The organism is Collinsella sp. AM40-7AC, from assembly GCF_003468125.1.
In the GTDB taxonomy this organism is placed as follows: Bacteria; Actinomycetota; Coriobacteriia; order Coriobacteriales; family Coriobacteriaceae; genus Collinsella; species Collinsella aerofaciens_O.
This window is the reverse complement of record NZ_QSGK01000006.1, coordinates 1-115,343: the sequence shown is the minus strand read 5'-3', so window position 1 is coordinate 115,343 and position 115,343 is coordinate 1. Positions and strand designations below refer to the sequence as shown.

Annotated in this window: 100 protein-coding genes and 1 tRNA gene (1 of these 101 running past the window's edge); 29 read left to right on the top strand and 72 right to left on the bottom strand. The window is 59.7% G+C overall.

Annotated features, from left to right (window positions below; all coding sequences use genetic code 11):
* Positions 1–185, top strand: partial view of a GNAT family N-acetyltransferase gene (locus tag DW892_RS06665; RefSeq protein ID WP_117766521.1) — the end only. It extends 460 nt beyond the left edge of the window; 185 of the gene's 645 nt are visible here — the last part of the coding sequence; the start codon falls outside the window, past its left edge; the stop codon is at positions 183–185.
* Positions 186–267: 82 nt separating this feature from the next.
* Here the strand turns inward: DW892_RS06665 and DW892_RS06660 are convergent, their stop codons facing one another.
* Together DW892_RS06660 and aguA are read right to left on the bottom strand one after the other, a co-directional pair.
* Positions 268–1,818 carry an RNA-binding domain-containing protein gene (locus DW892_RS06660; RefSeq protein ID WP_158565744.1) on the bottom strand — a complete coding sequence of 517 codons (1,551 nt, stop codon included), beginning with the start codon at positions 1,816–1,818 and terminating at the stop codon, positions 268–270.
* A 189-nt stretch (positions 1,819–2,007) separates the two neighbouring features.
* Positions 2,008–3,129: an agmatine deiminase gene (gene aguA / locus DW892_RS06655; protein WP_117766517.1), complete on the bottom strand. Its 1,122-nt coding sequence runs from the start codon at positions 3,127–3,129 to the stop codon at positions 2,008–2,010.
* Positions 3,130–3,310: 181 nt separating this feature from the next.
* On the opposite strand from aguA, the gene DW892_RS10645 reads away from it, so the two are divergent.
* Positions 3,311–4,105, top strand: coding sequence for a LuxR C-terminal-related transcriptional regulator (locus DW892_RS10645; RefSeq protein ID WP_304999786.1), 795 nt, complete (start codon positions 3,311–3,313; stop codon positions 4,103–4,105).
* A gap of 376 nt (positions 4,106–4,481) precedes the next feature.
* Here DW892_RS10645 and DW892_RS06645 read toward each other — a convergent pair whose 3' ends face one another.
* From DW892_RS06645 to DW892_RS06635, 3 genes are all read right to left on the bottom strand, one after another.
* Positions 4,482–5,858, bottom strand: coding sequence for an MATE family efflux transporter (locus DW892_RS06645; RefSeq protein ID WP_117766513.1), 1,377 nt, complete (start codon positions 5,856–5,858; stop codon positions 4,482–4,484).
* 92 nt (positions 5,859–5,950) lie between these two features.
* Positions 5,951–7,579, bottom strand: coding sequence for an amidohydrolase (locus DW892_RS06640; protein WP_158567039.1), 1,629 nt, complete (start codon positions 7,577–7,579; stop codon positions 5,951–5,953).
* Positions 7,580–7,894: 315 nt separating this feature from the next.
* A complete protein-coding gene (locus tag DW892_RS06635; protein ID WP_117635774.1) occupies positions 7,895–8,887 on the bottom strand; it encodes a helix-turn-helix transcriptional regulator in 993 nt (330 codons plus the stop codon).
* A 128-nt stretch (positions 8,888–9,015) separates the two neighbouring features.
* On the opposite strand from DW892_RS06635, the gene DW892_RS06630 reads away from it, so the two are divergent.
* On the top strand, positions 9,016–9,207 hold the full coding sequence (locus DW892_RS06630; RefSeq protein WP_117766509.1) for a hypothetical protein: 192 nt from the start codon (positions 9,016–9,018) through the stop codon (positions 9,205–9,207).
* Between the two features lie 35 nt (positions 9,208–9,242).
* On the opposite strand, the gene DW892_RS06625 is transcribed toward DW892_RS06630, so the two are convergent.
* The 5 genes from DW892_RS06625 to ptcA form a co-directional block, all read right to left on the bottom strand.
* On the bottom strand, positions 9,243–10,652 hold the full coding sequence (locus tag DW892_RS06625) for an APC family permease (RefSeq protein WP_117766507.1): 1,410 nt from the start codon (positions 10,650–10,652) through the stop codon (positions 9,243–9,245).
* The gene (locus DW892_RS06620) at positions 10,642–10,854 is read right to left on the bottom strand and encodes a hypothetical protein (protein ID WP_118384937.1); all 213 of its coding nucleotides are present in this window, start codon (positions 10,852–10,854) and stop codon (positions 10,642–10,644) included. The genes DW892_RS06625 and DW892_RS06620 overlap by 11 nt, the downstream gene beginning before the upstream one ends.
* Before the next feature lie 369 nt (positions 10,855–11,223).
* On the bottom strand, positions 11,224–12,429 hold the full coding sequence (locus DW892_RS06615) for an agmatine deiminase family protein (RefSeq protein ID WP_117766505.1): 1,206 nt from the start codon (positions 12,427–12,429) through the stop codon (positions 11,224–11,226).
* A 367-nt stretch (positions 12,430–12,796) separates the two neighbouring features.
* Positions 12,797–14,236 (bottom strand): APC family permease, encoded by a 1,440-nt coding sequence (locus DW892_RS06610; RefSeq protein WP_117766503.1) that lies wholly within the window; start codon positions 14,234–14,236, stop codon positions 12,797–12,799.
* 133 nt (positions 14,237–14,369) lie between these two features.
* Positions 14,370–15,443, bottom strand: a complete 1,074-nt coding sequence (gene ptcA, locus DW892_RS06605) for a putrescine carbamoyltransferase (RefSeq protein ID WP_117766501.1) — start codon at positions 15,441–15,443, stop codon at positions 14,370–14,372.
* A 329-nt stretch (positions 15,444–15,772) separates the two neighbouring features.
* On the opposite strand from ptcA, the gene DW892_RS06600 reads away from it, so the two are divergent.
* Positions 15,773–16,738, top strand: coding sequence for a response regulator transcription factor (locus DW892_RS06600; RefSeq protein ID WP_158555268.1), 966 nt, complete (start codon positions 15,773–15,775; stop codon positions 16,736–16,738).
* 328 nt (positions 16,739–17,066) lie between these two features.
* Here the strand turns inward: DW892_RS06600 and DW892_RS06595 are convergent, their stop codons facing one another.
* Positions 17,067–19,304, bottom strand: coding sequence for an FtsX-like permease family protein (locus DW892_RS06595; RefSeq protein ID WP_117766497.1), 2,238 nt, complete (start codon positions 19,302–19,304; stop codon positions 17,067–17,069).
* A complete protein-coding gene (locus DW892_RS06590) occupies positions 19,294–20,079 on the bottom strand; it encodes an ABC transporter ATP-binding protein (RefSeq protein WP_117766495.1) in 786 nt (261 codons plus the stop codon). The genes DW892_RS06595 and DW892_RS06590 overlap by 11 nt, the downstream gene beginning before the upstream one ends.
* 140 nt (positions 20,080–20,219) lie before the next feature.
* Here DW892_RS06590 and vsr point away from each other — a divergent pair, with 140 nt between their 5' ends.
* The 3 genes from vsr to DW892_RS06565 all read left to right on the top strand — a co-directional run bounded on the left by vsr (position 20,220) and on the right by DW892_RS06565 (position 23,314).
* Positions 20,220–21,206, top strand: coding sequence for a DNA mismatch endonuclease Vsr (gene vsr, locus DW892_RS10580; protein ID WP_233514497.1), 987 nt, complete (start codon positions 20,220–20,222; stop codon positions 21,204–21,206).
* A 498-nt stretch (positions 21,207–21,704) separates the two neighbouring features.
* On the top strand, positions 21,705–22,634 hold the full coding sequence (locus DW892_RS06570) for an AraC family transcriptional regulator (RefSeq protein WP_158567038.1): 930 nt from the start codon (positions 21,705–21,707) through the stop codon (positions 22,632–22,634).
* Between the two features lie 56 nt (positions 22,635–22,690).
* Positions 22,691–23,314: an HAD family hydrolase gene (locus DW892_RS06565; protein WP_117766491.1), complete on the top strand. Its 624-nt coding sequence runs from the start codon at positions 22,691–22,693 to the stop codon at positions 23,312–23,314.
* A 322-nt stretch (positions 23,315–23,636) separates the two neighbouring features.
* Here the strand turns inward: DW892_RS06565 and DW892_RS06560 are convergent, their stop codons facing one another.
* A complete protein-coding gene (locus DW892_RS06560; RefSeq protein WP_022095149.1) occupies positions 23,637–24,494 on the bottom strand; it encodes a class II fructose-bisphosphate aldolase in 858 nt (285 codons plus the stop codon).
* 335 nt (positions 24,495–24,829) lie between these two features.
* Between DW892_RS06560 and DW892_RS06555 the strand changes: the two genes are divergently transcribed.
* Entirely contained in the window at positions 24,830–25,633 is an 804-nt protein-coding gene (locus DW892_RS06555) for a DeoR/GlpR family DNA-binding transcription regulator (RefSeq protein WP_117766489.1), read from the top strand.
* 65 nt (positions 25,634–25,698) lie between these two features.
* Here the strand turns inward: DW892_RS06555 and DW892_RS06550 are convergent, their stop codons facing one another.
* Positions 25,699–26,859 carry an FprA family A-type flavoprotein gene (locus tag DW892_RS06550; protein WP_187364997.1) on the bottom strand — a complete coding sequence of 387 codons (1,161 nt, stop codon included), beginning with the start codon at positions 26,857–26,859 and terminating at the stop codon, positions 25,699–25,701.
* A 129-nt stretch (positions 26,860–26,988) separates the two neighbouring features.
* On the bottom strand, positions 26,989–27,975 hold the full coding sequence (locus tag DW892_RS06545; RefSeq protein WP_117766581.1) for a LacI family DNA-binding transcriptional regulator: 987 nt from the start codon (positions 27,973–27,975) through the stop codon (positions 26,989–26,991).
* 383 nt (positions 27,976–28,358) lie between these two features.
* Here DW892_RS06545 and DW892_RS06540 point away from each other — a divergent pair, with 383 nt between their 5' ends.
* The 3 genes from DW892_RS06540 to DW892_RS06530 all read left to right on the top strand — a co-directional run bounded on the left by DW892_RS06540 (position 28,359) and on the right by DW892_RS06530 (position 32,633).
* Positions 28,359–29,564 (top strand): galactokinase family protein, encoded by a 1,206-nt coding sequence (locus DW892_RS06540; RefSeq protein WP_117766485.1) that lies wholly within the window; start codon positions 28,359–28,361, stop codon positions 29,562–29,564.
* Positions 29,555–31,183 carry a UDP-glucose--hexose-1-phosphate uridylyltransferase gene (locus DW892_RS06535; protein WP_187364996.1) on the top strand — a complete coding sequence of 543 codons (1,629 nt, stop codon included), beginning with the start codon at positions 29,555–29,557 and terminating at the stop codon, positions 31,181–31,183. The genes DW892_RS06540 and DW892_RS06535 overlap by 10 nt, the downstream gene beginning before the upstream one ends.
* 328 nt (positions 31,184–31,511) lie before the next feature.
* On the top strand, positions 31,512–32,633 hold the full coding sequence (locus DW892_RS06530; protein WP_147349856.1) for an IS110 family transposase: 1,122 nt from the start codon (positions 31,512–31,514) through the stop codon (positions 32,631–32,633).
* Between the two features lie 423 nt (positions 32,634–33,056).
* On the opposite strand, the gene DW892_RS06525 is transcribed toward DW892_RS06530, so the two are convergent.
* From DW892_RS06525 to DW892_RS06495, 7 genes are all read right to left on the bottom strand, one after another.
* Positions 33,057–33,992: a hexose kinase gene (locus DW892_RS06525; RefSeq protein ID WP_117746107.1), complete on the bottom strand. Its 936-nt coding sequence runs from the start codon at positions 33,990–33,992 to the stop codon at positions 33,057–33,059.
* A 56-nt stretch (positions 33,993–34,048) separates the two neighbouring features.
* The gene (locus DW892_RS06520; protein WP_117766479.1) at positions 34,049–34,930 is read right to left on the bottom strand and encodes an aldose 1-epimerase family protein; all 882 of its coding nucleotides are present in this window, start codon (positions 34,928–34,930) and stop codon (positions 34,049–34,051) included.
* A 203-nt stretch (positions 34,931–35,133) separates the two neighbouring features.
* A complete protein-coding gene (lacB, locus tag DW892_RS06515; protein WP_006234831.1) occupies positions 35,134–35,658 on the bottom strand; it encodes a galactose-6-phosphate isomerase subunit LacB in 525 nt (174 codons plus the stop codon).
* A 63-nt stretch (positions 35,659–35,721) separates the two neighbouring features.
* Positions 35,722–36,150, bottom strand: coding sequence for a galactose-6-phosphate isomerase subunit LacA (gene lacA, locus DW892_RS06510; protein ID WP_006234830.1), 429 nt, complete (start codon positions 36,148–36,150; stop codon positions 35,722–35,724).
* A 307-nt stretch (positions 36,151–36,457) separates the two neighbouring features.
* On the bottom strand, positions 36,458–37,471 hold the full coding sequence (locus DW892_RS06505) for a hypothetical protein (RefSeq protein ID WP_117766477.1): 1,014 nt from the start codon (positions 37,469–37,471) through the stop codon (positions 36,458–36,460).
* Positions 37,472–37,756: 285 nt separating this feature from the next.
* Positions 37,757–38,095, bottom strand: a complete 339-nt coding sequence (locus DW892_RS06500; RefSeq protein WP_006234827.1) for a PTS lactose/cellobiose transporter subunit IIA — start codon at positions 38,093–38,095, stop codon at positions 37,757–37,759.
* A 214-nt stretch (positions 38,096–38,309) separates the two neighbouring features.
* Complete coding sequence (locus tag DW892_RS06495; protein ID WP_117766475.1) at positions 38,310–39,314, bottom strand: LacI family DNA-binding transcriptional regulator; 1,005 nt, start codon at positions 39,312–39,314, stop codon at positions 38,310–38,312.
* Between the two features lie 357 nt (positions 39,315–39,671).
* On the opposite strand from DW892_RS06495, the gene DW892_RS06490 reads away from it, so the two are divergent.
* Positions 39,672–41,447, top strand: a complete 1,776-nt coding sequence (locus tag DW892_RS06490) for a lactose/cellobiose PTS transporter subunit IIB (protein ID WP_117766473.1) — start codon at positions 39,672–39,674, stop codon at positions 41,445–41,447.
* A 66-nt stretch (positions 41,448–41,513) separates the two neighbouring features.
* Positions 41,514–42,953 carry a 6-phospho-beta-galactosidase gene (lacG, locus tag DW892_RS06485; protein WP_117766471.1) on the top strand — a complete coding sequence of 480 codons (1,440 nt, stop codon included), beginning with the start codon at positions 41,514–41,516 and terminating at the stop codon, positions 42,951–42,953.
* Positions 42,954–43,287: 334 nt separating this feature from the next.
* On the opposite strand, the gene DW892_RS06480 is transcribed toward lacG (DW892_RS06485), so the two are convergent.
* A complete protein-coding gene (locus DW892_RS06480) occupies positions 43,288–44,289 on the bottom strand; it encodes a LacI family DNA-binding transcriptional regulator (protein WP_117766469.1) in 1,002 nt (333 codons plus the stop codon).
* Positions 44,290–44,573: 284 nt separating this feature from the next.
* Between DW892_RS06480 and DW892_RS06475 the strand changes: the two genes are divergently transcribed.
* Positions 44,574–46,352 carry a PTS lactose transporter subunit IIBC gene (locus tag DW892_RS06475; RefSeq protein WP_117766467.1) on the top strand — a complete coding sequence of 593 codons (1,779 nt, stop codon included), beginning with the start codon at positions 44,574–44,576 and terminating at the stop codon, positions 46,350–46,352.
* 75 nt (positions 46,353–46,427) lie between these two features.
* Positions 46,428–47,849 carry a 6-phospho-beta-galactosidase gene (lacG, locus tag DW892_RS06470; RefSeq protein WP_199411358.1) on the top strand — a complete coding sequence of 474 codons (1,422 nt, stop codon included), beginning with the start codon at positions 46,428–46,430 and terminating at the stop codon, positions 47,847–47,849.
* Positions 47,850–48,360: 511 nt separating this feature from the next.
* Here the strand turns inward: lacG (DW892_RS06470) and DW892_RS06465 are convergent.
* Positions 48,361–49,125, bottom strand: a complete 765-nt coding sequence (locus DW892_RS06465; protein WP_233546856.1) for a DeoR/GlpR family DNA-binding transcription regulator — start codon at positions 49,123–49,125, stop codon at positions 48,361–48,363.
* A gap of 206 nt (positions 49,126–49,331) precedes the next feature.
* Here DW892_RS06465 and DW892_RS06460 point away from each other — a divergent pair, with 206 nt between their 5' ends.
* A complete protein-coding gene (locus tag DW892_RS06460; RefSeq protein WP_117766465.1) occupies positions 49,332–50,384 on the top strand; it encodes an aldose epimerase family protein in 1,053 nt (350 codons plus the stop codon).
* A gap of 325 nt (positions 50,385–50,709) precedes the next feature.
* On the opposite strand, the gene DW892_RS06455 is transcribed toward DW892_RS06460, so the two are convergent.
* Positions 50,710–51,192 carry a PTS sugar transporter subunit IIB gene (locus DW892_RS06455; RefSeq protein ID WP_117766463.1) on the bottom strand — a complete coding sequence of 161 codons (483 nt, stop codon included), beginning with the start codon at positions 51,190–51,192 and terminating at the stop codon, positions 50,710–50,712.
* A gap of 207 nt (positions 51,193–51,399) precedes the next feature.
* Here DW892_RS06455 and DW892_RS06450 point away from each other — a divergent pair.
* From DW892_RS06450 to DW892_RS06440, 3 genes are all read left to right on the top strand, one after another.
* Positions 51,400–51,475, top strand: a tRNA-Thr gene (locus tag DW892_RS06450).
* A gap of 257 nt (positions 51,476–51,732) precedes the next feature.
* Entirely contained in the window at positions 51,733–52,242 is a 510-nt protein-coding gene (locus tag DW892_RS06445; RefSeq protein ID WP_117766461.1) for a hypothetical protein, read from the top strand.
* Between the two features lie 14 nt (positions 52,243–52,256).
* A complete protein-coding gene (locus DW892_RS06440; protein WP_117766459.1) occupies positions 52,257–52,622 on the top strand; it encodes a hypothetical protein in 366 nt (121 codons plus the stop codon).
* 94 nt (positions 52,623–52,716) lie between these two features.
* Here the strand turns inward: DW892_RS06440 and DW892_RS06435 are convergent, their stop codons facing one another.
* The 3 genes from DW892_RS06435 to DW892_RS06420 form a co-directional block, all read right to left on the bottom strand.
* Positions 52,717–53,190, bottom strand: coding sequence for a YhcH/YjgK/YiaL family protein (locus DW892_RS06435; RefSeq protein ID WP_089572396.1), 474 nt, complete (start codon positions 53,188–53,190; stop codon positions 52,717–52,719).
* A 204-nt stretch (positions 53,191–53,394) separates the two neighbouring features.
* Positions 53,395–54,330 (bottom strand): hexose kinase, encoded by a 936-nt coding sequence (locus DW892_RS06425; RefSeq protein WP_117648435.1) that lies wholly within the window; start codon positions 54,328–54,330, stop codon positions 53,395–53,397.
* Between the two features lie 59 nt (positions 54,331–54,389).
* A complete protein-coding gene (locus DW892_RS06420) occupies positions 54,390–55,271 on the bottom strand; it encodes an aldose 1-epimerase family protein (protein WP_089572398.1) in 882 nt (293 codons plus the stop codon).
* Positions 55,272–55,428: 157 nt separating this feature from the next.
* On the opposite strand from DW892_RS06420, the gene DW892_RS06415 reads away from it, so the two are divergent.
* The gene (locus DW892_RS06415; RefSeq protein WP_089572399.1) at positions 55,429–56,013 is read left to right on the top strand and encodes a hypothetical protein; all 585 of its coding nucleotides are present in this window, start codon (positions 55,429–55,431) and stop codon (positions 56,011–56,013) included.
* 75 nt (positions 56,014–56,088) lie between these two features.
* Here the strand turns inward: DW892_RS06415 and nagA are convergent, their stop codons facing one another.
* From nagA to DW892_RS06375, 8 genes are all read right to left on the bottom strand, one after another.
* A complete protein-coding gene (nagA, locus tag DW892_RS06410) occupies positions 56,089–57,258 on the bottom strand; it encodes an N-acetylglucosamine-6-phosphate deacetylase (RefSeq protein ID WP_117766457.1) in 1,170 nt (389 codons plus the stop codon).
* A 118-nt stretch (positions 57,259–57,376) separates the two neighbouring features.
* On the bottom strand, positions 57,377–58,543 hold the full coding sequence (locus DW892_RS06405) for an SIS domain-containing protein (protein WP_117640368.1): 1,167 nt from the start codon (positions 58,541–58,543) through the stop codon (positions 57,377–57,379).
* A gap of 114 nt (positions 58,544–58,657) precedes the next feature.
* Positions 58,658–59,389, bottom strand: coding sequence for a GntR family transcriptional regulator (locus DW892_RS06400; RefSeq protein WP_089572401.1), 732 nt, complete (start codon positions 59,387–59,389; stop codon positions 58,658–58,660).
* Positions 59,390–59,573: 184 nt separating this feature from the next.
* On the bottom strand, positions 59,574–60,656 hold the full coding sequence (locus DW892_RS06395; protein ID WP_089572402.1) for a PTS system mannose/fructose/sorbose family transporter subunit IID: 1,083 nt from the start codon (positions 60,654–60,656) through the stop codon (positions 59,574–59,576).
* Entirely contained in the window at positions 60,646–61,446 is an 801-nt protein-coding gene (locus DW892_RS06390) for a PTS sugar transporter subunit IIC (protein ID WP_035137676.1), read from the bottom strand. Before DW892_RS06390 ends, DW892_RS06395 begins: the two co-directional genes overlap by 11 nt.
* A 90-nt stretch (positions 61,447–61,536) precedes the next feature.
* Positions 61,537–62,019 carry a PTS N-acetylgalactosamine transporter subunit IIB gene (gene agaV / locus DW892_RS06385; protein WP_117716286.1) on the bottom strand — a complete coding sequence of 161 codons (483 nt, stop codon included), beginning with the start codon at positions 62,017–62,019 and terminating at the stop codon, positions 61,537–61,539.
* Between the two features lie 36 nt (positions 62,020–62,055).
* Positions 62,056–62,337: a preprotein translocase subunit YajC gene (gene yajC / locus DW892_RS06380; RefSeq protein WP_117564749.1), complete on the bottom strand. Its 282-nt coding sequence runs from the start codon at positions 62,335–62,337 to the stop codon at positions 62,056–62,058.
* Complete coding sequence (locus tag DW892_RS06375) at positions 62,337–62,780, bottom strand: PTS fructose transporter subunit IIA (RefSeq protein ID WP_117564748.1); 444 nt, start codon at positions 62,778–62,780, stop codon at positions 62,337–62,339. The genes yajC and DW892_RS06375 overlap by 1 nt, the downstream gene beginning before the upstream one ends.
* Before the next feature lie 701 nt (positions 62,781–63,481).
* Between DW892_RS06375 and DW892_RS06370 the strand changes: the two genes are divergently transcribed.
* Both DW892_RS06370 and DW892_RS06365 read left to right on the top strand, forming a co-directional pair.
* Positions 63,482–64,120: a DUF2975 domain-containing protein gene (locus DW892_RS06370; protein ID WP_117564747.1), complete on the top strand. Its 639-nt coding sequence runs from the start codon at positions 63,482–63,484 to the stop codon at positions 64,118–64,120.
* A gap of 9 nt (positions 64,121–64,129) precedes the next feature.
* Positions 64,130–64,366, top strand: a complete 237-nt coding sequence (locus tag DW892_RS06365) for a helix-turn-helix transcriptional regulator (RefSeq protein WP_117564746.1) — start codon at positions 64,130–64,132, stop codon at positions 64,364–64,366.
* Between the two features lie 112 nt (positions 64,367–64,478).
* On the opposite strand, the gene DW892_RS06360 is transcribed toward DW892_RS06365, so the two are convergent.
* From DW892_RS06360 to tmk, 13 genes are all read right to left on the bottom strand, one after another.
* Positions 64,479–65,564: a hypothetical protein gene (locus DW892_RS06360; protein ID WP_117766455.1), complete on the bottom strand. Its 1,086-nt coding sequence runs from the start codon at positions 65,562–65,564 to the stop codon at positions 64,479–64,481.
* A 126-nt stretch (positions 65,565–65,690) separates the two neighbouring features.
* Positions 65,691–66,776, bottom strand: a complete 1,086-nt coding sequence (locus DW892_RS06355; RefSeq protein ID WP_022094615.1) for an isocitrate/isopropylmalate dehydrogenase family protein — start codon at positions 66,774–66,776, stop codon at positions 65,691–65,693.
* A gap of 6 nt (positions 66,777–66,782) precedes the next feature.
* Positions 66,783–67,481, bottom strand: a complete 699-nt coding sequence (locus DW892_RS06350) for a hypothetical protein (RefSeq protein WP_117635810.1) — start codon at positions 67,479–67,481, stop codon at positions 66,783–66,785.
* A 15-nt stretch (positions 67,482–67,496) separates the two neighbouring features.
* Positions 67,497–67,925: a hypothetical protein gene (locus DW892_RS06345; RefSeq protein WP_117766453.1), complete on the bottom strand. Its 429-nt coding sequence runs from the start codon at positions 67,923–67,925 to the stop codon at positions 67,497–67,499.
* Positions 67,926–67,930: 5 nt separating this feature from the next.
* Entirely contained in the window at positions 67,931–69,010 is a 1,080-nt protein-coding gene (locus DW892_RS06340; RefSeq protein WP_117766451.1) for an NAD(P)-dependent oxidoreductase, read from the bottom strand.
* 98 nt (positions 69,011–69,108) lie between these two features.
* A complete protein-coding gene (locus DW892_RS06335; protein WP_117635812.1) occupies positions 69,109–70,062 on the bottom strand; it encodes a DegV family protein in 954 nt (317 codons plus the stop codon).
* Positions 70,063–70,141: 79 nt separating this feature from the next.
* Entirely contained in the window at positions 70,142–70,726 is a 585-nt protein-coding gene (gene hpf / locus DW892_RS06330; RefSeq protein ID WP_035137685.1) for a ribosome hibernation-promoting factor, HPF/YfiA family, read from the bottom strand.
* A 317-nt stretch (positions 70,727–71,043) separates the two neighbouring features.
* Positions 71,044–72,069: an ABC transporter substrate-binding protein gene (locus DW892_RS06325; protein WP_233546862.1), complete on the bottom strand. Its 1,026-nt coding sequence runs from the start codon at positions 72,067–72,069 to the stop codon at positions 71,044–71,046.
* 732 nt (positions 72,070–72,801) lie between these two features.
* Positions 72,802–73,911, bottom strand: a complete 1,110-nt coding sequence (locus DW892_RS06320) for a hypothetical protein (protein ID WP_117766447.1) — start codon at positions 73,909–73,911, stop codon at positions 72,802–72,804.
* A gap of 10 nt (positions 73,912–73,921) precedes the next feature.
* Complete coding sequence (locus DW892_RS06315; protein WP_233546853.1) at positions 73,922–74,728, bottom strand: double zinc ribbon domain-containing protein; 807 nt, start codon at positions 74,726–74,728, stop codon at positions 73,922–73,924.
* 102 nt (positions 74,729–74,830) lie between these two features.
* A complete protein-coding gene (gene ricT / locus DW892_RS06310) occupies positions 74,831–76,531 on the bottom strand; it encodes a regulatory iron-sulfur-containing complex subunit RicT (protein WP_117766445.1) in 1,701 nt (566 codons plus the stop codon).
* The gene (locus DW892_RS06305) at positions 76,522–77,649 is read right to left on the bottom strand and encodes an ATP-binding protein (protein ID WP_117766443.1); all 1,128 of its coding nucleotides are present in this window, start codon (positions 77,647–77,649) and stop codon (positions 76,522–76,524) included. The genes ricT and DW892_RS06305 overlap by 10 nt, the downstream gene beginning before the upstream one ends.
* A gap of 1 nt (position 77,650) precedes the next feature.
* Positions 77,651–78,334, bottom strand: a complete 684-nt coding sequence (gene tmk, locus DW892_RS06300) for a dTMP kinase (RefSeq protein WP_117766441.1) — start codon at positions 78,332–78,334, stop codon at positions 77,651–77,653.
* A 240-nt stretch (positions 78,335–78,574) separates the two neighbouring features.
* Between tmk and DW892_RS06295 the strand changes: the two genes are divergently transcribed.
* The gene (locus DW892_RS06295; protein WP_117766439.1) at positions 78,575–79,558 is read left to right on the top strand and encodes a zinc-ribbon domain-containing protein; all 984 of its coding nucleotides are present in this window, start codon (positions 78,575–78,577) and stop codon (positions 79,556–79,558) included.
* 529 nt (positions 79,559–80,087) lie between these two features.
* Here DW892_RS06295 and DW892_RS06290 read toward each other — a convergent pair.
* The 8 genes from DW892_RS06290 to DW892_RS06255 all read right to left on the bottom strand — a co-directional run bounded on the left by DW892_RS06290 (position 80,088) and on the right by DW892_RS06255 (position 87,840).
* Positions 80,088–80,594, bottom strand: a complete 507-nt coding sequence (locus DW892_RS06290) for a DUF5626 family protein (protein WP_147349855.1) — start codon at positions 80,592–80,594, stop codon at positions 80,088–80,090.
* A gap of 310 nt (positions 80,595–80,904) precedes the next feature.
* Entirely contained in the window at positions 80,905–83,481 is a 2,577-nt protein-coding gene (locus tag DW892_RS06285; RefSeq protein ID WP_117766437.1) for a DNA topoisomerase I, read from the bottom strand.
* A gap of 54 nt (positions 83,482–83,535) precedes the next feature.
* Complete coding sequence (gene hypB / locus DW892_RS06280; RefSeq protein ID WP_117766435.1) at positions 83,536–84,219, bottom strand: hydrogenase nickel incorporation protein HypB; 684 nt, start codon at positions 84,217–84,219, stop codon at positions 83,536–83,538.
* Between the two features lie 55 nt (positions 84,220–84,274).
* Positions 84,275–84,631, bottom strand: coding sequence for a hydrogenase maturation nickel metallochaperone HypA (gene hypA / locus DW892_RS06275; protein ID WP_022093859.1), 357 nt, complete (start codon positions 84,629–84,631; stop codon positions 84,275–84,277).
* A 6-nt stretch (positions 84,632–84,637) separates the two neighbouring features.
* Positions 84,638–85,429: a twin-arginine translocase subunit TatC gene (gene tatC / locus DW892_RS06270; protein ID WP_055285525.1), complete on the bottom strand. Its 792-nt coding sequence runs from the start codon at positions 85,427–85,429 to the stop codon at positions 84,638–84,640.
* Positions 85,429–86,001 carry a twin-arginine translocase TatA/TatE family subunit gene (locus DW892_RS06265; protein WP_158567036.1) on the bottom strand — a complete coding sequence of 191 codons (573 nt, stop codon included), beginning with the start codon at positions 85,999–86,001 and terminating at the stop codon, positions 85,429–85,431. Before DW892_RS06265 ends, tatC begins: the two co-directional genes overlap by 1 nt.
* Positions 86,002–86,154: 153 nt before the next feature.
* On the bottom strand, positions 86,155–86,469 hold the full coding sequence (locus DW892_RS06260) for an STAS domain-containing protein (protein WP_089572422.1): 315 nt from the start codon (positions 86,467–86,469) through the stop codon (positions 86,155–86,157).
* Positions 86,470–86,535: 66 nt separating this feature from the next.
* Entirely contained in the window at positions 86,536–87,840 is a 1,305-nt protein-coding gene (locus tag DW892_RS06255) for an aminotransferase class I/II-fold pyridoxal phosphate-dependent enzyme (RefSeq protein ID WP_117766431.1), read from the bottom strand.
* A 150-nt stretch (positions 87,841–87,990) separates the two neighbouring features.
* Between DW892_RS06255 and DW892_RS06250 the strand changes: the two genes are divergently transcribed.
* Entirely contained in the window at positions 87,991–88,245 is a 255-nt protein-coding gene (locus DW892_RS06250) for a hypothetical protein (protein WP_022093864.1), read from the top strand.
* A gap of 86 nt (positions 88,246–88,331) precedes the next feature.
* On the opposite strand, the gene nhaA is transcribed toward DW892_RS06250, so the two are convergent.
* From nhaA to DW892_RS06235, 3 genes are all read right to left on the bottom strand, one after another.
* Positions 88,332–89,690 (bottom strand): Na+/H+ antiporter NhaA, encoded by a 1,359-nt coding sequence (gene nhaA / locus DW892_RS06245; protein WP_117766429.1) that lies wholly within the window; start codon positions 89,688–89,690, stop codon positions 88,332–88,334.
* A 267-nt stretch (positions 89,691–89,957) separates the two neighbouring features.
* Positions 89,958–90,881, bottom strand: coding sequence for a manganese-dependent inorganic pyrophosphatase (locus DW892_RS06240; protein ID WP_117766427.1), 924 nt, complete (start codon positions 90,879–90,881; stop codon positions 89,958–89,960).
* Between the two features lie 166 nt (positions 90,882–91,047).
* Positions 91,048–92,001, bottom strand: a complete 954-nt coding sequence (locus tag DW892_RS06235; RefSeq protein ID WP_117820909.1) for an ROK family protein — start codon at positions 91,999–92,001, stop codon at positions 91,048–91,050.
* A 340-nt stretch (positions 92,002–92,341) separates the two neighbouring features.
* Here DW892_RS06235 and DW892_RS06230 point away from each other — a divergent pair, with 340 nt between their 5' ends.
* Together DW892_RS06230 and DW892_RS06225 are read left to right on the top strand one after the other, a co-directional pair.
* Positions 92,342–93,061, top strand: coding sequence for a GntR family transcriptional regulator (locus DW892_RS06230; RefSeq protein ID WP_117648347.1), 720 nt, complete (start codon positions 92,342–92,344; stop codon positions 93,059–93,061).
* A gap of 75 nt (positions 93,062–93,136) precedes the next feature.
* Positions 93,137–94,069, top strand: a complete 933-nt coding sequence (locus tag DW892_RS06225) for a type I phosphomannose isomerase catalytic subunit (RefSeq protein WP_369831989.1) — start codon at positions 93,137–93,139, stop codon at positions 94,067–94,069.
* A 280-nt stretch (positions 94,070–94,349) separates the two neighbouring features.
* Here DW892_RS06225 and DW892_RS06220 read toward each other — a convergent pair whose 3' ends face one another.
* Both DW892_RS06220 and DW892_RS06215 read right to left on the bottom strand, forming a co-directional pair.
* Positions 94,350–97,250: an ATP-dependent helicase gene (locus tag DW892_RS06220; RefSeq protein WP_117766423.1), complete on the bottom strand. Its 2,901-nt coding sequence runs from the start codon at positions 97,248–97,250 to the stop codon at positions 94,350–94,352.
* Between the two features lie 227 nt (positions 97,251–97,477).
* The gene (locus tag DW892_RS06215) at positions 97,478–98,458 is read right to left on the bottom strand and encodes an undecaprenyl-diphosphate phosphatase (protein WP_117766421.1); all 981 of its coding nucleotides are present in this window, start codon (positions 98,456–98,458) and stop codon (positions 97,478–97,480) included.
* Positions 98,459–98,707: 249 nt separating this feature from the next.
* Between DW892_RS06215 and DW892_RS06210 the strand changes: the two genes are divergently transcribed.
* Positions 98,708–99,145 carry a universal stress protein gene (locus tag DW892_RS06210; RefSeq protein WP_117583590.1) on the top strand — a complete coding sequence of 146 codons (438 nt, stop codon included), beginning with the start codon at positions 98,708–98,710 and terminating at the stop codon, positions 99,143–99,145.
* A 312-nt stretch (positions 99,146–99,457) separates the two neighbouring features.
* Here the strand turns inward: DW892_RS06210 and DW892_RS06205 are convergent, their stop codons facing one another.
* The 4 genes from DW892_RS06205 to purH form a co-directional block, all read right to left on the bottom strand.
* Positions 99,458–100,501 (bottom strand): sensor histidine kinase, encoded by a 1,044-nt coding sequence (locus DW892_RS06205; protein ID WP_117766419.1) that lies wholly within the window; start codon positions 100,499–100,501, stop codon positions 99,458–99,460.
* Between the two features lie 9 nt (positions 100,502–100,510).
* Positions 100,511–101,182: a response regulator transcription factor gene (locus DW892_RS06200; RefSeq protein ID WP_117564915.1), complete on the bottom strand. Its 672-nt coding sequence runs from the start codon at positions 101,180–101,182 to the stop codon at positions 100,511–100,513.
* Positions 101,183–101,361: 179 nt separating this feature from the next.
* On the bottom strand, positions 101,362–102,093 hold the full coding sequence (locus DW892_RS06195) for a hypothetical protein (RefSeq protein WP_117759752.1): 732 nt from the start codon (positions 102,091–102,093) through the stop codon (positions 101,362–101,364).
* 222 nt (positions 102,094–102,315) lie between these two features.
* Positions 102,316–103,923, bottom strand: coding sequence for a bifunctional phosphoribosylaminoimidazolecarboxamide formyltransferase/IMP cyclohydrolase (purH, locus tag DW892_RS06190; protein ID WP_117766417.1), 1,608 nt, complete (start codon positions 103,921–103,923; stop codon positions 102,316–102,318).
* A 277-nt stretch (positions 103,924–104,200) separates the two neighbouring features.
* Here purH and DW892_RS06185 point away from each other — a divergent pair, with 277 nt between their 5' ends.
* Complete coding sequence (locus tag DW892_RS06185; RefSeq protein WP_117635615.1) at positions 104,201–104,842, top strand: GNAT family N-acetyltransferase; 642 nt, start codon at positions 104,201–104,203, stop codon at positions 104,840–104,842.
* 452 nt (positions 104,843–105,294) lie between these two features.
* Here the strand turns inward: DW892_RS06185 and DW892_RS10400 are convergent, their stop codons facing one another.
* Positions 105,295–107,241 carry a DUF2207 domain-containing protein gene (locus DW892_RS10400; RefSeq protein ID WP_158567035.1) on the bottom strand — a complete coding sequence of 649 codons (1,947 nt, stop codon included), beginning with the start codon at positions 107,239–107,241 and terminating at the stop codon, positions 105,295–105,297.
* A 509-nt stretch (positions 107,242–107,750) separates the two neighbouring features.
* On the opposite strand from DW892_RS10400, the gene gluQRS reads away from it, so the two are divergent.
* Positions 107,751–108,755, top strand: coding sequence for a tRNA glutamyl-Q(34) synthetase GluQRS (gluQRS, locus tag DW892_RS06175; RefSeq protein ID WP_117766415.1), 1,005 nt, complete (start codon positions 107,751–107,753; stop codon positions 108,753–108,755).
* Positions 108,756–108,770: 15 nt separating this feature from the next.
* On the opposite strand, the gene DW892_RS06170 is transcribed toward gluQRS, so the two are convergent.
* The 5 genes from DW892_RS06170 to DW892_RS06155 form a co-directional block, all read right to left on the bottom strand.
* Positions 108,771–109,496: a metallophosphoesterase gene (locus DW892_RS06170; RefSeq protein ID WP_117766413.1), complete on the bottom strand. Its 726-nt coding sequence runs from the start codon at positions 109,494–109,496 to the stop codon at positions 108,771–108,773.
* The gene (locus DW892_RS06165; protein WP_117766411.1) at positions 109,493–110,131 is read right to left on the bottom strand and encodes a metallophosphoesterase; all 639 of its coding nucleotides are present in this window, start codon (positions 110,129–110,131) and stop codon (positions 109,493–109,495) included. The genes DW892_RS06170 and DW892_RS06165 overlap by 4 nt, the downstream gene beginning before the upstream one ends.
* Positions 110,132–110,140: 9 nt before the next feature.
* Positions 110,141–110,896 (bottom strand): metallophosphoesterase, encoded by a 756-nt coding sequence (locus tag DW892_RS06160; protein WP_089572443.1) that lies wholly within the window; start codon positions 110,894–110,896, stop codon positions 110,141–110,143.
* 128 nt (positions 110,897–111,024) lie between these two features.
* Entirely contained in the window at positions 111,025–111,465 is a 441-nt protein-coding gene (locus tag DW892_RS10305; RefSeq protein WP_147349712.1) for a hypothetical protein, read from the bottom strand.
* Positions 111,466–111,486: 21 nt separating this feature from the next.
* Positions 111,487–114,837, bottom strand: a complete 3,351-nt coding sequence (locus tag DW892_RS06155; RefSeq protein WP_117766409.1) for a CAP domain-containing protein — start codon at positions 114,835–114,837, stop codon at positions 111,487–111,489.
* Positions 114,838–115,343 lie beyond the last annotated feature (506 nt).

The window sequence follows — 115,343 nt, the reverse complement described above, 5'->3', positions numbered from 1 at the left end:
GCGCGCTCATCGACCTTGCGCGCGCCGAGCTCGCCAAGGCAGGCTGCACCAAATTCTTCCTGATGAGCGACTGCAACTCCGACTGGCAGTTTTACGAGCACCTCAACATGAAGCGCATCCTAGAGGACCACAGCCAAGACACCGGTGACGGATTTATCGTCTATATGTACGGAGGCACGCTCTAAGTACCCCTTCAATCAAGGTGCGCCGGGCACCCGGCCCTTGGCCTCTGCCCAGGAATAACCCAGGGGGCCGGACCGCCCGTCCCTAAACCTGCCCGACAGCGCGATATCTCGTCGCCCGAGCGCGCCCCTCTTTAACGAGTGCGCCTTCCTCAAGCAAACCGTTGATAACCCGCAGCGTCACGTCGCGCCCAGTTCCCAGCGCGTCCGAAGCATCCTGGCGCGTAAAACCGCGGGGCCGCTCAAGGGCAAAGCGAATCAAGGTGCGAGCGTATCCACCACGTCGCTCGTCCGAGACATCCTGTAGCATCGCGGACGCCTTGCACGCAACATCAAAGCCAAGCTCCTCCACGAGCTTGGCACGCACCTCGTGGCCGCAGTCGCCATTCATCGACACGTGCCCCTCTCGCTGCGCTTGCACGGATGCAAACGCCTGCGAAACATCGGGCGGCAGTGCCCCTTCCCGCTCGAGCTGCTCATAATCGCTGTAATCCCCACGCAAGTTGGGACCGCTATTGCCACGAGGCGTCAGATAGGAATTGCGCACGGCGTTGACGTTGGGCAGCGACAACCTAAACATTGCAGGGTAGGCGCAGACCTCGGGTTCCAACCCTTCCGCCTCATAGAGCGCACGGATCCCCTTGAGGCCCGTTCCAAACGCCTCAACCATCCCCAGACGCAAAAAGAGCAGTTGCAGCTTTGGATTCCGAGCGTCCGAGCCGCCCGCAAGCGCCTCCTCGACGCTGATGTGCTGCGGCCCTCCCGCATTGGTAAATTCAAGCGCCGTACGGCTCATCTTGATAAGAGACGCCACCGAAGATTCGTAGTCGCGATGGATAAACAGGTTCAGAATTCCCTCTCGAACAGCCTCGCGGGGATAGTCGTCCTTATCTATGCGATCGAGCCTTCCCGGCACAAAGTACATACGCGTTGCGTTCGATATATTGAGGAACCGTTCGATATCCTCTATCTGCCTGAAGATCGAGCCCTCGCCATCCTGACGGTCGATAAACTCGGTATACGCATCGTCGTTGAAGAGGCCAGCGCGGACTGCAAAGGGGTTTTGGTCAGAGACCAGCAGTGCCAAATTGGTGTAAAAGCCCAGTTCATCGATAAGGCCGAGATTCTTTTGAGAGGTTTGGTCGAACGTAATCTCCGCGCGCCTAAAGACCCGCTCGGCTTCAAAAAACGTCAAGCTCTGTTCATGAGAGCGTGCGGTCTCAAAATAATCGCCGTCGGTGCGCTTGATCATCGAGCGGATCTGGGCCATCTCGATGGGCACGTTGGCAGGACCTAGGCGCCGATATACCCCGGCGGGAACAAATCCCTTCGAGCACAGGCAGTACGGCTTGTGAGGACCCGCTTCCACCTCGATTTTCACCAACGCTGCGCCATCGATGTCCAATGCGGAGACCGTCGTGATTTCAGAAACGTCGGGATACACGCCATCGGTTATTGCATTAGAGCATTGAAGCATGGTGGCATCGATATCGTCCACGCCGATGATACTGCCAAAATCGTCGATTCCGATATACAAGGTACCACCATTCGAATTGGCAAACGCCACCACAGCTTTGAGCAGCTTAGGGGTAAATGTGCACTTGAACTCCACGGTCTCACTTTCAACAAGCTGCATGCAACCCCCTATCATCGACTATCGACGATTCTAGACCAACTATCGACGATAAGCAAGGCCCCTGGTACCCTCGCTTAGACCCGAGTGCCCGCGTGCAACGCTGCCCGCCGCACGCAAAAGGGCCCGCCAGCGTGTGCGCCAGCGGGCCCCAAGTCATATCGACACTACCCCGTGTGCCTGCAACCGCCTCTACTTGCAGCGCGCCTTGGGCTGCTGTTGGGTGATGCAGTGGATGTTGCCGCCACCATAGATGACCTCGCGCGTCATGATGCCGATGACCTCGCGATCCGGATAGGCGGCTTGGATATCCTTGAGTGCCTGGGCATCGTTGGGGTCGCCAAACTGTGGCACCAGCACCGCCCCGTTGATGGGCAAGAAGTTGAGGTAGCTGGGCTCAAAGGCGTCCTCGGGAGTACGCGGCAGCACACCCTCGACCGGATCGATGGTCGATGCCTCCTCCTCGGTCATATATACCGAGGTCGCAGGCATAATCACCTTGTGGATCTTGAGCTTGCGGCCACGAGCATCCGTCGTCTCGGAAAGCGTCTTATACGCCTCTTGGCACTCCTTGTAGAACTTATGGTTGGGATCGTCGGTCCACATGCAGCAGACCTCGCCGGGCGCACTAAAGCATGCGACGTCGTCCACGTGGCCGTTCGTTTCGTACGGATCGATACCGTCCTTGATCCAGATAACCTTCTCGATACCGAGATACTCAGAGAGCTTCTCCTCAATCTGCTCCTTGGTGTACTGCGGGTTGCGGTCCTCGTTGAGCAGACACATCTCGGTGGTCACGACGGTGCCTTGACCATCACAGTTGAACGAGCCGCCCTCGAGGATATAATCCTCGGGACGATAGCGGTTAACCTGCTCGAGCTGTGCCACCTGCAGGCCAATGGAAGCGTCCTTGTCCCACGGGAAATACAGGCCGTCAGTGAAACCGCCGTAAGCATTAAAGTGGAAGTGCGAAAGAGCAACCTCACCATTGTCATTAACGAGGAACGCCGGGCCGGGGTCGCGAATCCAGCTGTCGTTGTACTCCATGTGGATAACGCGCACGTTCTCAACGCCGTCGAAGATCTCACACACCGCGGGGAAGTCTTCGGTGTTGACGCCCACAGTGATGGGCTGAAAACGTGCAACGGTCTTGATGATCTCAGCGAAGACCTTCTGCGCCGGCTTGGCGCCGCAGCGCCACACGTCGGAGCGGTGCGGCCACAGAATCCAGGTACGCTCCTGCTCCTCATACTCGCCGGGCATATAGAAACCGTCTTTTTTGGGCGTTGATTCGCTCTCGTAAATGGTCTTCATGTTGGCTCCTCACTTTGGGTCGAACCTGTTTGATGACACCCCCATTGTGCTGCGGCGACAACGGCGTCTCAATGGACCTTGGGTACCCATTCGGCAGCCAAAAGTCGACCGTTCACTGACCTAAAGTTCTAGTGGACCGGCACGCATGCCATACTGGCTAGATGGCACGAAAGGACTCCCCATGACACATGCGAACAACGCAGATAACCAGAACGTTGAGCTCTTTGCTCAAGATTGGACCGCTCTCAACGAATGCGCGCTGTGGACACATGAGCAGGGGTCGCTCAGCGCACTGCAGGAAGGCCTACTCAAACGCATCGCAGACGTGATTGCGCACCGTGTCTCGATGTTCGATATCGCCCAGACGGGGGCTCACGGACAAACGCAATTTGTTCGCCCCGTCGCATACGGAATGTCCGCACAGGCGCTTGATGATTATTACGAACGCTACGCCGCGTATGACTACACCATTTGGAGCTTTGACACGCGGGTGGTCGATGTATATCGCGATCTGGACCTGGTGGATGTCGAGCGCCGCAATGGCACGCCCATCTACCTGGAATGGATGCAGCCCCTGGGAATTTATTATGGCTGCACGGCCACACTGGCGCACAAGGCCACGCCGCTCGGCTCGATTACGCTGTTCCGCGCCGAGCAAGACGGCGACTTTACCGATTCGGAGCTCGAGATCCTCCGCCAGATTGCCCGGCACCTGAGCGTGCGCCTGCATCAGCTACTCCCACACGGGTATGCCGAGGGCGCAGATGAAAGCCCCGCCAGCGTGCTTGCCATCAAGGCCGCTCTGCTCCCCCGCGAAGGCGAGGTCCTCAAGTTCATGCTCACCGGCAAGACCAACCACGAGATAGCTGTTGAGCTCTATATCTCCGAGTCGACCGTCAAAAAGCACGTCAACGCCATCTACCGCAAACTCGGCGTCAAAAACCGCATGGGTCTCATGGCGCTGCTGCAGCCGTAGTGCACTCCCCCTCGGGACGGCATGGATCCACTTTGGTTTACAAACGGCGGACGAGCCAGTTGTAAATGACTTGGCCGATAACAGATGATGTTGACCAACTGTTATCGGCCAAGCGGATATCAACATGCAGCCTTTGTTTGCAGAAAAACCTGAGGCCCTAAAGGGATGAAATCTAATAAAAGGTCCTCGGTAATTACCATAATCTTGTAGTAGTGTTTTCCACAATCTTATAGTAGCCCAGTTCAGAAGCGTTATTTATAGAACCGAAATCTCGGACCCTAAATAACAATAACCACCACAATGGGAACTGTCCCCATTGTGGTGGCTTGCAGACGAGTTGACTTATTCGACTATCGCGCGCCGGCCGTGTCCGAGTCTAGAGCGTGGCAAGTCGCTTAGATTCGCGGACGGCGAGGGCGATGGAGATAAGACCAGTGATGGCGTCAGCCGCCACCAAGGCAAACCAGACACCCTGAACGCCCATCATGTTGCCAAGCAGGTACATAAGCGGCACGGAGCAGATCACGTAGCGAAGCAGACCGGTGAACGTGGCGATACCCACCTTCTCAACCGCCTGGAAGTACATCGACATGGTCATGGCAAGATAGCCCAGGGCCACGGCCAGGATAACGATGCGCGTGGCGGTGGCGGCAACCTCGACGAGCGCCGGGTCGCTACCAGCAAAAAAGGCGCAGACCGGCGTTGCGGCCACCCATAGCACAGCAGACACCGCAGCAAGCGTCACGACCTGGTACTTAAGCGTGCAAGAGAGCGTTTCCTTGAGGCGCGTCCACGCCTTGGCGCCGGCGTTGAAGGCGGCAATGGGCTGCAGGCCGTACGAGAAGCACTGGGCGACCATCATGGTTATGTAGAGGATATAGCCGTTGATCACACCAAAGGCCGCGATGTAGAGCGAACCCATGTCGCCGCCGAGCTGGCCAAGCAACGAGTTGGCAACGGTGTTGAAGATGAACGTGGCAGCTTGCACCAAAAAGAACGGGAAACCAATCTTGATGATCTGGCCGCAGATGGCCATGTCGAGTTTGAGGTCGGCGGCGCTGATCTGGAGCTGCGACTTCTTACCACCGATGAACCAGAAGATACCGATGGCCCAGATACCGATGGAAAGACCGTAGTACACGCCAGCTCCCATAACGCCAAGCTTGAGTACAAACGTGGAAAGCGCAAGCCAGCAGATAGCGACGATGGCAGACACGGTCATGAGGTTGGCCTGGATCTGAACCTTCTCGTCCACACGCATGACGGCGGTGACCATCTGACCAATGACCGTGAGCGGCAGCAGCACGGAGAAGGTGCGCACGCCGGCAACGGTATCGGCCATGATGTCGGGCGTGGCACCGAAGAATGCGCAGATGGGCTCGGTAAACACAGCCATCACCACAGCAAGCAGCACACTCACAATCGTGGTAAGCCAAAAGCCCTGGCTAAACGCCTTGCTGGCGCCCTTAATGTCGCCGGCACCCAAAAGGTTGCCCACCACGGCGGGCACGCCGGTGCCAAACAGGTTACCAAAGGCCAGGTTAATGTACTCGACCGACATGATGATCGAGACACATGCCAGGCCGTGGGCACCCAAGCCCCAGCCCATGACAAGGCCCTCCAGGACCACCATGATGATTTGGGCAAGCATACCCTGGCCGGTGATGATGGTGTACTTGCGCACCAGGCCGGGAATCGGCTGCGAGGCAAGCTCACGCTCCTCCTCAACAGCGGCGGTTGTTTCTTCTGCCATTGTTCTCCCCTTTCCATGAGAGATTGATGAATGGATGGATGGATGGGCGGCACGCACAGGCTGTGGCACCGCCCAGCGATGCAGCAGCCCCGCTAGGCCTCGTAGACCACCTTGCCGGCAATCATCGTGAGAGACGCCGTGGCCTCGAGGACCTCAGCCGGTTCGCAGTCAAAGAGGTTGCGGTCGAACACGCAGATATCTGCCTGCTTGCCGCACGCGAGCGTGCCGATGCGGTCCTCGGCATGCATGGCGTAGGCGCTGCCATAGGTGTAGGCGCGCAGAGCCTCGGCCATGGTAATGCGCTCCTGGGGGAACCAGCCCTCAGGGTTGGAGCCGTCCTCGAGCATGCGGAAGACCGCGCCGTACACCTCCTCCATGGGCTCCAAGCCCACAACGGGGAAGTCACTGCCCAGGTGCACCACGGCTCCGCTGGCAAGCAGGCTATGCAGGGGCCACGAAAGCGCGGCACGCTCGGGACCCACGGCATCGTCCTTGGCGAGATCGGGCATATCGAGCAGCATGTGCCACGGCTGCATGCCGGGGCAGACGCCGAGCTCGGCATAACGCGGCATATCCTCGGGTTGAACCGTCTCGTTGTGCTCCATGGAGTGGCGACAATCCCGCTTGCCATGCAAGCGCTCGCCCTCCTCAAAGCAATCGAGCACAAAACGCACCGAGCGATCGCCGATTGCATGGATGCGCGTGTCAACGCCCCATTCCTGCGCCCTCAGGATGGCAGCACGGATGCGCTCCGGCTCCTCCGCGGGCTCACCACAGGTGTCGGGTGCGTTGCTATAGGGTTCAAGCATCCAGGCGGTATGGTCGGAGCACACACCATCAAGGAACTGCTTAAAGCCGTGCCACTCCACCTGCGTACCCGGGAAGGCGTATTTCTCCTTGATCTGCTCGAGCGTCAAGGACTCGTTTTCGAACAGGTCGGTGTACAGGAACACGCGCAGCGGCAAGTCGCCCTTGGCATTAAGACCTGCCAACACCGCATACGGGTTTTCCATGCTCACAAACGTAGGATTGACCATGCCGACCGTAGTGATTCCCAGGGCATTGGCGCGCCGGGCGGTTTTTGCAAACGACGCGTCAACAACCTCGGGCGCTGGGTCGTAGACCTCGTCCATAAAGAAGGCGCCGGCGTTGTTGGAAAACACGCCCGTCAGATTGCCCTCGGCATCCTTAAGGATCTTGCCGCCTGCGGGATCGGGCGTCTGCGAAGTTACTCCCACCTTGTTGATGGCGCAGGTATTGGCGCTAAAGGTATGCAAGTCAACCTGCTGCAGAAAGACCGGGCGGTCGGAGATGTACTCATCGATCATCGCGGCCGTGGGCATCTCGGGGACATCCCACTGGAACTGGATAATCTGGCAGCCCAGAATCCACTCGTTATCGGGATGGTCGGCCGCAAACGCCACGACACGTTCCATCGCCATCTCAAAACTGGTGCAGTCAATGAGGTTGACGGCAAAATCGGGGTCGGTCATAAACGCGCCCTGGGCAAAATGCGTGTGCGAGTCGATCAGGCCGGGCATGACGAGCTGGTCGCCAAAGTCGCGCACCTCGGTATCGGGACCGATAAACGGTGCCAGGTGAGCATCGTCACCGCAGGCAACAATCTTATCACCGCGCACGGCAACGCCGCCCTTAAACGGCTCGAGCCCATCGCCGGTAAAGACGGCGTTGCTCTTGATAACTACATCAGCCTTGTCCATGTGAGCCTCCTCAGGCATCTTTGGTTGCAACGCGGACGCACCGCCCGCGTGGGCACTCGGTTGGGAGCGTAGCGCTCCCGCATCGGCGCGTGCCTACAAGCCGTGCTCGGACGTCTGTCCCACGTCCGCGGCTTCGCGCTACACCCATTGATACACAGGGGCAAATCCGTGCCAAGGCCAGGGACCGCAAACGGTCAGTTTAAGCAGGTTTACACGCTTTACCTGCAGGTTTATTGTCTGAGATTATTACCGCGTCATTACGCCCAACGGCGTGCCCGCCCACACGGCAAGACCCGCATGCAAGAAAGAATAGGACTAGGAACGCCAAAAGGCATCTATGAGGTCATCTCGGTTGGAGACGCCGCTTTTAACGTAGATGCGATGCAAGTGTGCCTTGACCGTGCCAGGGCTGATGACCAACTCGCTGGCGATGTTTTGGGCGTCGTTGCCCTTCAGCACCAGCGTGAGCACTTCCTGCTCACGTCGCGACAGCTTGTGGGCATCGGCATAGATCACCACACGCGATGCGAGGTCGTCCCCAGAGCTTGCGCTCTGGGCCGCCACGTCCTCATCGGCACGCGGATGACGGGCATACACACGCAGGATATGGCTAAACTGGCAAAAGAGTTGGACCGCACATACCACGAGCAGCACGTTTTCGGAGATATTGCGCTCGGACAGATACCACAAAAAGAGGCTGATGACGGGGTTTTGAGAGTCGGGGCGGCAGAGCAAAATCATGTAGGTGTCCTCGGCGATTACGCAAAACGCAAGAACGAGTGCCACCTTCCAAAAGAGCTTTGAGCGGTCGAGGTCGAGTTTCTCAACACGCGTGGCCCTGTGCCGGTAATGCCAGGCGGCATAGGCAAGACATCCTACATTGCCCAGGTCACGCGTGAGCCAAAAGAGATACTGCTGCATCTCTCCGGCAGCACCGCTGCGAGGCACCAGCAGCAATTGCAAGATTGAAAACGGCACGATAGCAAGTCCGAGCATGCGCGACGTCGGCCTTTTGCGCAAGCGCGCAAACATCCATAGCACCACGCAGGCATAGATGGCAATACCAAGCACGCAGCGCAGCAAGGGGTGCTGCAGCGGCTCGCTAAAGGTAACGGCGTAGTCGTATTTGAGCCGATTGTACTCGTCAAAAAAGATGACCGACATATCGAGCATATAGAGCAAAAAACCCGCCGCGGCCACGAGGCTGTCGCGACGGCGCGTCATGAGCCAAACCACCAATGCCACGGCACTGGTCACCAGAGCCACACCCATGATAATCGTGGTGTAGATATAGAACGCGAAACTCATGCCCGCCTCCCCTGTCTAGATGCTGTGAGGATGTTGACAGATTCTTTGCCGCAAGATTAGACTCACCGATTAAACGTACTGTATCGTTTAGATAAACAAGCTGTGTCTCACCGATGAAAGGAGATGCCATGACACCGATCGCTCCGCTCAAGATGCTCGTCGCGCCCGCCGCCAAGGCCATCACCCGACTCGGTTCTTCCATGACCTACGACGATGTCCCCTGCGCCGTTGAGGCGCGTTCGGACAGCTGCCCCTACCTGGGCCACGTCCCCTACTTTGCACCCAAGCTCGCATCTGATCCCGAGCAGCGTGAGCAGTAATCCAAGATGCAACTAGCGCCGCACAACTCGCGGCGCTACTGTTTTGGTGCAAAGCGACCTGTCCCCCTTGCGCCAACGCCGGGATTGTCGATGCTGCGGCCGCGGCGCGATATGAGGCGCGAAACCTCGCCCAATAACAGGCCAATCACTACGCCCGCGAGAATCGGCAACTTTGCCATCTCGGCAGGTGAGCTGTTGAGCGGCACAATCGTAGCAACAATCGAAAGCACGAGCTCCACCACGGGAATCGCAAGCGCCACCGCGAGCACCTTGCCCTCGAAAGGCGCACGGAACACACGCGAGCGATTATCGTGCTTGCGCAGACGCCAAAACGCTGGGAACATGGGAATATAGCTCATGAGCAGAAAGACGACGTTCATCGAGAAGAAGACCCAAAAGACGTCGGAACCCTCACCCAGCGGAATCTGGAGCAGCAGCACCAGACTGGCAAAACAGCCGTTAATGAGCGCCGAGCCGTTGGGCATGCCGGTCTTTTTGGACACCAGCGCAAAGGGGCGCGGCATGTTGCCGTGACGTGCGGCATAGCTCGCTACGTTGTTGACGCCAAAGCTCCAGCAGATCATATTGGCGAACAGCGTCACCAAAAAGGCCACGCCCACGACCATCGTCAGCGGGTGGGTGCGCCCCACCATAGCGGCGACTGCGTCCACAATGCCCGAATCGAGTGAAAGCTGCTCGGTGGGAACCGCGGCTCCAATGCCAATGCCACAGATGATGTAGATCGCCGCAATGGCCACGCCACCGGCAATAACCGCCTTGGGGATATCACGCGACGGGTTCTTCATCGTGCTGGCAAAGGTCGCGACCACTTCGAAGCCCATAAAGTTGAACAGGATAATCGATAGGTACGTCAACGAATTGGTGTCGCCCAGATCTGGAATGAAGGTCTTAAACGACATGTCGTTGGCAAAGCCGTTATTGCAGGCAAACCAAATGCCGACGATTCCCACCGCAGCGGTAATGAGCACCTTGATGACGGCGCCGCCGTCCATAACCCAATCGGCCTCCGCCACCGGCTGCATTGCCATGACCGTGACGCCCCACACAAAGGCAATCTCGATGGCAATTCGGATCCCGAGTGAAAACTCGATACCCCACACCGCATTAATGACACTGGGGAACATGCAGGCGATACTTGCCACCCACAGCGGAAAGTTAACCCAGTAGCACCAAGAGCAACGGGCGCCCCAACGGTCGCCCAGGCCCAAGCGAACCCAATCGTACAGGCCGCCCTCGGAATCAAACGCCGTACCCAGCTCGGCCACCACCAGACCATAGGGAAGCAAAAACGTAATGATAAGGAAAATCCACCAGAAGAACTGTACGTTACCCATGGCAGATGCCGGAGCCGCCGCCTCGATGGTAAACACGACGCAGATAACCGAAAGGATGACCTCGATCAGGGAGAACTTTTTACCTGCCATGGCGCGCGCCCCCTACAGCAAAAAGGATGGCATCTGTACCGAAGGCGCAGCCCAAGGTAGGGTTGCAGGCCGCGTCACCGGTGCAGGTGCCATCCCAGAGAGAGGAGAGGATGCATTTGTTGGACCAACGCTCGCGGAACAGGCGCGTGTAGATAACGATACGCTGGTACATAGATACTCCGATCAAAACGGCCGCGTTCACGACCGATAACTTTCGGCAATTGAAGACGCGTCTGACCTGGGAAATTCAAGCGAACAATTGGCCTAACCCGCAAAAAATCCCAGGCCAGACGCGTACTCAATCAAAGAAAAGGGCACTCCGAAGTGGAGGCAACGGAGTGCCCAAAGAAAAACCCAACCGACCAAGACATCGAATAAACCGACCATCAATGCCCCGAGATGGTCCGATTCACCGACCGTCCGATTGATCGGCTGGGTTCCCGAAGCATCACGGCTCGGAAAGTCAGACGTTTACTCGGCGTGCTCAGGTGCGCCAGATTGGCGCGAACGAGGAGCGTAGCGTACTGACGCTACGTAAGCGACGAGTGAACGCCAAGGTGGCGTGCCTGAGTTACGCCGAGGGCTCCTGCTGGGTAATGCAGTGGATATTGCCGCCGCCGAAGACGACCTGCTCGGACTGAACGCCGATGCACTTGTAGACGCCCTCGCCCCAGACCTCGTCATAGATCTTCTGGAGCGTGTCAACGGCCAGCTGGTCGTTCTCGTCGCCGTACTGCGGGACGATAACGCCGTGGTTGGTGACCAGGTAGTTCATGTAGGAGGCGATCAGCGGCTCGTCGGGAACGCGCGGCTCGGCGTTCTCGTCGGCGTCGATGGTGTCGCAGGAAGCCTGGTCCATGAACAGCGGGTTCACAGGCATGCAGAGCTTGTAGACCTTCATCTTGCGGCCCTTGGCGTCAACGGCGTTGGAGAGGGTCTCGTAGGCAGCGTGGCACTGCTCGTAGAACGGATACTCGGGATCGTCGGTCCAGATGCAGGCCATGACGCCCGGAGCGATGAACGTGGCGACGTCGTCGATGTGGCCGTTGGTCTCCTCGGGGTCGATGCCCTCCTTGACCCAGATGACCTTCTCGACGCCCAGGTAATCCTTGAGGTGCTCGTCCATATAGGCGCGAAGCTCCTCGCTCCAGGGCTCAAACTTCTTGTGGAACTTGGGCCAGATGGACTCGGGATCCTCTTCCTCCTCCAGAACCGCAGAGCAGGTGCGGCCCGGGGAAAGCAGGCACTGGTCGGTCACGACAAGGGTGCCCTCGCCGTCGACGGTGATGGAGCCGCCCTCGAGAATCATGTCGTCGGGACGATAGCGACGGCAGCCGGAGAGCTCAGCCATCTTGAGGGCGATCTGCTCGTCCTTGTCCCACGGGAAGTACAGGCCGTCGACGAGGCCGCCGTAGGCGTTGAAGTGCCAGTGGTTGGCGCGCTTCTCGCCCTTGCCGTTGATGACGTAGGTGGCGGCGGTGTCGCGGAACCAGGCGTCGTCGGTGGTCATCTCGATAACGGTGACGTTCTCGTCGTTCTCGAAGACGGCCTTGCAGTTGGCATAGTCGACCTGGTTGGCGCACATATAGACCGGGGTGAACTCGGAGATGGCGCTGGCGATGGCGGCATACTGCTTCTGAGCAGGCTTGGCGCCGTGGGCCCAGGTGTCGGTGCGGTGGGGCCAGCCCATCCACACGCGATCCTGCGGGGCGAACTCGGCGGGCATAAAGAAGCCGTCGGCCTTGGGGGTGGACTCGGACTCGGTGATCGTACGCATAAGATTTCCTCCAAATCGAACGATCGTTTGCCGCGGGCGGATTACCCGCAGCCTAAAACCAAGAGATAGTGGGCGCCCGTCCCCCGGCAAAGGTCGGGGCGCCCGGTGCCGGTTTTCACGGAGCCGCACCGACGAGCGGCAACGTAACCAAGTGCGTGGAGACAAACGCACGAAGGATACGAGAGAGAGGTTGGGGCGGGCGGTGGCTACCGGAGCTATCGCTCGCACCCGCCCCAGGAAATAGTGAGCAAATTTGTCGCTTTGGGCACGCCCTCGAAGAGGCTAGAGTGCCCAGAGTCGGGAGCGACAAGCCCGACGAAGCGCACGTTGGTACGCGAGGAGGGTTGGAGCCCCAGAACCGGGAGCTCTAGTTCTCCTCGGCCTCGGCAGCCTCCTCAGCGAGACGCTGAGCTGCCAGCTCGGGAGTGAGGCCCTTGTACTCGGTCTCGCGGCCCTTAGCGCTGACGACGCGGACAACCTCGCCGATGAGCAGAAGCACGATGAAGATAACGATCATCGGGAGCTTGTCGCCAATTTCAGCGGCAGAGAGCGGCACCAGCGTTGCAACGATGGCCAGGATCAGCTCGATGCAAGGGATGGCCAGCATGACCTTCATCATGGCACCCTTAAACGGGAACGTGAAGATGCGCTCGCGGTCGGGGTCGTTCTTGCGAAGGTTGAGGAACGCCGGGAACATCGGGATGTAGGTCAGCAGCAGGAAGACGACGGAGGTGCCGAAGAGCATCCAGAAGACGCCGTTGGAGATGGCGTCGATGGGAACGAGCTGCAGGCACAGCACCAGGGAGGCAACGACGGCGTTGACCAGGTTGGCGCCGTTGGGCATGTCGTCATCCGAAATCATCGAGGCGAAGACCTTGGGCATGTTGCCGTGCTCGGCAGCGTAGCGAGCAACGGAGTTAACGCCGAAGGACCAAGCGGCCATGTTGGCGAACAGGGTGATCAGGAAGGCGATGCAGATGACCTTAAAGATCATGGAGTCGCCCACCATAGTCTGGACTGCGACGATCATGCCGTAGTCGGGATCGATGGAGTCGGCCGGCACGGCGGCGCCGATGCCAAAGCCAGCGAACAGGTAGATCACGGCGATGGACAGGCCACCGACGATGATAGCCTTGGGGATATCGCGAGCGGGATCGGCCATGTCGTCGGTCATGGTGCAGATGACCTCGAAGCCCATGAAGTTAAAGATGATGATCGACAGGTAGCCGAGAGCGTTGGTGTTGGTGAGCTCGGGCAGGAAGGTGGCAGCGAACATGTCGTTCGCAAAACCGTTCTCCATGGCATACCAAATGCCCAAAGCGCCAACGATAACGGCGACGGCGACCTTGATGATGGCGCCACCGTTAAGGACCCACTCGGAGTCGGCCGCCTTGGAGCGGCCCATGAGGTAGACGATCCACACAAAGGCAAGATCGATACCCATCTTGGCGATCAAGTTGAACTCGACGCCAAAGACCATGCCCAAAATGTCGGGGAACATGGTAGCCAGCGAGGCGATCCACAGCGGGTAGTTGACCCAGTAGTAGTACGAGATGCGGGCGCCCCATTTGTCGCCCAGGCCATCGCGTACCCAGTCGTAAATGCCGCCCTCGCCGTCATAGGTGGTACCGAGCTCGGCGACAACCATGCCGTAGGGAAGCAGGAAGGTCAGGATCAGGAAGATCCACCAGAAGAACTGCTGGTTGCCAATGGCAGCAGCAGGAGCGGCGGCCTCGCAAACGAAGACGACGCAGATGATGGTCGAAATGACCGTCAAGAAGGAAAGCTTTTTCTTTCCGTCGCTCATGATGAGCTCCTTCGCTCAGTCTTGGACAGATCCGAGGCCCTAAGGTATTAAGGCAATTGCTTGGGCCTCGGTGAGCGGGCGACAGGAGACGAGCATCCGCCGCCCGCAAACGTGCTTTTAGAAGCCTTGAGGCTTAGAGCTGCTCGAGAGCCTCGAGAGCGGCGTGGAGCTCAGCCTTGGCGGAGTACTCGACACCCTCGTCGTTGAGCGGGGTGCGCTTGCCCAGGGCGGCAAGGAGAGCACGGATGGAGTGCTTGCGGTTCTCGGCCTCGACCCAGCACAGGGAGCGCTCGGGATCGTCCATGACTTCGTCGACGACCTCCTCGTTGCGGGTGGCCGGCAGGCAGTGCATGAACTTGGAGTTGGGGCCGGCAAAGTTCATCATGTCCATGGTGACCTGATACTTGGGATAGAACACGTCCATGTAGTTCTCGCCCGAGACCTCCTCGTCGTACAGGCCATACCACACGTCGGTGTAGATGAAGTCGGCGCCCTTTATGCACTCGATGTCGTCGGAGATGACGATGGAGCCACCGGAGACCTTGCAGTTCTCCTCGGCGATGGCCATCATCTGCTTGCCGAACTCGGCGCGCTCCTCGACGGTGCCAACGTGCAGGCCGCCGTCGGGGATCTGGTGGCCCTTAGGTCCAAACTGGACAAACTTCATGCCGACCTTGGAGGCGATGAACATGAGGGAGACGCAGACCTGGGTGGCGTCGCCGATGAAGGCCAGGGTGCAGTCCTCGATCTTCTTGCCCTCGGGGAGGTTCTCGAGCATGGTCATGAGGTCGCCCATCTCCTGCGTGGGATGGTTGAACTCGGACATGCCGTTAATGACGGGCACAGCGGAGCCCTCGGCGAGGCCGACGACGTCCTTGTGACGGTCAACGCGAGCCATCATGATGTCGAGCAGGTCGCCCATGACGCGAGCGGTGTCGCCCAGGGACTCGTGGCCACCGAGCTGAATGGTGCCAGGGCCATAGAACTGAGCGTGGCCGCCGAGGTCGCACATGGCGGTCTCGAAGGAAAGACGGGTGCGGGTGGAAACCTGCTGGAAGATCATGCCAAGGCTCTGGTTGCGGAGCAGGTGCGGATAATAACCGTCAACCTTGATGGCCTTCTTCATTGCCAGGCCAAGATCCTCGATAGCCAGGATCTGCTCTTTGGTGAAGTCGTTGGTGTCGATGAAATCCTTAGGCAACGCCATGTCGATTCCTTTCCGCCGGTCGTGCCGACTATTGCTATGAGGCGCTCGAACATCACGCCTCGTGTTGACAAGACCATCATTCACCCGTATGCAATTTTTACCTAGTTTATTCGGGATTAAAGACCGTTCACGGAGTTACACCCCCTCTAAACCAATATAAACCCGCAGGTAGCCAGCTTGCAGGGGGTTTACTACCTAGAACCGCGAACGGCATACGGCTATGCTGTATCTCGGCGCCTAATCCGCAATGGAACGAAGGGTTGAGACGTCTATATCCCACAAGGTATACAGGGCTCGGCCATAGATGAAATGAGATGGGAGGGTGGCAGATGAACACCCTGATGTTCTTCTATACCCTAGCGATACTCGTGATCTGTATTGTGACGGCAGTGCTTTCGCTTGCCGCCTATGCCTCGTCTCGTCGACGCTTCTTTATCTATGGCAGCGGCGTTTTTATTTGCTATGCCATCGAGATGACCGAGATCTTCTTTTTTGAATACACGTTGCAAAACCAGAGTTTTCCAGCCAGCGACTATTACTCAATTACCATGCCTGTGTTGCGGACCCTTGTGGCGACCGCTTCACAAGCTTTTATCTGGCTCATTGCCATGGACTTGCTCGACAAACATTCAAAAAAGCAGTTTGTTATTCCCGTCGCAACGTTCTTCCTGAGCGAGCTGCTGATCATTGTCGCTGTCCCCTACGGCCCCATGCATCAATGGCTCTACTACACGATGCGTCAGGTATTCCTTGTATTTGTGGGACTGTATATCTTTTGGACGGCGCATAAAAGCACGCAGGTCGAGCTTAAGGCGCGCGTCAACAATCAACGAAAGCACCTCATTATCGGCGCCATTCTGGTCGGGTGCATCGTTGCCGAGGATTTCTACAACATCCTTGTTGTTCCCATGAGCCTGGCACCCTCTTGGCTGCAGCTGTACCTGTCCGAGCGCAACTTTAGCGAGAACATCTTTGCGTGCTACTTTGCGATTCTGCTGATCATCTATGCCTATCACGTGCTTTCGATTCGCATGCAGGAGGCGCCCGAGGAAAAGAACGTCAGCGATCTTGATCGACACATCGAAGAGCAGATGCCCTTCTATCGCAACGCCTACAAGCTCTCCAACCGCGAAACCGAAGTCATGCGTCTGGTTGTGTTGGGCAAATCGAACCAAGAGATCGCTGACGAGCTCTTCCTTGCCGTGGGTACCGTCAAGACCCACATCCACAACATCCTGGTCAAAACCGAGCAGCAAAACCGTACGACCCTGATCCTCCACTTTTGGAAACGATAACCTACCAAAAAGGGACAGGTTTATTTTGGCAGGTTTTATCTGGGCAAATGCCAAAACCGCCGCGAGGGAGCTACTTTCCCTCGCGGCGGTTTTCTAGCAGTAAAACCAAGTGAGTAGGCTTTTGGCGGGATGCCGAGCACGCCCCAAAACGCCACAGCGCTGACCTGCGGTTTTATTGAGCACTTGTCGTGATATGCTCGGCAGATCCAAAAAAGCCTACTCACTTGGTTTTGAGGCGCTCCAGATAGGCGAACAAGCGCCGCGAAAGGGATCCGATCCTCTTCGCGGCGGTTGTTCGCGCTGGTTTTGAGGCGGTTTTGCCCGCTTGCTACTCGCTGTAGCGGGTGGCGATGGCGGCTCGCACCATGCCGGTGCTCATGAGGTAGGTCACCAGGAAATAGCCGCCATAGGCTGCCAGGAAAATCGCACATGTGAGGCCCGCCGTGCCGCCGATGCTCATGTTGCCAAACGTGCTCACCAGCTCGATGATCACCTTGAGCGCCACAAAGGAGTGCGCCAGACCCACTGTCAGCGGGAACAGGAAGAACACCGCTTGCTGCGCCATCACCGAATGGCGAATCTGGCGGTCGTCACAGCCGATCTGCGCCAGCACGCGATAGCTGCGGCTTCCGTCGGCCACATTGGAGAGCTGCTGGATCGACAGAATTGCCGCACATGCAACGACCAGTACAAAGCCAATATAGATGGCTAGATAGCTAATCATGCCGTTCATCTGCGCCGCCTGCGTATAGATCTCGGAGCGTGTCATGAAGATTCCCCACGACCCCGGCTCCTTGCCGTCAACGAGCAGATTGTCGAGCATGGTGTATTTAATGCTCTCGTCTGCCTTGGTCACATCCATCCCCTGCTTGTAGTTAACGAGCAGATTACTGGAATACGGCTGCAGGTTAAGCTGGGACAGCAGCTCGTCGGCTACGACCACGGTACCGGGATTGCTGCCGAGTGCCGAGTTGGCGATGGCAGCCGTGTCCTCGTCCGACTTATCGGCTGCGGGCTTGAGCTCATGTCCGCCCAAGGTGAGGGTATGGCCCCCAGCCATGTACTTGGTGTACAGGTCGCCCAACTCGCCGCCCATATCGCACGTAAGCAAGTACTGGTCGCGGCCAATGTTCACCGGCTCCTCGCCCATCATCTGGCGCAGTTTGTTGTACTGGCTCGCCGGCGTCACAAACAGGCCCATATCATCGGCATTGCTACCCTCGAGCGCCTTGGGGAGCTTTTCGCCCATGGCCTTGCACATCTCGCCCGCCGTCACCGAAGGATCCGAGCCGCCAAGCGTATAGCTCAGATACGAATCAATCTGCACATGCTCGCCGGCAACATCGGCGATATTGACCTTCTTTCCGGCCTCGTTGCCATTATCTGCCGACTTGCCCTTGATACTTTCCGCAACGTTATCGGGATCGATACGGTCACCGTGCCATGCAGCGTACAAATCGACCGTTGCGTCTGCCAGCACCATGCGATCGGCCTCGGAAGGATTGACATACTTCTTGTAGTAGTCGAGCCTATCGGACGCGTAATAGATATACGTCTGCGACATATCCGCCGGCGTATAGCGCTCCAGGTTCTCGTTCATCACGTTGGCGATCGACATGCCGCAGGTCACCGAGGTAATGGCCAGAAACAGGATCATCGCGATAACGCCCATCGAAAAGCACACCGTGTTGACCTTGGCCGCAAGCTGGCGCACGGTAAACATGTTGAGGCCGCGCCAATACACGCTGCGCAGGCTCTGCAGCAGCTTGATGAGCATGCCCGAAAGTCCCCAAAATAGGGCAAAGGTACTCACCGTAACCATGGCCGTGGTGATACCGAACTGGTTCATGGCCTCCTGCAGCTTACCCTCCGTCGCGGTGAGCGGGAACCCGTCGCGCAGCAGACGGTAATAGGCCACGCCCACCAGCACCACGCCCACGACAAAGATGGCAATCGCGATCCAGGGGTTGCGCGTCTTGATGCTCTCGTTGCGACGCTCGGCACCCATAAGCTCGATGAGCCTGGTGCGGCGCACGGCGCGAAGGTTCAGCAGCAGCGTGAGCACAAACATCACGAGCATGCAGGCAAGGGTCAGGTTGAACGCATGCACCGAGAAAAAGAAGTGGAAATTAGCGATCTGCGTCTTAAAGAGCGAGGCCGTAAAGAATGTCATGAGCTGGGAGAGCCCCACGCCCAGCACAATGCCGGCGACAAAAGCGCCGACCGAAACAAATACGGTCTCGAGCGCCATGATCGTGGCGACGCGCCCGCGGCGCATGCCGAGCACCTGGTACAGGCCGAACTCCTTTTTGCGGCGCTTCATGATGAAGTTGTTGGCATACACCATCAAAAAGGCCATGACGCCGGCCAAAAAGTACGTCAGGTAGCCGAGCATGCTGCCCATGAGCTCGGACAGTCCCTCCTCCTTGATGCCGGCAATGTCGACCTGCATCGAGACGGTATTGAAGGCATAGAAGACCGTGACACCCAGGGTGAGCGTCAGCAAGTAGACAAGGTAAACGCGGCCGGCGCGGCGGACGTTGCCCCAAGCGAGTTTACAGAGCATCGGAGCCCTCACCGCCCATCATGGCAACGACCTCCATAATGCGGTCGAAGAACTCTCGGCGGTCGGTGTCGCCGCGGCGCAGCTCGGTGAAAATCTTGCCGTCGCGGATAAACAGCACACGGCTCGTGTAGCTGGCGGCAAAGCTGTCGTGCGTGACCATGAGCACGGTGGCGCGCAGACGGCGATTGAGCGCCTCCAGGCTCTCGAGCAGCAGGCGGGCGCTCTTGGAATCGAGGGCGCCGGTGGGCTCGTCGGCCATGATCATAGTTGGGTCGGTGACGAGTGCGCGAGCCGCGGCAACGCGCTGTTGCTGACCGCCGGACATCTGGTAGGGATACTTGTCGAGCACCTGACTGATAGACAGACGCGCGGCTACATCCTGCACGCGGGTCGAGATCTCTGCCGAGTTTGTGCGGGCGATGGTGAGCGGCAGGGCGATGTTCTCGCGCGCCGTGAGCGTATCGAGCAAGTTGGAGTCCTGGAAGATAAAGCCCAGCTCCTCGCGGCGGAACTGCGAAAGCTTGGCCTGCTTCATGCGCGTCACATCCTGGCCGTTGATGCGAATGGTGCCGCTCGTGGCGCTATCGATGGTCGACACGCAGTTGAGCAGCGTCGACTTGCCCGAGCCCGAGGCGCCCATGATGCCGACGAATTCGCCGCGGTTGACGGTAAAGCTGACGTCGTTGAGCGCGCGGGTCACGTTGCCCAGTGTTCCATATACCTTTTCGAGATGCGCGACCTCCAGTACCGGGGTCGCCGTTTGCGTGGTTTGCATACCGAGTCCTTTCTTGCGATTAGTCTACGGCATCTATAGTCGCAAGGAGCCGAGTCGGCTACCATCGATATGGCTTACGCTTGCCTTACCGTTGTGTAAGGTAGTGCAGGGAACGTTTTGATGTTGAGGAAGGGCTCCTGTTGAAGACTGTTCATGTTGCCGCTGGGATCATTCGCAAGGAAGGATCTGACGAGCTGCTTGCCGTGCAGCGCGGCTACGGCAACATGCAGGGACTATGGGAGTTCCCGGGCGGCAAACTTCTGCGCGGCGAGACACCCGAAGACGCCGTGCGCCGCGAGCTTATGGAAGAGCTACAGGTAAAAGTCACCAACCTGCGTGATTTCTACACCGTTGAGTATGACTACCCCGATTTTCATCTCTCCATGGAGTGTTACTACTGCTCGCTCGCCGATGAATCCGATGAGCCCCAGAAACACGACCGCCAGCTTGATATCCGCTGGATTCCACGCACCTCGCTTGCCACGGTGGAATGGATGCCCGCCGACAAGGGGCTCATTGATGCTCTGATTGAGTTAAAGGAAGATCGGCTTGAGGCAAGCTCCGCCGATGACGCCGCGCCCAACACAACCGACAAACCCGCCACCAAACCCAAGCGCGCACCTAAACGCCGCAGCAAAAAGCGTCCCAAGCCCGGTCTGCTCGACGGCATCGATACCTCGGACCTCTCCGCTGACGAGCGCGAACTGGTCCGCCGTCGCGCCGCCATCAAAAAGTCCATGAAGGGCAACAAGCGCGCCAACACCAAGCCCGAGCTGCTCGTACGTCAGCGCCTACGGGCCGCGGGCCTTACGGGCTATCGTTTGGAATGGAAGGTACCCGGCAAGCCCGACATCGCCTTCCCCGGCCGCAAGATCGCCATCTTCGTCAACGGTTGCTTTTGGCACCGCTGCCCCAAGTGCAACCCAAGCCAGCCCAAGCGCAACGTTGAGTTTTGGGAGGCAAAGTTCCGTCGCAACGTCGAGCGCGACCGTGCTGCTGTGGCAGCGCTCACTCAAATGGGCTGGACGCCCATAACCATCTGGGAATGCGAACTCAAAAAAGACCGCATCGACGCCACGATGGAAAAGGTCATCGAGCAGGTGCGCGCCACAGAGCCGCAGCGCTAACAGCGAGCATTCACACGCTCCGCACGTCCGCGCCACATCCACGTCACAAACCTTAGAAAGCCCTTAAGCTCAAAACCTTTCAAGAGTGTTACTCGATACCTCTGACCTGCAGTTTCATCGTAACACTAAACCAGGTTAAGCCTTTCTTTAGCGCTTCCTTATCTGCGCTCGCGGCATAATACTGCCAACGCACGGGACCTAGCAGCACACCCCGTGCGCAATCTTTTGGTGGACATCGAGGAGGCCGCATAAGCATGCATTCTTCCAATGACGCAGCACAGCAGCCATCCCTAAAACATGCAAACCTTTTCTCCTTCCCCCCGACGCAGAGAAACGGCCTCCTCGACTCCCCCACCACAAAAACCAAGCGCTCAGCCGATCAGAGCCTCAACTTACGAGCATCCTTCGAAAAGCTCCAAGCATCCCTAGACAAGGCGTTCCCCGAACAGGCAAGAGCAATCTAAGCCCATCGCGCTTTATACTGATGCCATGCGAAACATGGATCACATAGAATTGCACCGCGGAGGACGCGAGGAAGCGTTTCCCGAGACCGCCGAAGACTGGCCCTATATTGCCGAACGCGCAGAATTCGCTCGCTATCCGGGCAATTCCGTCCCCTGGCACTGGCATTCCGAGGTTGAGCTTTTCTACATGGAGCAGGGAGCGATTGACTATCGAACGCGCGCGGCTCATGAGCACGTACGCTTTGAGGAAGGGTCCGCCGGCTTTATCAACGGCGGCGTTTTGCACAGCACGCTGCAATCACCCAATTCGGCACCAGCCATTCAAATGTTGCATATCTTTCAGCCGTCGATGCTCGGCGATCCCGCGGGACGCCTTCAAAAGCGCTATATCAATCCTTTGCTGCAATGTCGAGACGTCGATGTGCTCAAATGGTCGCCCGCCAACCCCGACGATATGCCCTTCATCGATTTGCTAAAGAGTTCCTTTAACCACGACCTTCAACGGCCGCAGAACGAGATGGCGCTTCGGAATAGCTTGTCAGAGCTCTGGATTCAGATTTACGCCAAGGCCGAACCGCTCTTTTCCTCCGACAACGCCTCTTGGATGACCAGCCGCGACGTACAGTTCAAGGCAATCCTGGACTTTATCCGCGCAAACTATGCAGCCGCTGTAGATGTGCCCCAGATGGCATCTGCAGCCGGCGTAAGCGAAAGAGAGTGTTACCGCATTATCGAAGCTTGCGCAGGAACGACCCCGGCGGCATATCTGCGCGCATACCGCGTAAACCGTGCTTGCGAACTTTTGGCACACACCACGCGAACGGTTCAGACAGTCGCGCGCCAATGCGGCTTTGCGACAGCAAGCCATCTTGGCCAGGTATTTAAAGAACAAATGGGATGCACTCCTTCGAGCTATCGAGCAACGAGGCAGAATCTCGATAGTACCAGGCAGAAATCCCGCTAGCCCTTCTTCTGTCACTGCATCAAACTTGCAGGCAAACAACAGAGAGGAGCAATCATATGAAGCACTTTGACCATATCGTATTTGACATTGATGGGACATTGGCAGATACAGAAGAAAGCGTTCTATCATCGCTTGTCCAGATTGTCCAAGAAGAGACCGGCAAAACGCTCCCCCGACACGAGCTTGAATTTGCCCTCGGCATACCCGGCAAGGATGCCCTTGAGAAACTTGGAATCTACTCGCAGGCAACGTTGGATCGCTGGTGCCAAGTTGCCGCCAGCTTTAAAAGCACCATCAGCGTGTTTCCAGGTTTGCTTGAAGTCATCGCAACACTCGCCGATAGCGGCTGCAAACTTGGCATCGTCTCCTCACGTGCACGCGACGAATACACAGACGAAATTGCACCCCTTGGCTTCGATAAGTTTTTTGAACACATCATCCTTGTCGAAGACACAACCGAGCACAAGCCTTCGCCCGCACCCATGCTCGAATATCTACGACGTACGGGCGCGAATCCTGGCAACGTCGTCTACGTTGGCGACACCGTCTACGACGAACAATGCGCAACTTCAGCAGGGGTCAGTTTTGCCAGAGCGGCATGGGGATCACACCAAGACATCCCAAACGCCACCTACAACCTCAAAACCCCCAACGACCTACTAACCCTAACAACCAAATAACCCACGCGTCCCACCCTTTCAGCCCCAACACCATAAGGGCGATTGAGCAGAACGGCTTGGGCGGGTCCCCGTACTTAGTTTCCAAAATCATTCCGCAGCGCGAAAGCTTCTTATTATTTTCCGCCCTAACGCCACAAGGGCGACGACCTCGAGTAGGTCAGCTTGGGAGGGACGAGGGCTTAGTTCCCCAATCTTTCCGCAGGGGGCAAAAAGCCTCGCCGCACGAAGTGCGCAGCGAGGCTTTTTGCATGCCCGAGGACGATTGGGGAACTAAGCCCTCGTCCCTCCCCGGGATATGTAGCGAGTCGGAGTACCCTTGCTGTTACTCTGCTTTGCCCACGGAGTTGAGGTTGGTCATGCGGATCTTAACCAGCTCAGTGATCTCACGCATGCCCTCCTTGGCCGGCTTCTTGGGATCGAAGCAGGCGGGGTTCTCGGCCATGTAGGCCATGAAGCCCTTGGTGTAGGCCTGACGCAGCTCGGTGGCGTAGTTGACCTTGCAGATGCCGTTCTTCACAGCCTCGGCAACCTGCTCATCGGGCACACCGGAGGTGCCGTGCAGGACCAGCGGCACGTCGACGGCGTCGCGAATGGCCTTGACCACGGACTGCTCGATGTGAGGATCGCTCGTGTACACGCCGTGGCTGGTGCCAACGCCAATAGCGAGGGAGGTGCAGCCAGTGCGCTCGACGAACTCCTTGGCCTCGGCCGGATCGGTGTAGGGGCTCTCGCCCTCAACCGCGGGACCGTCGTCCTCCTTGCCGCCAACCTTACCGAGCTCAGCCTCGACGGGCACGCCCATGGCGCGGCCAGCGTCGGCGACGGACTTGGTCAGGGCAATGTTGTCCTCGAAGGACTCGTGCGAGCCGTCAATCATGACAGAGGTGTAGCCGGTGCGGAAAGCCTGCATGCAGCGGTCATAGCCATCGCCGTGATCGAGGTGCAGGGCGACGGGCACGGAAGCGCGCTCGGCGGCAGCCTTGACCATGCCGTAGAAGTAGTCCAGACCAGCGGTCTTGATGGTGCCCGGGGTGGTCTGCATGATGACGGGGGACTTGGTCTCCTCGGCAGCGGCCAGAACGGCCATAACAAACTCGAGGTTCTCGACGTTGAACGCGCCGACGGCGTAGTGGCCGGCCTGAGCGTCCTTGAGCATCTTTTCGGTGGTAACAAGTGCCATGAGCGTTTGCTCCTCTCCCTCGCCCGCATCTGGACATCGGGCGTACGTGTCCGCAAGGCGTTTTACCTTGCATTTTGCTGCGCCCATTGTATGAAAATCGCATCTGTCGCATGTACGAGATATCGCCGGCACGCAGGCCAAAACGCTCGTTTTTGAAAAGCAAACGGAAGGGATTCAGGCTAAATTCCCCTATCCGACATTACCGTTTTCAAGCGAATCATCTTTCTTTTATAGAAAAGATAAGTAATCGAAAGGCGTTTACTTGCTCAAAAAGAAAATGAACGAAAATAGACTCAACACAATTCCTGCAAATTTAGGCTGAGGATGGAGCAGCTATGGCCCACGCAACAACCCGAGCTTTCGCCGATGAGCGACGCGCCGCCATCATGGAGATGCTTGAACATAACGCCTCTGTGCAGGTGGCAGAAATCGCCCAGACCTTTGGCGTATCCTCCGTCACCGCCCGCGCCGACCTGGACGCGCTAGCCGAGTCCGGCAAGTTGCGCCGCACGCACGGCGGCGCCGTGTCGCTCCACAAACGCCTAACCGTCTCCACGCAGGATCGCCGCATCAACGTCAACGTTGCCGCCAAGCAAGCCATTGCCCAAAGCGCTATCAGGCTTGTTAACGACGGCGACACGGTGCTTGTCGACTCCGGCACCACGGCACTCGAGTTCGTTCGGCTCCTCGACCAGCGCGATGGCATCACCGTCATCACGGCCGACATTACCATTGCCGATTACATCGACGAGAGCATGCCCTCAGTCGATGTCGTCATGCTGGGCGGGGCACTGCGCAAAGGCCATCGCTATCTGTACGGCCCACTTACCATGCAGGCGCTCCAAATGGTCCACGCCGATCTTGCCGTCATGTGCCCTGGCGCTTTCGTTCCCGGCTGCGGCTTTACGACCGACTTTCCGCAGATGGCCGAGACCAAAGCGGCTATGGTCGGTGCCGCCCGTCAAAGCGTCGCCCTCATGGATGCCAGCAAGGTCAACGGACGTGGCATGTACCGCTTTGCCGAGCTTACCGACGTCGACACCATCGTGATGGACCGCGACCCCGATCACACCGTAGCCACCTCAATCGCCGATATCGTCGACGACGCCCGCCCAAATCTCGTCATCGCCGGCGCTTAAACAAAAACCACCACAAAGGTGCCTGTCCCCTTTGTGGTGGTTTGAGCGTTAAAAGCGATATATCGCTACTTGGAAAGCTCGTCGGCGAGAACCTCGATCTGAGCGCGCGAGGCGTCGTTGAGCGAGCCCAGCACGGTCACCTTGTTCTGCGCCAGGGTGATGTCCTTCATGCCCTCGAGCTCCTTGGTCATAACCTTGGCAGCGGTGGGCGCCCAAGAGCCGGCCTCGACGAGTGCCACCGTACGGTTCTGATAGGCGTGCTCGGCAAGCGTATGGATAAAGGTGCTCATGAACGGGAAGATCTCGCCCTGATAGGTGATGGAGGCGAGCACCAGACGGTCATAGCGGAACGCATCCTCAACGGCCTCGGCCATATCGTCGCGTGCCAGGTCAAAAACGGAAACCTTCTGGCCGCGAGCCTCGAGCGCAGAAGCGAGCTCCTCAACAGCAGCCTTCAGATGGCCATACACGCTCACATAGGCGATCGTGATGCCCTCGTCCTCGGGCTGATAGCTCGACCAGGTGTTGTAGGTGTCGAGGTAATAGCCCAGATTCTCGGTCAGCACGGGGCCGTGGAGCGGACAGATAATCTGAATGTCCAGGTCGGCGGCCTTCTTGAGCACGGCCTGCACGAACTTGCCGAACTTACCGACGATGCCAAAGTAGTAGCGGCGCGCCTCGCAGGCCCAGCCTTCCGGGTCCTCGATGTCGTTGGCGCCGAACTTGCCAAAGCCGTCGGCACTAAAGAGCACCTTGTCGGTAGACTCGTAGGAGAAGATCACCTCGGGCCAGTGCACGTTGGGGGCGCAGACAAACGTTAGGCTGTGGCCACCCAGGTCGAGCACGTCGCCCTCTTTGACGACTATCTTACGCTCGGGGTAGTCGGTGCCAAAGTAGTTGACCATCATGCGGAAGGCGCCCATGCTGGCCACAATCTGTGCCTGGGGATAGCGCTCCATAAAGGCGGCGATACCGGCGGAGTGATCGGGCTCCATGTGATGGACGACCAGGTAGTCGGGCGTACGGCCATCGAGCGCGGCCTCGAGGTTGCCGAGCCATTCGTCGACAAAACCGCCATCGACTGAATCGGCGACAGCGATCTTTTCGCCCAAGATAACGTAGCTGTTGTATGCCATACCGTTCTCGGACACGTCGTACTGGCCCTCGAACAGGTCAATGTCGTGATCGTCGACACCGATGTAGCGGATATCCTTGGTGATCTCCATCAGGCAAAGCCTCCTAGATAGACAAAAGAACCCGTCTATCATAACACTCGGCAGTATCCCAGCTGTTATCTGCCGGCATCCATACCGATTGTTATTGAAATACGATAAATCGCCGTTTACCTGCGCAAACTATGCGCGCGGTATCGCCGTGCTATGTCGAATAATGAGCTGGCCGGGAATACGAATGGCAACGGTTTTGCCCGCCGTACCCGCCTCGGGAACCGCATGCTCGAATACCTCGCGTCCGCGCTGATGTAGATCAAATCGCACGGTCGTGAGCTCGTTGTGTGCCACAAAATCATCGATCGAATCATCGACGCCCACCACGCTCACGTCCTCGGGCACGCGCAAGCCACTATCGCGCAGCGCTGCAATTGCGCCGTTTGCCATCTGGTCGTTTGCCGCGTAAATCGCCGTCATGGTGCGGTCGTGCTCGGCCAGATATCTGCCGGCCTCGTAACCGCTGTTGGCAGACCAGTCGCCCTCGAGCGGCGTCTGCGGCTTAATGTGCCTACGCTCGAGCGCATCCTGCCAACCGGCTCGACGAAATTGCTCGTCGACCGAGAACGACGGGCCGCCAATATAGCGAATTTGCTCATGCCCCAGCTCAAACAGGTGATTCATAAGCAAGAGCGAGCAGCCGTAATGATCGGAGTCTACCGTGGTCACCCGCGGGTGCGCGTACATGGTAACGATGACCGTGCCAATGCCCGGCAGTGGATCAAACGTCTCAAAATCGGGCGCCATACGGCTCATGCCGATAATGATGCCGTCCACCGGCAATGCGGCCATACGACGCGTGGCCTCGGCAAGCGAAAACTCCTCGGTCTTGGACATCTCGACCAGCGTGATGGCGCAATTATGCTCGCGAGCAGCGCTGGCGATGCCGTCGATCATTGAGAGGTTGCCGAACTTGGTGACATCGTTGACGCACAGGCCGACCGAATGATAACGGCCGTCGCGCAGCGAGCGACCGGCATAACTCGGACGAAAGCCGAGCTTTTGCATAGCGGCCTGTACGCGCTGGCGCGTCTGCTCGTTAACGTTAGGCAAGCCGTTGGCGACGCGCGAAACCGTCTGCTGCGAAACGCCGGCAGCGCGGGCGACGTCGGCCATGGAGACCGGACGCGAACTGGTATCGTTGGACGGGCGCCTTGCCACAGGATCACCTTCACCCTTGCGAGATCTGAATAGCGTGAATGCCGGCCCGGGCAGAAATACATCCCGCGCCGAGGCCCGCTATCGTCGGACGCATGTTAACGTACTCTACTTTTTCTATCTGCATCTCTTCTGCTTTATAAGTCCATACGGCAGTACCGTTCACGGCTGAATTTCTACCGATTACCAGATTCTCAAAAAGTGACAAGCGATGTGTTATGAGTACGTTAACATAGCCCGTAACGTGCGGTATTGTGAACACTTGGTTCATGCCGCTTCAAGTTGTTAACGTACTCATAACGACGCAAAACCCACCCGTGCGCGCCAAGGAAAGGACTCCCATGACCACCCCCGACGAAAAGACATTCGCCACGCTCACCAAGCTGTTCGAGGAGGAGTTTGGCCCCATCGGCGACCGCCAGGTGCTCTACGTGCACGCGCCCGGCCGTTCCGAGATCAGCGGCAACCACACCGACCACGAGGGTGGCCACGTTATCGCCGGCTCGCTCGATGTCGCCGTCGACGGCATCGCCGTGGCAACCGATTCCAACAAGGTTCGCGTTGCCGACGAGGGCTATCCCACGTTTGAGATCGCGCTCGACACGCTAGACGTTCAGGAGTCCGAGAAGGGCACGTCCGCAAGCCTCGTGCGCGGTATGGCCCACGAGGTCGCAGCCCTTGGCGTTGAGCCCAAAGGCTTCGACTTTGCCTTTACCTGCTCCGTCCCCTCGGGCGGCGGCCTTTCCAGCTCTGCCGCCGTCGAAGCCGCGTACGGTCGTGCCATGGAGACGCTCTGGGGCGCGCCCGCCATTGAGCCCGTCACGCTCGCCCAGATGAGCCAGCGCACCGAGAACAACTACTACGGCAAGCCCTGCGGTCTGATGGACCAGGCCGCCGTTTGCTTGGGCGGACTCGCCTACATGGACTTTGAGGATCAGGCCCAGCCCAAGACCCAGAAGCTCGAACTCAACTTTGAGGATCACGGCTATGCACTCGTGCTCGTTAAGGTCGGTGCCGACCATGTGGCAGCTACCGACGACTACGCCGCCGTTCCGCGCGAGATGCAGGACGTCGCCGCCGAGTTTGGCAAGGCGCGTCTGTGCGAGGTAAACGTGGCGGACTTTGACGCCAAACTCCCCGAGCTGCGCGCCAAGCTGGGCGACCGTGCCTGCCTGCGCGCCGTTCACTACTGGTACGAAAACGGCCTAGTCGACAAGCGCTGGGCTGCCCTGAACGCCGGCGACATCGACCAGTTCCTGGTCCTGACGCGCGAGTCCGGCGCCAGCTCTGCCATGTACCTGCAGAATGTCGTTGCCAAGCTGGGCTCCGAGCAGCCTTCCATGTACGCCTTGGCACTGGCCGAGCATGTCCTCGACGGCCGAGGCGCCGTCCGTATCCACGGTGGCGGCTTTGGTGGCACCATCCAGGCCTTCGTGCCGCTCGACCTGGTCGACACCTTCATCGCCAAGATGAACGGCTGGCTGGGCGAGGGCTCTGCCCGTCATTACGCTATCTCTGACAAGGGGGCTTACGCGGCATGGCTGTAATGACTGATGTGCGCGAGGCTGCGCAGGGCCTGACTGAGTATGCTATCCACCGATCGATGATCGGACAGGACGACCGCATCTGGGCCTACAACACCATTCTGGAGTGCATCGGCGCCACGGGCCCCGCGCTCGACATGACCTGGGCGTTGCAGAACGAGAAGCTCTCGCTCTTGCACCCCGATACGCTCCCCGATTTTGACCTGGAGGGCACGCTTGCCGCGCTTTCCGAGGCCGCCGTCGCCAACGGTGCCGCCGAGGACACGGCATCGGGCCGCGACCGCATCGCCATGCGCATCATGGGCGTGCTGATGCCGAGGCCTTCGATTGTAAACGAGGAATTCAACGGCCGCATGGGCGTCGACGAGCCCCGCGCCGCGACCGACTGGTTCTACGGCCTGTGCTGCGACGCCGGCTACGTGCGCCGCGCCGCCATCGCGCGCAACATCAAATGGAGCACCTCCACCAACTGGGGCGACCTCGAGATCACTATCAACCTGTCGAAGCCCGAGAAGGACCCGCGTGACATTGCCGCGGCCGGCGTTGCAAAGAACACGGGAGATAAGTATCCCGCCTGCCAGCTCTGCATCGAAAACGAGGGCTATCCCGGACGCTCTGCCGCAGCCGACGGCGGCGCTCACCCCGCCCGCCAGAATCTGCGCGTTATCCCCATTCAGCTCAACGGCGAGCGCTGGGGCTTCCAGTACAGCCCGTATGCGTACTTTAACGAGCACTGCATTGCCATGAGCTCTGAGCATCGTCCGATGCACGTCGACCGCAAGGGGCTGACCTGCCTGCTCGACTTTGTCGACCTGTTCCCGCACTACTTTATTGGCTCCAACGCCGACCTGCCCATCGTAGGCGGCTCGATTCTGTCGCACGACCACTTCCAGGGCGGCGCGCACGAGTTCCCAATGATGCATGCCACCGAGGTCTCGCAGTTTAGCGTGCCTGGCTTTGACCAAGTCAGCGGTACCGTGTTGCAGTGGCCGCTTTCGGTGCTGCGACTGCGCTCGCACGACCGCGCCCAGCTGCTCGACGCCGCCGAGAAGATCATCCTCGCTTGGCGCGAGTGGACCGATGAGTCGGTGGGCGTCATCGCGCACACAGCCGACGGCGTAGCGCACAACACCGTGACGCCCGTCATCCGCCGCGTCGACTCCCGCGGCAACGCCGGCGGCGAGATCTACGAGGCCTACCTGGCGCTTCGCTGCAACATCACGACCGGCGAGCATCCGCTGGGCGTTTTCCACCCGCATGCCGAGTACCACCATATTAAGAAGGAGAACATCGGCCTGATCGAGGTCATGGGCCTGGCCATTCTTCCGCCGCGCCTGGTTCCCGAGCTCGGCGCTGTCCGCGAGCACTTGCTAGCGGCCAAGGCCGATGCCAGCTACGACCTTGCCGGTGCGCTCGAGGGCGATGATCTATGCCGTAGCCACGCCGCATGGGCCGAGGACGTCTTTGCCCGCCGCGCCGACGAGCTTACGGCCGAAAACGCCATCGACATCCTGCACGAGGAGGTCGGCGTGGTGTTTGGCCACGTGCTCGACAACGCCGGCGTCTTTAAGTGGGACGAAGCCGGCCGCGCCGCCCAGCAGCGCTTTATCGACTCACTGTAATGGTCCCTTGGGGACGGAGGAAAACAGATCATTTCGTCTTCAAGACAACGGCGCCCGCCGGCAACATCGCCGACGGGCGCCGTTTTTGAGTGTAGTCATTGGGGTCATTCTTAAGGGGCGTTCTTAAACGACTAGTCATTAAAGAGCGTCCCCAATGACTACTTGCGACCAAGGCAACGCCGGTGTCTTGGCAACGACAGACACTATGACCCAATCCAGGGGCACGGAAACGACAGGAGCCCCCGCTCGTGACCGCGGGTCGGGGCTGCGACAATGTTGTTGAAGTGCCAGAGGCGCAGCCGCGCCGCAACGAGGTTGGGAGGCTCCCGTGCCTAGATATTCTACCGCCTTCGGAATGGACGTACACCTCAGGTCCACCACCGTCTGCGCGCTCGACGCGGAGACGGGCGAGGCCGTGACGAGGAGGTTCCGCGGCAACCCCTGGGGCGAGGTCGCGGAGTGGATGTCGGGCTTCCCCGGCCCGTCGCTCGCCGCCTACGAGAGCGGCTACCTCGGCTTCGCCCCGCAGAGGGAGCTCTCCGGGCTCGGCGTCGACTGCGTCGTCGCGGCCGTCTCCAGGGTCCCGAGGTCGGCGGCAGACTTCTCGTCCAAGAACGACCGCAACGACGCGGCCAGGATGGCCAAGGCGATACTGTCGCACGATATCTCCCCGGTATGGGTGCCGTCCCCCGAGATCGAGGGGCTCAGGGACCTCGCCGGGGCCCACGACGCGGCGACCGCGAGGCTCGCGGCGGCGAAGCAGCGGCTCCTGGCGTTCCTGGCCCGCCGTGGCTACGCCTACGGCGGCACGACGCCGGCCGGAAACCCCCGGAGGTACTGGACGTACGACTTCCTCAGGTGGCTCGACAAGGTCCGGCCCGCCGACGACGGCGGCATCCGGGCGCTTGCGGCGCTGAGGAGCGAGGTCGAGGCGGCCGCCGAGACGCGCGACGACCTCCTCGCCGAGTACAGGGCCGCCGTCGCGGCGGGCCCCCTCTCGGCGGAGGTCGAGGCGCTCCAGTCGATCAAGGGGTGCGGGTTCGCGCTCGCCGCCGCCTTCGCGTCCGAGGTCGGCGACTTCTCGAGGTTCCGCTCCGGCAGGCAGGTGACGTCCTACTTCGGCCTCGCCCCGAAGCAGAGGTCGAGCGCGGACTCCGTGCGCCTCGGCGGGATCAGCGGGGCCGGCAACGCGCTCGTCAGGAGGCTGGCAGTCGAGGGGTCCTGGAGCTACGTCCAGGCGAGCCACCAACCGAAGCTGATGCCCAAGGGCAGCGGCGTCCCGCTCGAGGTGAGGATGCACGGGAGGAAGGGTTCCGAGCGCCTGCTCCGGCGCCGCGAGGAGATGCTCGCCAGGGGCATGCCCCAGGCGAAGGCGAACGCCGCCACCGCCGCCGAGCTCGTGAGGTGGCTGTGGGCCCTCGGCGCGATGTGCCGGGAGGCAACCGAATAGACATAGCCCCCGTCCCGGCGAGCCGGGCAGCCTTCGGGGATACCCCCGCTTTCGCTGGGCGCGCGGCAGCGGCCGCATGCGCGTAGTCAGACTTGGGGAGCCCCGCCGAAGGAATGGAGTGCGGGCCGACAGAACGGTATCCGCGGATATGAGACTGAGCCGAAGGCGTCGATGACATGCCGGGGGCGGACCGGGACGGGTTAACGGCAGGCCCCGCCGACCGATTGCAAGCGGTCGGCGGGGCCATTGTGGCTCTTGACAGCGGATTGGGTCATATGAGCGAAAACGCCCCTAAGCGAGCAAGGTGACGTGAAAGAGGAGGGCATTGACCTTTTGGTCATGCCCGACGATTGAACGTCAGATTGCCGCTTAGGGGCGTTTGCAGCGTCGCGCCGTTACGCGGTTTGGTAAAACCGCGTAACCCTACAGTTCAGTCACGACAACGCTGTTGTAGACCTCGTCCCAGCGGTCCATGACCAGGTGGCCGGTCTTGGGATCCATGGCGTTGAGCTTGCCGCAGGTATTGGCGGTCTTGAGCACCGTGACGTCGTCGGCGCCGGCAGCAATGGCATGCGCAAAGCCGGCGATGGTCGAGTCGCCGGAACCCGTCGCGTTCACAGCCGCAATCGCGGGCGTCTTGGCGCGGAACGCGCGACCCTCATGGAAGCCAACCGAACCGGCAGCGCCCATCGAAACGACAACCCAGGGAATACCGGCAAAGCGGTCATCGGCGGCGAGCGCCTCGCGCAGGGCATCGACATCATCGGTCGTAAAGGACGTACCCAGCAGGCCGTTAATCTCGGTCAGATTGGGCTTTACGAGCTCGGGCTTAGCGTCGGACTCCAGCGCGGCCTCCAGCGATGCACCCGAGGTGTCGAGCAGCACCTTGGCGCCCGCCTCCTCGGCGATCTTGACGAGCTCGGCATAGTAGCCGGCATCGACGCCACGCGGCAGCGAGCCCGAAAGCGTCACAACGTCCGCCTTCGCTGCAAGCTCGGCGAACTTGGCCGTAAAGGCCTCGAGCTCGGCCGGGGCGATCTGCGGACCGCTCTCCAGCAGCTCGGTCTGATTGCCCTCGTGCAGAATATTCAGGCAAATGCGCGTCTCACCGGCGATGGGCACAAAGTCGTTCTTGACGCCGTCGGCATCCATAAGCTCGGCCATATAGGCACCCATGTGGCCGCCGAGCAGACCGGTCGCGAGCACATCGTCGCCCAACTGCAGCAGCACGCGGCTCACGTTGAGGCCCTTACCGCCAGCGGTCTTTTCGGGCGTCACACGGTTAACATCGTCGATGATCAGCTTGTCGAGCTGATAGCGCGTATCAATCGACGGATTCATGGTAACGGTCAGAATCATATTGAACTCCTGTTTCCGGGGCACGGCACGCGCGGCCCCAAACATACGATAACTCGTTAAAGGATCTCGATCTCAAAGCCGCAAGTGACGGTCTCTCCCGGCTTGGCCACCAGGCAGCCACGCTTGTGCTCCAGAATATCGTCCTCGTCGGAGCAGGTGGACAGACCACCCCACGGTTCAACAGCCACAAAGTCGCCCTCGGGCTTGCTCCACACAATCAGGTACGGCATATCGGGGAACGTCAGGCGCACGCCCTTGTCCTCGGTTTTCTTGGTCAACGTAACCACGCGGCTCTCGAGCACGTCAAAGATGGTCTCCGCGAAGTCGAAGAGTTCGTGGGTAAGCGGCAGGTTCTGGCCGATCATGGGGTTCTTGCTGCGATGCTCAACATCAATCAGGCCCGTCGAGGGAACGGCAGTACAGAGCTCGGCAGCCTCGCGCTGCTCAAAACGGAGCTCGTAGTCGTCATAGGACTCGCCCTCATCAAGCGGGCACTTAAAGCCAGGGTGACCGCCCACAAAGAACGGCATGTCCTCGGTGCCCTCATTGGTCACCTCGTACGACACGGCCACCTTTTCCGCATCGATCGTGTAACGAGCAACGATCTTAAACGGATACGGGTACTGCTCGAGCAACTCGGCATGGTCGGCAGAGCTTAGGCTCAGCGCAACCATGTTGTCGCCCTGCTCATCGAGCTTCCACTCCTGTTTGCGCGCAAAGCCGTGACGGGCAAGCTTGACCTCGCGGCCGCCCATGGTCATTGCGCGACCGTCACGAAGGCCGCCGCAGATCGGGAAACAAATGGGTGCCTGGCCCGACCAGACCGCCGGGTCACCCTGCCACAGGTACTCACGGCCGTTGGCCGTAATAGAAGTGAACGATCCGCCAGCCGTGCTCAACGCAATGCGGACAGAGCCGTTATCAAGAACAAACTCCATGGGAATCTTCTCCTTCACATATCATCTCGCACGATCCATTGTGAACGTCGTGCCTTTAGCAGAAAGGTAATGAGGCAGCGCCGCAAACAAAAGAACAATGCACGTCCAGCCCGCTGGGCCAATTGGGCTGATAGAAAACCGGCTCGCGCCCCCTCACAGAAACGCGAGCCGTCAACGGACTAGTTAATTACGCCGGATACCCGCTAATCGTGGTATTCGCCGCGGTCCCACTTCTCGAGGAACTCGTCAAAGAAGTGCGGGTCAGCCTGAGCCTCGGCATCGGCCTTATTGCAGGCATCGATCTTGGCGATCAGGGCATCGTGCTCGGGGGTCTTCTCGTAGGGCTCCTCCAGGAAGGCAAGCATGATATCGGCCATCAGGAACTCGCCGGTGATCTTGCCGCCAAAGCCCACGATGTTGGCGTTGAGCTCGCGACGGGCATACAGGGCAGAGGTCATGTCGCGAACCAGGGCGCAGCGGGCGCCGGGAACCTTGTTGACGGCGTTGGTGATGCCAATGCCGGTGCCGCACAGGGCCACGCCAAAGTCGGCCTTGCCGCTGGCAACAGCCTCGCCCACGGCCTTACCGTAGATGGGATAGTGCGTACGGGTGTGGCTGTAGGTGCCGCAGTCGAGCACCTTGTAGCCAGCCTGCTCCAGGCGGTCGGCCAGATAGATCTTCTCGTCCGTAACGATATGGTCGCAACCGATTGCGATGGTCTTCTTCATCAGAACGTCCTTTCGTCTGAATTCACAAGTTGAGGTAGAAGTTCGAGTTCTCGGTGGCTCTCGTTAGGCCATCTTGTTGAGCATGTCGACACGGATCTGGTGACGGCCGCCGGCGTACTGGGCGCGCAGGAACTCGCGGGCGATCTTCTTGGCAACCTCGGTGCCCACAACGCCCGGGCCCATGGTGACCATGCGCGAGCCGTTGTGCTCGCGGGTCATGTAGGCGGAACGCTCGTCGGAAATGTTGGCGACGACCATGCCCTTGATCTTGACGGCGGCCATATAGGAGCCGACGCCGTACTTATCGAATGCGAAGCCCTGGGAATCCTTGTGCTCCAGCAGGTCCTTGGCAACGGCGGTCGCGGAATCGACAAAGTCCGCGGCAGGGGTCTCGGAATAGTCGACGACCTCGTGACCGTCGGCGATGAGCATCTCCTTGATGGACTCCTTCATCGACATACCGTCGGCATCGGAAGCGATTACAACCCTCATGACATCCTCCTTGAGAGATACGCAGGTGCGTAGTTTCTGTTTGGAAGTGTTGAATCGCGTTCAGGTCCGGGCATCTGAATGTGCGGTTCTTCACTGTTCGTGTTTATTTGAACACATTCGAACATCAACTGCAAGAATTATTTGTTTATCTTTGTTCTTTTTTGAACAAATACCGTTCACGGATGATTGCCGACCGTCTGGACCCGGCGCGGACGTAGCGACCGCGTATTCAACAAACAAAAGGGCGGCCGAGAACGTGTCTCGGCCGCCCTTCTTACAGTTGATCTTCCAAAGAACGCTTTGCCGCCTACTCAGACTGCCTGCCCTTCTTGGCGTGCTTGGACGGAGCACTCAGAAAGCGGCCCGTCAAATAGTTCGCCGGGCCGGAAATATCAATCCCCAGCAGGGTGTGGCCCAGCCACAGAAACGCCGCGAGCACCAGCAGCGGGATAACGCACGAGGTCACGATCATCACAATGACGCCTTCGATGAGATCGGTCACCTGCTGCACGATCTCGTCGGTCATCTGCTTGGCGCCGCTGGTCACCGACGTGACGAGACCCGAGGCGCCGTCGGCAAGCTGCTCAAGCACATTCTTGGACTCTGTGGACTCGGTCTTTTTCTTGCTTACTTTGGAGCTGTCGCTATCTGCCGCACCCGCAGCGTCGGCCGCCTTTTGCTCGGCCGTCTCGATGCTCACTCGATACGTTTCATCGACCTTCTGCGACACCCATACGCTCGCGGGCACGAGCGCCATGCCGATCACGGCAACCACCAGCACGCGCGTCGCCACACGGCGCAGGACGGCGCTCGTGCTCCAGCGCCCGTGAATGCCGAGCGACACCGCAAAGAGCACCAACGCAAACGGGATTAAGATGCCCAGGCCAACCGACCACAAAATGGTTAGCAGGTATTTCTCGAGGTAGAGCACAGCAAGCACGATACCAAGGTTGCCTGAAAGCTGCGCGAGCTGCTCGGCAACTGGCGTTCCCGTATCGCCCGGCAGCGCAGTGATACCCGCAGATAGGGCGACGCACGAGGTCGTGAGCGCCAAAACATTGCCCTTCTTTTGATCGATGACCTCGATGGTAGAGTCCCAAGTTTTGGTATCGGCAAAATGCGGACGAGCTACAAAGCCCGACAGCAGCGCCAGTACCACGAGCGCAACGATAAAGCCAATCTGCAGCTTTTTGTTTGCGCACACGACATCGGACAGGCTGGGCTGCAGCTCGGTTACCGTCGTATGCTCGGTTATCTGGACAGGACGCCCATGAGCCATCTCGTGCGCATCTGTCTTTTGAATCAATCCGTTGTCCGGCATTTGGACACCTCCTCATTCCGGCCTGCATTGCGGATGGAAGTATACCCACCCATCGAAAAACCGAACGGGAGGGCGTGCAGAAGCTCCAAGACTGTCCCCAACGACTAGTCGTTTAAGAACGTCCCCAATGACTGTCTCGGGATGAGTTGCGGTGGAATAGGGTTTGTTTTGTGCCCGCCGGCCCCTATTCAGTCCCTATTTCACCGCAACTTGGAGGAGGACAGAAAAAGCCCTGCCGCGGGTAGCGGCAGAGCTTTTGGAAGGGGACTTGGTTGTGCGGGCTCGTTAGGCGAGCTTGGCCTCGAGCTCGGCGATGCGCTTGTAGGCATCGATGGTAAAGCGGGTCTGCTTCTCCAGGATCATAGTGGTCATGAGGGTGTCCTGAGCGTGAGCCATGATGAAGGTCATCTCCATCTCGCCACCGCCGGCCTCCTGCGAAAGCAGCTTGGTCTGCGTGTCGTGGGCACCGATGAGCGCATCGCTGGCATCCTTGTGCAGCTGCTCGGCCTTCTCAAAGTCACCCTCGCGAGCAGCATCGAGCGCTGCAAGCAGATCGGTCTGGGCGTCACCTGCGTATGCGACAATCTCGAATCCAACCATCGAGATTTCTTCTTTGGTTGCCATGTTGCGTTCCTTTCACATATGAACCAATGGAGAGCATCGCGTCCGGGCATACGCGCTGCGTTGTGTATGACAGAAACAATAACATTCAAACAAAAAAGAACAGCACAAAACGTAATTTCGAGCTATGAACGGTTACTTTTCGTCCGTGAACGGTTTTTAAACCAATCTGAACAATATCGAACACAATTAGCGGCAACCCAAACAGATCCGCGCCCTAGCGTACATCGCGCACCGTATCGCCCTCGACGAGCACGCCCGGAAACAGCATGTGCTCCACACCGGGTTCAACGCCCTCGGCGCCGGCAATCTTGTCGACCGCCCACATGCCGACGCGCTTGTTGTCAAAGCGCACCGTGGTCAGGCGACGATCGGGCACGATATCGCCCAGACTATCGTCAACACCCACCACGCTCACGTCCTGGGGCACGCACTTCCCGCGCGACTCCAGCCCGCGGATGCAGCCGTAGGCCATGGCGTCGTTGGAGGCATAAATGGCCGTGCAGGTCGGATCATCCGCAAGCACCTGGCCGGCAGCATATCCACTCTGCGCCGTCCAGTCACCGCGCACGAGCTGCGGTGGCTCAATGCCATGCGCGCGCAATGTCTCGCGCCAGCCTTCCTCACGCCGCATGCCCGAAAGCGAGCGCTCGGGACACGAGATAAAGTGCACGGTTTTGTGCCCCCGCCCCAGCAAGTACTCGACCACCTGGCGCGAACAATCGAACTGGTCGTTATCGACCGTAGAACAGAGCGGGTGCTCCAACATCGTAACGAGCACCGTCTGCATGCCGGGCAGCGGCTCGAAGGTGCCAAAGTCCGCCGGCATGCGGTTCATGATCACAACCATACCGTCCACCGGCAGTGCGCTCATACGCGACGATGCGCTCTCGAGGGTATACGGATGCCCGTCTACTTTAGTAAGGGTGATGGCATAGCCATGTTTGTCAGCCGCGGCGGCAAAGCCCTCCATACGATCGAGGTTACCGGTACCGGTAATGTTGAACATGGCGACACCAACGGTCTTAAACTTGCCGCGGCGCAGCGATCGACCGGCAAAATTGGGGCGATACCCCAGCTCGCGCATGGCGGCACGCACGCGCTCCTTGGTCTCGGGGCGCACGCTGGGCGAATCGTGCACCGTACGCGAAACTGTCTGCTCCGAGACGCCCGCGAGACGCGCCACATCCTTAACGGAAACCGATTTTTTAACAGCGGCCATAGGTCGATCTTTCTATGTCGACGATGCCATTGGCGGCACCCTACGCAGTCATTTTTAACGCCTCCAAGTATATCCAACGCCTCCCCCGCAATACGCTCACCACCCAAAACCTACCGTTCACCGACAATCCTGCTTCCCCGAACGGCTTTTGTCGCACAAATGTTAACGTTGCCATTGTGCAAACACAGAGCCACCGGGCGGCTCAAACGTTTACGCGTAAGGAATCGACGGTTCGCAGGCACAGGAACCACCGGTTCGCGTCTTTTTTTGTGTCGCAAAATGGCAACGTCAACATTTTGGCAACCGAACGCCAAAAGCTACCATCGTTGCTAACCCACCGACTCTTAGGAGCATTGCATGGAGCAACTCATCGCCATCATCGAAAAGGGCCAGCCCTTTTTCAACGCGATCGCCCGCAACAAGTACCTCAAGGCAATCCGCGACGGCTTTATCTCCGTCATCCCCATCATCATCTTCTCGTCCATCTTCTGCCTGGTAGCCTCGGTCCCCAACATCTGGGGTTTCTACTGGCCCGATGACATCAACAACGCCCTGTGGAAGTGTTACAACTACTCCATGGGCATCCTGGCCATCGCCTGCGCCGCCACCACAGCCAAGCACTTCGCCGACGCTCAGAACCGCGACCTGCCCAAGAACAACCAGATCAACTTCATCTCGTGCATGTGCGCGGCCATCATCGGCTTTCTGCTCCTTTCGAGCGACACGATCGCCACGGACGCCGCCAGCGGCTTCAACACCACCTACCTTGGTTCCAAGGGCCTGCTGACCGCCTTTATCGCTGCGTTTGTGACCGGCATCATCTACAAGTTCTTCATTAAGCGCAACATCACCGTTAAGATGCCCGAGCAGGTTCCGCCCAACATCTCGCAGACCTTTAAGGACATCATCCCCTTCTCCGTCTGCATCACCGTCTTTTGGGTCTTTGACATTGTCTTCCGCGCCGCCTTTGGCTTCTGCTTTGCCCAGGGCGTCATCCAGGTGTTCCAGCCCCTGTTCACCGCCGCCGACGGCTACATCGGCCTCGCTGTGATCTACGGCGCCATGAGCCTCTTCTGGTTCGTGGGCGTCCACGGCCCCTCGATCGTCGAGCCCGCCATCGCCGCCGCTCTCGTTGCCAATATGACCGACAACCTGGCTGCGTTCCAGGCCGGTCAGCACGCTTCCGCTGTCCTGACCCAGGGTGCCCAGTACTTCGTCGTCTGCATGGGCGGCACCGGCGCCACGCTTGTCCTGGTCTTTATGTTCTGCTTCCTGGCCAAGTCTCAGGAGATGCGCGCCGTCGGTAAGGCCGCCATCGTCCCCGTGTGCTTTGCCGTCAACGAGCCGCTGCTGTTCGCCGCACCCATCGTGCTCAACCCCGTCTTCTTTGTCCCGTTTGTCTTTGCCCCGATCGCCAACATCTGGATCCTCAAGATCTTTATCGACTTCTTGGGCATGAACGGCTTTATGTACACCCTGCCTTGGACCGTCCCCGGGCCCATCGGCACCATCATGGGCCTGGGCTTCCAGCCGCTCGCCTTTGTGATGCTCGCCCTTATCCTGGTCGTCGACTTCGTTCTGTACTACCCGTTCTTCCGTGCCTATGACGCCCAGAAGTGCGCCGAGGAGGCCGAAATTTCCAAGGAGGAGCTCGCCGCCAAGAACGCCGAGAAGGCCGCCAAGCTCAACGATGCCTTCCAGGGCAAGGCTGACGCCAAGAGCGTTGCCGCCGGCGCTGCTGCCGAGGCCGTGAAGGCCGACTCCCCCGCCGCTTCTGCAGCACCCGCTGCCGAGGCAACGACCGCCAGCGACCTCAACGGCAAGCGCGTGCTCGTGCTCTGCCAGGGCGGCGGTACCTCGGGCCTGCTCGCCAACGCGCTGGCCAAGGCTGCCAAGGAGCGCGGCATCAATCTTGAAACCGCTGCCGAGGCATATGGCAACCACGTGGACATGCTCCCCGACTTTGACCTGGTCGTCCTGGCCCCGCAGGCTGCCAGCTACCTGGCCGACCTGCAGAAGGACTGCGAGCGCGTGGGCAACAAGTGCGTCGCCTGCCGTGGCAAGCAATACATCGAGCTCTCCCAGAACGGCGATAAGTCTCTCGCCTTCGTCTCCGAGCAGCTCTCGAAGTAAGTAACGCTCAGGGCCAGCCGACCATCCAAGACCGGCTGGCCCTTCGATTTAGACGATTGGATCATCATGTCCGTTAACCCTGCTAGCGTCACCAACCCGCCCGCGCAGTTTCCCGAGGACTTTGTCTTTGGCGGCGCCACTGCTGCCTACCAGGTAGAGGGCGAGACTCGCACTCACGGTAAGGGCAAAGTCGCCTGGGACGACTTCCTGGAGGCCCAGGGGCGCTTCTCCCCCGATCCCGCTTCGGACTTCTACAACCAGTACCCCGTCGATCTGGAGCTGTGCGAGGAGTTTGGCATCAACGGCGTTCGCCTCTCCATTGCCTGGAGCCGCATCTTCCCCAACGGCACCGGCGAGATCAACCCCGAGGGTGTCCAGTTCTACCACGACCTCTTCGCCGAGTGCCATAAGCACCATGTTGAGCCGTTCGTCACGCTGCATCACTTTGACACGCCGCTTCCCCTCTTTGAGAAGGGCGACTTCCTCAACCGCGAGACCATCGACGCCTTTGTGGACTTTGCCACCTTCTGCTTTAAGGAGTACGCCGACCAGGTGACCTACTGGTTCACCTTTAACGAGATCTGGGCCGACGCCTCCAACACCTACATCGAGGGCACCTTCCCCGGTGGCGTCAAGGCGCATCTTGCCGAGGCCTTCCAGTGCGAGCACAACATGATGCTCGCCCACGCCAAGGCCGTGCTGGCCTTCCACAACGGCGGTTTTAAGGGCAAGATCGGCGTCATTCAGTCGCTGGAGTTCAAGTACCCGCTCAACGAGAACGACCCCGCCGATATCAAGGCCGCCAACAACGAGCACGTGCTGCAAAACCAGTTCTTGCTCGACGCCACCTTCCGCGGCGACTACGCGCCCGACACCCTCGAGTGCGCCAACCGCCTGGCCGCCGTCTCGGGTGGCACCATCGAGATCCTAGACGAGGATCTGGAAATCATGCGCGAGGCCGCGCTCTACAACGACTACCTGGGCGTTAACAACTACCAGTGCCGTTTTTTGAAGGCTTACGATGGCAAGAACGACCTGCACCACAACGGTACGGGCGAGAAGGGCACCGGCCGCTGGCGCGTCAAGGGCATTGGCGAGCACGTGAACAAGCCCGGCATCCCCACCACCGACTGGGACTGGATCATCTATCCCGAGGGTCTGTTCGATCTGCTCGTCTACATTAAGCAGCGCTACCCCAACTACAAGCAGATCTTCATCACCGAAAATGGCATGGGCTACAAGGACCCCTACAAGGACGGTTTTGTGGACGACCAGCCGCGCATCGACTACATCGAGCAGCACCTGCGCTGGCTGCTCAAGGCCATGGAGGTGGGTGTCAACGTGGGCGGCTACTTCCTATGGAGCCTGCAGGATCAGTTCTCCTGGACCAATGGCTACAACAAGCGTTACGGCTTCTTCTACGTTGACTTTGAAACCCAGAAGCGCACGCCCAAGGCAAGCGCATACTGGTATAAGCACGTGGCGCAGACCCGTCGTCTGGACTAGCTAACGCCATCGGCCGCCGTGACCATCACGCTGCCGTGCACCTTACCATTCCCGATCGCATGAGCGCTGCGTCCATGCACCTCTTTCCATGTGGCGGATACGACCTTCCCGGTGGATGCTTCAGCATCCTTGGTCGTATCCGCCGTTTTGTTTTTGAGCGAGCTGGGCCGCGTTCGTTTGTCTCGATCTGTAACATCTAGACCACTTTTGACCGTCTAGTTGTTACAAATCGAGACAAACGGAATAAGCCGGACCGAATTGTCTAAATCTGTAACACCTAGTCGAGTTTTTTGGTCCCACCTGTTACAGATTTAGACGAACAGGCCGAGCACGTCTACGCCCGCAGATCCCGCACGCTCGCGCGCTCGACCAACACGCCCGAGACGAGCGTACGGCTTCTGGAGCTCGGGGCTTCCAGACCTGCGACGACCTCGTTAAGCGCACGGATGCCCAGCTCGCGATGGCGAAACTTCACCGACGTCAGAATCGAGTTGGGAATCGTCTTGTAGAGCTCATCGTCGAAGCCGATCACGGACACGTCGTCGGGCACACTGAGCCCTTTGTCACGTAGAGCCATCATCACGCCGTTTGCCATGCAGTCGTTAGCGGCGAGGACCGCCGTGCAATCGGGCTTATCGGCAAGCACAAGGCCCGCGGCATAGCCACTATCCGCATTCCAATCGCCTTGCAGAGGCTCGGGCGGCTCAATGCCACGCGCCTCGAGTGCCGCACGCCAACCTTTCATACGGCACTGGCTCGACAGCGACTCTTTCTTACCCGAAACGAAATACACGTTCTTGTGACCATGATCCAAGAAGTACTCGCACGCCATGCGCGCGCCGCCCTCTTGGTCGTCACTGACGGTGGAGCAGGTAGGATGTTCCATCGGTGTGATAATCACCGTCTTGAGGTCCTTCGGTGCCTCAAAGGTATCAAAGTCATCGACCATCTGACGCAGGTTGAAGATCATGCCATCAACAGGCAGCTGCGACATCCTGCGCGCCGCATCGGCAAGGGTCATCTTCTCCCCTGCGCGCTTCTTAATCATCGTGAGCGCAAAGCCGCGTTCCTCGGCGGCATCGGCGATACCGTCAATCATGTCCACGGCACCACCCGACAAGTGAAACAGCACGACGCCGATGCACCCGTAACGGCCCAACTTGAGCGAACGCGCGGCAAAGTTAGTTCGAAACCCGAGTGCCTCCATTGCGGAATGGACCTTATCGCGTGTCGACTCTCGCACGCTATCGGGCTCGTTGATCACACGCGAAACCGTCTTGAGAGAAACACCCGCGGCAATCGCCACATCGTTCATCGAGACGTTTTTCTTGTCCATCGTTGCCACTGCTTCTCCAGTCGGTTTTGCATCGCTTGCTTTTTGCGTTCTAGCATACACTACCTGCCTGACTGATAAATCAACCGTTTACCGGACAATATCGACCACTCACCCGTATATCCTTGTTGCTCTTCCAATAATGTCTTACGTTGTCATTAACGAAATGACAACGTTGTCATTTCGCAATGCCTTCCTTAAGTAGGAAGGCTTCCGGGCAGTCCTGACCATCCATCGACGACCAGTTCCATCCACATGCATCGCGCATCAAGTAGTAAAGGAGCTCTATGGACGCCATCGTAAAAATGCTCGAAAAGCATCAGCCGTTCTTTGAGAAGATCTCGAGGAACATATACCTCCAGGCCATCAAGGACGGATTCCTTGGGTGCATGCCCATTGTCCTCACCTCTTCGATCTTTCTGCTCATTGCCACCCTTCCCGGCGTAGTCGGCATCACGCTGCCCCAGCCGCTCATCGACTGGTGCAACAAGCTCTACAACTTCACCATGGGCGTCATGGGCATCATGGTTGCCGGCACCACTGCCAAGAACTTCACGGCATCCATGAACCGTCGTATGCCCGCCGGCAAAGTGCTCAACGACGGTTCCACCATGGTGGCCGCCCAGTGCAGCATGCTGCTGCTCGCAGTCACGCAGTTCACCACCAAGTTCAACGGCTCCGAACTTTCGGTCTTCGATTGCACCAGCATGGGCACGCGCGGCCTGTTCTCGGCCTATATCGCCGCGTTCATTACCGTGTGGGTCTACAAATTCTGCGTCTCGCGCGATCTGACCATTAAGCTGCCCAAGGAGGTCCCGGGCGCCATCGCTCAGAACTTCCGCGACATCATCCCCTTCGGCGGCGCCGTCATCATCTGCGGCATCATCGATGTCGTCGTGCGCAACCTCATGGGCGTTCCGTTCTCCGAGCTGCTTATCAAACTGCTCTCCCCGCTCTTCACCGCTGCAGAAACCTATCCTGGCCTTATCCTTATCCAGGCAGCCACCGCGTTCTTCTGGTTCATCGGCGTCCACGGCCCCTCGATCGTCCAGCCGGGCATCGACCCCATCCGTCTTGCCAACCAGGCCGAGAACCTGCAGGTTCTGCTGGCAGGCGGCCACCCCGCCCATTCCCTCACCTTTAACATGTCGCTCGTGGGTGAGTTCGGCGGCACCGGCGCCACGTTCATCGTGCCGCTTCTGCTGATTCTCTTTATGAAGTCCAAGCAGCTCAAAGCCGTCGGCAAGGCCTCGATTGTTCCTGTGGCCTTCGCTGTCAACGAACCGCTGCTCTTTGGCGCGCCGATGATCCTTAACCCCTACATGCTCATCCCCTTTGTTGCCGCCGGCTGCGTCAACGTAAGTGTTGCCAAGTTCTTTATCGATAACGTGGGCATGAACGGCTTCTCCTTCGTGGTGCCTTGGGCCACCCCCGCCCCCATCGGCATTTTCATCACCACGAACTTCCAGCTTATCGCCCTGGTGTTTGTCGCGATCATCATCTTGCTGGACGCCATCATCTACCTGCCGTTCTTGAAGGCATACGATAAGCTGCTCTGCGACCAGGAAGCCGAGCGCGCCGCCGAGCTGGGTCTCGAGTCCGATGGTGCCGCTTCCGTCGCCGCCAACGCCTCTGCGCCCGCTGTCGAGCAGACTACCGCTTCCGTCGAGCCGACCGCCGCTGCCGTCAACAGCGAGCCTGTCGCCGATCAGCCCGAGCCCGCCGCCGGCGCATCCGCCAAGAAGGATGTCGACGGTCTGAAGGTCCTCGTCCTGTGCGCTGGCGCCGGCACCTCCGCCATGCTTGCCAACGCCATCAAGGAAGGTGCCGCGCAGACCGGAGAGAACATCGCTTCCTCCGCAGGTGCCTATGGCCAGCACACTGCCATCATGGATCAGTACGACGTTATCGTGCTTGCCCCGCAGGTCCGTAGCTACTACAACGACATGAAGGCCGACACCGATCGCCTGGGCATTAAGCTGCTCGCCCCGCGCGGCAAGGAATATATCGACCTTACCCGCGACCCCGCTGGCGCCATCAAGTGGCTCCGCGAGAACCTCGACTAGCTCCTCCCTCTGTTGGTGCCCGGATCCCCAGTTCGGGCACCTCTCCCTATTCGTATCCCACAGAAAGGATGACTCATGACCAATCCCATGAAGTTCCCCGACGGCTTTGTGTTTGGCGGCGCCACCGCCGCTTACCAGGTTGAGGGCGAGACCCGCACGCACGGCAAGGGCAAAGTGCCCTGGGACGATTTCCTGGCAGCCCAAGGTCGTTTCTCCCCCGACCCCGCAAGCGATTTCTACAACAAGTATCCGGTCGATATCGACCTGTGCCAGCGTTTTGGCATTAACGGCATTCGTGTCTCCATCGCTTGGAGCCGTATCTTCCCCAGTGGCACTGGCGAGATTAACCCCGAGGGCGTCGCTTTCTATCACGAGCTTTTTGCCACCTGCAACAAAGCTGGCGTTATCCCCTATGTCACGCTCGATCACTTCGATACGCCCGAGGCCTTCTACCAGGACGGCGGCGAGGGCTTCCTGACGCGCACGACCATCGATGCCTTTGTCGAGTACGCCAAGTTCTGCTTTGCCGAGTTCGCCGAGGTCAAGCACTGGTTCACGTTTAACGAGATTCCCGCAACCGCCGAGGGCAGCTTTATCGTCGGCAACTGGCCGCACGGCGAGAAGTACCGCCTGGACAAGGCCTTCCAGCTCATGCACAACATGATGGTGGCCCACGCCAAGGCCGTCGTCGCCTTCCATGAGGGCGGCTTTGAGGGCGAGATCGGCATTGTCCAGAACCTGGAGCCCAAGTATCCCCTCGATCCCAACAGCGCTGCCGACTGCGAGGCCGCCCGCATGGCCGACGTCATCAACAACCGCTGGGTGCTCGACGCCACTTTCCGCGGCCACTATGCAGCCGACACCATGGAGGCTGCGACCAAGCTGGCCCATATCGCCGGCGGCGAGCTCGACGTCCGCGACGAGGACATCGCCGCGCTGACCGCCGCGCTCCCCTACAACGATTGCCTGGGCGTCAACACCTACAAGTGCCAGTTCCTGCGTGCCGCCGAAGGCGAAAACGACATCAACCACAATGGCACCGGCGACAAGGGCTCCTCGCGCTGGTTCCTCAAGGGCGTGGGCGAGTCATGCGTGCGCGAAGGCGTACCCACCACCGATTGGGACTGGATCATCTATCCCGAGGGCCTGTACGACCTGCTGCTCCGCATTAAGAACGATTACCCCAACTACAAGAAAATCTACATTACCGAGAACGGCATGGGCTATAAGGACGACTTCGAGGACGGCTTTATCGATGACGCCCCTCGTATCGACTACATGCGCCAGCATCTCGCGTGGATCCTCAAGGCAATCGACGGCGGCGTAAACGTCGACGGTTACTTTGTGTGGTCGCTGCAGGACCAGTTCTCCTGGACCAACGGCTATAACAAACGTTACGGCCTGTTCTACATCGACTTTGAGACCCAGAAGCGCTATCCCAAGGCGAGCGCGTACTGGTACAAGAACGTCGCGGAGACCGGCCTGCTCATGGCCTAGCTTTTGCCGCATACCCCCTGTCGGCCGCATGCGAATCCCTCCACGGGTTCGTATGCGGCCTTTTTGTTTTTGGTGGGCTCGAGCAGGCCATTTGTCTCGATCTGTAACATCTAGCAGAGATTTTTGGCCCCAATTGTTACAAATTGAGATGAACGGGGGCACCCGGTTCGAAATGTCTAGATCTGTAACATCTGATTCGCTTTTGGGCGTCTAACTTTTACAGATCAAGACAAAGATGATGGCTGGGTAGACAAAATCTCGATCTGTAACATCTAGTCGAGTTTTTGGGTCCTAGCTGTTACAGATTGAGACAAATGCACAGGACAATCCCCCCCCCCCCATCTGTAACATCTGGTTGGTGATTTCACCCCTACCTGTCACAGGTTGAGACAATTTGATAGTGGAGTCCTCATTTACGCGTCATATCGCGTAGCGCTCACGCGTTGATTCCCCACAATGACAGGAGGTAAAAGTCCTCCCGCATCGCCTGTTGGCAATCCCATAGCGTTAGCTAGCAGATGACCTGCGTGTGCTCCTCGATGGCGGCGCGATCTCCATCAGCAATACCCGGTTCGCACACCACGGCGTCTAAATTGTCCAGGCGACAGAAGGTATAGAAATCGCGCTTGCCGATTTTGCTGGAGTCGGCGATCAGATAGCGCGAGTCGGCCTTGCTAAAGGCGAGCTGCTGGATACGGCCCTCGTCCATGTTGGACGTAGACACGTCGCCATCCAGAATGCCGTTGGCGCCGATAAACGCCGCGTCGATGCCCAGCGCACGCAGGGTATCTTCGGCCGTTGGTCCCACAAAAGCGGCGGTGCGGCGACGGTACATACCGCCCACGAGGCACAGGTCGCAGTCTTCGCGCGCCTCGAGCAGGTTAAACACCGAAAGCGAATTGGTCACGATACGCAGGCGAAACGCCGGCAGCATCGAGGCCATCTGCTCCACCGTAGTGCCCGTACCCAAAAAGATGGTCGAGCCCTCCTCGATGAGCTCCACAGCGCGGCGCGCGATCTGCAGCTTTTCCTCGGCATGCTTGGTGCGCTTTTCGCTGTGCGAATACTCGTGGCGCAACATAGCGTGGGGACGGCCCTGTGCACTACGGGCTCCGCCGTGCACGCGCTCGATCTCGCCTAGGCTCGCAAGCTCCTCAAGATCGCGACGGATCGTCATATCCGAGACGCCCAGTGCATCCGAAATCTCCTTGACCGAGACCGTGCCCTGCTCTTCGAGCAGCTGACGAACCTTATCCTGTCGCTCTGCCTTAATCACGATGAATCCTCGCCGTTCTTTGCGCGCATATCATTCAAACAGTAACGAACAAATTGTATCAGACTCGTGCGCGTCAAAAATGAACGCCCGCACAGCTCCAATCATCACTTTTTTGAGAAAAATACCCCCTGCTTTAGTGGGGTGTAGTGATAATCTCGCCTGTTCGCGCTACAGTTTGTCCGAATTATCTCGATGTTAGGAACCAAATGATCACTTCCGAGCTTTTCGGCACCGCGCCCTGCGGTACCCCCGTTCATCGTTACACCCTCAACGGGCCCGAGATCTGCGTTCGCATTATGGACTATGGCGCCACCGTGTTGGGCATCGACGTGCCCGACATCCCCGGCAACGTGCGCGATGTGGTGCTGGGCTTCGATAAGCTCGAGGATTACTTTGACAACCCCGCCTGCTTTGGCGCGACCATCGGACCTGTGGCAAACCGCACCGCGGGCGCCACGATTACCATCGACGGCACGGACTGGCATATGCCCGCCAACGAGGGTGCCAACAACCTGCACAGCGATCTTGAGCACGGTCTGCATAAACGCGTGTGGGACGTTGAGCTCGACGAAGTCCATAACGCCGTGCACATGACCACCTCGCTTAAGGATGGCGAGCTGGGCCTGCCCGGCAACCGAACCTTTACAGCCGTGTTTACCGTTACGCGCACCGGCGTCTTCCGCATCGAGTATGGCTGCGAGAGCGACCGCGCCACCTACGTGTCCATGACCAACCACACGTACTTTAACCTTGCCGGCCATAACGCCGGCATGGACTGTGAGCACTTCTTTATCGCCAACGCTGCCCACTACCTGCCCATTAATGAGCAGAACATTCCCACCGGCGAAATCGCTCCGGTCGAGGGAACACCGTTTGACTTTCGCGAGCTGCGCCCCGTCGCACCTGGCATGGAGGCCGACGACCCGCAGATTAAGCAGGCCCGTGGCTACGATCACTGCCTGTGCATCGATGGCTATCAGTACGGCCGCAACCTGCGCCGCGCGATGCACGTCGAGGAGATGTGGACCGGTCGTGAGATGGACTACTACACCACTGCCCCGGGCGTGCAGCTCTACACCGGCAACTGGCTGGGCGACGAGCACGCCAAGGACGATGCCAACTATGGCTGGGGCGCCGGCTTTGCCCTCGAGGCCGAGATGTACCCCGACACGCCGCACCAGCCTCTGTTCCCGCAGGGCATTGTGGGCCCGGGTCATCCCTATAGCAATGTGATCGAATATCACTTTATGAGGCACTAAGCCCACAACGCGACATATCGCACAGCAACGCCCGCCGGCACCACCGTCGACGGGCGTTTTTTCATCTTTTGGCTCATTTTCGCTGTGACTGTATGAGTGACATATCAAAACTATGCCCATTTACTACGTTTAGCCCGGGATGCTCGACCATGCACCGGTTTTTGTTAAATTCGCAAGCCGTCTACCTGCGGTTTTGTTTTTCTCAAATTCGACATGCTCGGCGATAGCCGACCAAACGTAGTAAATGGGCATAGTTTTTGACAGGCGGCATCGCGCGCATCCCTCGCAAGGGCAAAATGATCCGTTTTCCTCCGTCCCCAAGGGATCAGTTGAACAGATTGCCAATGGGGTCGGGGGCGGAACTGGGGAGATAACGGATTTCTAGCTCTATGCCGAGCTTTTGCAACTCTTTGAAGGCGGCGATGTCCGTATCGCCTACGGCAATGGCAGGCGTTGCAGAGCGCTTGCCCTCCCTCGCCCGCATATGGCCGATGCTGATCTTGGTTATTGGCACACCGCCCTTAACCAGCGCGAGTGCATCCGTGGGCGACGCCACCATGATGAGAATCCATTGGCGCGGCGTTGCGGTATAAATGATGTCGATGGTCCTTTGCACCGAGAAAAACCGCGTCCAAACGCCTTCTGGCGCCGCCACCCTCATGGGTGCCCATTGGCGCGAATCCGCCGCGATCTCATCGTTGACGATTAAGACAAGATTGGAACCCACGGCTTCGTTCCACAGCTCAACGTCTTGCCCGTAAATGAAACGGTCATCGATACGCGTGAGAAGGATCTTGGGTTGAGCCATGGCTGCCCCATTCTGTTTGAGACCCATACGAGCGGGACGTCGGCCACCAACTCAACAGCAGGTCAAGTACCAAATGGGCACTGCAGACATCACGCCTCTAATATTAGTGCATTTAAAGTGAGAAAAGCCGTCAGAACACTTGCGCGGATGTGCGATGTCCCGTATCATAGACAGCCGTTGGCGCCTCAGTTGCGTCATCACATGGCCGCCAGCGTAGCTCAGTTGGTAGAGCACCGCTCTCGTAAAGCGGGGGTCACCGGTTCGAGCCCGGTCGCTGGCTCCATTGCTCAAGATAGCCGCCTTCGGGCGGCTTTTTTGTTGCCGATTTTGAGTGCGTGCGCGCCAATCCAAGCATCGCCACGTCAACAGCGGCCCACTCGGTGGACTTCGGGTTTAATGCTTAGGGGCGGGGATTTACCAAAGTGAAATCTTAATGAAAAGAAACCCAGCTGCAACAATTGCCATGGTGAGGGCTCGAATTGGCCATATAGATCTAAAATAGTCACGATATACAAATGTCGAGAGACGTTGGGGATATAGATGAAAAGAACTAAGGGTTTTCTTTTGTTGGTATTGATGCTGCTCGGACTGTTCTGCCTGAGTGGCCCTTCTTGGGCCAAGGCTGTCTGTCCTGAAGGTGAGCCTCAGCAGTCTTATACGGGCAGTCTGCTGATAACTGCTAAGGAGGGCGATGCCGACTCTCAGTCTTGGGTAAATCCCCTTGCCACTTTTGAGGGGGACGGCGGAACGGTCAAGCTTGACCATATTGGTAGCGGGATTTTGAGGTGGCAAGTTCTTCCGGACAAAATTGCGAACGATCCCTTCTCTTTTGCTGGAACGATATATCTATACAAGGTTGTGAGCGGAAAACAAAAATACGTCGATTGCTATCCGACAAACGGGTCTGGAATTGCATTCACCGGCATTTCGGGGCAGATTGATACACATGTACGAAAGGGAACCTATGTGGTGCGTTGGGTTGGAGCTGCTGCAGGCCCGATATGGATTGCGGTCTTGCGCCCCGATGTCCAAATAGGTTTCTCTCTCTAGACGGGAAGTTGCTCATGAACGCCATATACGACGGGGATGACTGGGTCGATCATTATACTTGGCGCCTGGTCGGCTCGAACGACAATGGGGATGTGGTGTTTGATGGACTATGTCCAAAGCATCTCCATCCTTTTGTCTCGTCGTTAATTGAGAGTTCCGCTCGTGTTGCCCCCTACAGCTCGGCATCGCTTCATGATACGGACGTTTTGAAGACCATAAGGGAATCAATTGACGAGGGCACGATGAGCGGCCCGCTGTTTTCCCGGCTTGTGGGGCTAGATGAGATTGGCTCGAAACGACTGCTTGCGGGCGAAAAAGTGGAACTCACTTATCGGTCGATGATTTCAATCCTGCGGCTAGCCGATGTTCTTCGCAAATAAATGAGGCTTCCCTATTCAAAACAGAAAACCCCGCCAAACGTGATTTCCCTAGGGGAATCACGCCATCAGACGAACAGCTCAGCCGAGCAGCTCGCTACTCCTCCCAGTAGGCGTCGGCAAGCAACTTAAAGCAGATCTTCTTGACCGGCTGTGCGCCATCGCCCGGGAACTCGAGCGTGGGCATGTGGGGCTCGCCGGCAACGAACAGCGCGAATTTGTCGTCGGCAAGATCGCCGGCGATCGAGGCGTCGGAATCGACCAGATCATAGTCGTCCTTCTCGTCAAACTCCTGGACCAGCGTCAGGCTGCCCGTAGCGACCTTGAAGGCCTCGCGACCCTCGACGTCGATCTGCAGGTCGTGATAGCGCTGATGCGTCTCATAGTGAGCCTCAGCCTCGGGACGCGTCGTGGGAGACATGACGTTCGCAAAGACCTTCTCACCCAAAATCGGATGGCTGCCGACCTCGAGCTGTGCCGGGTCGTTCTCCTCGAGCCAGTCGATCAGCACGTCGAGGCCCTTGAGCATTCCGCGGTATTCCTCGATATCGCCCAATGCACCGTAAATCATCTAAATCCCCTCTCGGATCGTTTATTTGGCAGCTACTCGGTAAATGCATTACCGACGCTGTTGCCACCCACATACGTCTCGACCAGGGTAAGGTCGGGATTGAACACGACAGCATCGGCGTCGCGCCCCGGCATAATGCTACCGCACTTGCCGTCAACTCTAACCACAAGCAAGCAACCGATGCCGGGGGCGGCGCACAAGCTCCTACAGCTCGGTCACGACAACGCCGTTGTAAACCTCGTCCCAACGATCCATAACCAAGTGGCCAGTCATGGGATCCATGGCATTGAGCTTGCCGCAGGTGTTGGCGGTACGCAGCACCGTCTCGTCATCCGCGCCAGCAGCAATCGCATGCGCGAAGCCGGCAATGGTCGAATCGCCAGAGCCCGTAGCGTTAACGGCGGGGATATCGGGGGTCTTGGCGCGGAATGCACGGCCATTATGGAAGCCCACGGAGCCGGCAGCGCCCATGGACACGACGACCCAGGGGATATCGGAGAAGCGGGCATCAGAGGCGAGCGCGGCGCGGAGCTCGTCCACATCGTCGGTGGTAAAGCTCGTGCCCAGAAGGCCGTTAATCTCGGTCAGGTTAGGCTTGACCAGCTCGGGCTTAATTTCGGACTTAAGGGCGGCCTCGAGCGAAGCACCCGAGGTATCGAGCAGCACCTTGGCGCCGGCGTTCTCGGCAATACCCGTGATCTTGGCGTAGTAGCCTGCCTCGACACCACGGGGCAGCGAACCCGAGATGGTAACGACAGCGGCCTTGCTCGCAAGCTCGGCGAACTTGGCGGTAAAGGCATCGAGCTCCTCGGGGGCAATCGTCGGGCCGCTCTCGAGTAGCTCGGTCTGGTTGCCGGCGTGGAGGATGTTAAGGCAAATGCGAGTCTCGCCCTTGATGGGTACAAAATCATTCTTAATGCCGTTGGCATCCATGAGCTCGGCCATGTAGGCGCCCATGTGGCCGCCGAGCAGACCAGTTGCCACAACGTCGTCGCCCAGCTGACCCAGTACACGGGCCACGTTGAGACCCTTGCCGCCGGCGGTCTTTTCGGGCGTCACACGGTTAACGTCGTCGATAATGAGCTCATCGAGCTGATAGCGTGTATCGACGGACGGGTTCATCGTAACGGTGAGGATCATTTTTAGCTCCTTATCTCGCAGGCTCCTTGTGCCTCGCGATACGAGTCGACAAAACGGAATTACAGAATCTCAATCGTGAACGAGCGAACGACGGTCTCCTTGGGCTTGGCGACAAGGCAGCCACGCTTATGCTCAAGCACGTCGTCCTCATCGGAGCAGGTCGAAAGGCCGCCCCAAGGCTCAACTGCCACAAAATCACCCTCGGGCTTGCTCCACACAATGAGATATGGGAAGCCCTCAAAGCTCAGGCGGACGCCCTTGTCCTCGCCCTTTTTGGAAAGCGTGACCTGGCGGCTCTCGAGCACGTCAAAGATGGTCTCCGCAAAATCGAAGAGCTCGTGCGACAGGGGCAGCGTCTTTCCCACCATGGGGTTCTTGGAGCGCTTGTCCACGTCAATCAAGCCAGTCGAAGGGACAGCGGTGCAAAGCTCTGCAGCCTCTTCTTTCTCAAAGCGCAACTCGTAGTCCGTATAGGCCTCGCCCTCATCGAGCGGGCACCTAAAGCCGGGATGCCCACCGATAAAGAACGGCATGTCCTCGGTGCCCTCGTTGGTAACCTCATAGGAGACACGCACGGCGGCGTCCTCGAGCGTATAGCGGGCGACGAGCCTAAACGGATACGGATAATCGCTCAGCAGCGCGGCGTTATCCTCCGAAGCCAGGCACATAGCCAACTCGTTCTCGCCTTGGCTCAGCAGCTTCCATTCCTGCTTGCGCGCAAAGCCGTGGCGAGCGAGCTTTACATGATGCCCGGCAAACGTCATGGCGCTGTTGTCGCGCAAGCCTCCGCAAATCGGGAAGCAAATCGGCGCCTGGCCGGACCACACGGTGGGATCACCCTGCCACAAGTACTCGCGACCTCCGGCCTCAATCGAGGTAAACGAGCCACCAGCCGTGGAAACCTTAATAGAAATCGAATCGTTGGAGAGAGCGTATTCCATTACCCATCCTTTCGAACAACTGCTTTATTTCACGCAAGCGCCCGTTTCAATCCTAACCATAGAACAAACCCGCACGCTCATCGATGCGTCCGGTATCCCGGCCATGTAACGGGGTACCATACAGACATTGATGCAATTACAGCTGAAAGGCCTTCTTATGCGAACCATCATTCTTTATGCCTCACGCCACCACGGCAATACGAAAAAGCTCGTGGACGCCATCGTCGAGGCGCACCCCGAAATCGATACCCTCGATGTGAAAACGCTCGGCAAAAACGAGTATCCCAACCTGCACGAATACCATCTGATTGGTGTCGCCACGGGCATCTATTACTCCGAGATCGACAAGGACATGGCACGCGTGCTCACTAACGTGTTGCAGCCGCAGGACAAGGTGTTTGGCCTTATGACCTACGGTGGCAAAAACAAGTGGTACGGCAAGGATATCGATGGCATCTGCCGCATGAGGCAGGCCATCTTTATGGGTGTCTACGGCTGCCCCGGCTTTGATACGTGGGGGCCGTTCAAACTCACCGGCGGTGTCCAAAAGGGGCACCCGACCGCTGAGGAAATTAAGGGTGCCGTCGACTTCTTCGACAAGATCGAAGACGAGTATGGAGACATCATCGTCGAAGAGTACGCCAAGCGCGAGAAGCGCCTAGCATACGAGAAGGAGCATCCTGCAGGAGGCCTGGTGGCCGGCGTTAAGCGTACGGCAAAGAAAATCGCTAGCAAGCTGTAACTGTAAAGGTGCTTTTGAGCGTTTAACCCGTACGGCGGGTCCGAGCAGATTCGGGCCCGCCGTCTTTTTCTTTCGTTACTCGGTAAAGGCGTTGCCGACGCTCTGGCCGCCAACATACGTCTCGACGAGGGTGAGCTCATGGTCGAACACGACAAAGTCGGCGTCGCGACCCGGCATGATGCTGCCGCACTTATCCTCGATGTGCGCGGAGCGTGCCGGCACCTCGGTTGCCATGCGAATGGCGATATCGGCGCTGGCGATGCCCCAGTCGACGATGTTCTTGACGCCCTGGGCAAGCGTGAGCACCGAACCGGCAATGCTCTTGCCATCGGCGAGCCAGCACAGGTTGTCCTTCATGATGACGTCCATGCCACCGCTGGTGTAGCTGCCCTCGGGCATGCCGCCGCAGCCCAGGCAGTCGGTGATGAGTACCGTGTGCTGCCAGCCCTTGGCCTGCAGCAGCGCCTTGATGGCGGCAGGGTTTACGTGCTTGCCGTCACAGATGATCTCGGCGTAGGTCTCGGACGTGGACATAGCAGCACCCACGACACCGGGCTCACGGTGATGCAGCCCGCGCTGGCCGTTATAGGTATGCGTAAAGCAGCTGGCACCGGCGTTGATGGCGGCGATGCACTCGTCATACGTGGCATCAGAGTGACCGATGCTGGTCACGACACCCTTCGCATTGAGGGCAGCAGCATAAGCAGCGGCGCCATCGCGCTCGGCAGCCATGGCGCTCTTAACGATACGTCCGCCGGCAGCCTCCTGCCACTCGTCAAAGACCTCCTCGGAGGGGTCAATCAGGTAAGCGGGGTTCTGTGCGCCCACATGCTTCATGGTAAAGAAGGGGCCCTCCAGGTAGATGCCCTGAATGCGAGCACCGCAGAAGTCAGGGCCGCGGCCCTCGTCAGCCTGAGCGATGGCGGCGCAGGCATCCTTGATCTGCTCGACGCCATCGGTGAACGTCGTGGGCAACCAGCTGGTGGTACCGCGACGGGCGAGCTCGGTCGAGCTAATATCGATACCCTCGGGGTCGTTATCGGTAGTTGAGTGGTTGTAGAAGCCGTGGATGTGGGTGTCGACCATACCCGGTGCGATCCACGATCCCGTGTAGTCCTTGATCTCGCAAGAGGGCTCGTCGGCCTGCCAGGCGCCAAAGACGCCATCCTCGACCATAAGATAGCCGCCCAGTTGCGGGCCTGCCGGCAAGAAGAACTTGTCAGCCTTAATTGCGTACGTGCTCATATGCACTCCTTGCTTCTAAAGCAGTTGACTGTGGTGATGCTTATACCCAGCCCACGTAATAACAAAAAGCGCCCGCCCGCCGTTATGAGCGGACGGGCGCCCTTACAGGGGGACGCGATTAAGCGGTGAAGGGGTGAATCGTCACGCCCTTAACCACGCGGTTGACCGTACCGGTGGGGCTCGGCGTGTCGGGCGTGTTGCCCACGCGCACGGAGTTGAGCAGGCTGATAGCCTGAGCAAACATCACGAACGGCAGAGCAAGGTAGCCCTCGGGAAGCGCCTCGTAGCCCTTAAAGGTGAAGGACTCGCCCTCGTAGACGGTAGCGCCATCCTGCTGAACGGCAACGGTGTGCTGAGCGATCTTGTCGCCACCGATCTCGTTGAGGATGTCGATGTCGTACTGACGGGTGTAGGCGTCGTTGTTGACGAACACGAACACGAGGGTCTTGTCGTCGACGAAGGACTTGGGTCCGTGACGATAGCCCATGGAGGTGTCGTAGGAAGTAGCGACCAGACCGTGAGCAAGCTCGAGGATCTTGAGCTGGCTCTCCTGGGCAAGGCCACCGAAGGAGCCGGAACCCAAGTACGTCACGCGGTTGAAGTCGCCAGCGAGGTAGTCGGCAACCTCGGACTCGCGAGCGATGACCTCCTCGCCCATCTTGGCGATGGTCTCGACCCACTCGGCCTTCTGCTCGTCGGAAGCCTCGTCAAAGATGAGGGTAGAGAGCAGGGTCATGCAGGTGTAGGAGCCGGTCATGGCGAAGCCCTTGTCGTTGGCGCGCGGAATGAGCAGCGTCAGCGCATTGGGATCATCGGCAGACTCGACGGCGAGCTTGCCCTCGGGCGCGCAGGTGATGTTGAGGAACTTGACGTTGTGGACGAGCTCCTTGGCAACGGCAACGGCGGCAAGGCTCTCGGGGCTGTTGCCAGAGCGGGCAAAGGAAACCACGAGCGTGGGATCCTCAGCGCGCAGGAAGTCGCGCGGGGCGCTCACGATGTCGGTCGTGGCGATGGGCTTAAAGTCGTAGAGATCAGTGTTGCCGGCGTGACGCAGATACGGGGCGCAGGTATCGCCAACATAGTCGGACGTACCGGCACCGGTGAAGACAACGGACAGACGGCCCTCGCCCATAGCGCGAGCCTCGGCCAGGAAGGCCTCGATGGCCTCCTTGTTCTCGCGATAGATGTTGAGCGTATCACGCCAAAGCTCGGGCTGCTGAGCAATCTCGGCCGTGGTGATCTGGGCGCCGAGCTCGGTGAGCTCCTCGACACTCTTCTCGAACATTTCTAATACCTCTCTCTAGAAGTAATCCTCTGACGTGCAATTATACACTTCGGTTGGTTATCTGGTAGTAACCAGTTAAATGCAAAGAATCACCATATGGAAACGATGCGGACACTAGTTGCTACGCTGGTGGTAAACCTTGTATTTAAACTGATCGGCACGAGCAACCGAGAGTGTATACTCCACAACCTCGTTTGACTCGTTATACGTAGTCCTGACCAAATCGAGCACAGGCGAGCCCTCGACAATTCCCAAAAGGTGGGCGTCGGTGGGACGGGCTATGCTCGCATAGAACTCCTCTTCAGCCACGCGTATCTTTTGCTGAAAGTCTTGCTCAATCACATCGTAAAGCGGCTTGCGCTCCAGCAGCGGTCGCTTTAGGGACAGAAATTGACGAACCGGTAGATAGCTGCGTTCGACCATCATGGGCATGTTGTCGGCAGAACGAAGGCGCTTGAGCTTAAAAATGCGATCACCGATACGTAATCCCATATGCTCGGCCAGATTCTTATCGGCCTCCATCTCGCAAAAATCGAGAATCGTGGTCTCGGGGTCGCGACCCATCGCGCGCATCTGCTCGGTAAAGCTGTAGGACTGCATAAGATTGGTTGCCTTTGCCGAACGGTCGGTCACAAAGGTACCGCGACCGTGCTGCCGAACCACCAGTCCTAAACGCTCCAGTTCCTGCAGAGCCAGGCGTACCGTAGTGCGCGAGAGACCATAGCGCTCCGAAAGTTCGCGCTCGGAAGGAATCATGTCACCGGCGCGATATTCATGGTCAATCTTTTCGGTCAGAATATCGACCAGCTGATCGTACAGCGGTTGCTTGCGCGCTCCGATCGCCATCCTATCCTCCCTTTTGCTCAAACTAGGCTGCTACCTTGGGTGTTTAGCATTATCTGTCTGCCACACCCGAATCATCAAGAAAACAAAAGCCGCGCGCTCTTTCGAGCACGCGGCTTTTAACATACACATGGCTTAAGGGGTCGGGGTGTGAGCCGCGTAGGGACACACCCCTCAAGCTAGAGCCTTACCAGATGCTCGGCCAGAGACCAAGCGGGCCAGCGCCCAGGATGCCGAGGACGAAGAGCAGCAGAATGCCCTTGGTCGGGGTCCAGCTGTGCTTAGCGAACATGTAGTAAAGCAGCAGCGTAAGCATAAGCGGGACGAGCTTCGGGACGATGGTGTTGAGGGTGTCGGCAACAGAGAAGTTGACCGGATCCTCGGTGACGGTAGCGTAGGTCACGGACTCCATGCCGTTGCCCAGATCGGCGACGCCGCACTTGACCTCGTTGCCGTCGGCATCGACGGCGGTGAGGGCGTTGCCGTCCTCATCGGTCATGGCGATGGTACCGGCCTCAGCGGTCTCGGTATCGATGCCCTCCATACCGGTGAAGTTCTCGGCCTCCTTCTCGGAGACGATCACGGTAGTAGGGGCAAGGCCACGGGTGGTGCCGTTGGGGATCTGGAGGTTGATCTGGGTGCCACCCATGGTGACGACCAGGCAACCGACGACGAAGACGCCCATGATGGAAGCGGCACGCGTGAAGGCCTGCATGTTGGCGGTCAGAGCGTCAATAGCGCTGGTGCCAAGCTTGTAGGACCAATTCATGAGCCAGAAGCGCAGAGCGAACTGGACGACGTTGAAGATCACCAGGAAGATGATCGGCGCAGCGGCGTTGCCGTTGATGGCCATGTTGGAGGTGATGCCGGCCGTGATAGGCACGAGCGTCAGCCAGAACAGGGCGTCACCGATACCACCGAGCGGGCCCATTGCGGCGACGCGGACGGCGCGGATCGTGGGGATGTCAACCTTGTTCTGCTCGAGCGAAAGCACGATACCCATAACAAAGGTGACGAGGAACGGGTGGGTGTTGAAGAACTCCAGGTTGTGGCTCATGGAAGCCGCGAGGTCGTTCTTGTTGGTGTGGATCTTCTCCAGACCGGGGATGATGGAGTAGAGCCAGCCAGCGGCCTGCATGCGCTCGTAGTTGAACGATGCCTGCAGGAAGCAGGAGCGCCAAGCCATCTTGTTGAGGGTCTTCTGGTCGAGCTGCGGAGCAGGAGTAAGATCCTCGTAGTGCTCCGGGATCACATACTCATTAGATGCCATCTTCGAAGTCACCTCCGTCAGAAACAGCTGCACCCTTCAGCTCGGTCTGCTGCTGGAAGTCCCAGAAAGCGATGCCGAAGCCGATGAGAGCGAGGATGAGCAGAGCAGGGGTTGCCAGAGAATCGTTGGCAACGGTGATGAGCGCGAGGCCAAAGCCCATGAGGAAGAAGCCCCACATATCGCGGTTCATCATAACCTTGAGCAGGACGGCGAAGCCGACGAAGCGCATCATGCCGCCTGCAGCGGAGAGACCGGTCTGCAGCCAAGTCGGGATGGCGGAAGCGATGGTCTGACCGATGGTAGCGCCAGCGATGAAGAACAGGGTGACGACGACAGCGAAGATCAGGCCGAGCAGAGCCATGGCGAAGTAGTTCAGACGCTCGATACCCTTGGTGTCGGCGTTGTGAGCCATGTTGTCCGCGGAGGACATGAGCGGCGACATAAGCGTGAAGACCAGGGTAACGCCGAGCTGACCAAGCAGAGCGAACGGAATGGCAAGGCCGACTGCCGCGTTGGGCTCGAGGCCCGTAGCGATAGCGAGAATGGCTGCCATGATGCCGCCGATGACGGCGTTAGGCGGCTGAGCACCTCCGATCGGCATGTTGCCGATCGTCATGAGCTGATAAGTACCACCCACGAGAAGACCGGTGTTGAGGTCGCCAAGGATAAGACCAATGACGGCGCCGGTGACGATGGGCTGATAGAGAGACTCGAGGAAGTTAAACTGGTCGATTGCCGCGACGAACGTGACGATGAAGACCAGAGCGACCTGGAAGATCGTGTATTCCATCTTGCTCCTCCTTTCAAAATGTATGTACGCACTTTGGATTTCACGTACAGAATGTCAGGGTTTCACTCCTGACAACGTGGATCACGAAGACTACGAGAAGAGCTTGCTCGTGTCCTCAACAGGCGTGCTCGGAACGCGCCTGATCTCCAACTCCACCCCCAATTCCTGCAGCTCTTTAAACGCAGCGACATCCTCGTCGTTAACTGCGACGGAGGTGGCGACTTGGCGCTTTCCTTCCGACATGTGCATGTTGCCGATGTTTACCTTCTTTATAGGCACACCGCCCTTGACGAGCGTAAGCACGTCTTCCGGTGTTTCGGCCACGATGAAGATCTTCTGGCGCGGGCTCGCCTTGCCAATGACGTCGATGGTCTTCTGCAGAGAGAAGAAACGCGTAGCGACGCCGGCGGGAGCGGCCATCTTCATGAGGTTCTGGCGCATGGTGTTGGTCGCCACGTCGTCGTTGGCGACGAGGATGAGGTTGGAGCCCAGGGTGGAGTTCCACTGGGTGGCAACCTGACCATGAACCAGTCGGTTATCGATGCGGGTAAGAAGAATGTTGGGTTCTGCCATGTTGATCAGCTTCCTTTCGTTATTTGCTGACGACAGTTACTTGATCTCCTGAATCGCGTAACGCGAAACATCTACGACGGCACCGGATCGGACTTTGATCTGGACCTTTTCGCCTTCGATGCCCTTGACGGTTCCGTAGATACCGCCGGCGAAAAGAACCTCCTGACCCGGCTTGAGCTCGGTGTGCAGCTCCTTGAAGTACTTCTGCTTCTTCTTCATGTTGATTTGCGACCAGATGGTGTAAATCAAGCCCATGACGACAAGCAGGCCTAAAAGAGCGACCGAGGAGCTCAGGACGCTGGCTCCGAAATCGGCCATTAGATGCCGTCCTCGTCACCGAAGATATCCTCTTCCTCGGCACCAGCGACGGAGGCAACCGTCTGGGCGGTGATGCCCGTCTGGCCAACGGTCACGGCCTGCTCGCCAAGCTCGGCGAGCGTAGCGTTGCCGCGGAGGAACAGAAGCTCAATAACCATGGGAAGGTTCGTGCCAGTCAGAATCTCGACGTTGTCGACATCCTGGGCAATCATCATTGCCTGGTTAAACGGGGTACCACCAAGCAGGTCGGTAAAGACGAGCACGCCATCGCACTCCTCGCGCATGGCGGTGATAGCGGCGCGGAGATCCTCACCGTAGGAAGCAGCCTGGTCGCCCTCGAAAGGAACGACGGTAAAAGCGGGCTGATCACCGGCGACCATAGCGATAGCGCTTGCGAGGCCGGGTGCGAACTGTCCATGACCGGTAAGAATAAAGCCAACCATTCAAATTTCCCTTCCGAAGGTGTGTACGATCTGAGTCCGATGATGTTCGGAAGCCAACGGGCAATCGCCCTTAAAGCTTCTTGGAAAGCGTTCTTTGAGAACCAGTGGTCTCTCAACTGGTAGTAACCACGTGACGTGTTGTTGTCACTATATCACCACAGAAGAGGTTGCTTTCGTTGATTCATACAGTAAAACGTTTTTGCACCGTTCACGGCGAAAAATCGACCGTTTACCGCTCATTAACACTTCTACCTGCAGTTTTGAAACCGTTTCGAAATGCTTTGGCAATCGATCACAACTATTTTCGTGTCTAAACAACACAGGGTGGCTAAATATAGCGTGTAGAAAAAGTGCAGGTCATTGTGAAGATTTGTGAATTGGTCTTTTTGACTTAATACCAGTTAGAACCAGTTTAGAAATTATCGGTGAACGGTAGTTTTCGACCGTTCACCGGAGAATTTCAATCGTTTGCAGCCTTTTTCCTAGATGAATTGGGGAGACTCGATGAAGCACTTGCGCGGTTGCAGGGTATTTCAATACTCGTCCATCCCCCGCGTTCCAAACTCCCATTCCCTGAATATGCCATAGCTCTCGCTATTCGTCTCACAAACATTACTTACTCTAATCTGTAATTGTTTATCGTTTATCATTAAGTATGATATAAGATACAAGTATCATCCAAGACATTGGTTGGAGGAGCTATGATCCGCTGGAACGTATCCAAATCGAATGAAGCCATCGACCGTGAACAGGCAATAGCCAAACTGAGGAAGCTCACTCGCTACTGCAAATGGGGCACAATCTGCACCATCGTGGCGCTCGCTCTGGCACTCCTCGCAGTCATTGCAATCGAAGATCTAGTCATATTGCCTAGCCTCTCCCAAGGGTTCTGTCTCCAATCCGTAGAGCTTGAGGCTAGCGAAGGGCCAATTCTCGCTCTCGTCGGCACCAATGAACAGACTCCTCTTATGCTTGTCGCGCACGACGGTCATACTGCCATAGGGAGCGCCATGATGGCATGCCTCGCGCTTGCCATCGCGCTAAGCGCATACAGGTTTTTCTCCGCCATTGAAAAGGCGGGCAGGCCCTTTGACCTCGAATGCATCCGCATACTACGTCAAATAGGACATTTGTTCCTTATCGGCGGCGCTGCCGTGAAACTTTTTGGTGCCATAGTCACAGGGCTGATACTCTCAGGATTTGGCGGTAGCTTTACGGATGCGCTTGGCGGGCAGCATCTCGACCTCTCTATGCTCTTTGCAGGCCTAATTATTAGCCTGATTGCCAGCATCTTCCAGTACGGGTGTATCCTGCAAAAACAAGATGACGAGTTGCTCTAGGGGGAATCCATGATTATTCTGCGGCTCGACCGCATGCTTGCCGAACGCAAGATTTCATCCAAAGAGCTTGCGGAACGCGTGGGTATCTCCCAGGTCAATATGTCGCGCATCAAGACGGGCAAGGTTTCTGCCGTGCGCTTTTCAACTCTTGACGCGATATGCCGGGCACTCGACTGCCAACCGGGCGATGTACTGGAATATATGCCTGACGATGAAGCCGATAACCTCTTTGGACTTAAAGATTAATAGACATAATTTAGCCACCAGCGCCTAAACGCAATAAGCCCGCTAGAACGACATCCGTTCTAGCGGGCTTAATCAGATATATCAGCTTCGCGCTCGGTAGCTCGGGCAAATCTTACGCAAACAGGCCGTAGATGCTGATGTTGGCCTTGGCGTACAGGCCGTTGGCATACTCGGTCCACTTGGAGCTGGCGCTCGAAGCCTGCGAAGAATACTGCTGGTAAGCAGTGTAATAGGCAGTCATGGCCTGCTTATAGGTGGCGCTATCGGCGGTAAAGGCATCGTCGGCGAAGGCCTTAGCATAGGTGCTGTCGGCGTCCTTCCAGGTGCCCTTCGAGCTATCCCACTCGTCGCCGGCAAGTTTGATGATGTAGTCGGCGTAGTCCTTGCTCGCGGTCTCCTCGTTGCCGTCAGCAGGCTCGGTCGGGGCGGTCGGCATGCTTGCAGAGCTATCGCCCACCTTCTTCTTGTAGAGCTTTTGCAGCGTCGCGGACTGACGGACGATCTGCTTGGCCTGGTCCTTGGACACGCCGTACTGCGTGGCCATGGTCTTGTAGTCCGAAGTGCCGATGGAATCCTCGGCGTACTTCTTCATCTCCTTAGAAGAGACGGTAATGCCCTCGTCCTCGGCAGCGTCGAGCAGGATCTTGTTGCGCACATAGGACAGGATGACGTCGGCAGAAGGAGCGGTGTAGTTGCCATCGCTATCCTTGACGGTATCGAGGCTGTACTGGCTCTCGATGGCCTCGCGCGCGGTGATGTCGCTCTTCTTGCCGTTGTAGCTGTAGCTCGCCACGGTCGAATCGAGCTGGTCCTCGGTCAGGGTCGCCGAGCCGACGCCCTTGCCGCCAAAACCACCGTTGCCAATAAAGAAGCCGACCACGGCAGCGATCACGACTGCAACTACAAAGGCGGCAATCATCGTCTTCTTGTGCTTGCAAGCGTGGTCGTCCACGTCGGAGTCGCTGTCCTCATCCTGCTCCTCGGGCATGAGGTTCTCGTCAGCGGCATCCGCGGCAATCCGAGCCTCCAGTCGGGCGTCCTCCTCCTCGGCCGTCGTGCCGGCGGCAATGTGCTCGGCAGACGTACCGGCGACCAGGTCGATCTTCTCGTCCTCGTCACCGTCGGGTCCTTCGCCGCGCTCGATGATCTGGATGCCGTCGATCTCGTCCTTCTCGTCCTTCTTTTGAATCAGACCCATATCGGTTACTCCTTGTTAGGAAACATAGTCCCCAATAGAATACGCCCGACAGAGCGCCGGGCGTATTGATTCTTAGGTTATACGCAAACACTTAAGTACTATTTAGGCGTTTGCAGTGTGCATGCCTTAGGCCAGGTGCGCGATAACGGCATCGGCAAATGCCTGCGTACCCACAGCGCCCTCAACGGAGCCGGTCTGGGCACGACGCACGTCACCGGTAACCTGCTCGCCCTCGTCGAGCGTGGCAGAGACGGCGGCACGAATGCGATTGGCCGCGTCGTTCTCGCCTAGGTGATCGAGCATCATCGCGGCAGAGAGAATCTCGGCCGTGGGGTTGGCGATATCCTGACCAGCAATATCGGGAGCGGAGCCGTGCGTCGCCTCAAAGATGGCACAGTCGGCACCGATGTTGGAGCCGGGGGCCATCCCTAAGCCGCCCACCAGGCCGGCGCACAGGTCGCTCACGATGTCGCCGTACAGGTTGGGCAGCACCAGGACATCGAAGTCGTTGGGGTTCTGGACCAGGCCCATGCAGGTGGCGTCGACGATCTTGTCGTTGAACTCAATGTCGGGATAGTTGGCGGCCACCTCGCGCGCAACGCGCAGGAACAGGCCGTCGGTTGCCTTCATGATGTTGGCCTTGTGCACGGCCGTCACCTTTTTGCGACCGCAACGGCGGGCGTACTCAAAGGCGTACTCCACAATGCGGCGGCTCTTGGCGATGGAGATGGGTTTGATCGAGATGGCGGAATCCGCGGCGAAGGTCTTCTGGCCCGAGCGCTCGACGAGCTGCGAAAGCTCCTCGACCTCGGCAGCGCCCTCATCGAACTCGATACCGGCGTAGAGGTCCTCGGTGTTCTCGCGCACGATGACCAGGTCGACGTCACGGAAGCGCGAGCCGTCGCCCGGCTGCGACAGGCAGGGGCGCACGCAGGCGTACAGATCGAAGTGCTTACGCAGAGCAACATTGACGCTGCGGAAACCCGTGCCGACCGGCGTGGTGATGGGCCCCTTGATGGCGACCTTAGTCTCGGCAACCGCATCGAGCACATGTTGGGGCAGCGGCGTGCCAAACTCGTCCATGACGCCGGCGCCGGCCTCCTGGACATTCCAGTTAATCTGGACACCGGTGGCCTCGACCACGCGGCGCATGGCCTGCGTAATCTCGGGACCGATACCGTCACCGGGAATCAGGACTACATCGTGCGCCATAATCTGTTACTCCTCGTCTTCGGCGTCGTCAGATTTTTTAACGCTAGCACGCTTCTTCTTTTTGGAGAGATCCAGGCCAAAACGTTTAACAAGCATTTCGCAAATCTCGCTCGAACGGGCCTTGAGATAGCTGCCCTTACCGTTCTCGGCATCGAACTTAAGGCGCAGCGCAAGCTTCTCGGCAACCTCGGCGTCGATCTCGCCCTGACCAAACTCGTACAGGCAACCGAGCATGTCACGATACTCAAGGTCACCGTGGTAGCACTGGATGGCCTCGTCCAGGATGGGCCAAGCCTCGCGCGAACGCTCGACGCTCGTGGCGCCCCACACGCACAGCAGGCGGAAGGCGGCATAGCGCAGCGTGGAGGAAATCTCGTCGAACAGCGCGGTCTCGGCGCCCTCAAAGGCATCGCCCAGCTGCTCGGGGCAGGTGGTGGCGAGCGCCGCCAAGGCATCGAGGGCCTCCCAGCGGGTCTGCGCCTCGGGGCGATCGAGCGCCTCGATCAGCGCGGGCACGCAGGGCACGACGCGCTGCGGATCGCGCTCGGCAAGCAAGTGCAGCACGCGGGCGGCAAACTGGCGGATGCGGCGCGTGGGGCAGCCGAGCTCCTGGACCAGGCGGTCGACGGCGTTCTCGTTCTCCTCTGCCAGCTGAAGCTGTGCCAGCTCCTCGTCGGTGAGCTGTTCGTCTTTGTTTTCTGCCATAGTTACCTCTTCTTACTATTTCTTAGCGTGCTTGTCGGCACCCTTGCTGTCATCGGTGATCGAGATGAGCTGTCGGTCGGCCGCGCCATTGCGACGCGCACGGCGGCGCTCCTCGGCATCGCCCGCGTCGGCGGCGGCACGATGGGCTTTGTTGACGTTAAAGACCTCGTCGTGCTTGCGCCACGGACCGACGGACTCGCCAAAGCTCATCTTAAGGCCGGCGATAAAGCCGCCGAGCCAGCCGATCGGCGCAAACTGCACCAGCGGGAACAGCGAGAACACCCAGGTCAGCAGGACGACTGCCGCCGCTCCTGCAAAGTTGGCGATCCAGTAGTCGCGTTTGGTGATGACGCGCTTTTCGCAGGCCCACTGGCCGCACAAAAAGCCGATGTAGATCGCAAAGAGAAAGAGCACCAGCGCAAGCACCACGAACGTCCAGTTCATGGGCGCTACTCCCCGTGATGGTGGCCGCAGCAGCACTCGTGGCCGTCGTCATGGCCGTGGCCGCCGCAGCACTCGTGGTCCTTGCCGTGATGGTGGCCGCAACCGCACTCATGGTCGTCGCCGTGCTCGCCGCAACCGCAGCCGTCCTCGTGAGCACCGTGCTCTTCGGGACGATACTGCGACCAGTCCAGACCGGCGGCGATGGCATCGGCCTCCTCCTTGTAGAGGACCGTGATGGCCTGGGTGCCCAGTTTGGCGCCACCGATGGCGTCGAGCATGTCGTAGAGCGTAAAGGCAACGTCGGCGCCGGGCAGCGCGAGCTCGCGGTCATCGGCGTAGGCGAGCGCCAGACGCAGGTCCTTAATGAAGTGCTCGACCATAAAGCCGGGCTTGTAGTCGCCGTCGAGCGCCTTGGGAGCCAGGCTCTCCATGGCGCCGGACTTGCCGGTACCGCCCAGGATCATCTGACGGGTCTTCTCCAGATCAAGGCCGCCCAGCTCGGCAAATGCCATGGCGTCTGCCATGCCGACCATGCAGGCGCCCAGCGACACCTGGTTGGCGAGCTTGGCAGCCTGGCCCTTGCCGGCACCGTCGAAGCAGCAGATGTTGGCCGCAAAGGTGGCAAGGATGTCGCGGACCGGCGCGATGTCGTTTTCGGTAGCGCCAACGATAGCCGTAAGCGTGCCGGCGATAGCACCCGACTCGCCGCCGGTGACGGGGCAGTCAAACGCCATGCGGCCGGAAACCTGGGCGGCCTCGGCAATGTCACGGGCGAGCTCGGGCGAGCTCGTGGTGAGGTCGATCAGCACCGCGCCGGGCTTAGTGCAGGCCAGCAGGCCGTCGCCCGCCAGGTAGAGCTCCTCGACCTCGGAGGGATAACCCACCATGGTAAAGACGACGTCGGCGTTCGCCACGGCATCTGCCGGCGTATCGGCCCAGACTGCGCCGTGCTCGATAAGCGCCGCCGCCTTGGACTTAGTGCGGTTGTTGACCGTGACGAGATAGCCGGCGTCCAGAATGTGGCCGGCGATGGGGGCACCCATGATTCCGGTGCCGATAAATGCGACAGAGAGCTTGTTTGCCATGAAACCTTTCCTTTTGGGTTGGGTGTTATTACCAGGTTGAATACTCGGTGCCAGCGTTTGGGCTGTGAGTTGGGATCGATTACGGCCGCGTTACTTGCCTACTGACCGCGCACGCGGCGGGCGATGCGGTCGGAAAGCGACGCCTTGTCGGCGCGGTTCTTACCCCAAAACGCGCAGGCCACCATGCCGGGGCCCACGTGCGAGCCAATGGTGGGACCCACGGAGCTGCGAATGATCGTGACGTCGGCGCAACCCTCCTCCTTGCGGATGGCGGCTTCGAGCCAGTCGCCGTCCTTTTCGGCATCGGCCGTCATAATGGCGATGGGCATGGTGCGATCGGGCACATAGTTCTCGCGGAACGACTTGAGAATGGACTTGAGCGCCTTCTTGCGACCGCGGTTGACGCCGATCAGCGACAGCGAGCCGGCCAGGTCGTAGGACAGCTCGGGTTTGACGTCGAGCTTTGCCGTGAGCTGTGCCGCCGCGGGCGGAATGCGGCCGCCGGCAGCCAGCGCGTCAAAGCTCTCGAGCGTAAAGTAACCGTGGACATAGGTCTTAGCCTCGTTTGCCCAGTCGACCAGCTGCTTGGCGGTCAGTCCCGCCGAACGCTGGCGCACGGCCTCGAGCGCCAAGAGCGCGCCGGTCGCGCAGGGCAGAGCGTTGTCGACCACGTACAGCTCAAAGTTGGGATACTCGGCACGCACGGCGTCCGCCGCCTGGCACGCGGAGTTGTAGCTCGACGACAGCGCCGAGGTAAAGCACAGGTAGACCGTGGGCGTGCCCTCTTTGGCGCACTCGGTAAAGAACTCGATATAGCGACCGAGCGACACAGCCGAGGTGGACACGCGGGCACCGGCGCGCATGCGATCGTAAAACTCCTTGGGTGTGATGCTCGACCAGATGTCATCCGTGCGCTCCTCGCCATCGATAATGAAGGGGAAACCCAAGATATCGACATCGAGGTTCGCGGCGACCTCGGGGCTAAAGTCGCAGCAGGTATCGACGACGATGCGGCAACGGTCCGAATGACCGGCGGATGCGGCCTTGTCCATCAAAGCGACTCCTTACGTAAAAAGGCGGCCACCCGCATGGGATGGCCGCCAACCGTTAACTCATGCAAGTTAACGTATTTTACTCGTCAAGTGTTTCGATGCGGGGCTTGATGATGCCATATCCACCATTCTTACGGTGATACACCACATTGATGAGACCGGTCGTCGCGTTCTCGAACACGTAGAAGTCGTGGCCCAGCAGATCGGTCTGCACCAGCGCCTGCTCCTCAGTCATCGGGGTGACGTCGATAACCTTCTCGCGGACGAGCAGGTCGTCCTCCTCCTCGGGCAGCAGCAGGTCGGCCAGATCCTCGACACGCTCGACCGGTGCAACATCCGCTGCGCTGGCACCACCCTGGCGGTTGTCCACAACCTTGGTCTTGAACTTGCGCAGCTGGCGGGTGACCTTATCGGCGGAGAGGTCGATGGCGGCGTACATATCTGCACCATGCTCGGCAACGCGAATCACCGAACCGCGGGCGCGAACCGTAACCTCGACGATTGCCGGGTTGGGGTTCGAGGGGTTCTTCTCATAGCGAAGTACAACGTCGACCGTCATGGGCTCGATATCGAAAACCTTGAGCGCCTCGCCGATCTTCTCATCCACATGCGCACGCAGAGCATCGGTTACCGTCGTCTTGCGTCCAGAAACCTTGATATCCATACGTGGCTCCAATCTGCCTCGGGGACTTACTGTACTGGCTATGTACCCATTGCCGTGCATTTAATCACGCGGATTCCCAAAGACCCGAATAACGATTGCTTGATACCGCATACCGAAGTCTCGCACTTTTCTGTGGCAAAGTGCGCTATAGAAGGGAGCCGACGGCTTTGTATTTGGTCCCGAAAATTGGCTTTGACCTGCTGGTTTTATAGGGATGAAAAAGCCGGGCTCCCCTATTGGGGAAGCCCGGCAGTGCGTGTTGAAACCGTGAAGAGGCGTCCTTTCCAACGTATAGGAGACACCACCCCTAGCAATAACTAGCTATTAAGTTTGTTAATGTCGTCGTCGGTGATGGTGCCTTCCTGGCTGGACGATTTGTCTTCGGAGGATGCGGTCTCATTGTTGGAATCGGAGGACTCGCTGTCGGAGGATGCGGTCTCACTGGACTCAGAGTCGCCCGGCTGCACGTTAGCGCCCGAAACCGTCTTAGTGGTGAGGTCGTAGGGCATCCTGCCATACCAGACAGAGTGGACCGCCTCGAGCGTGCCGTCGGCCGTAATACCGTCGAGGGCATCGCTCACGGCACGGCACAGTTCGTCATTGGACGAGAGGCCCGCAACACCAAGCGTCGAGGGCGCCTCGAGCGAACCGGCATAGGAGACCTCGCTCATCAGGCGTGCAAGGTAGCCGCCGGCCGTGGAGTCGCAGATTACATAGTCGACCTCGCCGGACTCGAGTGCCTCAAAGCACTCGTTGATGTTGGAGTAAGTCTTTTGGTTGGCGGCGATGCTCTGCTTAGCAAGCGCCTCCTGCGAGGCCGAGGACATCTGGACACCCAGAGTAGACGTGTTAAGGGTATCGGTGGAAACGCTTAGCGACCCACCATCGCTGGTTTTACCGAACACGGAAGCGGCATCGTACAGGCAGGTGCCGAGCGAGCTAACGTCCCCGTCCGTGGAGTTGATCTCGCCGATAAAGATATCAGCCTTTTTGTCGCCGAGCGCGGAACCTGCCGAGGACGCATCGACAAAGGCGACCTTAAGGCCCATACGGCTTGCGAGGGCGCGGGCAGCGTCGACTGCATACCCCGTGAGCTCGCCGTCAGCGCCCTGCATGGCCTGCGGCGCATCGGAGGTATCGAGGGCAACCGTCAGGGTACCGGGAGTGACCAGGGCATCATCCGACACCGTGGGCGTGACGGTCTCGTACTCGATCTGGTCGATCGTGGGAGTCGTGAACGTAGACAGCGGGTTGAACGCGCATCCGCTCAGGCCCAAAACGGCGATGACCGCTGCGGTCCCAGCACCTAACCGAGCCGCGTGCATCAAGCTGCCCCTCACCATGTCCACTACCCTGCCTTCTGTGTCGTATACGATCCGTGCGTTGCGCGGAATATCAGATTGTTCCCACCAGCTGACCTGGTATTTGACCCCACACTTGCGCACCGGGGTGTTTGCTCGGGAGGCCGCAGCCACCTTCACGACTGACCCGCTCGCCCGCGAGGCGGTATTGCCCCAAAGAAAGTAGAACGGACGGTGCGGCTTACATCTAGGACGCGCCATGATCGCGCCGCGCGCACGCGGTCGCTTACGTGGATCCCTTTGACCGCGTCTGTCTTGGACTAGGACGGGCATTTCGTCCGTCCGCAACCACAGCCTGGTAGGAACGTAGCGCATTATAGCTAAGTTCAAGCTGAAGTTTAAGGTTAAGGGCGTCATTCGCATCGCGCGCACAGATTTTGCAGGTCGGAGTGGGCTATTCATGCCCCTATGAAGCCCGGAGCTCCCCTACGGGGAGCTCCGGGGCGCCCTTCTTAGGGTGCCCCGGTCAAAATATGGCAAATATGAGTACTGCCACCAATTTAGTAACAGGCAATTTTGGCCTCTCGGACAGATTTTGCGCTCAGTGTCGCCAACCTGATGCTTAGTTATTCTACATTTGTTTATTATCTTCTTACTTTACGCCGCCTCCGAGTCCAAAATTCCTTGATTTTGCTGTTACTGATTTAGTGACAGTACTCATATTTGCCATATTTTGGCCAGGGTATATGATTAACCCCCTATTTTCGTCGCAAATTAGACCGGCTTAAGCCCAAAACACGCCCGCAGCGTGTTAAGCAACGCCTCTTGCTTCTTCCTGCGGGCATCGACACGATTCCGGTACCGCTTTCGCATACGCTGGTGCACGCGCCATGCGAGCGCTTCCACCGCTTCCATGTCACAGAGCATTTCGTTGTTGACCGTCGCGACCTCGATTCCCATAGTAATCAAGCCCGTGTTGCGCTTTTCATCATGGATACGTCCCCTCCGAGAGGAATGGCCCAGCTCGCCGTTGTATTCCAGGTCAAACCGGGCTGCTTCCTGATACGCATCGCAAACTGCATGCGGCATCCCCGAGATTGCCTGCGCGCGGTCATCGAACTCGATCTTGTAGTCGGTCTTAAAGGGACCGCAGGCAAATCCGCCATAGGAAAACGGAAGCGAAAACAGGGCGAGCATGATGCACTCCATGGGTGAGCGCAGGTTTTCTGACAGATAGGGGCACAGCCGCCGCAGCTGCTTGGCCGCGTTCCCCTTGCATGCCGCGAGGTAATCTGCCAAGCGAGCGGGTGTCAGCACTGGCTCGACTTCAAAGTAGCCCACGTCTGCCGGTTGGTCCTTGTCCTTTGCAAGTCTATTCACAACAGGCGAGGTGTAGGGAGGCAGATACTTCCCGCGGTCACTCAGCGAAATCTTAGAGCACAGCTCCTGGGCCAGGGCAAATGCCTGGATACAGCCGACCTCGCGGGCGACGGCAACACAAAGGGCCTCGGGAGATAGACTGTACACCCCCGGTTCCACCTCTAGAATCGAGCCGGCGGGCAACCCAGAGCATACGGACCAGCCCACGCCAGGCATGCGGCGGCGCTGCGCCGCAGATCCCACCAGCAAGCAAAGATCTTCTTGCACCTCGCCGCCTGCGGCCCCAATCCGCACCAAGTCGGGAAGATAGATGTCCTCGGTCGAGGGCGACGACGTGCACAGCACACGGCGCTCTTCATCGGGATCGAGGTCCCTCCAGCTGATGTAACCCATTTGTCGGCGCTCGGCGCGCATCATGCGTAGCGCCGAGGCGCCTGTTAGGATTACGGAAGCCGCTAGCTGTTCGTCTGTCGGCTCGTTGCGCCGCTCAATCTTCACTGCCACAAAACCACCCCTACCAAACGCGTGCGATAGCGAGGCCATCGACTGCTGCGGCGCCGGCGCGCTTGAGTTCCGCCGAAGCCGCGGCCATCGTCGCACCCGTGGTGATAACGTCATCGATAAGCAGCAAGCGGCGGCCGTGCACGTCCTCAACCGTCTCGTACATGCCTTGGGCACGCTCGCGGCGCTCCTCACGACCGAGTTCGCGCTGGTCGCCATGCCCGTACTTGACGAGAGCATCGAGCAGGGGAACACCCGACAGCTCGCAAAATGGGCGCGCAATAGCCTCCATATGATCAAAACCACGCCGCCGAAACGCTGCCGCCGTCGCAGGCACAAACACCACCGCATCCGCACCGGACAGCACACCTCCTAAGCGTTCGGGAGCTACGACCTGGGCATGCAGGGCGGTGTCGTAGAGCAGCTCCGCCAGATACGGAGCCAGACGTCGCTCGCCCGCATCCTTGTACGCTTTAATGATGCGCGGCAGCGGATGCGCATAGACGGCGCACGCCAGGCAGCGGTCGAGCGCCTCCGCCATTGCCGAGGACGTGCCCTCGACCGAACACTCAGTGCACAGCAAATCCCCAAACGGGGCGCCGCATCGGGTACAGCTATGACGCGGGTCGATGAGCGTGAGCGCGGCCAGGCAGTCTTGGCAAATAAGCGCACCGGCGCGCTCGCAGCCGGCACAGCGTGTTGGCGACAATGCCTCAAGCGCCTCGCGTGCCGCCCGCTCGGCAAACGGTAGCAATTCGTCCGCAAACGGTAGGATGCCGGCACCTTGCAGACGGCTCGATATGTTCAGATGGCTCTTCAAGACACAACCCTCCCTACATTCGGTCGCAGGGAGGGTTGTTGATTCGGCGCTATGATACCCCGATGCGCTCGGGGCAAGGCGGGCTAAATCCGCTCGCGGGCGTTATTCGCCGGCGGGCGGTTGTGGTGCGGACGAAGACGGGGTCGAGCCCTCGCCACCATCCTGGCGCGGCTTGCGGGAACGGCGACGGCGACGGCGCTTTTGACCCTGGTCGGCCGAGCCCTCGCCACCGCGATCCTCGCGCGGCTCGCGCTCGTCGCGAGCGGCGCCACGCGAAGCCTTAGCAGCCGCTCCCCCGCCATCTCCGGGACGACGGCGCGTGACCTTGACCTCGCCATCCGAGACCTGATCGGCCACGGAGGGCACTGAGGGCTTCTGTTGCGCGCCCGAGGAATGGCGACGGCGCGGACGCGGCGCGCGCTCGTCATCGTTGCGCTGCTTGCTACCCTTGTCGGCAGGCGCATCGGAGCCCGAACCACCCTTGGAAGCGGCACCAGCCTCGCGAGCAGCTGCGGCGCGGAAGGCGTCCTCGCGCTCCTCGCTCGACAGATGACGGCGGCGGCGACGTGTGGGGTTCATGCCACCGCCGCGATTCTGCTGCTGGGGCTGCTGAACCTCGCGCTCGCGAGAGGCGTTCTTGCCCGCGGCTGCAGCCTCGGTAGCATCGCCCGAGCCCGCGCGCTTGCGGCGGCGACGGCCATCGGCCGCCCCCTCGGCCTCAGGCGCCTCGGCCTTGCCGCGGCCCTTTCCGCGGCCACGGCCCTCGCCCTGACCCTGACCGGCGCGAGCATCGGATTCGGCATCGCGACGACGGCGCTTGGGCATCGACGTACCGGCCAGACGGTCGGCACTCGACAGGCCATCGCCCACGTCGACGCCGTTCTCGCGATCGAGTTCCATGAGCGCCAGGCGCATCTCGGGCGACTCGATGCGCTCGAGCACATCGCGCGTCACGCAGTCGGGGCGGCAATTGCAGCCCTGCTCGGCAGCCTTCTTCTTGCAGCCCTCCGAGCAGGTCATATCGGCCAGGTTGACCTTAAAGACCTTGCCGTTCTCCAGGCGCAGCACCAGCTGCTCGCGCGGCGTGTCATATTCCTGAATACGCGCCTTGCCGAGCGGCGTATCGATGAGCGTCTTCTTTTTGGGCGCGCGGCTCTTAAAGTCCTTGTAGGCCTCGAACTCGTAGCGCAGGCAGCACATCAGGCGGCCACACACGCCGCTGATCTTGGAGGAATTGAGCGGCAGGTCCTGCTCTTTTGCCATGCGGATCGAGACGGGCTCAAACTGTCCGCCAAAGCGCGTGCAGCAGAGCTCCTGTCCGCACTGGGCATAGCCGCCCACCAGGCGGGTCTCGTCGCGCACGCCGATCTGGCGCATGTCGACGCGAATGTGCAGCGTCGAGGACAGGTCCTTGACGAGCTGGCGAAAATCGACGCGCTCCTCGGCCGCAAAGTAGAACACGGCCTTCTCGCCGCCAAACAGGTACTCGACGCCGACCGGCTTCATCTCGAGGTCGAGTTCTTTGACCAGACGGCGGAAATCGACCATGGCCTCGTCGCCCTGGATGGCAAGATCGTCGGCAAGCTGCAGGTCAATGTCGCTCGCCACGCGCAGCACGGGCTTGAGCGGCTGACCGATCTCGTCTTGCGGCACCTCGAAGGGATCGGCCGTAACCAAGCCGATCTCGGTTCCGCGCTCGGTGGAGCAAATGGCATAATCGGCCTCGAGGATATCCAGGTCCTGCGGGTCAAACCACAGGTCGCGCGAGGCGTAGGTAAACTTAACGGGTACGACTAACGGCATTTCAGTGCCTTCCTGATATCGAACAGCATGACCTCGATGGCCAGCTGGGGAGTAACGTTTCTGGCGATGTTGCGCTCGGCGGTCGCGACCGCCTCGAGCGCCTGGGTGGCACCCGCAACATTGGTCGCGGCGGCAAGCCGACCGATCGTGTCGCGCACATCCTCGTTCACCACGTCGGCTGCCTCGTCCTGAAGTGTCAGCAGCACGTCGCGCATGAGCGTCCGCGCGCTCGCCAGCGCTTCCATGATACCCGAACGCTCGCGCGCGTTGAGTTCGCGCTTGTTGCGGTCCTCAAGCTGCTTCAATGCTCCACGCGACAGGTAGTCGGCGTTTTGCTCGAGCACCTTTTCCTGCGTGGACTTGACCTCGGCGAGCGGCGCCTTAACGGCAACGATGAGTGACTTGGCGCGGCTGAGCACGTCGGCCTCGTCGGCGGCGATGAGTGAGTCGATGGCACGGACCATCTGACGGCGAGCGTCCTGGCGCTCGGCGCTCTTAAGGAACTCGATGCCACGCGTGGGGCTTCCCGCCACGGCGACGGCCATGCGGCAACGCGCAAGGTCCTGACCGGTGGCGCGACTCACGGCCTGCGCGGCGACGGCGGGCGATACCAGCCGAAACGGCACGCACTGGCAGCGGCTCACGATGGTGGGCAACATCACGTCTGCCGAGGTGCCCAGCAAGATGAACATAACGCCCTCGGGCGGCTCCTCGAGCGTTTTGAGCAGTGCGTTGGCGGTGTTGGCGCGCAGTTGCTCGGCACGGTCGATGATGTAGACCTTGGCCTTGGCACGGATGGGCGCCAGAGGCACGTCATCGAGCAGCTCGCGGGTCTGGGCGATGAGGTAGCCCGTGGCGCTCTCGGGCGTGTAATAGTGCACGTCGGGGTGCGTATGACGGGCGACGCGCACGCAGCTGTCGCATGAGCCGCAGCCATCCTGCTCGCACAGGAAGGCTTGGGCGAGCGCCCACGCGGCGTCGAGCTTGCCCGCGCCGGGCGCGCCCAAAAACAGGTAGGCGTGCGATGCGCGACCGCTGGCGACGGCATTGGTCAAAAAGTCGCGCACGCGCTCTTGGGTGTCGAGCTTGGCCAGCAGGCTTGCCTGAGCGGGGGCCATGTTACTCGGCCTCCTGGGCAAGCGCGGCGGTGACGGCGTCCTGGGAAATGTCGAGGCCGTAGGTGCGAACCTGCTCGACCGTCTGCGCGAAGACGTCCTCGATGGACGCGGTCGCGTCGATGAGCTTTACGCGGTTTGGTTCCTCGGCGGCAATGGCGCAAAATCCCTGGTAGACGCGCTCTTGGAAGGCCATGCCTTTTGCCTCCATGCGATCTGCCGCGCCACGGGCTGCCATGCGTAACGCCGCCTGCTCGGGTGTGATGTGGTAGACGAGCGTGAGCGCCGGATGCGTACCGGCGACAGCCAGGTTGTTGGCATCGCGTACCATCTGACGGTCGAGGCCATCGGCAAACGCCTGATAGCAGGTCGTGGAATCGTAGAAACGGTCGCACAGGACCACCTTGCCGGCCGCAAGGGCGGGGGCGATGACCTCGTGCACCAGCTGGGCACGCGCGGCCTCGTAGAGCAGCAGCTCGCAGGTGTCACCCATCGCCGTGTTGGCGGGGTCGAGCAGCAGAGCACGGATCTTTTCGCTGATGGCGGTACCGCCCGGCTCGCGCAGGCTCACAACCTGGTAGCCAGCGAGTTCAAGAGCGCGGGCAAGCAGGCGCGCCTGCGTGGACTTGCCGGCGCCATCGACGCCCTCGAGCGTGATAAAGCTATGTTGAGCGGGCTCAAAAGCCATGGGCGCAGCCCCTTCCTACAAGGCGCGTAAATGCGATTTATAGCAACCAAGCCATGATACCCCAGTGCTCGGTGAGTCCCCAACGGCTAAAGGTGCCTTTCCAAAGTTGCGGTGAAATAGGGACTGATTGAAGCTCTGAGACCGCCAAACAGTCCCTATTTCACCGCAACTTATGATGGGGAATTTTGGACGCTGGGTATAATCGTCGTATTGCATTGAAATGTGGCGAAAGGAGTGGCAATGTCTCGGTATTGCGCCTCGTGCGGCAAGCTTCTTGCAGATGATGCCAAGTTCTGCACCTCGTGCGGTGCACCCGTTGAGCAAACAACCGCGAGCGATAGCCAGCCCGCTTTTGAGCAGACCGGCTCCCTCGATACGCCGCAAGCCAAGGTGGACGACCCCCTCGCCTATCGCCCCGACCCCGCCGCAAGCCCCGCGGCCGTCGAGACCACGCAGCGCATACCCGTCGCGAGCGGCTCGCCCCAACAGCAGCCGGCTCCCGCATACGCGCCCGCTTCGCCACAGACCCCCGCTCCCAAAAAGAGCGGCACCGGGCCGCTTATCGCCGTTATCGTTGTGCTGGTGGCGATCATCATCGCCCTGGTCGTTTTCTTTGTGATCAAGCCTTTCGACAACGCCGCCACGCAGACGACTGCCGAGGTAGCTAAGCTGCACCATGACGTCGACGACGATGACCTAAAGCCTCTCGGCGATCCCAACAGCCTGTACGACGATGATGACGATGACGACGAGGATGGCGGCGAAGCAACGCTCTCCGAGCAGAACCTCTACCGCCGACTGAGCGAATACTACGACCTGCTCGAAGACCTCGACAACTACGTCCGTGGCTGCGCGCAGAACTTCAACGGCAGCTATTTGGAAGAGGATCGAACCACCCGTCAAAATCTCGCCGACGTCGCCGAGCGCACGGAGGACACCATCGAGCAGTATTACGACATCGTCGAGGACCTGGACGTCCCGACGAGCTCTAAGAACTACAGCTCCTGGAAAGACATCGTTGCCCTGTATGACGACCTGGACCACCGCATCGACGCGATCTGCGATGCCTGGGAGATCAGCCTGAAATACGCCAAGCCCGCGGACCACAAGAATGAGATCGTGGCGCCGCTGTCACGCGACAACGTGGCGGGCACCAATGACAATAAGTACCGCCTAGACTTTGAGGAGCGCTATCCCGGCGCTAAGCCTGTCGAGGTGAACTAGTCGCATGCGACGTTCTTAAACGACTAGTCATTAAAGAACGTCCCCAATGACTACCTGAGGCGGCAGTTGGGGACGTTCCTAAACTGCCGGCAGAAAAGGACAGTCCTTGCCAACCCGGACGGCAAACCGGCCAATCGGCAAGGGCTGTCCCCGATCGCTAGTCGTTTAAGAACATCCACGACGACCGGGTGGCAAGGAGTCTCCCCAAGCACCGGCTGGAAAGGAACGTCCCCAGGTGACGGGTCGTGGATAGGCGTGGATTTGGCGCTGATGCGGTCTCAGTCATAGAAAAATCCTCTCCGCCCACAGATAAGCAGACAGAGAGGATGGCACCCGCTGAAATGGATTCGAAATCGAGCGGACTGACCGCCTACTCTTGTTTGGTTCGTTCAATAACCTTTTTGAGAGCCTTTATCAACTTGCAAACGAGATAGATCACCGCAGCGACGATCCCGATCTCAACCAGAACTATTGCCAGGAGGGAAACCTCTCCGCCAATGTTGATCTTGCCCAACACGCCCATATTGAATCACGCTAGATATGTATGCAGCCGAGAGCCATTTATTTCAGCTCCAAGAGTATAAGTCGCAGACGCCATACCGCCTACTCCGGTAAAAAGAAAGCTCCACTTTGTTCGTTTGGAAGAAAAACTCTTACTGAAATTCGATAAGGCACCGCCAACGGAAGATGCTTTATGGCCCCACCACGATGTAATGTTGTAGTTCTTGATTGATATCCAGTACTCAGCATCGAGCACTCCAGTATAGAAATAAACCTTCCAATTCCCATCAGTAGCGTTGTAGTAGCCGTCCCAAATCGGGGCAACATCAGCTTGCTCTTTCTCTATCCCAAAAACACCTGTAGAGCCATCTGACAGCTCGATAGTACGTTCTTGTTTCGGCCCATCATTCAAATCGAAGCATGCGTCGGCGGGCGTCAAATACTCAGAAGCATTTGCGGAGGGCAATAAAATAAATCCGGTGGCGAAAAATAGGACAACCATTGCTAACAACAACTTGGGCATTTTTTTCATCATGTCCTCCTGTCACGTGTCATATGTAACGACAGCCGCGGCAATTTAATTATCGCCTGGTTCTGACAATTTATTTTCCGGCACAGCAACTAATCCGCAAAAGGCGCCATTTTGGCCGTTAGCGGTTTCTTTTTTATCAACAGACGACCAGGTTCCGACAACTATGTATCGGGGGCGCTCTTAAACGGCTGGTCGTTGGGCGCACTCTTTCGCCGCCCGGCAGAAAAGGAACGTCCCTAACTGCCGGTCAAAAAAACGAGCGAGGATCGCGGGGTCCTCGCTCGTTTTTTTGGGCAATGTTTCGACTGCGCCGTTACTTGTCGGCGGCTGCTTTCTTGGCAGTCGACTTCTTCGCGGTCGTCTTCTTGGCGGCAGTGGCTTTCTTAGCCGTCGTCTTCTTTGCCGTGCTCGCCTTGGTTGTGGTCTTGCGACCGCGGGCGGGCTTCTTCTCCTTGGTCGGGCAGTCCATGTTGACGCAGATACGCCACGGACCGCGCGCCGTGTTGACCACCACGATGGGGGCGCCGCACTCGGGGCAGGTCTCGCCCGTCGCCTCGAGCTTGCCGCGCGCCGGCAGCGGATAGCTCACGCCGCAGTCATCGTAGTTGGTGCAGCGGATAAAGCGCTTGCCGCTCTTCTCGCTCTTGTGCGCGATCAGGTCGCCGTGACGTCCGGCCTCGGCACACACCTTGCACTCGCCCACCTTAAGATCGGGCTCGTAGTTGGTGGGGCACGTGGGGTTCACGCAGATCTCGAAGGCCTTCTGGCGGAATGGCTGGCACTTGATGCGCGGCGCGCCGCACTCGGGGCACACGGCGGCCTCGCCCTCGAGCGGGCTCACCTTGACGCCACTCGGCACCGGATAGGTCACGTCGCAGTCGGGCCAACCCATGCAGCCGATAAAGCTGCCGCGGGTCTTGGCGCTCGTCTTCATAACCAGGTCCTTGCCGCACTTGGGGCAGGCGCCCACGCGCGCATCGGCCGTGACGGCGTCGCTGATGGCGTCGCCCAGCTCCTGCGTATGCTTGAGCAGCTCGTCGAGCACGCCGGCCAGCAGCGCACGCGAGTGCGTCACGACATGCTCTTCGGTGTCCTCGCCGCGCTCGACGCGAGTCATGTCGCCGTCGAGCTCGCTGGTCATATCGGGGCTCGTGATGCGCGGGGCAAACTGCGTCAGTGCATCGATGATGGCGATGCCCAGCTGGCTTGGCTCCACGGGATCGTTTTTGAGGTAGCGCACGGCGTACAGGCGCTCGATGATGCTCGCGCGCGTGGACTTGGTGCCCAGGCCGCGCTTTTCCATCTCCTGCACGAGCTTGCCCTGGCTGTAGCGCGCGGGCGGCTCGGTCTGCTTGGCCTCAAGCTTAATGTCGAACACGTCGACCATGTCGCCCTGCTCCAGCGGCGGCATCTGCTCGTCGCGCTTGAGTCCGTACGGATACGCCTCGCGGAAACCCGGGGTCACGAGCACATCGCCCGAAGCCACGAACGGCTCACCGTTCACGTCGAGCTCGAGCTTGGTGTTCTCGATGGTCGCGGGACCCATGAGTGTTGCTAGGAAGCGACGGGCGATGAGGTCGTAGAGCTTACGCTGGCCGCCGTCGAGCGTGGACGGATCGCCCTCGCCCGTGGGGTAGATAGGCGGGTGGTCGGTGGTCTCGACCTTGCCGCGTGTGGGCTTCATGGGACCGGCAAGCACCTTTTTGCACACGGGCGCCAGCGCCGGGTTGATCTTTGCCAGGTCGCTCACCACGGCGCCCAGATCGAGCGTCGCGGGGTACACGGTATTGTCGACACGCGGGTAGCTGATGAGACCGGCCATGTAGAGGGACTCGGCGATGCGCATCGTACGCGCAGGCGAGATGCCCTCGGCCGCGGCGGCAGCCTGCAGCGAGGTCGTCGCGAACGGCGTGGGCGGCTGTTGCTTACGCGAACGCTTGGTCACCGCGGCGACGGTTGCCGTCTTGGCGCCGTCGACGTGACCATACGCCGTCTCGGCAGCATCCTTGTCGGTAAAACGTGCCGTCTTGTGGGCAATCTTAAAGCGATCGTCCTCGGCAGCGCCCTGCGCGGCACCCATGCCGCGAATCTGCCAATAGTCCTCGGGCACAAACGCCATGCGCTCGCGCTCGCGCTCGACCACCAGGGCGAGCGTCGGCGTCTGCACGCGGCCGGCGGAACGCACGTTGCCAAAGCCGCCAAACTTGGCGAGCGTCAGGTAGCGCGTGAGCACCGCACCCCAAATGAGGTCGATGTGCTGGCGGCTCTCGCCAGCGTCGGCCAGATTCTGGTCGAGCGAGACAAGATTATCGAAGGCCTGCGTAATCTCGGCCTTGGTAAACGAAGAATACTGGGCGCGGGCGACCGGCAAGTCCGGCGCGACCTCGCGCACCTTGTTGAGAGCGTCCGAACCGATCAGCTCACCCTCGCGATCGAAGTCCGTGGCGATGATGACGCTGTCGGACTTTTTAGCGAGGTTCTTGAGCGAACGAATGAGTTCTTTCTCGGCCGGCAGCTTAATGACGGGCGCCCAGGTGAGATAGGGCAGGCTCTCGAGCTTCCAGCCCTTGATGGAGATACCGTCGGCAAGAAACGGCTTGCGCTTGGTGTCGTAGGGCGGACGAGCCAGGCCATCGGGCATGTCGGCCGGCAGCATTTCGCCGTCCTCCGTGACCGAATACCAGCCCAGCTTTTTATCGAACAGCACACTGTCGCAAAAATCGGGCGCCAGGATGTGACCGGCAAGGCCGATGGTCACGCACTCCTCGCCCTTCCACTCAAAACGGTAGATGGCAGTGTTGTACACCTTGTCCTTTTTGGGCTTGCCCGTGGACAGACGCTCGGCGATCTGACGCGCGGCGTCGTTTTTCTCGGCGATGATGAGCTTCAAAAGAGGCTCCTATCTCGTATCTCTGCGGCTACGCCCGCCCGTATGGCGGCCGACTTACGCCCTTGCTTGCTCAATCTGCCCGATGAGCCAATCGCACCAGGCATCCATGCCCTCGTCCTTGCGCGCGCTCACGGCAAACCGCGGCGCCTGCGGATTGAGGTCATCGAGTGTCTTAGTATACCTATCCATGTCAAAATCGAAAGCCGGAGCCACGTCGACCTTGTTGAGCAGCTGCGCGCCGGCGTGTTGGAAGATGCCCGGGTACTTGATGGGCTTGTCGTCGCCCTCGGGCACCGAGAGAATCATGATGGACAGGTTCTCGCCCAGGTCAAAGTCGACCGGGCAGACCAGGTTGCCCACGTTTTCGATAAAGATGACGTCGATGTTCTCCAGACCCACAGCCTGGTCGAAGGCGTCGACGGCCTCCATGATCATGTTGCCCTCGAGGTGGCACAGGCCGCCCGTGTTGATCTGGATGGCGGGCATGCCGGCTTCCTTCATGGTGATGGCATCGACATCCGAGGCGATATCGCCCTCGATGACGGCACAGCGCAGGCCGGCTTTGTCACGCAGGCGCTCGTTGGTGCCCAGAATCGTAGTGGTCTTGCCCGAGCCAGGGCTCGACAGCACATTGATCACGTAGGTGTTTGTCTCATTAAATCGCTGACGCAGCTGATCTGCCAGGCGCTCGTTGCGCGACAGAATCGGCGATGCAATATCAATCGTTTTCTCGGCCATACTTAGCGCTCCTTACTTTGGCCCCTTTATACCCCATCACCAGATGGCTAGCGGGCTAATCGTCGGGGGTTTCGATTTCGATACTTGCGATATCGAGCTCGCGGCCGTGCAGTAGGCGCACGTTGGCACCACCACACTGGGGACAGCGACAGTGGAAGCGATCGTGGTCGAAAACCTCGCCGCAGTCCAGACACTCGCTTTGTGGATGGACCTCCTCCACGGCAAGCTCGCAGCCGCGCGTGAGCGGGTCCTCATCGCGAAACGTCTCCCACGCAAAGTCGAGCGCCTCGCGCACAACTTCGGTCATATCCCCGATACGCAGCGTTACCAAAACGGCGCGCGAGGCCCCCGCCCCACGCGCCGCGCGAATCACTGTATCGAGTATGCCGTTGACAATGCCAACCTCGTGCATACCGATTTACTCCTCGTCGTCCTCGTCGTCCGAGAACAGGTCCAGACGGCTCACGAACAGGCCCTCCTTGCCCTCGCGCGCGGTAATGACCACGCGAGCGATGGCGAGCGAAATCTCGTAGAGCGAGAGCAGGGCGCCATACATGAGACCCAGCGTAACGGGCGAGCCGTCGGGCGTAATCACAGCCGAACCCACGAGCAGGCCTACGTACACGTAGCGCCAGGCGCTGCGGAAGGCCGCATAGGACACGATGTGGAAAACGGACAGGTAGAAGATGATGAGCGGCAGCTCAAACGCCACACCAAAGCCGATCATAAAGAGCAGCTCCATGTTGACGTAGTTCTCCAGATCGGGCAACGCCGTAGCGACAGCCGAGGTCTCGCCGATGAGCCACTCAAAGCCCGCCGGGATGATGATGAAGTAGCAGAAGATGGCACCCAGGAAGAACAGCACCGTCGAGGCGAGCACCGTGGGCACAACCCACTTGCGCTCGTTGGGGCGCAGTGCCGGCAGGAAAAATGCCAGAATCTGCCAGATGATCATGGGCGTGCACATGACCACGGCCATCTTGATGGCAAGCGAGAAGCGCAGGCCAAAGCCGCCGAGCGTGGTGGTGATGTAAAACTTACCGTCCGGCACAAAGGAGCGGATGGGGTCCTCAAGAATATCGAGCACCACGGGCGTGGCAAAGTACAGCACGATGGCGGCGGCAAACACCGAAACGACCACGATGGTCAGGCGGCGACGGAGCTCTCCCAGGTGATCGAAGAGCGGCATGCGCGCAGGTCCGATCGGCATTACTCATCGCCTCCCTTCGGGGCGTCGGCGGCAGCAGCCTCGGCATCGTCCTCGGCCTCGAGCTCGCAAGCGAGCTGGTCGACGACGGCCTTGCGCTTGCGGGGACGACGGGCGTAGAGGTCAGCCGTCGTGGGCTCTGCCGGCTCGGGCTCGGGCTCTGCAGCAGGCTCGGGCTCGACGGCAGCAGCAGGCTCTGTACCCTCGGCCTCATCAACAGCGCCTTCGCCCTCAGCAGCACCCTCGCTTGCGGCCTTCTCGGCAGCAAGACGGGCGCGACGCTCGGCAAAGGTCTCCTTCTTGGCGGGCGCTGCCGTCTCGGCGGCATCCTCGTCCGCATCGGAATCGTCGTCGGTCGCAGCAGTCTTCTTGGGCTTGACCGGGGCCGACGCGGCCTCGCTCACCGGATCGATAATCTCGGACTGAACAACGGCCGTCATCTTTTCCTGCGTCTCGCGGAACTGACGGATGGCACGGCCGATCGTGCGGCCCATCTGCGGGAGCTTATCCGGGCCAAACAGCAAAAAGCCGAAGACCACGATGATCGCGAGCTCACCCTCTCCAATACCAAACACACATACCTCCAAGGCTCGATGTGAGTCGAGCCCGCACCGCGCCATTCGGCCGGAACTCGTCTATTCATTCGGTCAAGTATAGCGCCCGGACGCCAAAACGTCCGAGCGCATCACAAACATATGCCAAACGGCACGCCCTTTTGGGGGCAAAGATTATGCAGCGGTGATCGAAATCTCCTGGTCGACGCCCAACAGCTGAACCACGCGCATCACCGGGGGCTGCACGTTGACGCAGCTAAAACGCTTACCATGATCAGCTGCGTGGTGTGCGGCGCCCACAAGCACGCCAATGCCCGTCGAATCGATGTAGCTCACCTGGGCAAAATCGAGCTCAACGGCCTCAGTGGGCTGCTCGAGCGCCAGGTCGATGGCATTGCGCAGGCTATCGGCGTTAGAGATATCGATCTCACCGGTCACCTTAATGGTGTAGAGCTCTGGCGTGGGGTTGGTGGAAATACCCAAATCCATGTATACGCTCCTTTACGTATCGAAAGTGCGGATAGTACTAGGCGCGGACTTGCGGGGCCCTACGCGTTAGGCGCGCTCGGCACGCGCAAGCTCGGCAGCGACGAGCTTGACAGCCAGCACCAGCACATCGAGCGCAGCCTCCAGGTCCTCGACCGTGGGATAGCTCGGCGCGATGCGGATGTTGGTGTCGCGCGGATCCTTGCCATAAGGCCAGGTGGCACCAGCCGGCGTGAGCTTGACGCCCAGGTCGGCACAAAGCGCGGCGACCTTCTGGGCCGAGCCCTCGGGGCCATCGAAACTCACAAAGTAGCCGCCATGGGGATGCGTCCAAGTGGCGCAACCCGTGTTACCCAAGCCCTCGGTGAGTTTACGCTCAACGGCCTCAAAGCGCGGGCACAGGAACTCGGCATGCTTTTTCATGTGCTCCTTGACCGCCTCGATGGTGGGAAGGAAGCGCACGTGACGCAGCTGGTTGAGCTTATCGGCGCTAATAAGACCGGCCTTCAGGCGCTTGGAGAACTCGGCGATGACCGCGGGGCTCGCACCGATAAAGCCGATGCCGGCGCCCGGGAAGGTGATCTTGGACGTCGAGGCAAAGGCCACCACGCGATCCTCGGTGCCCGCCGCGCGAGCGAGGTCAAAGATATTTGCGAGCTCGTCGGTCTCGTCGTACAGGTCGTGCACGCAGTAAGCGTTGTCCCAAAAGATGCGGAAATCGGGCGCGGCCGTGGGCATCTCGACCAGGCGGCGCACAGTGTCCTCGCTAAAGGTGATGCCCGTGGGGTTAGAATACTTGGGCACGCACCAGATGCCCTTGATGGAATCGTCGGCGGCAACCAGGCGCTCAACCTCGTCCATGTCGGGGCCATTGTCGGTCATCGCGACGGGGACGTTCTCGATGCCCAAGTCGGCGGTGATGCCAAAGTGGCGATCGTAGCCGGGAACGGGGCACAGGAACTTGACCTTCTTGCCGTCGTGCGCTGCCTCGTAAGCCTCCCAAGGGTCGCTGCCGCACGAGCCACAGCGCCAGAACATGCCGGCGATGTCGTGCTCAATCAGCAAACTCGACGAACCCAGCACGAGCGTCTGCTCGGCAGGGCAACCCAGGAACTCCCCCGCCAGCTTGCGTGCCGAGGGAATGCCCTCAAAGCAGCCGTAGTTGGAGCAGTCGACGTTGCCGTCGTGCAGATCGGCATCGGCATTGAGGATATCGAGCATGGGTCGAGAGATGTCCACCTGGGAGGTCGACGGCTTGCCGCGGGCCATATCGAGCGCCAGGCCCTTGGCCTTGACCTCGGCGACCTCGGCTTTGAGCGCCTCGATGGCGGCATCGAGTTCGGTGGTTTCCATCTTCTGGTAGATCGTCTGCATGGGGTGCGACCTTTCGCGAAGCGGTACGTTGCAGTTCGTCTAAGTATAGACCGCCATCGTCGCAACGTTATGAAGCCGTGATAGATTAAGTTCATCGCAATCAATTACGAATCGCCGCGCATGCCGGCGTGGGGCGCCCAAGGAGGCACTATGGAGTACGGATCGTTTCAGGCCGAGGAATTCGGCGACTTGCAGCGCCTGGTCGACGGACTGTTTTACGACCGCCACGCCATCGACCGCCTGGATCTGATCGTACAGGCCGAAATCTTGGACCTGGCGCCCGACCTCATGGAGATCGTGAATCTTTTGCCGCCCGGCTACTACGACCGCCAGTCACTTTGCGACCAGCTCAACTCCGCCTTGGCTGCCCACGGCTGGGGCGCCGTCTACGGCACCGTGGAATAGCCCTAGTCGTTTAAGAACGTCCCCAATGATTAAAACGCCGCCTGTGATGGTGTTCACAGGCGGCGTTTTTAAACTTGTATGTGCTTTTACTCGTCCTTGGGCGCGGGGTGCTTGCAGATCACACTCATGTAGATCATGCCCAGCACGGCCGCGGTGACAGAGCCGGCAAGAATGGCGGCCTTTGCGGCCAAGACCTCAAACTGGGCCGTCGGGAAGGCGAGGCCGCTGATGAGGATCGACATGGTAAAGCCGATACCGCCCAGAATGCCCACACCGGCGATCATGTGCCAGTTGACATTGTGCGGCAGCTCGCAGGCCTTAAGCTTAACCAGGGCAAACGTCATACCAAAGATGCCGATCGGCTTGCCCAGCAGCATGCCAAAGTACACGCCGAGCGTCACCGGGTCGGTGAGCAGTGTGCTCATGTCCACGCCCACTAAGCGAACCTGAGCGTTTACGAACGCAAAGATCGGCAGGATCACAAAGTTGACCGGCGTGGAGATCAGACGCTCCATGCGGATGAGCGGCGGGGTCACGCGGTGCATGACGCGCTCGACCTTGGTAGTCGAGACGGTAAAGTCATGCTGGCCCAGGATGTGTGCCTCGTCGTCGTAGCGGTCATCGAGCAGCGGCAGGCACTCGCCCAGCCAATCGGTGAGACTATCGAGCTTGACGCCGCACTTGGCCGGAATGGTGAAGGCCAGGATGACGCCAGCAAGCGTGGCATGTACGCCGCTCTTGAACATGCAGAACCACAACAGCAGACCCAGTACCGAATACGGGGCAAGGCGGTAATGCTGCGTCTTGTTGAGCCACACGAGCGCGCAGGTCACAAGTGCGGCGGCGCCCAACCAAAACGGATTGGGGCTCTGACCGTAGAAAATGGCGATGGCGGCGATGGAAATCAGATCGTCGGCGATGGCGAGCGTCGAGAAGAACACGCGCACGCCGTTGGGCACGCGATTGCCCAAAAGCGACAGCACGCCCAGCGCAAAGGCAATATCGGTTGCCATGGGGATGGCCCAACCGTTGCGGGCGCCGGCATGGTTAAAGATCAGGTAGATGCAGGCGGGAACGACGACGCCGCCCACGGCCGCCAACATGGGAAGCATGGCCTGACGCGGATTCTTGAGCTCGCCGACCGTCATCTCGTACTTAAGCTCAATGCCCACCAACAAAAAGAAAATCGCCATGAGGAAGTCGTTGACGAAAAGCTCAACGGTGAGACCAGCCGTAAGGTTACCCAGACCCACATACAGCGGGGTCTCCAAAAAGTGATGGATGGCCTCGTAGGCATCGGTATTGGCGCAGATGACGGCGGCGATGGCGGCGATCACCATGACGGCGGCAGAAATGGTGCCGTTCTCGGCAATGCGCTCCCAGATGTCGTGACGTTCAAAGCGCTTGCGCTCACGAACATTGAACAGCTGCTCAGTTGCTGCCATGGGCGGCTCCTTTCACGGGAAAGCTCCCGTCTTAAAAAAGCACGGCCCGCCCAGATGGCGGCGCCGCGCTCTAACGTATTACGCTTGCATCTAGCCTACCCTGCACGACAAGCACGCAGGCATGGCCGAAAAGCGGAACCACAGGTTGAACATTATTTGCTCAACGGGACGGGCACGCCTGTCCAAGAGACGACGCGGCACCGCGCACAAAAAACGACCGGAGCGCGGGGCGTCCGCGATCCGGTCGTAGCGTTTGGTCAACTAAACCTAGCAGGCGGCCATGATGGGGGCAGCGACCTGCTTCTTACGGGAGAGGACACCCGGCATCCAGACGCCGTCGTGCTCGTCGGCAATGCCCAGGCCCTTCTGAGCGGCCTCAGTCTCGCCCTCGAGCAGGACCTGCGAGCCCTCCTCCATGATGTCGGTGATGCACAGGACGATGCCGTCGGCACCCTTCTCGGCGGCGTAGGCGCGCATGGCCTCGCGGATCTCGTCGATCATGCCGAGTGCGCGGGTCTTGTCGACAGTCTCGTACTGGCCGATGAGCAGCTTCTTGCCAGCAGGCTCGAACATCTTGATGTCGTTGCCGACCATCTCGGCTGCGGTGAAGGAGCCGGACGGACGGGTGAGGAAGACCTCCATGCCAAACTTGACCGGGTCGACGCCCACCTGCTCGCCGAGCTTGGCGGCGACGGCGCGGTCGACATCGGTGGTGGTGGGGCTCTTGAGCATGAGCGTGTCGGTCATCATGGCCGAGAGCAGCAGCTTGGCCTGGATGTCGGAAAGCTCAACGCCGAGCACGCCGGCGAGCTTGGTGACGATGGTGCAGCTGGAGCCCCAGGGCAGGCAGATGTAGTGCAGCGGGCCGGCAGTCTCAAAGTCGCCGATGCGGTGATGGTCGACGACGCCAAAGACCGTGGCGTCCTTAAGGCCGGCGACGGACTGCGCGGACTCGTTGTGGTCGGTGAGGACGACGAGCTGGCCGGCCTCGACGGACTCGATCACGCGGGGCTCGGCGATGCCGGCGTCGGCGAGCAGCTTGGCGGACTCGGCCGGAAGCTGACCAAGGGCGCAGGCCTCGTAGGTGTTGCCGGCATACTCAACCTGGTTGAGCAGCTGGGACAGGACGACGGCGCTCATGATGGCGTCGTTATCGGGGTTCTGGTGACCAAAGACAAGAACGTTTGCCATGGATATCCTCCACTTGATATGTGTACTTGGACGTAGCTATGGTAGCACGCTGACGCCGAACCCTATGAGATGGAAGGGCCGCGGCACAAATTGGGGCAGGCACGGGGGCCAAGGCTGTCCCTTTTGCACCATGTTGGTGCAAAGTAACCTGTCCCCCTTGCACCAGCTATTTACCGGCGGCGCGCAGGGCTACGTAGGCGGCACCGATGATGCCGGCGTCGTTTCCGAGCGAAGCGACCTTAATGGGCGTCTCGCGCGAGGCGGAAAGCGCGTACTGCTTAAAGTGCTCGCGAACCTTGTCGAGGTAGACATCGGCCGAGGCGGAGGCGCCGCCGCCGATGAGGAACATCTCGGGATCAACCACGTTGGCAATAAGCGCCAGTGCGCGGCCGAGATAGTCGGCCATGGTATCGGCCGCGGCCAGCGCGAGCTTGTCACCCTCGCGGCAGGCCTGGAACACGTCCTTGGAATCGGAGGGGCCGGTGAGCTCGATGGGCTCGACGCCCGCCTTCTTGCACTCGGCAAGGTAGTTGCTCACCACGCCGGTGGCGCTGGAATACTGCTCCAGGTGGCCATGGCCGCCACAGCCACAGGTGCGCTCCTCGGCCGGGTTCAGGCACATGTGGCCAATCTCGCCGCCGGCGCCCACAACGCCCGACACCACGTCGCCGTTAACGATAACGCCGCCGCCCACGCCGGTACCGATGGTGACCATCACCACGTTCTGCACGCCCTTGGCAGAGCCGAGCCAGGCCTCGCCCATGGCAGCGGCGTTGGCATCGTTCTCGTACTTAACGACCGCGTCGGGGCAGTGCTCCTGAATGGCGACTCTCAGCTCGGGCAGGTTAATGGCAATGTTGGCCTTGACCTTGGCATCGCCCGATGCCGGGATGGGGCACGGAACGGCCAGACCAATGCCCGCCACAAAGGCACGCGGAATCTGAGCCTTGGCAACCACCTGGTCAATAGCCTCGGTCACCGCGGCAAAGCCCGCAGCATCAACGATGGGAGGCGTGGGCACACTGGCCTTGGCAAGCAGGTTGCCGTCCTCATCGAACAGGCCCTCCTTAACCGAAGTGCCGCCGACGTCAATGCCGATGTAGTACTGCTTAGGTTCCATGGGAGCCCACCTTTCTCGTTTAAACATTGCCTGTATGGTACCGCTCCCAAGGCAAAAACCTGCCAAAAAGGGACAGGTTTGTTTTGGCGGGTTTTATCTGGGGAAACTCAAAGCATGAGATTCGGTTCGCTGGGCGGCAAAACAGCCCAGCCCCGTCCTCGAGCCAATCAATTTGCTCAATACCACATTATTCGAGTGCATATTCATTTAGAGCGCTCTAGTTTTTAAAGAGAAGCGTTTTTTAATTAAACCTTTCTCGAACTTTTCAAAAACGCAATAGGGATGCTTAGGTGTTGACTATACTTTCTTCTGTACTCAATCAAGCCGGAAAGGAGGTTCCATGATTCCCAAATACGAGGCGATAGCTGCAGATATCCGTCGAAGCATCGAGGACGGCGCTCTTAAACCGGGCGACAAGCTACCCACCGTCGTTGAGTTCTGCGAGCTCTATAGCGTTTCCAAGATCACCGTCAAGCGCGCGATCGAGCAGATCACCGAGGAGGGTCTTGTTACCAGCCGTCGCGGGTCGGGCACCTACGTTAAGGACACGGCGGGTCTTCCCGACCAGGCGTTTTTCCAGGGCAAAAACGACCGCGCCCAGGGCTTTTCGTATGAGCACCGCGGGGAGAAGGTGACCTCGGTGGTCTACGATTTCTCGATTGTCAATCCACCAGCGGACGTCGCAACTCAGCTGGGAATTGCCGAGGACGACTTTGCCTATCACATCGTGCGCGTGCGCCAGGTCGACGAGAAGCCCATCGTCATCGAGTACACCTACATGCCTCTCGAGCTGATACCGGGCCTTAAAAAGAAGGACCTATACGGATCGGTCTATAGCTTTATCCGCGAGCAATGCGGGCTGAAGATTTCGAGCTTCCACCGCACCATCCGCGCCGTGGCGGCAACCGAGGAAGAGGCCGAGCGTCTGGGCACCAAACCCGGCGCTCCCCTGCTCGAACTCAACCAGATTGGCTTTTTGGATAGCGGCAACGCCTTTGAGTACTCGATTTCGCGCAACGTCGGCGACCGCTTTGAGCTGCACAACGTAACGTTGGCATAGGTTTTTGTAGTCATGCGGGCGCTCGTTATGACTCGATTAGAGCGGGCGGCCGCGCAACACCATGGGAGTATGAACATGTCCGATTTGATTAAACTGACGCCGATTTTCCACGAGAAGATCTGGGGCGGCCGCCAGCTCGAAACCGTATTTGGTTACGACATTCCCGAGGGTCCCATCGGTGAGTGTTGGGCTATCTCGGCCCACCCCAACGGCGACTGCCAGATCGCGGAGGGCCCGTATGCCGGCCACACACTGTCGTGGCTGTGGGCCGAGCACCGCGAGCTCTTTGGCAACTGCGAGGGCAAGGAGTTCCCGCTGCTCATCAAGATTCTGGACGCCAAGGACGACCTTTCGATCCAGATTCACCCCAACGACGAGTACGCCGCCGAGCACGAGAACGGAAGCCTGGGCAAGACCGAGTGCTGGTATGTGCTGGACTGCGAGCCCGGCGCCACGATCATCGTCGGGCAGCGCGCCAAGGATCGTGCCGAGGCCGCACAGATGATCGAGGAAGGCCGTTGGGACGACATGCTCAACGTGCTGCCGATTCACAAGGGCGACTTTTTCCAGATTGATTCCGGCACCGTGCACGCCATCAAGACCGGCACGCTCATTTTGGAGACGCAGCAGTCGAGCGACGTGACGTATCGCCTGTACGACTACGACCGTCCCGGCACCGACGGCAAACTGCGTCCCCTGCACATTGAGCAGAGCCTCGACTGCATCGACTTTGATGCTCAGGCTCCGACCGACGGCACCGTGACCGCGCCCGAAGTCGACGGCGTGACCGAGCTCGAGTCCAACTCCTGCTACACCGTCGATCGCGTGCGCGTCGACGGCAGCAAGACCCTCGAGCAGCGCTGGCCCTTCATGTGTCTGTCGGTCATCGACGGCGAAGGCACCGTCTGCGGCGACCCCGTCCACAAGGGAAGCCACCTGCTAGCTCCGAGCACCGTCAGCGACATTGACCTCGAAGGCAAGATGGAACTGATCGTCTCGCACCTGTAGATCGCACCAACAACCCAAACGCAACAAGGGGCTCTCCCGTCCATGTACGGGAGAGCCCCTAATCGTTTCTATATATCAGCCCACCCGGCTCTCCAGACCAAAAAGCGAACGAGCAAAGCGACGTTCGCAAGCAACGTTACCCAAGGCCCCGGACAGGCGCCATGGACAACGTCGATCGCGAGTTCCGCACGAGCCGGAGAGCACTTAATGTGCTCTCCGTGCGAGCAGGACTGTCCGAGCAGGCGACGTTGTCCATGGCGCCTGTCCGGGGCCGCCGAGATTACGACAGCTTGACGATCGGCGCAAAGCCCTTCATCAGCTTTTTGGTCTGGCCGGTTTTTTCGAACTGGACCTCGATCATGTCTCCGGCGACCGAGATCACGGTACCGGTGCCAAAGGTCTTGTGGCTCACGGTATCGCCCGCGGCAAAGTCCTGCGACGCGCTGGCGCGATCGACCTTGCGCTCCACCGTCGGCGACACCTTGGACGACGGCTTTTTAGCTCGCGACGCGCCCGAACCAAAGGTCGAGGCAACACGGCCGGCGTCGGGCGAAACCCCGCGATGGCGCTCGGTGCCATAGGTGCTGCCACCAAAGAAATCGTCGAAGCTCGATCCGCCGCGCGAACCGGAACCGCCGGTCGAGCGCGTATGCGAACCGAACACCTTGCCGCCATACATATCCGAGCCCATGCCCGAGCCAAAGGTGCCGTGACGGTCGCCGCGCTTCTCCCAGCCCGTGCCCTCAAAACCGGCAGAACCGATACCGCTAAACTCGATATCCTCAAACGGAATCTCGTTGAGGAAACGAGAGCGCGGGTTGGCAGAGGTCGAGCCGTAGGTGCGACGCGTGGCCGCATAGGTCAGGAACAGGCGCTTACGGGCACGCGTGATGGCAACGTAGGCCAGGCGACGCTCCTCCTCGAGCTTGCCCGGGTCATCGCTGCCGCCAAAGTCGTGCACGTGCGGGAAGATACCCTCCTCCATGCCGGCCACGAACACCGCCGGGAACTCCAGGCCCTTGGCGGAGTGGATGGTCATCATGGTAATGGCATGCGTCTCGCCGGCCAGGGAATCCAAGTCGGAGCGCAGGGCCAGCCACTCCATGAGTGCCGGCAGTGCCTTACAGGTGAGCGGACCGTAGGTGCGCTCGATCTCGTCGGCATGCACGGCGCCCGCCGGTAGCTCTGTTGGCACGGCATACGCGTTGCCCGCGATGGCGGCGGCCAAGGCATCCTGCGGCGAGAGCGCCGGGGCGGCTAGGCTATCGAGCGGATTGGAGCCCGCGGCGTCACGAGCGCCGACAAGTGCCTCAAACGAGGATGCCGGAGCGGACGGCCCCGGCTCGGGCGCGGGCGCACTCACCACGACGGGCTCGGGCTCGGCACTGACAGGCACATCGGCAACACCGGCTGCACGCAGCTCTTCCAAGCTCTCGAGCGTGCCCTCGATATCCTCGTGCGTCTCCTCAAATTCGGCAGCGACGCCCAGGAATTCCTGGATGTTCTCGGCGCGGCTCTCGGACTCCATGGTGCCCTCGGCGCGGAACGCCTGCAGCAGGCCCGTCTTGTCGACAATCATCTCGACGACATCCTTGAGCTCGCCGTCCATGCGACGGCCCTCGCGCACCAGCGCCACAAAACTCGACAGGCCGTTGCGCACCTTGGCACTAAACATGCCCGTCTCGGCTGTTGCGATCTCGCAGGCCTGGAAGAACGAGCAACGGTTGTCGCGCGCCAGCTGCTCAATCTTTTGGATCGAAGTGGAGCCGATGCCGCGGCGCGGCGTGTTGATGACGCGTTTGACGCTCATCTCGTCGGCCGGGTTCACGATCATCTTGAGATAGGCCATGACATCGCGGATCTCGGCGCGGTCGAAGAATCGCGTGCCGCCGACGATCTTGTAGGGCACGCCCGCGCGCAGGAACATATCTTCGAGGATACGCGACTGGGCGTTGGTGCGGTAGAACACGGCGATATCGTCGTAGCTCGTACCCTTGGCATGCAGCTTCTCGATCTCGCCGGCAATCCAGCGGCCCTCGTCGCGCTCGTCGCTCGCCTGGAAGGCCTGGATCTTCTCGCCGTCGCCCTCGGCCGTAAACAGGCGCTTGTCCTTGCGCTGCGAGTTGTGGCGCACCACGGCGTTGGCGGCGCTCAGGATATGACCCGTAGAGCGATAGTTCTGCTCCAGCTTGACGGTCTTGCAGTTTTTAAAGTCCTGCTCAAAGTCCAGGATGTTGGTGATGTCGGCGCCACGCCAGCTATAAATGGACTGGTCGTCGTCGCCCACGACCATAAGGTTTTGGTACTTGGCGGCCAGCAGGTTGGCGATCTCGTACTGGACGTGGTTGGTGTCCTGATACTCGTCGACGCTAATGTAGCGGAAGCGCTCTTGATACTTGTCGAGCACCTCGGGGCGGGTGCGCAGCAGCTCGAGCGTGCGCACGAGCAGGTCGTCGAAGTCCATCGCGTTGGCGGCGCGCAGGCGGCGCTCCAGCTCCAGGTAGACCTGCGCGGCCTTTTTGTCATTGGGGCTATCGGCGCTCTTGAGCATGTCCTCGGGGCCGATCATGGCGTTTTTGGCCGAGCTGATCTTGCTGCGGATCATGTTGATGGGGAACTGCTTTTGCTCGATGCCGAGCGCCTGCATAATGTCACGCACCATGCGCTTTGAGTCATCGTCATCGTAGATGGTGAACTGGCCGGTGTAGCCCAGCAGATCGGCGTCCTCGCGCAGCATGCGCACGCACATGGCATGGAAGGTGCACACCCACATGCCACGGGTGCCGCTGGGGATGAGTGCCGTCAGACGCTCGCGCATCTCTGCCGCAGCCTTGTTGGTAAACGTAATGGCAAGAACCTGCCAAGGCTTAACACCCAAGTCGCCGAGCATATGTGCGATGCGGAAGGTCAAGACGCGGGTCTTGCCCGAGCCGGCGCCGGCGAGCACCAGCAACGGGCCCTCGGTGGTCAGGACCGCCTCGCGCTGGGCGGGATTAAGGCTGTCGATGTCGACGAGCGGCTTGGCGGGTTTGGGTGCCGGCGCAGGAGCGTCGTAGATGTCGAGCGGAACGAGCTCGGGCTCCGGCGCAGCGGGGGCGGTGTATGCATCGAGTGGCACGGGTTCCGGCGCGGGCGGCACGGGTACCGCAGCATTCTTTTCCCAGGGCAGGGGCTGGGTCATGGGCGACTCCTCATCTGACGGACGGCGCGCCTGCGGGCAGCGCCATAGTTTGAGCCGTACCAGTATACCGAGCCGCGCGGACACCGACGCAAATCACACCACGACTCCGTGCGCCACCATCGGACCCACCCCATCGCCCAAAAAAGAGGGCAGCATAGACCTTTTGGTCATGCCGCCCTCGTTGAATGACAAGTTGTCGCTCTGGCCGCCGCGCAGCGTCAACCAAGTTACAGGCCGAGCATAGGCTCCAGAACGAAGAAGTACGCGAGCACCACGATGCCCAGGATGATGCGGTAGACGCCGAAGCACTTGAAGTCGTGACGGCGAACGAAGCCCATAAGCCACTTGATGGCAATGAGCGACACCACAAAGGCGACGACGCAGCCCACGCCCAAGATGGCGATCTCGTTGGTGCCGAACGTGCCGCCCTTGATGAAGTACTTGACCAGCTTGAGCGCACTCGCGCCAAACATGACAGGGATGGCCAGGAAGAACGTGAACTTAGACGCCACCGAGCGCGTGCAGCCCAAAAGCAGGCCGCCGATGATGGTAGAACCGGAGCGAGACGTACCAGGCACCAGCGAAAGCACCTGGAAGCAGCCGATACCCAGCGCAGTCTTCCAGCTTAGATCCTCGAGCGTGGCGATGGAACCAAAGTCCAGATTCTCGTCATCGTCCTCATCCTCAGCGGTAGCCGTGGCGGGCGCCGCAAAGTGCGCACCGGCGGGACGTCCACCCGACACCACAGCACGCGAACCAAACGAACCGGCAACGGCCATTTCCTCGCGCTTGCTCGCGCGCCAGTTCTCGATCACGATAAACAGCACGCCGTACACAATGAGCGCCAGCGCCACGACGGGAGCATTGTAGAAATGCTCCTCCATCCAGTCGTTGAGCGGCAGGCCGATCGCCGCCGCAGGAATGCAACCGAGCACAATCTTGCCCCACAGCACCCAGGTGTCGTGACGGCCCTCCTTGCCCTTGCTGGGCGAGAACGGATTGAGCTCATGGAAGAACAGCACACAGACGGCCAAAATGGCGCCAAGCTGAATCACGACCAGGAACATGTTCCAGAACGTCTCGCTCACGTTCATCTTGACGAACTCGTCCACCAAGATCATGTGACCGGTCGACGAAACGGGCAGCCATTCGGTGATGCCCTCGACCAGGCCCATGAAGGCAGATTTTAAAAGCTCGATGATATCCAAAGGGACCCCCTCGTTAGACACCCGCCGGTAGATGTTCTGCGGACGATGCGGGCGATGTCCCATTATCAACCGTTGGCGGTGCGACCGCGCCTACCCTTACCAAAAAACTCGCCCGTTCACAGAATTGCGAGCAGTTAAACCGAAATCCTTGGGTATAACTGCAACAAGATAAAGTGTCCGGCGGTCAACGCACCCGCGCCCGCCCGACGCACGAGCCCCGCGCCCGTGCGATAGACCAAGGAGGAAACCATGAACGAGGGTTACACCAAGGTATTTGTTTCACTCGACGGTACTGAGCAGCAGGATTTTGTGCTCGCACGCGCCATCAAGGTCGCCGCGAACAACGGCGCCAAGCTGATTATCGGCCACGTTATCGATTCCACGGCGCTCGAGAGCGCCGGCTCCTATCCGGTCGATTTGGTCAACGGTCTGGAGGAGGCCTTTAAGAACTCCATCGAAAAGCAGCTCGAAGAGGCCAAGGCCAATCCCGATATTCCCGAGGTCGAGGTCATGATACGTGCCGGTCGTATTCGCGAGACGCTCAAAGACGAGATGCTCGACGTGGTCAAGCCCGACCTGGTGCTCTGCGGCGCTCGCGGCCTGTCCTCGATCAAGTATGCGCTTCTGGGTTCGATTTCGACGTTCCTGCTGCGCAATACCGACTGCGACATTTTGGTCGTAAAGTAGCGTTGCTCCCACCGGCCGCGGGGCCTGCGGGGTTTCCACGGGCACGTCCTCGCCGCGTTGCGGCTGCGGGATGTGCCCTTAGGAAACCCCTCCCGGCCTCGCGGCCTTCGCAGCCTTACTTCAGCGAGTTGGCTGATAAAAGATGGCGTGCCGCCCCGTTTGGGGCGGCACGTTTTGTTTGGGCTGCACGTTTTTGTTTTGGGAGATCCATTTGAGCCTCATAGTTATGTTCACGTTCGGGAACATAACGCCAGTTGCCTTAGCTAAGTTCACGTTCGGGAACATAGCCGTCCGTAGCGCAAGACGGCCCGGCTACTCAAAGTATTGGAACTTGTTCGTCGAGAAGGCGAACGTTACGACAAAGCCTTCGCCGGAGTCGGATGCCGCCGTGACGTCGATGCCCATCTTGGAGCATAGGCGCGCCACCAGGTAGAGGCCGATGCCCGTTGCGCGCTTGGTGGTGCGGCCGTTGTCGCCGGTAAAGCCCTTCTCGAACACGCGCGGCAGGTCTGCCGCACACACGCCGCAGCCGTTGTCCGCAACGGTGAGCTCGATGCGCTCGCTCGCCAGGCCCTCGTCCAGTAACGCGCCCGAAAACACGATCTTCGCGCCGTCCTCGCGCGCATATTTAATGCTGTTCTGAATGAGCTGGCCCAGGATAAACTCGAGCCATTTTTCGTCGGTAAAGACCTCGAAGTCGAGGTTCTCGCACACCGGAGCCACGTGCGCCGCAATGAGCTCGCGCGCGTTGGCCTTAATCGCACCCGTCACCAAGGTCTTAAGGTCCCAGCGGCGAATCAGGTAGTCGCGCTCCACGACTTCCGAGCGCGCGTAGTACAGCGCCTGGTCGATATAGCGTTCCACGCGAGCCAACTCGCGACCCAGGTCATCGACACGTGTTGGGTCATCTGCGCCGCCGTCGAGGTTTTCCAGAATCAGGTGAGCCGCCGCCAGGGGCAGCTTGGCCTCGTGGACCCAGCTCTCGATATAGTCGCGATAGTCTTCGGTCTTACGCCGGCCCTCGGCAACCTCGTCGCAGGCGGCTTTGCCCACCCGGCACAGGACCTCGTACTCGAGCTCGCCCTCGGCATAGGTTGGGCATTGCACCATCTCCTGCACCCATGCGGGACTCTCGAGCTCCTCTGCCGCGCGCTCCAACTGACGCAGAAAACGGCGACGGCGAGCGTACTCGATCACGATGCCGAGCATACCGAAGATAAAGGACACGCCAACCGCCACGACCACGATAGAAACGGGTGCGCCGGCGACCGTCAGCACAAAGCAGCTCAGCAGCACGCCGCACGTCCACACGGCGACGGGAAGCAGTGCATCTTTAAAGAACTTGCCAAACGACATAGCCGGCCCCTAGACCGAATAGCCTTGGCCGCGATGCGTCGTCAAATACCCCTTGATGCCGATTTTTTCGAGCGTGGTGCGCAGGCGGTTGATGTTGACGGTGAGCGTATTGTCGTCCACGAAGGCGTCGGAGTCCCACAGGTCCTGCATGATGGCCGAGCGCGAGACGATCTTGCCCGCGCGGCTCAGGAGCAGCGAGAGAATGCGCAGCTCATTTTTGGTGAGCTCGGTGCTGTCGCCGGTCGCCGTGTTGGTGACCATAGAGCGGGCGAGGTCGAGCTCCAGCCCCTTGTGGACGAGCGTGCTGCGCTCGCCTGACGCCGCGGTGCGACGCAGCAGTGCGTTGATGCGCGCCACGAGCACGCGCGCGCTATAGGGCTTGGGAACAAAGTCGTCCGCGCCGAGCGTCATGGCCATGACCTCGTCGATCTCGGTCGTGCGCGAGGTGAGGACGATGATGGGGACCTCGGATTCGCGGCGAACCTCGTGGCAGATATGCTGGCCGTCCTTGACGGGAAGCGTGAGGTCGAGCAGCACCAGGTCGGGCGCGGCGGCGAGAATATCGCGCGAGACATGCTCGAACGATTCGCAGGCCTCGATTTCAAACCCGGCGCGGGCAAGGATGTCGACAAGCTCACGACGAATGGGCTCGTCGTCCTCAACGATATAGATTAGCGCCATGGATTCCGCTCCCCTCTTGGTTGTCTTGCCACCATTATGGCTGCGAAACTGCAGGTGCGCGCCACGCACGTCGCCAAGGTGACAGAACTGTTCGCGAGCGGGGGCGTTTTGTCCGCCTCGCACTCGCAGCGGTGGCGGGAACCAAAATGATTCTTTAATCCCCGTCCCAGAATAATCATTTAGCGGCGGGCGCGAAGCTTTTCGTAGCCGTCGGCAAAGAAGGCGACCGTCGCGGCATCAGACTCGGCGGCGTCGGCGTCGGTGGCAGGCACCACGCCGTGCTCGTCGCTTACCAGGAACAAGGCGCCCTTGAGCTGTGCGGGAATGTCTACGCGCGTGACCGGGATGCCCTTGGTCTGGGCCAGCTGCTCTATGAGCGTCGCCGTGCCACACAGGCACTCGTCCGCCGGCGCCACAAAGGCCAGCTCGCCGTTGTTGACGGCAGCGAGCAGCTCGGGCGCCACGCCGGTTTCGTCGGCCTCGGAGCGGGCCTCGGCGGAGCGGGCACGCAGCGCCTTGGCCGAAGTATCGGCCAGCGGCTCGTACTCACCCACCGTCATGGCGGCATTGCCGTTAACGTCGATCACCAGCATGAGCACGCCGTCGTGCGCGGTGTAATCGCCCTCGGCAAGCGACCACTCAACGTGCTGCTTGGCCCAGCTGAGCATGTTATGGGTAAGCGGCTCGCCCTGCACCAAGCGCTCGGACAGCGCGCGAATGTGACGGTTGAGCATGGGCACCTTTTTGTTGGACATGCGCCAACGGCAGATAAGCGCGGGCTTGTCGAGCGTAAACTTCTCGACCGCCTCCTGATTGGCGCAAAAGTCCTCGTACGCACGCTGGTCCTCGGCATTGCCAAACAGCTCTGCATCATCAATCTGGGGCATGGTCATACCTTTCGTGTTAGTCATTCCGTCCTCTTATACCAAAAAGACGGCCCTCCAAACGGAGCGGCCGTCTTTTGCAGAGATTATTTTGAAGATATGGCCCGGCAATCAATCAGCTTAATGGGATAGAACAACATCTCATTAAGGGTTTTCCAAGTGCCCGAGATTGCCCCGAAAGAGGAGCGCCGCGTACTAAATGTACGCAAGCGACGGTTTGAGGGGCAAGGTCGGGTGCTTGGGAAAGCCCTAGTGCCTAAAATGTCTGGCTCCTGTGAAGACCATTGCGATGCCATGCTCGTTGCAGGCCTGGATGCTCTCGTCATCGCGCTTGGAGCCGCCGGGCTGGATGATGCAGGTCACGCCGTGTGCGGCAAGCACGTCGACGTTGTCGCGGAACGGGAAGAACGCGTCGCTTGCGCAGGCAAAGCCGCCCTTCTCCACGCCCTCGCGCTCGCAGAAGTCCTCGGCGCGCTCGCAGGCAAGCAGCGCAGAGTCAACGCGGTTGGGCTGACCGGGGCCCATGCCAATGCCGGCCTTGCCCTTGGAGACCAGGATGGCGTTGGACTTGACGCCCTTGCAGACCTTCCAGGCAAACTCGAGCTCGGCCATCTCGGCATCGGTGGGCTTGCGGTCGGTGGGGAACGTAAAGGTCGCGGGGTCCTCGGTCACGTGGTCGACCTCCTGCACCAGCATGCCGCCGTCGATGGAGCGCAGTTCCACCTGGGCGCCGTGGTCCACGCCGCCGGTAGCCAGCACGCGCAGGTTGGGGCGCTTGGCCATGCGCTCGAGCGCCTCGGCAGTGTAGCTCGGGGCGATGATGACCTCGACAAACTGCTTGTTCTGATCGGCAAAATGCTCAACCAGCTCAAAGGGAACCTCGCGGTTGCAGGCGATGATGCCGCCGAAGGCGCTCTTGGGATCGCAGGCGAAGGCGCGGTCGTAAGCGGACGTAATGTCCTCGGCAACGGCGGAGCCGCAGGGGTTCTGGTGTTTGAGGATCACGCAGGCAGGCTCGTCGAACTCGCGAACCAGGTTCCAAGCGGCATCGGCATCCAGATAGTTATTGTAGCTGAGCGGCTTGCCCTGGATCTGCTCGGAGCCCACGAGCGGAAACTGCGAGCTCGCGGTGTTCTCGCAACCCTCGGCAAAGCGGTAGACCGTAGCCTTCTGCTGAGGATTCTCGCCATAGCGCAGGTCGTCGACCTTCTCCAGCGAAATCTCGAGCTTGGCAGAGGTATCCGCCACGTCACTTGCCTGGGCGGCAAGCCAACGGGAGATAGCCGTGTCGTAGGCGGCGGTGGTCTGGTAGACCTTCACCTGCAGGCGACGACGGGTGGAAAGCGTGGTGCAACCGCCGGTCTCGTGCATCTCGGCCAGGACGGCGTCGTAGTCGGCCGGATCGGAGATGACGGTAACGCTCGTGGCGTTCTTGGCAGCAGAGCGCAGCATGGAGGGACCGCCGATGTCGATGTGCTCGATGGCATCCGCGAAGGTGACCTCGGGGTTGGCAACGGTCTTCTCGAACTCGTACAGGTTGACGACGACCAGGTCGATCAGCTTAATGCCGTGCTGAGCGGCCTCCTGCATGTGCTGCTCGGAATCGCGGCGGGCCAGCAGCGCGCCGTGAACCTTGGGGTGCAGGGTCTTAACGCGGCCGTCCATCATCTCGGGATAGCCCGTGAACTCCTCGATGGGGGTTACGGGAACGCCCGCGTCCTCGATGGCACGAGCCGTGCCGCCCGTAGAGATGATCTCGACGCCAAAGTCATCGACCAGCGTCCGTGCGAAATCGACGACGCCCGTCTTATCGGTAACCGAGATCAACGCGCGTGCGATCTTCACATCAGATCCCATGCAGTCCTCCTGTCTGGTACGCCGCCGTGCTCTGTGAGTCGGTGATACGTCGATCTGCAGCGCTCGCGCAGCGGCATTGAAAATACTGATTTAATGTAGCGCATCGAGCGCGTCGATGCACCCCGCAACGGTCGCATGTGCAGAAAAAGCTTGCGAGCGGAGGGCATGGGCGCAGCACCGGGCGCGGTGAGTTCATGGAACACAGGGGCACCATAATTAGATGCCAATGGCGTGGTAGAACTGTGCTCGATATGCATCCGCAAAAGAAAGAGGCACTATGGTCTCGCGGGTTCTCTACCGACCGTTTGACACCGAAGACTTCGACGCCATCGCGCTGATTCTGCAGCAGCTTTGGCATAACAATTCGGATAACGATGAGTACAACCGCCTTGAGGCCGCGTGCGACCTTGCCTACTGCCTTTCGTCGTCGACGTTTTCGCAGGTTGCGGTGATTGACGGTCAGGCGCGTGGCATTTCGCTCGCGCGTGCGGGACAGAGCTCCGGCGCCACCGTTAAGGAACATTGGATGGATACCGAACGCGCGCTGCTATCGCAGATGCGTGAGCTGGAGCCCGATGCCTGCGCCGAGTATCTCTCGTTTGTACGCGCAACCATCCGAACCAACAACCGTCTGCTCGAGAGCAGCCCGTTGCCGCACGACAACGAGGTCACGCTGCTTGCCGTGGATCGCGATGTCCATGGCCTGGGCGTTGGCACGGTTCTGCTCGATGCCGCAGTCTCGCACCTGTCCTCGCTTGGAGCGACGAGGGCGCACCTGTACACCGACTCCAACTGCTCATGGAAGTTCTACGAGTTGCACGGCTTTAAGCGCACGGCCACGCACCGCGCCAACCGCGAAGAGCGCCGCCACGCCATGCCGCGCGAAAGCTTCCTCTACGAACTCGATCTAACAGCCTAGCCCAAGCAGCCACACCTAGTCATTTAAGAACGTCCCCAATGACTGATCCCCAACAACTAGTCATTTAAGTCTGTCCCTAATGAGTGGCCTAGGGGGTTTGTAGATAGCCGTGGTCAAAATACATCAAATATGAGTACTGTTACCTTTTTAGTAGCAGCGATTCGGGGCATTTTTGATGCTTATAGGCATGACGACCAGCTGCACGAGCTGACGTAACTCCCCAAATGTTCAATAAAATGGGCTCCTAACGAGAAGTACTCTCATTAGGAGCCCGTTATTATGTGCAAACATATGTGACCAACGCAGCAATAGTACTCATATTTGGCATTTTTTGTCCACTGTCCCTTGCGCGAAGGTCCTCAGCGGAAAGTTTGACCCGTTTCGATGCACAAAAATGGGATGAATCTTCCCTGGCAACCGCCCAGAAAGATCCACCCCAAAGCAAGCGCTCGCTAGAACGTTCCGCCGCCGCCTCCGCCGACGCCGCCACCGCCGCCACCGGAAAAGCCGCCACCGCTGCCGCCGCTCGAGCTATCGGAACTCGAAGCCAGCTCGCGGATGGTCTCGTGGTACACATCGTTGAACGAATCGAGCGGGGACTCGTTGCCGTAGTGATGGTAATACCACCAGTAGCAGGGGTAGTTGTCGTAGAAATCGTCACTGTTGCGCAGGTCCGCAGGCACGGCTTCGGCCAGCTGTCGCAGCACTTCTTTCGAAACGCCCAGGGCAACGCCCATCACCAGCAACTTGTTCCACAAGATCAGGTCGCTGGGGACGGCCTCCTTCAGACGCGTAAAGTCCTCGAGCCAATGCTTGAGCGCCTTGCAGCGAGCCGCCACCTCGGCGCCCTCCGGCGTGTAACGGCGGAAGGTGCAGCTCAGGACAAAGCCCACGATCGTGACGGGGATCGAAATCATAGCGGCACCGACATTGGCATCCGCAAAGTCGGTATAGATCAGAGAGCCCAAAATGCCAAAGACAATGATGATGCCGAGAACCAGGCCGGCCACCATCGCGATAGTGCCATCCGATGCGATAAACTCGCACTCCTCCAGCTTGCCCTTAACCGTGCTCTGATAGTCCTCGAGCTTGTCGCCAACAGATTCAGTACGCTCGCTGGCATACTCCTCCAGCTCGCTAAACGTGCGCGAACGGACGCCGTCTTTATCGGGCTTAACGCCAGCGAAGAAGACCTTGAGCACGTCGCGATCGATGCCGTCCTTCTTGGCAGCCTTCCAGGCCTCGTCGGTCACTGTGATGCGATACGTCTGCTCCTCTTTTTCGCGACGGAGCAGACCCTTCTTCTTGGTCTCGGTCGCTTCTTCCAGCTTGATCACGCGGTCGTCGGTCAGCTTCATCAGCGTGGCGATATATGCCTGATCGGGCACGTCGTTCCAGCTCATAAGAGTTGCAAGCACCGCGGGATGATCGGCGGAGGGCACATCGCGGAAGTACTCGTCCTGGAAGAGCGGCTTGGGCTTGGGCCTGCGCAGCTTGAGCATCACGATTACACCGGTATAGGCAACCGCCACAACAACACACACCACGGCAATCGCGCTGGCAACCGCACGCGCGTGCTCACGGCGGGCGTTAGCTTCGTCGGCCCATTCCTTCTCTTCGCTCAGGATCGTTGACATGCGCTCTTCGCCCGAAGCGGCAAGCTGCGGCACCCAGTCGCTAGGGAAGGCGATGCGTGCCTCGGCGAATTCGCCCTGGTGCACGCAGGGAATGGTATAGGTGACCATGGGCTCGTCCGCATCGAGCGACACGTCGCCCGTCAGCGGGCCGTGGCCCCATGCGCGGAAGTTATCGCCCTTGACGGCAGCCGTCCCGGCAGCGGCATTTGCAAAGTAGACTTCCATCTCGACGTCATCGGAGTCCGCCGACCAGCCGTCGCCGACGAATTTCCAGTAGAGCTCGGCGGTATCGGCCCAGTTCATAACCGCACCGGTCATGGAATAACTCACGTAGTAGATTGCGCTGTCGCCGCTCTCGTGAGGGCTGAACACCTTAATCTTTACGCCGTCGTCGGACTGTTCCACCGTGTAAACGCCGTCGTCGCCTTTATTTGCGCTGTCGACCTTGTTAAACGCAGTGTCGTCTTCCTCGACGCTCAGCACATTGACGACCACCGAGCCGCCTTGCTGGTTAGAGCCTGTATTGATATCCCAATACACGCCGTTAATGTCATCGTCGAAATCGAACTGGCGTCCCTCGACAACGGTCAGCGAGCCATCGGCCTCAACCGTGGCACCGATATAGGTTTGGCTCATGGAGTAGCCGTCGGCGTGCGCGACGGCAGGCAGCAGCAACAACGCAAGCGCGACGAGTGCGCAGACGGAAGCGAACCGCGCAAACAGGCGGCGCTGCCAACAGGGCTGGGCAACGGGGGCGTTCATAGGCACATCCTTTGTCTGTGGTACCAGTAGCGTCATTGTCCCACGTTTGCGGGTTCATGTAACGAACATCTAGGTCAGCGGAGCGTCAAAACGGGCCGAAAGTCACACCCGCGGCCGGCACCTGGGGACGTTCCTTATCTGCCGGCAATCTGGGACACTCCTTGGCATAGCCCGCTCCGGCAATAGATACCACTTCATAGCTCCATCACAGGTGTAGCGGCTTTGTGTGGGCGCGGCGTGAGCCGATTAAGCCGGCGAGCGAGGGGCATAAAGCAGTTGAGCGAAAACGGTTTGCCCCTTTGCCGTTCGCTCGAGGATCATGTCCCCCTTTTCCGCGGAAACCCCGGCAGTTGCGAAGAGCTGCCGGGGTTTCTGTCGTTTGAGAGCTAGATTGATTGACGACGATTAAGGTGCCGAGCCGGTGGTCCGGCACGCGCAACGCGCGGCCTCAGCAACTTGCAGGCCACGGCAGCGTCTCCCCCACCGCGCCCCGCGCTATACTCGTCCGCATGGACATCAACGCACGCAACATAGCAACACCCGCCGCCGACGCGCCAACGACGCCGGCCGCCCCCACCCCCGTCGTGGGGCGCTTTGCCCCGTCGCCCTCGGGCCGCATGCACCTGGGCAACGTGTTCAGCTGCCTGTGCGCGTGGCTTTCGGCCCGCGGCCAGGGCGGCAGCATCGTGTTACGCATTGAGGACCTGGACGATCGCTGCAAGCGCCCCGAACTTGCCACTCAATTGATTGACGACCTGGCCTGGCTGGGGCTGGAGTGGGACGAAGGCCCCTACTACCAGCACGACCGCCTGGACTTGTACGAGGACGCCCTGCACCAGTTGCAATACGCCGGCCTCACCTATCCCTGCTTTTGCACACGCGCCGAGCTCCACGCCGCGAGTGCACCGCACGCGAGCGACGGCACGCCCATCTACCGTGGCGCCTGCCGAAGTCTTTCGGCCGAGGAGGTGGCCCGCCGCAGCGCCCTGCGCGCGCCGGCCACACGTCTGCGCGTGCCCACCGTCGACGACCTCGCAGACGACGTGATCGAATTTGTGGATCGCACGTACGGCGCCCAATGCGAAGCACTCGCCACCGAGTGCGGCGACTTTTTGGTGCGCCGCAGCGACGGCGTGTTTGCCTATCAGCTAGCCGTGGTGGTCGACGACGCTGCCATGGGCGTCACCGAGGTCGTGCGCGGATGCGACCTGCTGGGGTCCACGCCGCGCCAGATCTATCTGCAGCACCTGTTGGGACTGCCCACGCCGCACTACGCACATATTCCGCTGCTCATGGCACCGGACGGCCGCCGCCTTTCCAAACGAGACCGCGATCTGGACCTGGGCGAACTCCGCGCCCGCTTTGGCACGCCCGAAGCGCTGCTGGGTTGGCTCGCCGGACAAACGGGCATCGCGCCGGGCACCACGCCGCGCTCTGCCGAGCAGCTGGTCGAGCATTTTAGCTGGGATGTTATCCGCAAGCACAGGGAGAACATTACCGTAACGGCTGAGTAATCAGGCACCCCACCCCTACGCAACATCCCAGGGCTGGAGTTCGTCGCCCAGGCGAACGATGCAGTCGTAGAGCACGGTATGGCGCTCGGCCGGGTTGGCATCCCGATGAAAATGCCCGTAGTACCAGCGCTTGTAGTCCAAGCGGTCCTCCAGCTCATCGAAAAACGCCGTAAGCCGATCAACGGCGGGGCAATTCCAGCCGGGCGCCGGATAAAGCGTGGGCGAAAGCATGCGCGTAGAGCAGGTGTGGGTGACCACGTAGTCGACCTTCCAACCCACGCTGTCGAGCTTTGCCCGCGCCTCCTCAAAGTTGCGCTCGTCCGGCAGTTCCTGCGGCCACCAGCTGGAATAGGGAATGCGGTATTCTTTGTCCACGCTCGTGGCGCCGCCCATGGTAAAGATCGTTGAGCCGTCGAGCTCAAAAACCTCGCCGCGCGTCAGGCGCCGTATGGGGGAGGTATCCGACAGACGCTGCGTCAGCCCACCGTGCCACAGCTCCATGGGACGCTCCGCCCAGTGATCGAAACGCTCGTGGTTGCCGTCGACGAACAGCACGGTATAGGGGCGCGACTCCAGCCAAGCGATGTCGGCACATTCCTCGGCAGAGAAATCCCAGGGAAAGCCAAAGTCGCCCGCGATAATCAGATAGTCGTCGCTCGTCAGGCTATCCCCAAGGTCCCAATCGCGCAGCTTTTGCATGTCGAGGCCGCCATGAATATCGCCCGTCACATAGACTGTCATCGGATCACCACTTCCCTCTTATAGGTTTCGAGATCGTGCTCGACCTGCTCATCGCCCGTGGCGTTGACCCACCACGGCCACTTAACGCAACACGCCGGCTCGTCGACCTGCGCAAACCATGACTTGAGCTCCTCCAAGCTCACCGGAGCGTAGCCGCTGGCGTCCACGCCCACGTCATAGCGCAGCAGTCCCTGCCGAAGGTTGAACTTGTTGTACGCGCCGCCGCAGCTGTGGATATGTCCGTGCAGATGCCAGCCACCGTGCGACATGCCCTGCCAATCGACCATGGGATAGTGGCTCAGCACGATTTTTTGACGGTCGATCTTGAGCACGCAAATGGGCGGCTCGACGATAAAAGCATCCGCCACCGCAGGCTGCGTCCAGTCTTTGTCATGGTTGCCGGGCAGCAGATGGACGCGCTTGCATGCAATGCTCTTGCGCAGCTCGTAGGCATCTTGGACCGTCATCTTAAAGCTGAAGTCACCCAAAATGTAAAGCTCGTCATCCGCAGCGACCTTGCTATTAATGCTAGCGACCATGGCGTCGTTCATCTGCCCAACAGTCGACCAAGGCCTGTCGGCGAGCCGCAGCATGTTCTCGTGCCCAAAGTGGGTATCGCTGGTAAACCAGATCATGGGGACCTCCTAACGCTCTTGCTCAAAATAGTCACTCGCCGTCTCATCCTGCCCATCGGCACATCGCGCTTCGATCGGCACGATATCTTGGTAGATAAGGCGATGCTTGTCATCGCGCCATTCATCGTCATGGTAATGGCCAAAGAACCAGGTGCGGTAGTCGAGCCGCCCGTCGAGCTCGCCCAAAAAGGCCTGCAGCGAATCGTCGTAGAACTCGCGATTGCACTCCATGCACAGCTCGTCAGCCAAATCGACCGGCGCCTCGTGCGTCACAACATAGTCGACCTTCCAGCCCGCGCGATCGAGCGAGGCGCGACAGTGTTTGATCTCGCGCTCACTCGGCATCTCCTCGGGCCACCACGTCTTTCCCTCCTGACGCCACTGTTTGTCATGGCTCGCGGCGCCACCCATGGCGAGCACCGTGGTCCCCGTGATGTCGAACACCTCGCCGCGCATCAGGTGCAGCACGTGCGGGCGAACCTCGTGAACGAGGCCCCCGTTCCACTCACGCATTGGCAGCCCCGCCAGCAGATGATGGTTCTCGTGATTGCCGTCGACAAAACACGTGGTCCAGGGCTTGGACTCAAACCAGTCGAGCCAGTATTTGTCGGTGTTCGAGCCGCTCCATATAAAGCCAAAGTCGCCGGCAACGATGACAACGTCATCGCGCGTCAGCGTTCGACCCAATGGCCAAACGCGCGACGAGAAGCGACTCGCCCCATACTCGGCAACACCGTGAACGTCTCCGGTAACGAAAATAGACATCAAACAACACGTCCGTGCTGTGCGACTCTGGACAAATCAATGGAAGAAATTGCAGGCCGGGCCGGCATCTGTATCCCTTAGGGCTTACCCTTCGTTCTTCCATCCAAACGGATCAAACACCCAAAAAACTAGATCGAGCACACTGTTGGCGGGCAGCATGTTGGGCAGGGCGTCTTGCCTCGCTTGAGTGCAGCCGCTAATGGTACGCTTGTTTTAATGGCGTTTTGAGGAAGGCTTTTGCACCCCGTAGAACGGTGGTAAATCTTGCCGTTCTTAGTGACGATTACCTTGATTTTTGAGGTATCCACACTGCGGGGCTCGATGGGCGCAGCCACCTCTTGACGAGCTGGCGCTGTTTTCCAAGGCTTGCCTCTCGAAAAACCAAAATCGCAGAATCGATTGATATAGCTGTCGAAACATCCATCGAACAGCAACCCCGTTGCCAGACCCGCCATGAATCCGCAGGCGATCGCGGCCTCTCCTCTTATTTGCATATATCCCTCCTTAATCAATCTTGAAGAAAAAGGCGGCGCGCGCCGCAGAGCCCATGCCCCTGCGGTGCGCGCCAAAAACAGCGCGCTTCCCTGTCCCTAACGGATCAGCTGGCGGCGCTTATCGGACAGGAATACGCCGGCGGCCACCAGGACCGTGCCGCCGATCACGAAGGTCTCACCCAGCAGCTCGGACGCATCGCCCGTGGCGGGCATCGCCGTCTGCCAAGTCGTGGCCTCGGTCTTTGCCTCCGCATGCTTGGCCTGGTACGTCACTTGCGTGACGGGCTGGGTCTGCTCGCCGTTTCCGCGGTCGGCGGCCTCTTGGCGAGCGATCTCGGCGTTAAGCTCGGCAATAGCCTGGTCGAGCTCGACCTTGGCGGCGGTGTAGTTGGCGAGCGCCTCCAAGTATGCCGGCGCCACGGCATCCGTCGCAGCCACGGCGTCATCGAGTTCGGCCTTGGCGGTCGCGGCACGCTCGGCGGCATCGTGGGCCGCAGCGATCTTGGCGTTAAGTACCTCGTCCGCATCGTCAGTGCTGCCGTTGACAATGGCTTCGGCAATATTGATTCTGCGCAGGCGGGCAACCGCGGCGGCAGAGGCGTCGCGCGCGACAGTCGCATCCACCACGGCATCGTCAGCCTCCACCACGTCATACTCGGCATCGCTCACGGCCATCGCCGCTGCATCGAGCGCGGCATCGGCAGTCGCTTTGTCCCCAGTGGCCTTGGCAAGTGCTGCGGCGGCATTCTTAAGCTGAGAGGCGCGGGCGGCAGCTGCATCAGATTTTGCCTGAGCCGTTGCCACGACGGCGTCGGCATCGCTTGCAGCCCGCTGCGCCATATCGAGCTCCACCTGAGTGGCAGCAGCATCGATGCCTGCCTGATCGGCATCGCCTTGGGTGGCAAGAAGTTCGGCCTCCGCCTCGCGCTGATTGGCACGCGCGCTTTCGAGTGCAGACGACGCCGCATCAAACGCACGCTGAGCAGCGGCGATATCGGCTGAGTACGCCGCTAGCTCATCCTGGGCCGCGGCAAGTGCATCCCGTTTGTCGCCAACACCGGCACGAGCGGCGTCCAGTGCGCGCTTGGCAGCAGCCACCTTGCCCTTGGCAATGTCGAGCTCGCCAGACTTGGCGGCCACGGCGTCCTGCGCTGCCGCAACAGCGGCGTTGGCAGCGCTCAAATCGGCGCGGGCATCGCTGACGGCACGCGCGGCGGCGTCAGCTGCAGCCTGCTTTTGCGCCACGGCAGCCTGGGCCTCCGAGGCCTTGGTTGCCGCGACATCAACGTTAGCGGCAGCGCGCTCAACCTGGGTTTGCTTTGCTGCAACGGCCTGCGATGCTGCACTCACCTTGCTGCCGGCATCGTCGGCAACGCCCTGCGCCACAGCAAGCTCCTTGCGTGCCGCATCCACGCCCTGCTCGGGATTTGCCAACGAGTCACACCACGCATTCAACGCAGCCTCATACTCTGCAACCGTCATCGGATTGAGGTTATACGGCTTATACCATTGACCAGAATATACAAATGTTTGCGCCTGTGTACTCCCGTACAGCGTCCCTCGCGTGCAAACGCCCATGCCCGTCACGGTGTAATCGGGGTTGATCACGTTGATGTAATGTCCGACCGAAGGGTTTGGTCCACCGTGCAGTGCGGCGTAGTTATCAATCTGGGAGCTATGCGCTGTATAGAAATCGTAAGCGGCCTTTCCCGTAAGGCCCGACGCGCCCAGCGAGGCGGCGGCAGCATCAAAGATGGCCTTCTCCTGATCGACCCACTGCTTAAACGGATTGCTTCCGTAGTTCCACGCCACATTCTCGCCCACGTTAAACTGCTGAGCGTGCGCGACCTTCGTATCGGAGAAGTTCGCGTCGGCGATGGCGGTCGCCATCATGGCATATGTCACCTTGAGCTCACCCAGGCCAACGCTCGCGCGATACTCGTTGCACGCCTTGAGCCACACGACCGCCTGCTTCATGTTGGCCAGGCTCGTCGCATCGGCCTCCTCGCCCACCTTGTTGTAGCTAGCGAGTTTGCAGTTGAGGATGATATCTGCCGCGTCGTTGGCGCCCACGCCCTTAAAGAACGCGATAGCACCCTGGCGGTAGTTCTCCGCCGATGCATTCGCCGTTGCCTGAGCGGCATCGAGCTTGGCCTGGGCCTGAGCCACAGCCTGGTCGGCCTGCTGCTTTTGAGCCGTCGCCTGATCGAGCGCCTTGTCGGCAGCGTCTTTCTCGTCCTTTGCTGCCGAAAGCTTGGCCTGGGCATCGGCCAGCTCCGTGAGCGCGGAGGCATGATCGGTCTTGGCCTGGTCGAGGGCGGCGTCGGCTGCTGTCTTGGCGGCAACAGCGGCACCCAGCTTGGACTGGGCTTCGGCAGCGACCTGTTGCTGATCGGCAACTGCCTGCTGTGCAGTCTGCACCTCGCCCTCGGCGGCACTCACCTCTTGCTCGGCAGCAGCAAGCTCATCCTCGCGCTGCGACTGCGTGGCCTTGGCGGCCGCCAGCGCCTCGGACGCAGCGTTTACCTTTGCCTTAGCGTCCTCGTACTCCGGGCCCGCAGCGCCCTGCTCGGCTCGATCCAGATCGGCCTTGGCCGCGTCATAGCTCGCCTGTGCGGCGTCCACGTCCGCATCTGCCGCGGTCTTTGCCTGCTGAGCTGCCGAAAGCTTGACCTGCGTATCCTGCTGCTTGGCAGCGGCGTCATCGGCGGCAGCCTGAGCATCCGAGAGCCTGGTCTGCGCATCTTCGGCCTGTTGCTTTGCCTGCTCCAAATCGATCGCCGCCTGCTCTGCGGCAGCCTGGGCGGCGGCTACGGCCTCGGGCGTGGCATCGGATGCAGCGGCCTGTGCGGCCTCGAGCGCAGACTGGGCATCGCTTGCCGCCTTCCGGGCGGCAGTCAGGGCTTCGTCCTTGTCCGTCAGGTTCTTCTTGGCGGCATCGAGCGCAGCCTGAGCGTCCTCAAGCGTCTTGACATCCAAATCGGCCTTGTCTTGCGCAGCGCCCAGCTGCTTTTCCAGCTCGGCCGAGGCAGCAGAGGCCGCGCTATCGCTTGCACCGCGGGCCGCGTCATAGGCGCCCTGCGCCCGCTGCTGGTTGGCGGCAGCGGCATCGTAGGGAGCAGCAGCCGCTTCCAGATCGGCCTTGGCAGCAGCAGCTTTGGCACGCGCCGCATCAACTGCAGCCTGCAGGTCGGCGACCTTTTGCGCCGCAGACACAGCACCCGCGCCAGCACCGGCGGCCGCAGCGCTCGTCAGCGGCGACATCACCGCAGCCGTTGCGCCCGCAGCGCCAATGCCATCCGCACCCTGCGCCGCCGCGGCCAGGGGCGACAGCAGCGAGCCGCCCGTCATGGCAATCGTCGCCGCAGCAACTGTCGCCACGCGTCCAGCCGCCTTGGCCTTACCCAAAGCCTTGCCGTTCATGTCCTTATTCATGTTCTTGCTCATTGCCGATTCCTTCCCACGGTGAGCCGTTGTTTGCCACAGATAGTCGATCCAACTTGCCCCATTAAAAAGAGGTGATAACGGGGTAATTAAATTGAGCGAATTGAATCGTGATGAAACTGATCTCCGCAAAAGCCAAACTCATAGTTCCGCTCGCGCTCAATCTCATCTAAATACTCGAGTTCTTCGCCGCATGGCTTCTCTTCATCTAGAAATACAAGCCCGTTCTCTGCGCGAGAACCGACAGTGCAACCAAGGATAGTCTCGAGATTAATGTAACTACTATTATCGTTGTTAAAGGAGAAACTGCTGGTGCTCATGCTCAAGTCCCGTCTACATAAACTCAAATTGCTGTGCTTGGCCTCTTTTAGAGACCCCATCTCATACGCTATGACTGCAGTATATGCGCTCCGCTTGTATGTTGCAAGAACAATTTTATTTTTCTAACGCATATAACGGATGCCTTGATTCTCATTTTCATTGCAACAGCCTCAGGACTCAGCGCAACG

Coding starts and splice junctions, on each gene's coding strand:
- DW892_RS06365 (WP_117564746.1), top strand. CDS start 64,130: ATGATTATTCTGCGGCTCGACCGCATGCTTGCCGAACGCAAGATTTCA.
- DW892_RS06590 (WP_117766495.1), bottom strand. CDS start 20,079: ATGCAAACCACGCAAACGGCGACCCCGGTACTGGAGGTCGCGCATCTC.
- DW892_RS06395 (WP_089572402.1), bottom strand. CDS start 60,656: ATGGCATCTAATGAGTATGTGATCCCGGAGCACTACGAGGATCTTACT.
- DW892_RS06375 (WP_117564748.1), bottom strand. CDS start 62,780: ATGGTTGGCTTTATTCTTACCGGTCATGGACAGTTCGCACCCGGCCTC.
- DW892_RS06220 (WP_117766423.1), bottom strand. CDS start 97,250: ATGACCCAGCCCCTGCCCTGGGAAAAGAATGCTGCGGTACCCGTGCCG.
- lacG (WP_117766471.1), top strand. CDS start 41,514: ATGTCCGTTAACCCTGCTAGCGTCACCAACCCGCCCGCGCAGTTTCCC.
- DW892_RS06475 (WP_117766467.1), top strand. CDS start 44,574: ATGGACGCCATCGTAAAAATGCTCGAAAAGCATCAGCCGTTCTTTGAG.
- DW892_RS06445 (WP_117766461.1), top strand. CDS start 51,733: ATGAAAAGAACTAAGGGTTTTCTTTTGTTGGTATTGATGCTGCTCGGA.
- DW892_RS06345 (WP_117766453.1), bottom strand. CDS start 67,925: ATGAACTGGACGTTCGTGGTGCTTGCGCTGGTGCTCTTTCTCTTTGCG.
- DW892_RS06255 (WP_117766431.1), bottom strand. CDS start 87,840: ATGCAGACGATCTACCAGAAGATGGAAACCACCGAACTCGATGCCGCC.
- nhaA (WP_117766429.1), bottom strand. CDS start 89,690: ATGGCAGCAACTGAGCAGCTGTTCAATGTTCGTGAGCGCAAGCGCTTT.
- DW892_RS06495 (WP_117766475.1), bottom strand. CDS start 39,314: ATGGCCGCTGTTAAAAAATCGGTTTCCGTTAAGGATGTGGCGCGTCTC.
- DW892_RS06225 (WP_369831989.1), top strand. CDS start 93,137: ATGTCCGATTTGATTAAACTGACGCCGATTTTCCACGAGAAGATCTGG.
- DW892_RS06370 (WP_117564747.1), top strand. CDS start 63,482: ATGATCCGCTGGAACGTATCCAAATCGAATGAAGCCATCGACCGTGAA.
- DW892_RS06595 (WP_117766497.1), bottom strand. CDS start 19,304: ATGCTCTGTAAACTCGCTTGGGGCAACGTCCGCCGCGCCGGCCGCGTT.
- DW892_RS06550 (WP_187364997.1), bottom strand. CDS start 26,859: ATGGAGATCACCAAGGATATCCGCTACATCGGTGTCGACGATCACGAC.
- DW892_RS06630 (WP_117766509.1), top strand. CDS start 9,016: ATGACACCGATCGCTCCGCTCAAGATGCTCGTCGCGCCCGCCGCCAAG.
- DW892_RS06555 (WP_117766489.1), top strand. CDS start 24,830: ATGGCCCACGCAACAACCCGAGCTTTCGCCGATGAGCGACGCGCCGCC.
- DW892_RS06295 (WP_117766439.1), top strand. CDS start 78,575: ATGTCTCGGTATTGCGCCTCGTGCGGCAAGCTTCTTGCAGATGATGCC.
- DW892_RS06360 (WP_117766455.1), bottom strand. CDS start 65,564: ATGGGTCTGATTCAAAAGAAGGACGAGAAGGACGAGATCGACGGCATC.
- ricT (WP_117766445.1), bottom strand. CDS start 76,531: ATGCCGTTAGTCGTACCCGTTAAGTTTACCTACGCCTCGCGCGACCTG.
- DW892_RS06195 (WP_117759752.1), bottom strand. CDS start 102,093: ATGACTAACACGAAAGGTATGACCATGCCCCAGATTGATGATGCAGAG.
- DW892_RS06230 (WP_117648347.1), top strand. CDS start 92,342: ATGATTCCCAAATACGAGGCGATAGCTGCAGATATCCGTCGAAGCATC.
- DW892_RS06325 (WP_233546862.1), bottom strand. CDS start 72,069: ATGGTGAGGGGCAGCTTGATGCACGCGGCTCGGTTAGGTGCTGGGACC.
- lacB (WP_006234831.1), bottom strand. CDS start 35,658: ATGAAGAAGACCATCGCAATCGGTTGCGACCATATCGTTACGGACGAG.
- DW892_RS06505 (WP_117766477.1), bottom strand. CDS start 37,471: ATGCCGGACAACGGATTGATTCAAAAGACAGATGCGCACGAGATGGCT.
- DW892_RS06600 (WP_158555268.1), top strand. CDS start 15,773: ATGAACACCCTGATGTTCTTCTATACCCTAGCGATACTCGTGATCTGT.
- DW892_RS06625 (WP_117766507.1), bottom strand. CDS start 10,652: ATGGCAGGTAAAAAGTTCTCCCTGATCGAGGTCATCCTTTCGGTTATC.
- DW892_RS06405 (WP_117640368.1), bottom strand. CDS start 58,543: ATGTTCGAGAAGAGTGTCGAGGAGCTCACCGAGCTCGGCGCCCAGATC.
- hpf (WP_035137685.1), bottom strand. CDS start 70,726: ATGGATATCAAGGTTTCTGGACGCAAGACGACGGTAACCGATGCTCTG.
- DW892_RS06490 (WP_117766473.1), top strand. CDS start 39,672: ATGGAGCAACTCATCGCCATCATCGAAAAGGGCCAGCCCTTTTTCAAC.
- gluQRS (WP_117766415.1), top strand. CDS start 107,751: ATGGACATCAACGCACGCAACATAGCAACACCCGCCGCCGACGCGCCA.
- DW892_RS06565 (WP_117766491.1), top strand. CDS start 22,691: ATGAAGCACTTTGACCATATCGTATTTGACATTGATGGGACATTGGCA.
- DW892_RS06435 (WP_089572396.1), bottom strand. CDS start 53,190: ATGATTTACGGTGCATTGGGCGATATCGAGGAATACCGCGGAATGCTC.
- DW892_RS06635 (WP_117635774.1), bottom strand. CDS start 8,887: ATGAGTTTCGCGTTCTATATCTACACCACGATTATCATGGGTGTGGCT.
- yajC (WP_117564749.1), bottom strand. CDS start 62,337: ATGGCCGATTTCGGAGCCAGCGTCCTGAGCTCCTCGGTCGCTCTTTTA.
- DW892_RS06400 (WP_089572401.1), bottom strand. CDS start 59,389: ATGGCGATCGGAGCGCGCAAGCAACCGCTGTACGATCAGCTGGTCGAT.
- DW892_RS06205 (WP_117766419.1), bottom strand. CDS start 100,501: ATGTCGTTTGGCAAGTTCTTTAAAGATGCACTGCTTCCCGTCGCCGTG.
- DW892_RS06305 (WP_117766443.1), bottom strand. CDS start 77,649: ATGGCCCCCGCTCAGGCAAGCCTGCTGGCCAAGCTCGACACCCAAGAG.
- lacA (WP_006234830.1), bottom strand. CDS start 36,150: ATGAGGGTTGTAATCGCTTCCGATGCCGACGGTATGTCGATGAAGGAG.
- DW892_RS06460 (WP_117766465.1), top strand. CDS start 49,332: ATGATCACTTCCGAGCTTTTCGGCACCGCGCCCTGCGGTACCCCCGTT.
- hypB (WP_117766435.1), bottom strand. CDS start 84,219: ATGGCCGAGAAAACGATTGATATTGCATCGCCGATTCTGTCGCGCAAC.
- DW892_RS06425 (WP_117648435.1), bottom strand. CDS start 54,330: ATGATCCTCACCGTTACGATGAACCCGTCCGTCGATACACGCTATCAG.
- DW892_RS06240 (WP_117766427.1), bottom strand. CDS start 90,881: ATGGCAAACGTTCTTGTCTTTGGTCACCAGAACCCCGATAACGACGCC.
- DW892_RS06420 (WP_089572398.1), bottom strand. CDS start 55,271: ATGGAATACGCTCTCTCCAACGATTCGATTTCTATTAAGGTTTCCACG.
- DW892_RS06500 (WP_006234827.1), bottom strand. CDS start 38,095: ATGGCAACCAAAGAAGAAATCTCGATGGTTGGATTCGAGATTGTCGCA.
- DW892_RS06560 (WP_022095149.1), bottom strand. CDS start 24,494: ATGGCACTTGTTACCACCGAAAAGATGCTCAAGGACGCTCAGGCCGGC.
- DW892_RS06160 (WP_089572443.1), bottom strand. CDS start 110,896: ATGTCTATTTTCGTTACCGGAGACGTTCACGGTGTTGCCGAGTATGGG.
- DW892_RS06615 (WP_117766505.1), bottom strand. CDS start 12,429: ATGCGTACGATCACCGAGTCCGAGTCCACCCCCAAGGCCGACGGCTTC.
- DW892_RS06610 (WP_117766503.1), bottom strand. CDS start 14,236: ATGAGCGACGGAAAGAAAAAGCTTTCCTTCTTGACGGTCATTTCGACC.
- DW892_RS06185 (WP_117635615.1), top strand. CDS start 104,201: ATGGTCTCGCGGGTTCTCTACCGACCGTTTGACACCGAAGACTTCGAC.
- DW892_RS06415 (WP_089572399.1), top strand. CDS start 55,429: ATGCGAACCATCATTCTTTATGCCTCACGCCACCACGGCAATACGAAA.
- DW892_RS06250 (WP_022093864.1), top strand. CDS start 87,991: ATGGAGTACGGATCGTTTCAGGCCGAGGAATTCGGCGACTTGCAGCGC.
- aguA (WP_117766517.1), bottom strand. CDS start 3,129: ATGAAGACCATTTACGAGAGCGAATCAACGCCCAAAAAAGACGGTTTC.
- DW892_RS06520 (WP_117766479.1), bottom strand. CDS start 34,930: ATGGAGTTTGTTCTTGATAACGGCTCTGTCCGCATTGCGTTGAGCACG.
- DW892_RS06545 (WP_117766581.1), bottom strand. CDS start 27,975: ATGGCCGACGTCGCCCGCGCTGCCGGCGTTTCGCAGCAGACGGTTTCG.
- hypA (WP_022093859.1), bottom strand. CDS start 84,631: ATGCACGAGGTTGGCATTGTCAACGGCATACTCGATACAGTGATTCGC.
- DW892_RS06525 (WP_117746107.1), bottom strand. CDS start 33,992: ATGATTCTGACCGTTACCATGAATCCGTCGATTGATACGCGCTATCAG.
- tatC (WP_055285525.1), bottom strand. CDS start 85,429: ATGCCGATCGGACCTGCGCGCATGCCGCTCTTCGATCACCTGGGAGAG.
- DW892_RS06390 (WP_035137676.1), bottom strand. CDS start 61,446: ATGGAATACACGATCTTCCAGGTCGCTCTGGTCTTCATCGTCACGTTC.
- DW892_RS06355 (WP_022094615.1), bottom strand. CDS start 66,776: ATGGCGCACGATGTAGTCCTGATTCCCGGTGACGGTATCGGTCCCGAG.
- tmk (WP_117766441.1), bottom strand. CDS start 78,334: ATGGCTTTTGAGCCCGCTCAACATAGCTTTATCACGCTCGAGGGCGTC.
- purH (WP_117766417.1), bottom strand. CDS start 103,923: ATGGGATCTGATGTGAAGATCGCACGCGCGTTGATCTCGGTTACCGAT.
- DW892_RS06235 (WP_117820909.1), bottom strand. CDS start 92,001: ATGGAACCTAAGCAGTACTACATCGGCATTGACGTCGGCGGCACTTCG.
- agaV (WP_117716286.1), bottom strand. CDS start 62,019: ATGGCAGAACCCAACATTCTTCTTACCCGCATCGATAACCGACTGGTT.
- DW892_RS06455 (WP_117766463.1), bottom strand. CDS start 51,192: ATGGCTCAACCCAAGATCCTTCTCACGCGTATCGATGACCGTTTCATT.
- DW892_RS06645 (WP_117766513.1), bottom strand. CDS start 5,858: ATGGCAGAAGAAACAACCGCCGCTGTTGAGGAGGAGCGTGAGCTTGCC.
- DW892_RS10645 (WP_304999786.1), top strand. CDS start 3,311: ATGACACATGCGAACAACGCAGATAACCAGAACGTTGAGCTCTTTGCT.
- DW892_RS06210 (WP_117583590.1), top strand. CDS start 98,708: ATGAACGAGGGTTACACCAAGGTATTTGTTTCACTCGACGGTACTGAG.
- DW892_RS06290 (WP_147349855.1), bottom strand. CDS start 80,594: ATGATGAAAAAAATGCCCAAGTTGTTGTTAGCAATGGTTGTCCTATTT.
- DW892_RS06350 (WP_117635810.1), bottom strand. CDS start 67,481: ATGGCAGAAAACAAAGACGAACAGCTCACCGACGAGGAGCTGGCACAG.
- DW892_RS06440 (WP_117766459.1), top strand. CDS start 52,257: ATGAACGCCATATACGACGGGGATGACTGGGTCGATCATTATACTTGG.
- DW892_RS06570 (WP_158567038.1), top strand. CDS start 21,705: ATGGATCACATAGAATTGCACCGCGGAGGACGCGAGGAAGCGTTTCCC.
- lacG (WP_199411358.1), top strand. CDS start 46,428: ATGACCAATCCCATGAAGTTCCCCGACGGCTTTGTGTTTGGCGGCGCC.
- DW892_RS06540 (WP_117766485.1), top strand. CDS start 28,359: ATGACCACCCCCGACGAAAAGACATTCGCCACGCTCACCAAGCTGTTC.
- DW892_RS06660 (WP_158565744.1), bottom strand. CDS start 1,818: ATGCAGCTTGTTGAAAGTGAGACCGTGGAGTTCAAGTGCACATTTACC.
- DW892_RS06535 (WP_187364996.1), top strand. CDS start 29,555: ATGGCTGTAATGACTGATGTGCGCGAGGCTGCGCAGGGCCTGACTGAG.
- nagA (WP_117766457.1), bottom strand. CDS start 57,258: ATGAGCACGTACGCAATTAAGGCTGACAAGTTCTTCTTGCCGGCAGGC.
- DW892_RS10400 (WP_158567035.1), bottom strand. CDS start 107,241: ATGAACGCCCCCGTTGCCCAGCCCTGTTGGCAGCGCCGCCTGTTTGCG.
- DW892_RS06260 (WP_089572422.1), bottom strand. CDS start 86,469: ATGGATTTGGGTATTTCCACCAACCCCACGCCAGAGCTCTACACCATT.
- DW892_RS06155 (WP_117766409.1), bottom strand. CDS start 114,837: ATGAGCAAGAACATGAATAAGGACATGAACGGCAAGGCTTTGGGTAAG.
- DW892_RS06340 (WP_117766451.1), bottom strand. CDS start 69,010: ATGGCAAACAAGCTCTCTGTCGCATTTATCGGCACCGGAATCATGGGT.
- DW892_RS06480 (WP_117766469.1), bottom strand. CDS start 44,289: ATGGACAAGAAAAACGTCTCGATGAACGATGTGGCGATTGCCGCGGGT.
- DW892_RS06165 (WP_117766411.1), bottom strand. CDS start 110,131: ATGATCTGGTTTACCAGCGATACCCACTTTGGGCACGAGAACATGCTG.
- DW892_RS06200 (WP_117564915.1), bottom strand. CDS start 101,182: ATGGCGCTAATCTATATCGTTGAGGACGACGAGCCCATTCGTCGTGAG.
- DW892_RS06335 (WP_117635812.1), bottom strand. CDS start 70,062: ATGGACAAGGCCGCATCCGCCGGTCATTCGGACCGTTGCCGCATCGTC.
- DW892_RS06170 (WP_117766413.1), bottom strand. CDS start 109,496: ATGACAGTCTATGTGACGGGCGATATTCATGGCGGCCTCGACATGCAA.
- ptcA (WP_117766501.1), bottom strand. CDS start 15,443: ATGGCGTTGCCTAAGGATTTCATCGACACCAACGACTTCACCAAAGAG.
- DW892_RS06640 (WP_158567039.1), bottom strand. CDS start 7,579: ATGGACAAGGCTGATGTAGTTATCAAGAGCAACGCCGTCTTTACCGGC.